The organism is Streptomyces taklimakanensis (genome assembly GCF_009709575.1).
Classification (GTDB): Bacteria; Actinomycetota; Actinomycetes; order Streptomycetales; family Streptomycetaceae; genus Streptomyces; species Streptomyces taklimakanensis.
This window is the reverse complement of sequence record NZ_WIXO01000001.1, coordinates 3089917-3204981: the sequence shown is the minus strand read 5'-3', so window position 1 is coordinate 3204981 and position 115065 is coordinate 3089917. Positions and strand designations below refer to the sequence as shown.

Annotated in this window: 103 protein-coding genes, 6 tRNA genes, 1 other RNA gene and 4 pseudogenes (1 of these 114 only partly in view); 55 read left to right on the top strand and 59 right to left on the bottom strand. The window is 70.6% G+C overall.

Annotated elements, in window-relative coordinates; all coding sequences use genetic code 11:
- On the bottom strand, positions 1 to 373 hold the start of the coding sequence (locus F0L17_RS14030; protein ID WP_155071328.1) for a polysaccharide deacetylase family protein. The gene continues 875 nt to the left of window position 1, outside the view; the window shows 373 of its 1248 coding nt (coding positions 1-373); its start codon is at positions 371 to 373; the stop codon falls past the left edge of the window.
- 580 nt (positions 374 to 953) lie between these two features.
- On the opposite strand from F0L17_RS14030, the gene acs reads away from it, so the two are divergent.
- The 4 genes from acs to F0L17_RS27580 all read left to right on the top strand — a co-directional run bounded on the left by acs (position 954) and on the right by F0L17_RS27580 (position 5037).
- A complete protein-coding gene (acs, locus tag F0L17_RS14025) occupies positions 954 to 2918 on the top strand; it encodes an acetate--CoA ligase (RefSeq protein ID WP_162466191.1) in 1965 nt (654 codons plus the stop codon).
- A 261-nt stretch (positions 2919 to 3179) separates the two neighbouring features.
- On the top strand, positions 3180 to 3641 hold the full coding sequence (locus F0L17_RS14020) for a phage holin family protein (protein WP_155071326.1): 462 nt from the start codon (positions 3180 to 3182) through the stop codon (positions 3639 to 3641).
- A 14-nt stretch (positions 3642 to 3655) separates the two neighbouring features.
- Positions 3656 to 4591, top strand: coding sequence for an alpha/beta fold hydrolase (locus tag F0L17_RS14015; protein WP_155073631.1), 936 nt, complete (start codon positions 3656 to 3658; stop codon positions 4589 to 4591).
- Between the two features lie 251 nt (positions 4592 to 4842).
- Entirely contained in the window at positions 4843 to 5037 is a 195-nt protein-coding gene (locus tag F0L17_RS27580; protein ID WP_238419374.1) for a hypothetical protein, read from the top strand.
- Between the two features lie 122 nt (positions 5038 to 5159).
- Here F0L17_RS27580 and F0L17_RS14010 read toward each other — a convergent pair whose 3' ends face one another.
- The 3 genes from F0L17_RS14010 to nth are packed head-to-tail and all read right to left on the bottom strand — an operon-like array spanning position 5160 to position 8012.
- Positions 5160 to 6359 (bottom strand): MarP family serine protease, encoded by a 1200-nt coding sequence (locus F0L17_RS14010; RefSeq protein ID WP_162466820.1) that lies wholly within the window; start codon positions 6357 to 6359, stop codon positions 5160 to 5162.
- Between the two features lie 13 nt (positions 6360 to 6372).
- Entirely contained in the window at positions 6373 to 7146 is a 774-nt protein-coding gene (locus F0L17_RS14005; RefSeq protein WP_155071325.1) for an NUDIX hydrolase, read from the bottom strand.
- Positions 7147 to 7160: 14 nt separating this feature from the next.
- Positions 7161 to 8012 (bottom strand): endonuclease III, encoded by an 852-nt coding sequence (gene nth / locus F0L17_RS14000; RefSeq protein WP_338018083.1) that lies wholly within the window; start codon positions 8010 to 8012, stop codon positions 7161 to 7163.
- A gap of 286 nt (positions 8013 to 8298) precedes the next feature.
- Here nth and F0L17_RS13995 point away from each other — a divergent pair, with 286 nt between their 5' ends.
- Positions 8299 to 8973, top strand: coding sequence for a cyclic nucleotide-binding domain-containing protein (locus tag F0L17_RS13995; RefSeq protein ID WP_162466190.1), 675 nt, complete (start codon positions 8299 to 8301; stop codon positions 8971 to 8973).
- 72 nt (positions 8974 to 9045) lie between these two features.
- Here F0L17_RS13995 and F0L17_RS13990 read toward each other — a convergent pair whose 3' ends face one another.
- From F0L17_RS13990 to F0L17_RS13975, 4 genes are all read right to left on the bottom strand, one after another.
- Positions 9046 to 9876, bottom strand: a complete 831-nt coding sequence (locus tag F0L17_RS13990; RefSeq protein ID WP_162466189.1) for an MBL fold metallo-hydrolase — start codon at positions 9874 to 9876, stop codon at positions 9046 to 9048.
- Entirely contained in the window at positions 9873 to 10865 is a 993-nt protein-coding gene (locus F0L17_RS13985) for an NUDIX hydrolase (protein WP_238419373.1), read from the bottom strand. The genes F0L17_RS13990 and F0L17_RS13985 overlap by 4 nt, the downstream gene beginning before the upstream one ends.
- A 90-nt stretch (positions 10866 to 10955) precedes the next feature.
- Positions 10956 to 11459 (bottom strand): Atu1372/SO_1960 family protein, encoded by a 504-nt coding sequence (locus F0L17_RS13980; RefSeq protein ID WP_162466188.1) that lies wholly within the window; start codon positions 11457 to 11459, stop codon positions 10956 to 10958.
- Positions 11456 to 11611 carry a Sp36 family protein gene (locus tag F0L17_RS13975; RefSeq protein ID WP_100202903.1) on the bottom strand — a complete coding sequence of 52 codons (156 nt, stop codon included), beginning with the start codon at positions 11609 to 11611 and terminating at the stop codon, positions 11456 to 11458. The genes F0L17_RS13980 and F0L17_RS13975 overlap by 4 nt, the downstream gene beginning before the upstream one ends.
- Before the next feature lie 153 nt (positions 11612 to 11764).
- Between F0L17_RS13975 and bagA the strand changes: the two genes are divergently transcribed.
- Positions 11765 to 12742, top strand: coding sequence for an ATPase BagA (gene bagA / locus F0L17_RS13970; RefSeq protein WP_162466187.1), 978 nt, complete (start codon positions 11765 to 11767; stop codon positions 12740 to 12742).
- Positions 12739 to 14124 (top strand): ATPase BagB, encoded by a 1386-nt coding sequence (gene bagB, locus F0L17_RS13965; protein WP_338018082.1) that lies wholly within the window; start codon positions 12739 to 12741, stop codon positions 14122 to 14124. The genes bagA and bagB overlap by 4 nt, the downstream gene beginning before the upstream one ends.
- 240 nt (positions 14125 to 14364) lie before the next feature.
- On the opposite strand, the gene F0L17_RS13960 is transcribed toward bagB, so the two are convergent.
- On the bottom strand, positions 14365 to 14736 hold the full coding sequence (locus tag F0L17_RS13960; RefSeq protein WP_155071323.1) for a WhiB family transcriptional regulator: 372 nt from the start codon (positions 14734 to 14736) through the stop codon (positions 14365 to 14367).
- A 397-nt stretch (positions 14737 to 15133) separates the two neighbouring features.
- Between F0L17_RS13960 and F0L17_RS13950 the strand changes: the two genes are divergently transcribed.
- A complete protein-coding gene (locus tag F0L17_RS13950; RefSeq protein ID WP_155071322.1) occupies positions 15134 to 17530 on the top strand; it encodes a transglycosylase domain-containing protein in 2397 nt (798 codons plus the stop codon).
- Between the two features lie 141 nt (positions 17531 to 17671).
- On the opposite strand, the gene F0L17_RS13945 is transcribed toward F0L17_RS13950, so the two are convergent.
- Positions 17672 to 18136, bottom strand: coding sequence for a GatB/YqeY domain-containing protein (locus F0L17_RS13945; protein ID WP_155071321.1), 465 nt, complete (start codon positions 18134 to 18136; stop codon positions 17672 to 17674).
- A 107-nt stretch (positions 18137 to 18243) separates the two neighbouring features.
- Here F0L17_RS13945 and F0L17_RS13940 point away from each other — a divergent pair, with 107 nt between their 5' ends.
- The 3 genes from F0L17_RS13940 to F0L17_RS27575 all read left to right on the top strand — a co-directional run bounded on the left by F0L17_RS13940 (position 18244) and on the right by F0L17_RS27575 (position 20032).
- The gene (locus tag F0L17_RS13940) at positions 18244 to 19185 is read left to right on the top strand and encodes a metallophosphoesterase (RefSeq protein ID WP_155071320.1); all 942 of its coding nucleotides are present in this window, start codon (positions 18244 to 18246) and stop codon (positions 19183 to 19185) included.
- 73 nt (positions 19186 to 19258) lie between these two features.
- Positions 19259 to 19332 (top strand) — tRNA-Pro (locus F0L17_RS13935).
- A 367-nt stretch (positions 19333 to 19699) separates the two neighbouring features.
- A complete protein-coding gene (locus tag F0L17_RS27575) occupies positions 19700 to 20032 on the top strand; it encodes a hypothetical protein (protein ID WP_238419372.1) in 333 nt (110 codons plus the stop codon).
- A 396-nt stretch (positions 20033 to 20428) separates the two neighbouring features.
- On the opposite strand, the gene F0L17_RS13925 is transcribed toward F0L17_RS27575, so the two are convergent.
- On the bottom strand, positions 20429 to 20659 hold the full coding sequence (locus tag F0L17_RS13925; RefSeq protein WP_162466186.1) for a hypothetical protein: 231 nt from the start codon (positions 20657 to 20659) through the stop codon (positions 20429 to 20431).
- 388 nt (positions 20660 to 21047) lie between these two features.
- Between F0L17_RS13925 and F0L17_RS13920 the strand changes: the two genes are divergently transcribed.
- On the top strand, positions 21048 to 21656 hold the full coding sequence (locus F0L17_RS13920) for a DUF4352 domain-containing protein (RefSeq protein WP_155071318.1): 609 nt from the start codon (positions 21048 to 21050) through the stop codon (positions 21654 to 21656).
- A 296-nt stretch (positions 21657 to 21952) separates the two neighbouring features.
- Positions 21953 to 22378: a hypothetical protein gene (locus F0L17_RS13915; protein WP_202917876.1), complete on the top strand. Its 426-nt coding sequence runs from the start codon at positions 21953 to 21955 to the stop codon at positions 22376 to 22378.
- Between the two features lie 191 nt (positions 22379 to 22569).
- On the opposite strand, the gene F0L17_RS13910 is transcribed toward F0L17_RS13915, so the two are convergent.
- The 3 genes and pseudogenes from F0L17_RS13910 to F0L17_RS13900 all read right to left on the bottom strand — a co-directional run bounded on the left by F0L17_RS13910 (position 22570) and on the right by F0L17_RS13900 (position 24838).
- Entirely contained in the window at positions 22570 to 24084 is a 1515-nt protein-coding gene (locus F0L17_RS13910) for a LacI family DNA-binding transcriptional regulator (RefSeq protein ID WP_155071317.1), read from the bottom strand.
- A gap of 46 nt (positions 24085 to 24130) precedes the next feature.
- Positions 24131 to 24457: a helix-turn-helix domain-containing protein gene (locus F0L17_RS13905; protein WP_420802473.1), complete on the bottom strand. Its 327-nt coding sequence runs from the start codon at positions 24455 to 24457 to the stop codon at positions 24131 to 24133.
- 100 nt (positions 24458 to 24557) lie between these two features.
- A pseudogene (locus F0L17_RS13900) lies at positions 24558 to 24838 on the bottom strand (helix-turn-helix domain-containing protein).
- 514 nt (positions 24839 to 25352) lie between these two features.
- Between F0L17_RS13900 and F0L17_RS13895 the strand changes: the two are divergent.
- From F0L17_RS13895 to F0L17_RS13875, 5 genes are all read left to right on the top strand, one after another.
- Complete coding sequence (locus F0L17_RS13895) at positions 25353 to 26285, top strand: hypothetical protein (RefSeq protein ID WP_155071316.1); 933 nt, start codon at positions 25353 to 25355, stop codon at positions 26283 to 26285.
- Positions 26282 to 27037, top strand: a complete 756-nt coding sequence (locus tag F0L17_RS13890) for an ATP-binding protein (RefSeq protein ID WP_162466185.1) — start codon at positions 26282 to 26284, stop codon at positions 27035 to 27037. The genes F0L17_RS13895 and F0L17_RS13890 overlap by 4 nt, the downstream gene beginning before the upstream one ends.
- Positions 27038 to 27907: 870 nt before the next feature.
- The gene (locus F0L17_RS27570; RefSeq protein ID WP_338018081.1) at positions 27908 to 28339 is read left to right on the top strand and encodes a MobC family plasmid mobilization relaxosome protein; all 432 of its coding nucleotides are present in this window, start codon (positions 27908 to 27910) and stop codon (positions 28337 to 28339) included.
- Between the two features lie 4 nt (positions 28340 to 28343).
- Positions 28344 to 30011: a relaxase/mobilization nuclease domain-containing protein gene (locus tag F0L17_RS13880; protein ID WP_162466184.1), complete on the top strand. Its 1668-nt coding sequence runs from the start codon at positions 28344 to 28346 to the stop codon at positions 30009 to 30011.
- 93 nt (positions 30012 to 30104) lie between these two features.
- The gene (locus F0L17_RS13875) at positions 30105 to 30962 is read left to right on the top strand and encodes a hypothetical protein (protein WP_155071314.1); all 858 of its coding nucleotides are present in this window, start codon (positions 30105 to 30107) and stop codon (positions 30960 to 30962) included.
- Here the strand turns inward: F0L17_RS13875 and F0L17_RS13870 are convergent.
- The 8 genes from F0L17_RS13870 to F0L17_RS13830 form a co-directional block, all read right to left on the bottom strand.
- On the bottom strand, positions 30950 to 31810 hold the full coding sequence (locus F0L17_RS13870; RefSeq protein ID WP_162466183.1) for an aldo/keto reductase: 861 nt from the start codon (positions 31808 to 31810) through the stop codon (positions 30950 to 30952). The genes F0L17_RS13875 and F0L17_RS13870 overlap by 13 nt on opposite strands.
- Positions 31750 to 32955 carry a JmjC domain-containing protein gene (locus F0L17_RS13865; RefSeq protein ID WP_155071313.1) on the bottom strand — a complete coding sequence of 402 codons (1206 nt, stop codon included), beginning with the start codon at positions 32953 to 32955 and terminating at the stop codon, positions 31750 to 31752. The genes F0L17_RS13870 and F0L17_RS13865 overlap by 61 nt, the downstream gene beginning before the upstream one ends.
- Before the next feature lie 82 nt (positions 32956 to 33037).
- Positions 33038 to 33199 carry a hypothetical protein gene (locus F0L17_RS27060; RefSeq protein ID WP_155071312.1) on the bottom strand — a complete coding sequence of 54 codons (162 nt, stop codon included), beginning with the start codon at positions 33197 to 33199 and terminating at the stop codon, positions 33038 to 33040.
- 543 nt (positions 33200 to 33742) lie between these two features.
- A complete protein-coding gene (locus F0L17_RS13850; protein WP_155071311.1) occupies positions 33743 to 34330 on the bottom strand; it encodes a class IV adenylate cyclase in 588 nt (195 codons plus the stop codon).
- The gene (locus tag F0L17_RS13845; RefSeq protein WP_162466181.1) at positions 34327 to 35004 is read right to left on the bottom strand and encodes a class I SAM-dependent methyltransferase; all 678 of its coding nucleotides are present in this window, start codon (positions 35002 to 35004) and stop codon (positions 34327 to 34329) included. The genes F0L17_RS13850 and F0L17_RS13845 overlap by 4 nt, the downstream gene beginning before the upstream one ends.
- Positions 34922 to 35563: a P-loop nucleotide/nucleoside kinase family protein gene (locus F0L17_RS13840; RefSeq protein WP_338018080.1), complete on the bottom strand. Its 642-nt coding sequence runs from the start codon at positions 35561 to 35563 to the stop codon at positions 34922 to 34924. Before F0L17_RS13840 ends, F0L17_RS13845 begins: the two co-directional genes overlap by 83 nt.
- Positions 35556 to 36458 (bottom strand): radical SAM protein, encoded by a 903-nt coding sequence (locus F0L17_RS13835; RefSeq protein WP_162466180.1) that lies wholly within the window; start codon positions 36456 to 36458, stop codon positions 35556 to 35558. Before F0L17_RS13835 ends, F0L17_RS13840 begins: the two co-directional genes overlap by 8 nt.
- A 107-nt stretch (positions 36459 to 36565) precedes the next feature.
- Positions 36566 to 37258: an HAD family hydrolase gene (locus F0L17_RS13830; RefSeq protein ID WP_155071310.1), complete on the bottom strand. Its 693-nt coding sequence runs from the start codon at positions 37256 to 37258 to the stop codon at positions 36566 to 36568.
- 96 nt (positions 37259 to 37354) lie between these two features.
- On the opposite strand from F0L17_RS13830, the gene F0L17_RS13825 reads away from it, so the two are divergent.
- Both F0L17_RS13825 and F0L17_RS13820 read left to right on the top strand, forming a co-directional pair.
- Positions 37355 to 38128: an XRE family transcriptional regulator gene (locus tag F0L17_RS13825; RefSeq protein ID WP_338018079.1), complete on the top strand. Its 774-nt coding sequence runs from the start codon at positions 37355 to 37357 to the stop codon at positions 38126 to 38128.
- A complete protein-coding gene (locus tag F0L17_RS13820; RefSeq protein ID WP_155071308.1) occupies positions 38115 to 38582 on the top strand; it encodes an NUDIX hydrolase in 468 nt (155 codons plus the stop codon). Before F0L17_RS13825 ends, F0L17_RS13820 begins: the two co-directional genes overlap by 14 nt.
- Here the strand turns inward: F0L17_RS13820 and F0L17_RS13815 are convergent.
- Positions 38564 to 39133: an HD domain-containing protein gene (locus tag F0L17_RS13815; RefSeq protein ID WP_155071307.1), complete on the bottom strand. Its 570-nt coding sequence runs from the start codon at positions 39131 to 39133 to the stop codon at positions 38564 to 38566. The genes F0L17_RS13820 and F0L17_RS13815 overlap by 19 nt on opposite strands.
- Positions 39134 to 39431: 298 nt before the next feature.
- Here F0L17_RS13815 and F0L17_RS13810 point away from each other — a divergent pair, with 298 nt between their 5' ends.
- The 6 genes from F0L17_RS13810 to F0L17_RS13785 are packed head-to-tail and all read left to right on the top strand — an operon-like array spanning position 39432 to position 47488.
- Positions 39432 to 40907, top strand: a complete 1476-nt coding sequence (locus F0L17_RS13810; protein WP_155071306.1) for an ATP-binding protein — start codon at positions 39432 to 39434, stop codon at positions 40905 to 40907.
- 49 nt (positions 40908 to 40956) lie between these two features.
- The gene (locus F0L17_RS13805; protein WP_162466179.1) at positions 40957 to 43746 is read left to right on the top strand and encodes a Z1 domain-containing protein; all 2790 of its coding nucleotides are present in this window, start codon (positions 40957 to 40959) and stop codon (positions 43744 to 43746) included.
- The gene (locus F0L17_RS13800) at positions 43743 to 44750 is read left to right on the top strand and encodes a PD-(D/E)XK motif protein (RefSeq protein WP_162466178.1); all 1008 of its coding nucleotides are present in this window, start codon (positions 43743 to 43745) and stop codon (positions 44748 to 44750) included. Before F0L17_RS13805 ends, F0L17_RS13800 begins: the two co-directional genes overlap by 4 nt.
- On the top strand, positions 44743 to 46761 hold the full coding sequence (locus F0L17_RS13795) for an AIPR family protein (protein ID WP_155071304.1): 2019 nt from the start codon (positions 44743 to 44745) through the stop codon (positions 46759 to 46761). Before F0L17_RS13800 ends, F0L17_RS13795 begins: the two co-directional genes overlap by 8 nt.
- Positions 46758 to 47036: a hypothetical protein gene (locus F0L17_RS27055; RefSeq protein ID WP_202917875.1), complete on the top strand. Its 279-nt coding sequence runs from the start codon at positions 46758 to 46760 to the stop codon at positions 47034 to 47036. Before F0L17_RS13795 ends, F0L17_RS27055 begins: the two co-directional genes overlap by 4 nt.
- Positions 47033 to 47488, top strand: a complete 456-nt coding sequence (locus F0L17_RS13785; protein WP_238419371.1) for a very short patch repair endonuclease — start codon at positions 47033 to 47035, stop codon at positions 47486 to 47488. Before F0L17_RS27055 ends, F0L17_RS13785 begins: the two co-directional genes overlap by 4 nt.
- Before the next feature lie 13 nt (positions 47489 to 47501).
- On the opposite strand, the gene F0L17_RS13780 is transcribed toward F0L17_RS13785, so the two are convergent.
- Positions 47502 to 49436: a DNA (cytosine-5-)-methyltransferase gene (locus tag F0L17_RS13780; RefSeq protein ID WP_162466177.1), complete on the bottom strand. Its 1935-nt coding sequence runs from the start codon at positions 49434 to 49436 to the stop codon at positions 47502 to 47504.
- 378 nt (positions 49437 to 49814) lie between these two features.
- On the opposite strand from F0L17_RS13780, the gene F0L17_RS27565 reads away from it, so the two are divergent.
- The 3 genes and pseudogenes from F0L17_RS27565 to F0L17_RS13765 all read left to right on the top strand — a co-directional run bounded on the left by F0L17_RS27565 (position 49815) and on the right by F0L17_RS13765 (position 52945).
- On the top strand, positions 49815 to 50771 hold the full coding sequence (locus F0L17_RS27565) for a transposase (RefSeq protein WP_238419370.1): 957 nt from the start codon (positions 49815 to 49817) through the stop codon (positions 50769 to 50771).
- Positions 50772 to 51329: 558 nt separating this feature from the next.
- Positions 51330 to 51871 (top strand): annotated as a pseudogene (locus F0L17_RS28520) (plasmid pRiA4b ORF-3 family protein).
- A 456-nt stretch (positions 51872 to 52327) separates the two neighbouring features.
- Positions 52328 to 52945, top strand: coding sequence for a LysE family translocator (locus tag F0L17_RS13765; RefSeq protein ID WP_155071301.1), 618 nt, complete (start codon positions 52328 to 52330; stop codon positions 52943 to 52945).
- A gap of 81 nt (positions 52946 to 53026) precedes the next feature.
- On the opposite strand, the gene F0L17_RS13760 is transcribed toward F0L17_RS13765, so the two are convergent.
- The 8 genes from F0L17_RS13760 to F0L17_RS13725 all read right to left on the bottom strand — a co-directional run bounded on the left by F0L17_RS13760 (position 53027) and on the right by F0L17_RS13725 (position 60827).
- The gene (locus F0L17_RS13760; protein WP_155071300.1) at positions 53027 to 53788 is read right to left on the bottom strand and encodes a hypothetical protein; all 762 of its coding nucleotides are present in this window, start codon (positions 53786 to 53788) and stop codon (positions 53027 to 53029) included.
- Positions 53785 to 54318: a SigE family RNA polymerase sigma factor gene (locus F0L17_RS13755; RefSeq protein WP_155071299.1), complete on the bottom strand. Its 534-nt coding sequence runs from the start codon at positions 54316 to 54318 to the stop codon at positions 53785 to 53787. Before F0L17_RS13755 ends, F0L17_RS13760 begins: the two co-directional genes overlap by 4 nt.
- Before the next feature lie 93 nt (positions 54319 to 54411).
- Positions 54412 to 55020, bottom strand: coding sequence for a hypothetical protein (locus F0L17_RS13750; protein WP_155071298.1), 609 nt, complete (start codon positions 55018 to 55020; stop codon positions 54412 to 54414).
- 130 nt (positions 55021 to 55150) lie between these two features.
- Positions 55151 to 56038, bottom strand: coding sequence for an SURF1 family cytochrome oxidase biogenesis protein (locus tag F0L17_RS13745; protein ID WP_162466176.1), 888 nt, complete (start codon positions 56036 to 56038; stop codon positions 55151 to 55153).
- 60 nt (positions 56039 to 56098) lie between these two features.
- Positions 56099 to 57460 (bottom strand): hypothetical protein, encoded by a 1362-nt coding sequence (locus tag F0L17_RS13740; RefSeq protein ID WP_155071297.1) that lies wholly within the window; start codon positions 57458 to 57460, stop codon positions 56099 to 56101.
- Positions 57457 to 58035, bottom strand: a complete 579-nt coding sequence (locus F0L17_RS13735; RefSeq protein ID WP_155071296.1) for a SigE family RNA polymerase sigma factor — start codon at positions 58033 to 58035, stop codon at positions 57457 to 57459. The genes F0L17_RS13740 and F0L17_RS13735 overlap by 4 nt, the downstream gene beginning before the upstream one ends.
- A 414-nt stretch (positions 58036 to 58449) precedes the next feature.
- Positions 58450 to 59559 carry an aspartate-semialdehyde dehydrogenase gene (locus F0L17_RS13730; RefSeq protein WP_155071295.1) on the bottom strand — a complete coding sequence of 370 codons (1110 nt, stop codon included), beginning with the start codon at positions 59557 to 59559 and terminating at the stop codon, positions 58450 to 58452.
- A complete protein-coding gene (locus tag F0L17_RS13725; RefSeq protein ID WP_162466175.1) occupies positions 59556 to 60827 on the bottom strand; it encodes an aspartate kinase in 1272 nt (423 codons plus the stop codon). Before F0L17_RS13725 ends, F0L17_RS13730 begins: the two co-directional genes overlap by 4 nt.
- A gap of 468 nt (positions 60828 to 61295) precedes the next feature.
- On the opposite strand from F0L17_RS13725, the gene F0L17_RS13720 reads away from it, so the two are divergent.
- From F0L17_RS13720 to F0L17_RS13710, 3 genes are all read left to right on the top strand, one after another.
- Positions 61296 to 61559, top strand: coding sequence for a WGxxGxxG family protein (locus tag F0L17_RS13720; RefSeq protein WP_155071294.1), 264 nt, complete (start codon positions 61296 to 61298; stop codon positions 61557 to 61559).
- A 472-nt stretch (positions 61560 to 62031) separates the two neighbouring features.
- Positions 62032 to 62502, top strand: coding sequence for a hypothetical protein (locus tag F0L17_RS13715; RefSeq protein WP_155071293.1), 471 nt, complete (start codon positions 62032 to 62034; stop codon positions 62500 to 62502).
- Complete coding sequence (locus F0L17_RS13710; protein WP_162466174.1) at positions 62499 to 63668, top strand: alcohol dehydrogenase catalytic domain-containing protein; 1170 nt, start codon at positions 62499 to 62501, stop codon at positions 63666 to 63668. The genes F0L17_RS13715 and F0L17_RS13710 overlap by 4 nt, the downstream gene beginning before the upstream one ends.
- Before the next feature lie 59 nt (positions 63669 to 63727).
- Here the strand turns inward: F0L17_RS13710 and F0L17_RS13705 are convergent, their stop codons facing one another.
- From F0L17_RS13705 to ffs, 7 genes are all read right to left on the bottom strand, one after another.
- Complete coding sequence (locus F0L17_RS13705; protein ID WP_162466173.1) at positions 63728 to 64987, bottom strand: sigma-70 family RNA polymerase sigma factor; 1260 nt, start codon at positions 64985 to 64987, stop codon at positions 63728 to 63730.
- Between the two features lie 43 nt (positions 64988 to 65030).
- Positions 65031 to 65402, bottom strand: a complete 372-nt coding sequence (locus tag F0L17_RS13700; RefSeq protein WP_155071292.1) for a YciI family protein — start codon at positions 65400 to 65402, stop codon at positions 65031 to 65033.
- 358 nt (positions 65403 to 65760) lie between these two features.
- A complete protein-coding gene (locus tag F0L17_RS13695) occupies positions 65761 to 66426 on the bottom strand; it encodes a DUF5063 domain-containing protein (protein WP_155071291.1) in 666 nt (221 codons plus the stop codon).
- Positions 66419 to 67018, bottom strand: coding sequence for a recombination mediator RecR (gene recR / locus F0L17_RS13690; RefSeq protein ID WP_162466172.1), 600 nt, complete (start codon positions 67016 to 67018; stop codon positions 66419 to 66421). The genes F0L17_RS13695 and recR overlap by 8 nt, the downstream gene beginning before the upstream one ends.
- Before the next feature lie 179 nt (positions 67019 to 67197).
- Complete coding sequence (locus F0L17_RS13685; protein WP_162466171.1) at positions 67198 to 67533, bottom strand: YbaB/EbfC family nucleoid-associated protein; 336 nt, start codon at positions 67531 to 67533, stop codon at positions 67198 to 67200.
- 182 nt (positions 67534 to 67715) lie between these two features.
- Positions 67716 to 69944, bottom strand: a complete 2229-nt coding sequence (locus F0L17_RS13680; protein WP_162466170.1) for a DNA polymerase III subunit gamma and tau — start codon at positions 69942 to 69944, stop codon at positions 67716 to 67718.
- 41 nt (positions 69945 to 69985) lie between these two features.
- Positions 69986 to 70084, bottom strand: an RNA gene (gene ffs / locus F0L17_RS13675) — signal recognition particle sRNA small type.
- Positions 70085 to 70213: 129 nt separating this feature from the next.
- Between ffs and F0L17_RS13670 the strand changes: the two genes are divergently transcribed.
- Positions 70214 to 70301 (top strand) — tRNA-Ser (locus F0L17_RS13670).
- 462 nt (positions 70302 to 70763) lie between these two features.
- Positions 70764 to 70943 (top strand): hypothetical protein, encoded by a 180-nt coding sequence (locus F0L17_RS13665; protein WP_155071288.1) that lies wholly within the window; start codon positions 70764 to 70766, stop codon positions 70941 to 70943.
- A 105-nt stretch (positions 70944 to 71048) separates the two neighbouring features.
- Here F0L17_RS13665 and F0L17_RS13660 read toward each other — a convergent pair.
- Positions 71049 to 71672, bottom strand: a pseudogene (locus F0L17_RS13660) (site-specific integrase); the annotation flags it as partial.
- On the opposite strand from F0L17_RS13660, the gene F0L17_RS13655 reads away from it, so the two are divergent.
- Entirely contained in the window at positions 71592 to 72302 is a 711-nt protein-coding gene (locus tag F0L17_RS13655; protein WP_162466817.1) for a DUF1152 domain-containing protein, read from the top strand. The pseudogene F0L17_RS13660 and the gene F0L17_RS13655 overlap by 81 nt on opposite strands.
- Before the next feature lie 285 nt (positions 72303 to 72587).
- On the opposite strand, the gene F0L17_RS13650 is transcribed toward F0L17_RS13655, so the two are convergent.
- Complete coding sequence (locus tag F0L17_RS13650) at positions 72588 to 73751, bottom strand: YopA family protein (RefSeq protein ID WP_155071287.1); 1164 nt, start codon at positions 73749 to 73751, stop codon at positions 72588 to 72590.
- A 1369-nt stretch (positions 73752 to 75120) separates the two neighbouring features.
- On the opposite strand from F0L17_RS13650, the gene F0L17_RS13645 reads away from it, so the two are divergent.
- The 3 genes from F0L17_RS13645 to F0L17_RS13635 all read left to right on the top strand — a co-directional run bounded on the left by F0L17_RS13645 (position 75121) and on the right by F0L17_RS13635 (position 76573).
- Positions 75121 to 75861: a hypothetical protein gene (locus F0L17_RS13645; protein WP_155071286.1), complete on the top strand. Its 741-nt coding sequence runs from the start codon at positions 75121 to 75123 to the stop codon at positions 75859 to 75861.
- Positions 75862 to 76059: 198 nt separating this feature from the next.
- Positions 76060 to 76275 carry a hypothetical protein gene (locus F0L17_RS13640; protein ID WP_238419368.1) on the top strand — a complete coding sequence of 72 codons (216 nt, stop codon included), beginning with the start codon at positions 76060 to 76062 and terminating at the stop codon, positions 76273 to 76275.
- Between the two features lie 189 nt (positions 76276 to 76464).
- Positions 76465 to 76573 (top strand) — tRNA-Ser (locus tag F0L17_RS13635).
- Between the two features lie 320 nt (positions 76574 to 76893).
- Here F0L17_RS13635 and F0L17_RS13630 read toward each other — a convergent pair.
- The 6 genes from F0L17_RS13630 to F0L17_RS13605 all read right to left on the bottom strand — a co-directional run bounded on the left by F0L17_RS13630 (position 76894) and on the right by F0L17_RS13605 (position 86156).
- Positions 76894 to 77265, bottom strand: a complete 372-nt coding sequence (locus F0L17_RS13630; protein ID WP_155071285.1) for an STAS domain-containing protein — start codon at positions 77263 to 77265, stop codon at positions 76894 to 76896.
- A 299-nt stretch (positions 77266 to 77564) separates the two neighbouring features.
- Positions 77565 to 78152: a DUF5994 family protein gene (locus F0L17_RS13625; protein ID WP_155071284.1), complete on the bottom strand. Its 588-nt coding sequence runs from the start codon at positions 78150 to 78152 to the stop codon at positions 77565 to 77567.
- A gap of 190 nt (positions 78153 to 78342) precedes the next feature.
- Complete coding sequence (gap, locus tag F0L17_RS13620; RefSeq protein WP_162466169.1) at positions 78343 to 79341, bottom strand: type I glyceraldehyde-3-phosphate dehydrogenase; 999 nt, start codon at positions 79339 to 79341, stop codon at positions 78343 to 78345.
- A 103-nt stretch (positions 79342 to 79444) separates the two neighbouring features.
- On the bottom strand, positions 79445 to 80401 hold the full coding sequence (locus F0L17_RS13615; RefSeq protein ID WP_162466168.1) for a helix-turn-helix domain-containing protein: 957 nt from the start codon (positions 80399 to 80401) through the stop codon (positions 79445 to 79447).
- 161 nt (positions 80402 to 80562) lie between these two features.
- Entirely contained in the window at positions 80563 to 84336 is a 3774-nt protein-coding gene (locus F0L17_RS27560) for an FG-GAP-like repeat-containing protein (RefSeq protein ID WP_338018078.1), read from the bottom strand.
- Between the two features lie 194 nt (positions 84337 to 84530).
- Complete coding sequence (locus F0L17_RS13605; protein WP_155071283.1) at positions 84531 to 86156, bottom strand: cation:proton antiporter; 1626 nt, start codon at positions 86154 to 86156, stop codon at positions 84531 to 84533.
- A 323-nt stretch (positions 86157 to 86479) separates the two neighbouring features.
- Between F0L17_RS13605 and F0L17_RS13600 the strand changes: the two genes are divergently transcribed.
- On the top strand, positions 86480 to 87652 hold the full coding sequence (locus tag F0L17_RS13600) for a glutathione-independent formaldehyde dehydrogenase (protein ID WP_155071282.1): 1173 nt from the start codon (positions 86480 to 86482) through the stop codon (positions 87650 to 87652).
- 45 nt (positions 87653 to 87697) lie between these two features.
- Here the strand turns inward: F0L17_RS13600 and F0L17_RS13595 are convergent, their stop codons facing one another.
- On the bottom strand, positions 87698 to 88528 hold the full coding sequence (locus F0L17_RS13595) for a patatin-like phospholipase family protein (protein WP_338018077.1): 831 nt from the start codon (positions 88526 to 88528) through the stop codon (positions 87698 to 87700).
- A 215-nt stretch (positions 88529 to 88743) separates the two neighbouring features.
- Here F0L17_RS13595 and F0L17_RS13590 point away from each other — a divergent pair, with 215 nt between their 5' ends.
- From F0L17_RS13590 to F0L17_RS13575, 4 genes are all read left to right on the top strand, one after another.
- Entirely contained in the window at positions 88744 to 90027 is a 1284-nt protein-coding gene (locus F0L17_RS13590; protein ID WP_155071280.1) for an FAD-binding protein, read from the top strand.
- A 329-nt stretch (positions 90028 to 90356) separates the two neighbouring features.
- Complete coding sequence (locus F0L17_RS13585) at positions 90357 to 91850, top strand: M28 family metallopeptidase (protein WP_155073603.1); 1494 nt, start codon at positions 90357 to 90359, stop codon at positions 91848 to 91850.
- 117 nt (positions 91851 to 91967) lie between these two features.
- Positions 91968 to 92264 (top strand): type II toxin-antitoxin system VapB family antitoxin, encoded by a 297-nt coding sequence (locus F0L17_RS13580; RefSeq protein ID WP_162466166.1) that lies wholly within the window; start codon positions 91968 to 91970, stop codon positions 92262 to 92264.
- Between the two features lie 173 nt (positions 92265 to 92437).
- Positions 92438 to 93172, top strand: coding sequence for a LytR C-terminal domain-containing protein (locus tag F0L17_RS13575; protein ID WP_155071279.1), 735 nt, complete (start codon positions 92438 to 92440; stop codon positions 93170 to 93172).
- Between the two features lie 64 nt (positions 93173 to 93236).
- On the opposite strand, the gene upp is transcribed toward F0L17_RS13575, so the two are convergent.
- Complete coding sequence (gene upp, locus F0L17_RS13570) at positions 93237 to 93872, bottom strand: uracil phosphoribosyltransferase (RefSeq protein WP_155071278.1); 636 nt, start codon at positions 93870 to 93872, stop codon at positions 93237 to 93239.
- Positions 93873 to 93968: 96 nt separating this feature from the next.
- Between upp and F0L17_RS13565 the strand changes: the two genes are divergently transcribed.
- The 7 genes from F0L17_RS13565 (at position 93969) to F0L17_RS13540 (ending at position 98303) form a co-directional block, all read left to right on the top strand.
- Complete coding sequence (locus F0L17_RS13565; RefSeq protein WP_202917872.1) at positions 93969 to 94388, top strand: hypothetical protein; 420 nt, start codon at positions 93969 to 93971, stop codon at positions 94386 to 94388.
- 129 nt (positions 94389 to 94517) lie between these two features.
- On the top strand, positions 94518 to 95048 hold the full coding sequence (locus F0L17_RS13560; RefSeq protein WP_162466165.1) for a tRNA adenosine deaminase-associated protein: 531 nt from the start codon (positions 94518 to 94520) through the stop codon (positions 95046 to 95048).
- A 136-nt stretch (positions 95049 to 95184) separates the two neighbouring features.
- A complete protein-coding gene (gene tadA / locus F0L17_RS13555) occupies positions 95185 to 95754 on the top strand; it encodes a tRNA adenosine(34) deaminase TadA (RefSeq protein ID WP_155071277.1) in 570 nt (189 codons plus the stop codon).
- Positions 95755 to 95764: 10 nt separating this feature from the next.
- Positions 95765 to 95851 (top strand) — tRNA-Ser (locus F0L17_RS13550).
- A gap of 255 nt (positions 95852 to 96106) precedes the next feature.
- Positions 96107 to 96232 (top strand): hypothetical protein, encoded by a 126-nt coding sequence (locus F0L17_RS28065; RefSeq protein WP_274389094.1) that lies wholly within the window; start codon positions 96107 to 96109, stop codon positions 96230 to 96232.
- Positions 96233 to 96430: 198 nt separating this feature from the next.
- Positions 96431 to 97249, top strand: a complete 819-nt coding sequence (locus F0L17_RS13545; protein ID WP_162466164.1) for a SigB/SigF/SigG family RNA polymerase sigma factor — start codon at positions 96431 to 96433, stop codon at positions 97247 to 97249.
- A gap of 202 nt (positions 97250 to 97451) precedes the next feature.
- Positions 97452 to 98303, top strand: a complete 852-nt coding sequence (locus tag F0L17_RS13540) for an RNA polymerase sigma factor SigF (RefSeq protein ID WP_155071275.1) — start codon at positions 97452 to 97454, stop codon at positions 98301 to 98303.
- 209 nt (positions 98304 to 98512) lie between these two features.
- Here F0L17_RS13540 and F0L17_RS13535 read toward each other — a convergent pair whose 3' ends face one another.
- Positions 98513 to 98719: a hypothetical protein gene (locus F0L17_RS13535; RefSeq protein WP_155071274.1), complete on the bottom strand. Its 207-nt coding sequence runs from the start codon at positions 98717 to 98719 to the stop codon at positions 98513 to 98515.
- Positions 98720 to 98934: 215 nt separating this feature from the next.
- Here F0L17_RS13535 and F0L17_RS13530 point away from each other — a divergent pair, with 215 nt between their 5' ends.
- Positions 98935 to 99489 carry a MarR family winged helix-turn-helix transcriptional regulator gene (locus tag F0L17_RS13530; RefSeq protein ID WP_155071273.1) on the top strand — a complete coding sequence of 185 codons (555 nt, stop codon included), beginning with the start codon at positions 98935 to 98937 and terminating at the stop codon, positions 99487 to 99489.
- 278 nt (positions 99490 to 99767) lie between these two features.
- Complete coding sequence (locus tag F0L17_RS13525) at positions 99768 to 101312, top strand: MDR family MFS transporter (protein ID WP_238420565.1); 1545 nt, start codon at positions 99768 to 99770, stop codon at positions 101310 to 101312.
- Positions 101313 to 101531: 219 nt separating this feature from the next.
- Here the strand turns inward: F0L17_RS13525 and F0L17_RS13520 are convergent, their stop codons facing one another.
- Positions 101532 to 102335 carry a TetR/AcrR family transcriptional regulator gene (locus F0L17_RS13520; RefSeq protein ID WP_155071271.1) on the bottom strand — a complete coding sequence of 268 codons (804 nt, stop codon included), beginning with the start codon at positions 102333 to 102335 and terminating at the stop codon, positions 101532 to 101534.
- 75 nt (positions 102336 to 102410) lie between these two features.
- Positions 102411 to 103988, bottom strand: a complete 1578-nt coding sequence (locus F0L17_RS13515; protein WP_155071270.1) for an MFS transporter — start codon at positions 103986 to 103988, stop codon at positions 102411 to 102413.
- A gap of 133 nt (positions 103989 to 104121) precedes the next feature.
- On the opposite strand from F0L17_RS13515, the gene F0L17_RS28060 reads away from it, so the two are divergent.
- Positions 104122 to 104256 carry a hypothetical protein gene (locus tag F0L17_RS28060; protein ID WP_274389093.1) on the top strand — a complete coding sequence of 45 codons (135 nt, stop codon included), beginning with the start codon at positions 104122 to 104124 and terminating at the stop codon, positions 104254 to 104256.
- Between the two features lie 112 nt (positions 104257 to 104368).
- Here F0L17_RS28060 and F0L17_RS13505 read toward each other — a convergent pair whose 3' ends face one another.
- The 5 genes from F0L17_RS13505 to F0L17_RS13485 form a co-directional block, all read right to left on the bottom strand.
- On the bottom strand, positions 104369 to 105106 hold the full coding sequence (locus tag F0L17_RS13505) for an SAM-dependent methyltransferase (protein ID WP_155071269.1): 738 nt from the start codon (positions 105104 to 105106) through the stop codon (positions 104369 to 104371).
- 531 nt (positions 105107 to 105637) lie between these two features.
- A complete protein-coding gene (locus tag F0L17_RS13500; protein WP_162466163.1) occupies positions 105638 to 106156 on the bottom strand; it encodes an RICIN domain-containing protein in 519 nt (172 codons plus the stop codon).
- A gap of 483 nt (positions 106157 to 106639) precedes the next feature.
- Positions 106640 to 106834, bottom strand: a complete 195-nt coding sequence (locus F0L17_RS13495) for a hypothetical protein (protein WP_155071267.1) — start codon at positions 106832 to 106834, stop codon at positions 106640 to 106642.
- A gap of 60 nt (positions 106835 to 106894) precedes the next feature.
- Positions 106895 to 106967: transfer RNA gene (locus tag F0L17_RS13490), tRNA-Arg, on the bottom strand.
- A 228-nt stretch (positions 106968 to 107195) separates the two neighbouring features.
- Positions 107196 to 107286 (bottom strand) — tRNA-Ser (locus F0L17_RS13485).
- Positions 107287 to 107541: 255 nt separating this feature from the next.
- Here F0L17_RS13485 and F0L17_RS13480 point away from each other — a divergent pair.
- Both F0L17_RS13480 and F0L17_RS13475 read left to right on the top strand, forming a co-directional pair.
- Positions 107542 to 108108, top strand: coding sequence for an SSI family serine proteinase inhibitor (locus F0L17_RS13480; RefSeq protein WP_155071266.1), 567 nt, complete (start codon positions 107542 to 107544; stop codon positions 108106 to 108108).
- A 236-nt stretch (positions 108109 to 108344) separates the two neighbouring features.
- On the top strand, positions 108345 to 112187 hold the full coding sequence (locus F0L17_RS13475; protein WP_162466162.1) for a PAS domain-containing protein: 3843 nt from the start codon (positions 108345 to 108347) through the stop codon (positions 112185 to 112187).
- A gap of 235 nt (positions 112188 to 112422) precedes the next feature.
- Here the strand turns inward: F0L17_RS13475 and F0L17_RS13470 are convergent, their stop codons facing one another.
- Together F0L17_RS13470 and F0L17_RS13465 are read right to left on the bottom strand one after the other, a co-directional pair.
- The gene (locus F0L17_RS13470) at positions 112423 to 114075 is read right to left on the bottom strand and encodes a long-chain-fatty-acid--CoA ligase (protein WP_162466161.1); all 1653 of its coding nucleotides are present in this window, start codon (positions 114073 to 114075) and stop codon (positions 112423 to 112425) included.
- A 437-nt stretch (positions 114076 to 114512) separates the two neighbouring features.
- Positions 114513 to 115040 (bottom strand): annotated as a pseudogene (locus F0L17_RS13465) (SigE family RNA polymerase sigma factor); the annotation flags it as partial.
- Positions 115041 to 115065: the final 25 nt, after the last annotated feature.

The following is a 115065-nucleotide window of genomic DNA, read 5'->3' as shown; positions in this document are numbered from 1 at the left end:
GGACGTAGACGCCGCTGAGGAAGAACGTCATGTGTGCGTCGTACTTCTCGCTCACCTCGCGGAAGTGGGAGAAGAGCTTCTTGCTGTCCTCGCCCGCTCCGTCCCAGGAGAAGACGACGAACTGCGGGGGCTTCCGGCCGGGTTCGAGTCGCTCGGGCTCGGGCTGGTTCGGCTGAGCGCCTATGTAGGCGGTGGAGCCGTCGCCTATCAACCGGACCACGCCGCCCGGCTTCCCCCGCTCGGCGTCCTTGTTCGCCTGCTCGCCCCTGCCGCCCTCCGGCGACTCCGGCGAGGACCCCGAACACCCGACGGCCAGCGTCGCCAGCACGGCCGCTCCCGCGACTCCTCTGGTCAACCTCCCTGCAGCACCCATGGTTTCCACCTCATCCGCTTCGTTCGCTTCCAGCCGGCATGTCCGGCCTGCGACCAACCTCACACGCTCTGTGAGAGGCGCAAGCGAAGCGAGCGGTTCCCGCCCCTTATTCACCCCCAGGCGTGAAGAGTGAGCCCGATTGCCCCGCCCCTCCCCCTTGATCCTTTAAGCGATATTGCGATTCCTTTACCAAAACTCACCGTAGTGGAGCCAATGCGGAGAGCAACCGATTCTCCGGAGCGCGGGCGCCCGCGTCCACCCGCGTTCCTGCTCGTCCGCCCGACGCCGCCCCGATGACGACAGCCGACCCGCCCCCTCGGCCCGTTTCCCCGGGAGTCTCCGTGAGACCCGACGCACCGGCCGCCCGAGTGGCCGGGCGCCGCCGGTCAGGAGTGGTCGAGGGCGCACGGGAAAGGCTCGGAAGTGCGCCTTCCGACCGCTCGTCGACCGCTCGACCACGTGCGCCGACCCCTGGTCGCAAAAGGTCTACACCACTTGGCAGACAAGTCTTGTCAGAGGCCATCGGGGCTGGTCTGCTATGACGCGGGACACAGCAGACACCCTGGGAAAGGGAGATGTCGTGAGCAACGAGAGCCTGGCCAACCTGCTCAAGGAGGAACGGAGGTTCGCACCTCCCGCCGAGCTGGCGGCGAACGCCAACGTCACGGCGGAGGCGTACGACAGGGCGAAAGCGGACCGGCTGGGCTTCTGGGCCGAGCAGGCCCGCCGACTGAGTTGGGAGACCGAACCGACCGAGACGCTGGACTGGTCCAACCCGCCCTTCGCCAAGTGGTTCAAGGACGGCCGGCTCAACGTCGCCTACAACTGCGTCGACCGCCACGTCGAGGCGGGCCTCGGCGACCGGGTCGCCATCCACTTCGAGGGCGAGCCCGGCGACGCCCGAGCGATCACCTACGCGGATCTCCAGCGCGAGGTCTCCAAGGCCGCCAACGCCCTCGTCGAGCTGGGCGTGCGGACCGGCGACCGGGTCGCCATCTACATGCCGATGATCCCCGAGACGGTCGTGGCGATGCTGGCCTGCGCCCGCATCGGCGCTCCGCACTCGCTCGTCTTCGGCGGCTTCTCCGCCGACGCGCTGGCCACCCGCATCCAGGACGCCGACGCCCGGGTCGTCATCACCTCCGACGGCGGCTACCGGCGCGGCAAGCCCAGCGCGCTCAAGCCCGCCGTGGACGAGGCCCTGACGCGCCCCGGCACCGAGAACGTCCGCAGCGTCCTGGTCGTGCGCCGCACCGGCGAGGAGACGGCCTGGACCGAGGGGCGCGACGTGTGGTGGCACGACCTGGTGGACCGCCAGTCCGAGCAGCACACCCCGCAGGCGTTCGAGGCCGAGCACCCGCTCTTCATCCTCTACACCTCCGGCACCACGGGTAAGCCCAAGGGCATCCTGCACACCTCCGGCGGCTACCTCACCCAGGTGGCCTACACCCACCACGCCGTCTTCGACCTCAAGCCGGAGACGGACGTCTACTGGTGCACGGCCGACGTCGGTTGGGTCACCGGCCACTCGTACATCGTCTACGGCCCGCTGGCCAACGGCGCCACCCAGGTGATGTACGAGGGCACCCCCGACACCCCCCACAAGGGCCGCTGGTGGGAGATCGTCGAGAAGTACAAGGTCACGCTCCTCTACACCGCCCCGACCGCCATCCGCACCTGCATGAAGTGGGGCGACGACATCCCGGCGAAGTTCGACCTGTCCTCGCTGCGCGTGCTGGGTTCGGTGGGTGAGCCGATCAACCCCGAGGCGTGGGTCTGGTACCGCCACACCATCGGTGGCGACCGCACCCCGGTCGTGGACACCTGGTGGCAGACGGAGACCGGCGCCATCATGATCAGCCCGCTGCCGGGCGTCACCGAGGCCAAGCCCGGCTCGGCCCAGGTGCCGCTGCCCGGCATCGCGGCCACCGTCGTGGACGACGACGCGGGCGAGGTGCCCAACGGCTCCGGCGGCTACCTGGTCCTGACCGAGCCGTGGCCGTCGATGCTGCGGACGGTCTGGGGCGACGACCAGCGCTACCTGGACACCTACTGGTCGCGCTTCGAGAACCGCTACTTCGCGGGCGACGGCGCCAAGAAGGACGAGGACGGCGACATCTGGCTGCTGGGCCGGGTGGACGACGTGATGTTGGTCTCCGGTCACAACATCTCCACCACCGAGGTGGAGTCCGCGCTCGTCTCGCACCCGAAGGTCGCCGAGGCGGCGGTCGTCGGCGCCGCCGACCCGCAGACCACCCAGGCCATCTGCGCCTTCGTGATCCTGCGCGGCACCGCGGCCGAGGAGGAGGGCCTGGTCGAGGAGCTGCGCGCCCACGTCGCCCAGCACCTCGGTCCGATCGCCAAGCCCAAGCGCATCCTGCCGGTCGACGAACTGCCCAAGACCCGCTCCGGCAAGATCATGCGGCGGCTGCTGCGCGATGTCGCCGAGAACCGGGCCCTGGGCGACGTCACCACCCTCACCGACTCCACGGTGATGGAACTGATCCAGACCAAGCTGCCGGGGGCCGCCTCCAGCGAGGACTGAACCGCGCCGCTCCGGCCCCCGTCCGGCGGGTGGACGGGGAGCGGACGGACACGGTGGACGCGGGGGCGTCCGGCCATCGCACCGACGACGGCCGGACGCCCCCGTCGTGCGTTCGCCCGACGCGGACCCCGGTCGGTTCCGAGGCGCCCCGACCGGCCCCGGGCGCGCGGCGGACGGCTCGCCGTGACCGCGTGCGACGTCGGGGCCCCCGGTCCGGCATGATGCAGACTCATCGGCAGCCGCGACGAGAGGAAGCAAGCGATGAGTCCAACCGACGACGGCCGCAGCATCGGCCAGTTGGTCGCCTCGGCCACCACCGAGCTGTCCGCACTGGTCCACGAGGAGATCGCGCTGGCCAAGGCCGAGCTGCGACAGGACGTCAAGCGCGGTGTGATCGGGAGCGGCGCCGCCATCGCGGCGGGTGTGCTGGTGCTCTTCTCGTTGCCGGTGCTCAGTTTCGCCGCGGCCTACGGCATCCACAACCTGGGGCTCGGCCTGGCCTGGTCGTTCACCATCGTGGGGGCCGTCCACCTGCTGGTCGCGTTCGTGCTCCTGCTGTTGGCCAAGGTCAAGCTCTCCAGGATCGAGCCGCCGCGCCGCTCGATCGCCTCGGCCAAGCAGTCGGCGGCCGTGCTCTCCGGCGTCAAGCCCCACCCGAGGAGCTCCTCGGTGAAGCGGACGGAACCCACCGCCGTGGAACCCATGTCAAGCTCTTCCGCATGACGGGCATGACAGGCATGACGGACGCGACCCCTCCCGGCCCTCCCTCCTCGGTCGTCCGGATGGCCGGCCCCTGGACCCACCGGGACGTCGCCGCCAACGGCGCGCGCTTCCACATCGTGGAGATGGGGGACGGCCCACTGGTGATGCTGCTGCACGGGTTCCCGCAGTTCTGGTGGACCTGGCGTCACCAGTTGCCGGCCCTCGCCGAGGCGGGCTTCCGCGCGGTCGCGATGGACCTGCGGGGCGTCGGCGGCAGCGACCGCACCCCCCGGGGCTACGACCCGGCGAACCTCGCGCTCGACGTCACCGGTGTGATCCGCTCCCTGGGGGAGCCGGACGCGGCACTCGTCGGACACGACCTGGGCGGCTACCTGGCGTGGACGGCGGCGGTGATGCGCCCCAAACTGGTCCGGCGCCTGGCCGTCGTCTCGATGCCCCACCCGCGCCGCTGGCGCGCGGCGATGTTGGGCGACCTGCGGCAGACCGCGGCCGGCTCGTACGTCTGGGGCCTCCAGAGCCCCTGGGTTCCGGAGCGGCGTCTACTCGCGGACGACGGGGAGCTGGTCGGTCGGTTGGTGCGCGAGTGGTCCGGGCCCCGCACACCGGACGACGAGGCGATCGGGGTCTACCGGCGGGCGATGTGCATCCCCTCCACCGCGCACTGCTCGATCGAGCCGTACCGCTGGATGGTCCGTTCGCTGGCTCGGCTGGACGGTTTCCAGTTCAACCGCCGTATGAAGCGTCCGGTTCGCGTCCCCACCCTCCACCTGCACGGTTCCCTCGATCCGGTGATGCGCACCCGCAGCGCGGCCGGCTCGGGCGAGTACGTGGAAGCGCCCTACCGGTGGCGCCTCTTCGACGGACTCGGCCACTTCCCGCACGAGGAGGACCCCGAGACGTTCTCCAAGGAGCTGGTCGACTGGCTCAAGGACCCCGAGCCGGACCGCTGACCGCGGGAGCACCGGCGACGGGCCGCCGGAAGGCGCCGAGCGGGCCCGGGGGTCGGAGGGGCGGGCGGCACACGAATCGGGACGGCGTGGGATTCGGGGGCCCGGGGAAGGGGGACGGAGGAAGAGGGGGCGACGGGGACGGCGCCCGGCTCCCGAAACAGGCCGACGATATGCGCACGTGACGCCCGCATAGGCCAATTGACGGACCATTCGGCGATTACCGACCTTGGGCGGGGGGCAAAGTCCGGAGTATGGGCTGGACGCACGACTACCGTGACGTGTCACGCGATATCCGGGAACAGAACGGCGCGCAGGGTTCACCCCCTCACGCCCCGCGGGAGCACCGAGGTTCCCACGACCTCCGCGATCCCCAACTCGGCATTCCCCACATCCTGCGCCGCCGGGCCCGCTGGGTCGGCGCACGGTTGAGGCATACGCGCGGCTGAGGCCGCGCGTACCCGCACCACGACGCCACAGCGCACCACCGTCTCCGCCGGGAAACGGCCCACATCACCGTTCGGTCCGGACTCGACCGGTGGCGCGATGCCGCGACGCCGCGCCACCGGTGTCACATCGCGCAGCCCTGACTGTCCACCGCCCCCTGGGCGGTACGCCCCCGCAGGACGTCCTGGCGCACCTCGTCGCCCGTGAGCGCGTAACCGGTGTTCTCGTCCTCCAGGGACTTGGCGAAGATGACGCCGTACACCCTGCCGTCCGGCGTGAGCAGCGGCCCACCGGAGTTGCCCTGCCTGACCAGGGCGTGCAGCGAGTAGACGTCCCGACGGACGGTGCCGCGGTGGTAGATGTCCGGGCCGGTGGCCTGGATGCGGCCGCGCACACGCGCGGAACGGACGTCGAACGCGCCGTTCTCCGGGAAACCCGCGACGATCGCGTCGTCACCGGTCTCCGCGTCGTCCTCCACGAACTCCAACGCGGGCGCGTCGAGTGACGGGACGTCGAGCACGGCGATGTCGCGTTCCCAGTCGTAGAGGACGACCGTGGCATCGTGGAGCCTGCCCTCGCCGCCGATCTGCACCGTCGGCTCGTCGACTCCGCCGACGACGTGTGCGTTGGTCATCACGCGGTCGTCGGCGAAGACGAAACCGGTGCCCTCCAACACCTTGCCACAGCCGGGTGCGGTGCCCACCACCTTGACGATGGACCGCTTGGCCCGGGCCACGGCCGGGCTGTTCACCAGTTCCGGGTCCGGCGGCTCGACGGAGGTGATCGGTTCGTTGGCGAACGGCGAGAAGACCTGCGGGAACCCGTTGCGCGCGAGCATCGAGGTGAAGTCCCTGAACCAGGTGTCGGCACCGTCCGGCAGCGTTCTGGAGATCCCCTGGAGCACCGTGGACCCGCGCACCTCCCGGGCGACGACGGGCACGGACGTGGCGGCCAGCAACGTGCCGATCAGCCAGGCCACCAGCAACATGGCCACGACGTTCACCAGCGCACCGCCGGTGGCGTCCAGGGCCCGCGCCGGGGACCAGGTGATGTGGCGCCGCAGCCGGTTGCCCAGATGGGTGGTGACCGCCTGGCCGACCGAGGCGCACACGATCACCGCGACCACCGCCGCGACCGCGCCGACCGTCCCGGGCGACGCCCCGTCGGCGAACTCCTTCCAGACGACCGGCAGCAGGTGGACCGCGACGAGTCCGCCCCCGAGGAAGCCGGCCACCGACAGCACGCCCACCACGAATCCCTGGCGGTAGCCGATGACCGCGAACCACACGGTGGCGAGCAGCAGCAGTACGTCCAGCACGTTCACGTCGCCCACCGTCTCATGCGCTCCAGTCCAGGGGCACGCGTCGATCCGTGTCCCACGGCCGCTCCCACCCGGCGTAGTGCAGGACGCGGTCGATGATCCCCGCGGTGAAACCCCACACCAGCGTGTCCCCGACGAGGAAGCACGGACCGCGGAACCCGCTGGGGTGCACCACGGTGGCGCGGTTCGCCGGGTCGACGAGGTCGGCCACGGGCACGGTGAAGACCCGGGCCGTCTCGGCCGGGTCCACCGGCGCCACCGGGCTCGGCTCCCGCCACCAGCCCAGGACGGGCGTGACGACGAAGTCGCTCACCGGGATGTAGACCCGCGGCAGCCGCCCGAAGACCTGCACCCCGGACGGGTCGAGCCCGGTCTCCTCCTCGGCCTCCCGCAGGGCCGCCCGCAGCGGACCGTCGCTCCCCGGATCGCCGTCCTCCGGGTCGAGGGCGCCCCCGGGGAAGGACGGCTGGCCGGCGTGCGAGCGCAGGCTGGACGCCCGTTCCATCAGCAGAAGCTCGGGGGCACCGCCGCGCCCACCGATCCCGTCGGCACCGTCTCCCCCCGCGTCTTCCGCTCCGCCCCGCGTCCCCGACTCCCCGAAGAGGACCAGCACGGCCGACTCCCGCCCCCCGTCCCGGGGCGGGAGGAAACGGCTGAGCTGGTGCGGCCGCATCGTCGACGCGGCGTCGGCCACCGGGCGGAGCCAGTGCGGCAGCCCCCGGTCGGTAACGGTGACGGGGTGGGACCCCGGTCGGACGGAGCCCGCGTGGGCCTCGGGTGCCTCCTTCATGCGCACCTCACACCTCAGCCCCGGTCCGCGCCCAGCGGCGGCGCGGGCCGTCCGGGGTAGTCCGCCGGGGGCTTGAGCCGCTGGCCGGGCGCGCCCCCCATCTCGTACTTCAGCAGCTTCCTCGCCTTCTCGGGGTCCGTCTCGCCCTCCCCGTACGAGGGGCACAGGTGTGTGATCGGGCAGGCGCCGCAGGCGGGCTTGCGGGAGTGGCAGATGCGGCGGCCGTGGAAGATCACCCGGTGCGAGAACATCGTCCACTCGTTCTTGGGGATAATCTCGGCGATCTCGGCCTCGACCTTCTCCGGGTCGGTGTGCTCGGTGAGCTTCCAGCGGCGCACCAGCCGCCCGAAGTGGGTGTCCACGGTCAGGCCGGGCCTGCCGAAGGCGTTGCCGAGGACGACGTGGGCCGTTTTACGGCCGACACCGGGCAGGGAGACCATGTCCTCGAGGTTGTCCGGAACCTCGCCGCCGAAACGGTCGCGCAGGGCGGCGGAGAGCCCGAGCAGCGACCTGGCCTTGTTGCGGAAGAAGCCGGTGGGCCGGATCAGTTCCTCCAGCCGCTCCGGATCGGCGGCGGCCATGTCCTCGGGGGTGGGGTAGGCGGCGAAGAGGGCGGGAGTGGTCTGGTTGACCCGCAGGTCGGTCGTCTGGGCCGACAGGACGGTGGCGACCAGGAGCTGGAAGGAGTTCTCGAAGTCCAGTTCCGGGTGCGCGTAGTAGTACACCTCCGCCAGTTCGCGGTTGATGCGCCGCGCCCGGCGGACCATGCCCAGCCGTGTCTCCGTCTTCCTCTTCCGCTTCCTCCCTCCCGCACCGGCGGGCCCGGTCCCGACCGTCGCCGCCCCCTCGGGCTCCGCCTCCGTCACCCGCTCGGCGGACTTCTGTTCGCCTTCAGCGGAATCACGGGATGAGCTGCGGGAAACCGTCACCCGTACGTCCCCTTCCGTCCGGCCTCACCGGCGTGTTGGCCACCCGGCCAGCGTACGGGGACGGGCCGACATCCGCCCCGCCCACCACCGATTCGGGGCCCAATCGGCCCCCTGACGCACGCTTCGAGGCCGGGTGCGTCAAACTTGTGATTGATCGCACTGTTTTACCGTCCGGCATCATGGGGGCGACAGACCCGTGGGCAGGTGGACAAGGAGAGAACTCGTGGACGACGTTCTGCGGCGCGCCCCGCTCTTCGCGGCGCTTGACGACGAGCAGGCTGCCGAACTGCGCGCCTCCATGACGGAGGCGACGCTCGCCCGGGGTGAGGCCCTGTTCCACGAGGGCGACCCCGGCGACCGGCTCTACGTCGTCATCGAGGGCAAGGTCAAGCTCCACCGCACCTCCCCCGACGGCCGCGAGAACATGCTGGCCGTCCTCGGCCCCGGCGAGCTGATCGGCGAGCTCTCCCTCTTCGACCCGGGCCCCCGCACCGCCACGGCCACCGCGTTGACCGAGGTCAAGCTGCTCGGCCTGGGCCACGGCGATCTCCAGCCCTGGCTCAACGCCCGCCCCGAGGTCGCCACCGCGCTGCTGCGCGCTGTCGCCCGACGGCTGCGCCGCACCAACGACTCCATGTCCGACCTGGTCTTCTCCGACGTCCCCGGCCGCGTCGCCAAGGCGCTGCTCGACCTGTCGCGCCGCTTCGGCGTGCAGTCGGAGGAGGGCATCCACGTGGTGCACGACCTCACCCAGGAGGAGCTGGCCCAGCTCGTCGGCGCCTCCCGCGAGACGGTCAACAAGGCCCTGGCCGACTTCGCCAGCCGTGGCTGGCTGCGGCTGGAGGCCCGAGCGGTGATCCTCCTGGACGTGGAGCGGCTGGCGAAGCGCTCGCGCTGAGCCCGTCCCCTCCCGGGGCACGGTCCGGTACCGGGCCGCCCCCGGGCCGGCGGCCCCGGTGCCGGTCCCGTCTCACATCAGACCGCGCTCTTCCAGGTACTCCAGTTGCGCCCGCACCGACAGCTCGGCCGCCGGCCACAGTGAACGGTCCACGTCCGCGTAGACGTGTGCCACGACCCGGGACGCCGTCCGGTGTCCGTTCTCGACGGCCGTCTCCACCTGCGCCAGCCGCTTGGCACGGTGCGCCAGGTAGTACTCGATCGCGCCCTGGGCGTCGTCCAGCACCGGGCCGTGTCCCGGCAGCACCGTGTGCACGCCGTCGTCCACCGCCAGGGAGCGCAGCCTCCGCAACGAGTCCAGGTACTCGCCCAGCCGGCCGTCGGGATGCGCCACCACCGTCGTGCCGCGTCCCAGGACGGTGTCGCCGGTGAGCACCGCGGCGTCGGCGGGCAGGTGGAAGCTGAGCGAGTCCGCCGTGTGTCCCGGGGTCGGTACCACCCGCAGCTCCAGCCCGCCGGTGGTGATCACGTCCCCGGCCGACAGCCCCTCGTCCCCCAGCCGCAGCGCCGGGTCCAGCGCGCGGACGGAGGTGCCCGTCAGCTCCGCGAAGCGGGCGGCGCCCTCGGCGTGGTCGGGATGGCCGTGGGTCAGCAGTGTCAGCGCCGGCCGTCGCCCCGCCCGCTCGACGACGTCGATCACGTGGCGCAGGTGCCCCTCGTCCAGCGGACCGGGGTCGATCACGACCGCCAGGGGCGAGTCGGGCTCGGCGACGATCCAGGTGTTGGTGCCGTCCAGCGTCATCGGCGAGGCGTTCGGGGCCAGCACGCACACCGCCCGCGCGGTGCCGGTGCCGTCGATCACGCCGCCGCGCGGCTGTCCGGGAAGTGCCGCCGCGTCGGTCACGACGCGCCTCCCCCCGGGTGCCCGCCCGCGGGCACGTGTTTGGTGAACTCCTCGTGCCCCGGCCAGCTCAGCACCACCCGCTGCCCGCCGGCCCCGTCGTCCTCCAGCCGCGCGCGGGCCAGTACGGGCGTCAGGTCCCGTCCGTCGGCGGCGGCCAGCGCCGTGGCCGCGTCGGGGTACGGCAGGAGTTGCCGCAGGGTGGCGATCGTCGGGGGCATCATCGTCAGCTCGCCGCGGTCGTAGGCGGCGGCCGCGTCGGCCGGCCGTGTCCACACCGTGCGGTCCGCCTCGGTGGAGGCGTTGCGGGTGCGCTGTCCCTTCGGCAGGGCGGCCACGAAGAACCAGGTGTCGTAGCGGCGCGCCTCGAACTCGGGGGTGATCCAGCGCGCCCAGGCGCCCAGCAGGTCGCTGCGGAGCACCAGTCCGCGGCGGGTGAGGAAGTCCGCGAAGGACACCTCACGGGCGACCAGGGCCGCCCGGTCCGCCTCCCAGTCCTCGCCGGTGGTGTCGGCGACGACCGTCTCCGGGTCCGGCCCGGCCAGCAGGACGCCCGCCTCCTCGAAGGTCTCGCGCACGGCGGCGCACACCACCGCCTGCGCGCCCGCCTCGTCCACTCCGAGCCGTCGCGCCCACTCCTCGCGCGGTGGTCCGGCCCACGCGACGGCGTGTCGATCGCTCTCGTCCCGCGGATCGACCGCGCCGCCCGGATAGGCGTACGCGCCGGCGGCGAAGGCCATGGAGGCGCGGCGACGCAGCATGTGGACGGCCGGCCCCCGCTCGGTGTCGCGCAGCAACAGCACGGTGGCCGCCCGGCGCGGCACCACGGGTGTGAGCCGCCCCTCGGCCAGGGCACGGATGCGCTCGGGCCACTCGGGCGGGTACCACTGCCCGTCGCGCCGCTCGGCCGGTGACGATTCCGGCGGGGGCTGCGAGGACCCCGGCGGCTGTGGGGGGACGGGTCGGGACGGGGGCGTCGGCGTTGACGGCATGGCCGGATCGTACGGCCGCGAGCTGCGATGTTCGAGTGTGCCCCTCGAACACCGCGCCCGCCCGGCCCGACGCCGTGCCGTTCCGGTGCCTCAGTCCACCACCTCGACCTGGATCTCGACCTCGACCGGCGCGTCGATCGGCAGCACCGCGGCGCCCACCGCGCTGCGGGCGTGCACGCCCTTGTCGCCCAGCACCTCGCCCAGCAGCTCACTGGCGCCGTTGATCACACCGGGCTGGCCGGTGAAGTCCGGCGCGGAGGCGACGAAACCGACCACCTTGACGACCCGGGCGATCCGGTCCAGGTCGCCGATGACCGACTCCACGGCGGCCAGGGCGTTCAGCGCGCAGATGCCGGCCAGTTCCCTGGCCTCCTCCGCCGTCACCTCGGCGCCGACCTTGCCCGTCACCGGCAGCTCGCCGTCCACCAGCGGAAGCTGCCCGGCCGTGTAGACGTAGGGGCCGGAGCGCACCGCCGGGACGTAGGAGGCCAACGGGGCGGCCACCTCGGGCAGGCTCAGCCCCAGCTCCTCCAGCCTTGCCCGGACGGAACCGCCGGAGCGGTCGGAGGCGCCCGCGGCCGCCTCGCCGCTCACTGCTTCTCCCGCTTCAGGTACGCCACGAGCTGCTCGGGGTTCGGGCCCGGAACGACCTGGACCAGTTCCCAGCCGTCCTCGCCCCAGGTGTCCAGGATCTGCTTGGTCGCGTGCACGAGCAGCGGTACGGTCGCGTATTCCCACTTCGTCATGGGCCCGACCTTAGCCCCTCCTTCCTGCCGCCCCCCACCATCCCCCGCCGCCCGGCGTCCGGCCCGTCGTCCACGCCCCGGCGACACCGTCGGCGCACCTCCATGGCCCATCCGCACGCGTACTCCGCCGGCCCGCTGGTTAGGCTCCGAAGGGTGAGCAGGCTGCATGTGGTGACCGGCAAGGGCGGGACCGGGAAGACGACGGTCGCCGCCGCACTCGCGCTGGCCCTCGCCCGGGAAGGACGACGCACCCTCCTGGTGGAGGTCGAGGGCCGGCAGGGCATCGCCCAACTCTTCGAGACGGAGGCCCTGCCCTACGAGGAGCGCAGAATCGCGGTCGGTCCGGGCGGCGGCGAGGTGTACGCCCTGGCCATCGACGCGGAGAAGGCCCTGCTGGACTACCTGCAGATGTTCTACAAACTCGGCGGCGCGGGACGGGCCCTGAAGAGGATCGGCGCCATCGATTTCGCCACCACCATCGCCCCCGGCGTGCGCGACGTGCTGCTCACCGGCAAGGTCTGCGAGGCGGTGCGGCGCCGTGCCCGTGACGGCGGTTTCGTCTACGACTCGGTGGTCATGGACGCGCCGCCCACCGGCCGGATAACCCGCTTCCTCGGTGTCAACGACCAGGTGGCCGGGCTGGCCCGGGTCGGCCCGATCCACAACCAGGCCCAGGCCGTGATGCGGGTGCTCAAGTCGTCCGAGACGGCCGTCCACCTGGTGACCCTGCTGGAGGAGATGCCCGTCCAGGAGACCGTCGACGGGGTCTGCGAGCTGCGCGCCGCCGGACTGCCGGTGGGGCGGGTGTTCGTCAACATGACGCGCCCGGCGGTGCTGGACCACGCGTCGGTGCGGGCCGCCGAGGAGTCCCGCAGCGAGATCGCCAAGGCGCTCTCCCGCGCGGGCCTGGGCGGCGCGCGGCGCGGCGGGAAGGCCGAGCAGCTGGTCGGTCCGCTGCTGCGGCAGGCCCGTGAGCACGCCGAGCGATTGGCGCTGGAGGACGACCTGCGCGCCGAGATAGCGGGGCTCGGACTGCCCGTGCACGAACTGGAACTGCTGGCCGAGGGCGCCGACCTGCCCGGTGCCTATCTGCTCGCGGGTGAACTGCACGACCAGGGGGTGTCGAGGTGACGGCACGTACGACGGCGTCCGCGGCGACGCCCGAACCGGAGTTGGACGTCGACGCGCTGCTCGACGACCCCGGCACCCGGATCGTGGTCTGTTGCGGCGCGGGCGGCGTCGGCAAGACGACGACGGCCGCGGCCTTGGGCATACGGGCGGCCGAGCGCGGCCGGAGGGTCGTGGTCCTCACCATCGACCCGGCCCGCCGGCTGGCGCAGTCGATGGGCCTGACCGAGTTGGACAACACTCCCCGCCGGGTGGCGGGCGTGGACGACTCGGCGGGTGGTGAACTGCACGCGATGATGCTCGACATGAAGCGGACCTTCGACGAGATCGTCGAGGCCCACGCCGACCCCGAACGGGCCCGCGCCATCCTGGAGAACCCCTTCTACCAGTCGCTGTCGGCCGGTTTCGCGGGGACGCAGGAGTACATGGCGATGGAGAAGCTGGGCCAGCTCCGCGCCGAGGACGAGTGGGACCTCATCGTCGTCGACACCCCGCCCAGCCGTTCCGCCCTGGACTTCCTGGACGCTCCGGGGCGCCTGGGGTCTTTCCTGGACGGACGGTTCATCCGGGTGCTGACGGCTCCGGCGAAGGTCGGCGGCCGGGCGGGGCTGAAGTTCATGAACCTGGGCGTGTCCGGGCTGTCGGTCTTCACCGGCCTGCTCGACAAGCTGCTGGGCAGGGGACTGCTGCGCGACATGCAGACGTTCGTGACCGCGATGGACACGATGTTCGGCGGCTTCCGCGCCCGGGCCGACGCCACGTACCGGCTGCTCCAGGCCCCGGGAACGGCGTTCCTGGTGGTCGCGGCACCGGAACGGGACGCGCTGCGGGAGGCGGCGTACTTCGTCGAGCGGCTGGCCGCGGACCGGATGCCGCTGGCCGGACTGGTCCTGAACCGGGTGCACGGCAGCGAGGCGGCGCACCTGGGTGCCGAGCGGGCGCTGGCCGCCGCGGAGAATCTCGAGGACGACGGCATTGTGGATCATCACACCGGGAAGGGTGATGAAGGGCGGACTTCTCCCGACGCCGGCTCCCCCGCCGACGGCTCTCCCGAAGCACCGCCCGAAGCCTCCGAGGATCCCGAGGGCCCCGAGAACGCCGGGAACGCCGAGAACGCCGGGAACGCCGGGAACAGAGCATCCCGAGACGGCTCCCCCGCCGCTCCCGCCACGGCCGAACGGCTGGCCGCCGGGATGCTGCGGCTGCACGTGGAGCGGATGCACGTGATCTCGCGCGAGCGGCGCACGCGTGAGCGCTTCGCCGCGCTGCACCCCGAGGTGCCGGTGGTGGAGGTCGCCGCGCTGCCCGGCGACGTCCACGATCTGGAGGGGCTGCGGGCGATCGGCGAGCGGCTCGCGGCACGGCCCGGCGCCGAGTCGGCCTGAACCGCACCGCGCGGGCCCGCCGGCACCGAAGTGCCGGCTCGATCGGACACGCCCGCGCCGAGGCCGCACGTCCGCAGGCACGGCGGACCACGGCGGACCACGGCGGACCACGGCGTTCGACGCCGCCGCCGCTTCACGGGCCGGTCGCCGGGCCCGCCCGGGTGCCGTGGCGAACCGTTCCGGCTCTCCGCCCCGCGCCGGCGGGGAGGGGTGACACGGACGGACGTGGCGGGGCCCGGATCAGCCCGCCGCGGCGTAGTTGTCGCTGTACCGCTGTGCGTCGTACTCGCGCGTGTCCACCTCCACGGGCACTTCCACGGGCACCAGGCCCGCGCTGCGCTCGTACTCGGTGCGCGCGGTCTCCAAAAGCCGGCGCCAGGAGGTGACCGTCGGGCGACGGCGCAGCAGCGCCCTCCGTTCCCGCTCGGTCATCCCGCCCCAGACACCGAACTCCACGCGGTTGTCCAGGGCGTCGGCCAGGCACTCCGTGCGCACCGGACAACCGGTGCAGACCGCCTTGGCGCGGTTCTGTGCCGCCCCTTGTACGAACAGTTCGTCCGGATCGGTAGTGCGGCAGGCCGCCTGCGCACTCCAGTCTGTAACCCAGCTCATGCCGGCGCCGTCCTCTCCCGAATCGAGGCTCCCCCACGGCGGCAGGCGGCATATTCACCGCTGCCAGTGCAGGACGTTACGGAAGGTGAGGCGGGACACAACACCCCCGACGGGCCCAATCTTGAATGGCCCGAACGGACTATGGGTACGCGGCAGATCACCCAACGGAGTGACCCAAGAACAAAAGGAGCCCTTCGGACACATCGCGCTATTTCGGTACCGCTTCAGCATGGTTGGGACAGAACATTTCTGACGTTCAGTTGCAATCCGGTCACATCTCAACACCCGATGGAGTGACTTAGGAGTTGACAAGGAACCCTTAACCCGCGTCAGACGTGTTACAGCGTAGGCGAACACACGCTCACCTGTCCGGCGATTGAGAACGTAGGGTGCCCCCATGGCAAACAAGCGCTCGGGTGGCGGGCTGACCGGGTCACAGCAGGCCGCCAAGTTCCTCGGCGTCAGCGTCCTCGCGGGAGCGGTGCTGGCGGGCATCGCCCTGCCCGTGGCCGGCGGCATCGGTCTGGCCGCCAAGGGCACCGTGGAGAGCTTCGACGAGATACCCATCGACTTCAAGCGCCCCCCGCTGAGCCAGAAGAACCAGATCCTCGACTCCGAGGGCAACCTGATCGCCACCGACTACTACCGCGACCGCACGGTGGTGTCGTTGGAGAAGATCGCCCCGGTCATGCGAAAGGCGCTCGTCGCCATCGAGGACTCGCGCTTCTACGAGCACGGCGCGATCGACCTCAAGAGCGTGCTGCGCGCGCTCAACAAGAACGCGCAGGAGGGCGAGGTGGCCCAGGGCGGCTCCACCCTCACCCAGCAGTACGTCAAGAACGTCTTCGTGGAACAGGCCGGGGACGACCAGGAGAAGGTCGCCGAGGCCGTCCAGCAGACCATCGGTCGCAAGATCCAGGAGCTCAAGTACGCGATCAAGGTCGAGGAGGAGCTGACCAAGGACCAGATCCTGGAGAACTACCTCAACATCACCTTCTTCGGACAGCAGGCCTACGGCATCGAGGCCGCCGCCCGACGCTACTTCTCCAAGAACGCCGCCGACCTCGAACTCCACGAGGCCGCCCTCCTCGCCGGCCTCGTCCAGTCCCCCAGCTACTACGACCCGGTCAACTACCCGGACCGAGCCGTCGAGCGCCGCAACATCGTGCTCAACCGCATGGCCGAGACGGGGGCCGCCTCGGAGGAGGACGTCGCGGCGGCCAAGGAGAAGGAGCTGGGCCTCAAGGTCAGCAAGCCCCGGAGCGGCTGCATCACCGCCGTCGACAAGGCCGGCTTCTTCTGCGACTACGTCCGCAGGATCATCCTGTCCGACCCCGTCTTCGGCAAGACCGAGGACGAACGCAAGGAACGCTGGAAGCGGGGCGGCCTGACCATCCGCACCACCCTCTCCCCCAAGGCGCAGAAGGCCGCCGCCGAGGCCGCCACCAGCCTGGTCCACGAGGACGACCCGGTCGCCGCCTCCGTCGTCCAGGTGGAGCCCGGCACCGGGAAGATCCTCTCCATGGCCCAGAGCCGTCCGTACGGCCTGGACCAGAACCAGAACCAGACCCTGCTCAACCTCGCGGTCGACAACGCCATGGGCGGCAGCAGCCACGGCTTCCAGGTCGGTTCCACCTTCAAACCGATCACCGCCGCCGCCGCGCTGGAGAAGGGCATCAGCCCCTCCTTCACTTACAAGAGCGACTGGAAGGCGATCTTCGACAAGGAGGACTACAAGACCTGCGAGGGCAAGCCTTCCGGTTACGACGACTGGCCGGTCCAGAACGAGTTGAAGTCCGAGAAGGGCACCTGGGACATGACCAGCGCGCTCGGGATGTCCATCAACACCTACTTCGCCGAGCTGGAGCGCAAGGCCGGTCTGTGCGAGACCCTGACCATGGCCGAGAAGATGGGCATCGAACGCGGTGACAACAAGCCCCTGGGAGCGAATGCCTCGGTGACCCTGGGCGGCGAGGAGATCAGTCCCCTCAGCATGGCCGCCGCCTACACCACCTTCGCCAACCGCGGCGTCTACTGCTCCCCGGTCGCGATCGAGAAGGTCACCGACGCCAACGGCGACAAACTCCCGGTGCCCAGGACCACATGCAAGCGGGCCATGTCCCCGCACACCGCGGACTCCATCAACGAGATGCTCAAGGGCGTGGTCGAGGACGGCACCGGCGAGCGGGCCGGTCTGTCGGACCGCGACAACGCGGGCAAGACCGGTACCACCAACGACCGCAAGGACGCCTGGTTCGTCGGCTACACACCGAACCTCTCCACCGCCGTCTGGGTCGGTGACGACGTTGGTGAGCGAGACGGCATGTACGACATCACCATCGGTGGCACCTTCTACGCGAAGGTCTGTGGTGGTTGCCTCCCCGGCCCCATCTGGAAGACCGCGATGACCGGCGCCCTGCAGGGCGAGCCCGTCGAGTCCTTCAACGACGTCCACGTGCCGCGCGGCGACACCGACGGCGAGAAGGAGCGCGACGGGGACCGGGAAGGCAGCGAGGACGACGGCAAGCCCGGCGACCGGCGCCCGGGCGACTCCCTCCCCGACATCACCCTCCCGCCCGGTGTCATCGGCGGGAACGACGGCGGTGACGACGGAGCCACCACCATGGGCGGCGACAGCGGCGGCACCACCCTCGGTGGCACTCTCGGCGGGACGATCGTGGGCACCACGGGCGGCACGACCGGAACCACCGACGGTGGCCGACCCGGCGGCAACGGCAACGGCAACAGTGGCTGGACGGCACAGGGCCAGGACGGCGGCTGGGGCCCCAGGTAACCACCGTCGAGCCCGGAGGACCCCCGGGCATCGACATCACCGCACAGCGAGCACCGAAGGGGTGCCCGACCGACGGACCGGCCGGGCACCCCTTCTCCGTTTCTCCCTGTCCTCGTCTCCCCGGAACCTCCCGGGGAAGCGTCAGCCCGCCAGGCGCTTCTTGACGGCGGCGGCCACCCGGCCCCCCTCCGCCCGTCCGGCGACCTTCGGGTTCACGAGCTTCATCACGGCGCCCATGGCCCTCGGCCCCTCGGCCCCGGCGGCCCTCGCCTCCGCCACGGCCTCGGCCACCAGCGCGTCCAACTCCTCGTCGGTGAGCTGCTTGGGCAGGTACTCGGCGAGCACCTCACCCTCGGCCCGCTCCCGCTCGGCCTGCTCGGTCCGTCCGCCCTTGGCGAAGGCGTCCGCCGCCTCGCGCCGCTTCTTGGCCTCACGGGCGATGATCTTCTCGACCTCCCCGTCGGACAGCTCGCGGGCGCTCTCGCCCGCCACCTCCTCCTTCTGGATCGCGGTGAGCGTGAGACGGAGGGTGGAGGAGCGCAGCTCGTCGCGCGCCCTGATGGCCGCGGTGAGGTCGTCCTGGAGCCGGGTCTTGAGCGTGGTCATGCCGGAAGTGTGCCAGGACGTGCCCCCCGGCGCCCACCTCATTCCACCGCCGACGCCCGCCCGTTCGCCCTTCCGCGCCCACTTCGCGCATCTGCGACCATGTCCCCATGCGTGCGCGATACCCGCTCTCCCTCACGGTCCCCCTCGGCGTCACGGCGGTCGGCGCGGCCTGCCTCGTCTACGCGGGAGCGATCGAGCCCCGCTCGTTCCGCCTCCGCCGCGTCACCGTCCCCGTACTGCCGCGCGGAACGCGGTCGCTGCGCGTGCTCCAGGTGTCCGACATCCACATGGTCAGCGGCCAGAACAGGAAGCGGCACTGGCTCCAGTCCCTGGCCGGGCTGCGCCCGGACTTCGTGGTCAACACCGGGGACAACCTCTCCGACCCGGAGGCCGTCCCCGAGCTGCTGGACGCCCTCGGCCCGCTGATGGAGTTCCCCGGCGCGTACGTCTTCGGCTCCAACGACTACTACGGTCCGAAGCTGCGCAACCCCGCCCGCTACCTGGTGGAGAAGGCCACCGGACGCCACGGTCTCAACGGCAATCCACCGGCCGTCGGCGCCGTCCACAACCCGTGGGAGGGCATGCGCGACGCCTTCGACGCGGCCGGCTGGGTGGGGCTGTCCAACGCCCGGGGGCGCATCAAGCTGAGCAGCGGCGAGGAGATCGCCCTCACCGGGCTGGACGACCCGCACATCAAGCGCGACCGCTACGACGAGGTGGCCGGCGGCCCCGAGACCGACGCCGACCTCCCCCTCGCCGTGGTCCACGCCCCCTACCTGCGCGCTCTGGACGCCTTCACCGCCGACCGCTATCCGCTGATCCTGGCCGGGCACACCCACGGTGGCCAACTCCGCGTCCCCTTCCGCGGCGCCCTGGTCACCAACTGCGACCTGGACACCGACCGCGCCCGGGGCCTGTCCCACCACGAAGTGGACGGCCACCGCTCCTACCTCCACGTCTCGGCGGGCTGCGGCGCCAACCGATACACCCCGTTCCGCTTCGCCTGCCCTCCGGAGGCCACGCTCCTCACCCTGATCGAGCGTCCCTGACCCGCCACACCCCGCCCCGGGAAACCGGATTTCTCCTGAGCGCGAGCGTGGGCTAGAGTATTCCTCGTTGCCACGGGGTGTGGCGCAGCTTGGCAGCGCGCTTCGTTCGGGACGAAGAGGTCGTGGGTTCAAATCCCGCCACCCCGACAGAGAAACACCAGCTCAGGGGCCTGATCCGCACAGCGGATCGGGTCCCTGAGCTGTTTCCGGAGTCCTCTTGGGAGCCATTTGGGAGCCGAGCGCGGGAGACGGCTCCCAGTCAGTCCCTGAGGTGTGCGCGGGATTCCAGGAGCGAAGTGCGATGGAGCTGCCCCGGGAGCCGTCCGCGCCATAGGCTCGGAGCGCCCAGCCTGACACCGCCGGGCGGACGAGGGGCGAAGTGGATTATCTCTTCACGGTTGCGGATCGTTCGACAACCCCGGTCTCACCCACTGGGCTGGCTGCGGAAGGACCACTCAAACGGCAGCACCTTCAGAAGTGGGTGATCGACAACTCGTAGATCGTCGGCGAGTCGGTGCAGATGATCACCGCAGAGTTCGACCGGTGGGCCGACACGGAAGGGGTTCCGGCGCGGGACCGGCTGGACATCCTGGGGCTGGACGCCACGGGCCGCCTCGTAGTGGTCGAGCTGAAACGGGGGATGGCCGACCGAGACGTTCACCTCCAGTCGATTACGTACGCCGCTCTGGTGTCCCGCTTCGGTCTCGACACCCTGGCCCAGGCACACCGCGACTTTCTGGCGCGCAGAGAGAAGGCTCTCGACCTCGACGCGTGCAGGCAGCGCCTCCTCGACCATGTCGACGGGAAGTGGAGTCCGGAGCTGCTCCCCAGCGGCCCCGGCAAGTGATCATCGCCGCCGACTTCCCCAAGCAGGCAACCCACACCGTGGTGTGGCTGTCGGAGATGAACCTCGACATCGATCTCGTCTAGATGATCCTGTGGAGGGTCAAAGGACACCTCATCACCGACTTAACCAACGTCTATCCGACACCGGAGGTGGAGGAGTTCACCCTCACTCCGGCCCGGGTCGAGGCCAAGGCCGCCGCTTAAGAAGCACGCTTGCCGCTGGGTGAAATCCAGCGCTTTCTGGACAGCTGACGTCCTGTCGGAGGCATGCCGCTGTCCCACGAGGCTGTGCGCTCATCCGGCATGGTTGCCTTGCGGCGAATCCTGCTGCGGCACGCGCGCCCGATCCTGTGGTGCCCCAGCAGGACGCGACGCGGCTGCCCTTGTCAGCAGCAGTTCAGCTGACCGCGTGACGGTACTCCACGGGCCTCTCACTGATCTTCACGACAACCCCGGCGTCAGCGAGGTCTCGGAGCACCTGGCGCGCCCGCTTTTCCCCGGCCGCCACGTCAGCGGGGCGATATCCCGCTCCGAACAGGGCTGTCAGAGCGCGCTCGGCGTCCCAGGTGCCACCGAGGGCCTGGATGGCCTCGGTGAGGGACTCGGCGTGTGTCGGCGTGCTGCTCACATGTCCTCCCGCACTGCCTGGCAACTCGTCCTACGGTAAAGGCCAGATGGGTGAGCGCACTGCCCTGGTTTCACATTCATTTCACCGATGGGCCGGAAGAGCAGGGCTTCCGGCCAGTCCCAGAAGACGGGGCTGGGTCTGCCGACCAGTGCGGTCCTGCGCAAACGGCACCTTCTCCGCCGACGCCATTGCTATCGTCGGCGCCGTTGGTGCACCCGAGTGGTTCGGGGTCAGCCTGCGGGCATCCACGTTGCCTCTGCGGTCATGCAGGTCAGCAGGTTCCTGACGATCCCCTTCCATCCACGAGAGGACTTCTGTGAGCGGTCAGATCCCACCAATCCCTGAACAGTCTCCCAGCGGTCCCAAGACCGCCAGGAACCCGTGGAAGATGGCGACGTTCTGCCTGGCCGGCGCGCTCCTTGTGACCTCCGCAGCGCTCGTTTACACCATCACGGACGACCAGAACAGTTCTCCCAACGCCTCTGCTGATCCGTCACCCTCGATCTGGCAAGATAGTCGCCCCCGCGCTGACCCCGAACCGGTCGAGCCCACTTCCCCCACCCCGAGCCGACCGGCCGGGTTCAAGATCGGCGAGGAAGCCCGCAACGGTGGTGCTGTCGTCACGATCAACAAAGTCTGGGAGACCGAGTCGATCACCATGGCTGGCGTTGCGAAGAAGGCGGGCGCTGGCGCCAAATACGTGATCCTGGAGACCGTGGTGTTCAACGACACCAAGGCCAGCATGGACCTCACGTGCGGCCTGCCCATCGTGAACAACCTGCTCGATGAAGAAGACCGCCGCTACGACTCCATCGACGACCTATACGAAGTGGCGGGCAATCCCGAGTGCAACGACCAACTTCAACCTGGCTTCAAGGAAGAGATGCTGTTTGTCTACCGAGTCCCGAAGGACGCTAAGGTCATGGCCTGGGAGTTCTCCGAGTACGACCTCACCTCCGACCAGGAGCCGTCGACCATCGAGCTGCGCAGCGTCTGAGGCTCCAGGACCGGGAAGAGGCGGCAACACCCGCATTCCGAGTCAGCGCCGCACAGCGTTCATAAGGCAACAGAGGGGAACGCTCAGTCGTGGCTACCCTCACCATGGAATGGAGCAGGGGTGCCCTGCGCGGATGCTGACCACAACCAATGCTTGCCCTCACCGGCCCCTCCAGCCTGCAGCAGCCCTACCGCGTGCGACTGCGGTCGTTACCTACCGCCGTAGGAGCGATTGTGAGCGCTGTGCCGTCATTGTACGTTTCCCCGTACGGATCGGTTTGACTCGAAGGGGGCGGGATGCCTGGGTACGGCCGCGCAGACAGCGAGTGGGACGTGCTAGTAGAGGCCGGTCGGGAGTTCCTTGTCGAACGCGCGAAGCTTGGCAAGCTCACCTCGTACACAGAGCTCAACGTGACGTTGGCCAGGCGAACTGGCTGTCGTGCCTTCGACTTCGAGCGTGCTGACGAGCGGGCCGCCATGGGGCATCTGCTGGGACTGATCGTGGGCCGTGACCGGGAGATCGCTCCCTCCAACCCCCCTGTCATGCTCTCGGCTCTGGTGAATTACCTGGGTGCCAACGACGCTGGCCCCGGTTTCTATCAGTTGGCCAAGGAGCTCCAGCTTTTGCCCATGAGCGCGTCCGCGGACGAGAAGTTCGACTTCTGGATCAAGCAAGTGAAACGGCTCTACAAGCGGCATGGGGCCAGTCCGACCGTGGGATGAGCACTGCGGGCCGACTGGCACCGTCAGAAGCCACGGGGCTACGACGCTGTGGTCCTCCTTTGTCCACATCTGAGCGCAGCGGCCCCGATCGCTCCTCATGCCTCACGCAACTGGCCTCACCGTCGGAGGCTCCTCGTCGGTGCCATGCCCTGCACCACCCCGACGCGAGGTCCGGCGTGAGACCGTAACTCCTAGCCAAGTACCGCACGCGCCCGTAGGAGCACGTCAAGGACTCTCACCGGAGAGTGAGGGCTCATTGTCAGACGAGCGTCGAGGGCTGCCTCCCACTGCTCGGTCAGACCGGCCATGAGGCGCTTGCGCATGCCGGGGGTGACGTGGGCGTAGCGGGCGGAGACGGAGCCGTCGATGTGGCCCATGCGTTCGTCCATGAGGACCTTCTCGGTGCCGAGGTCCTCCATCACGGTCCTGTGGGTGTGGCGCAGGCCGTGAGGGGTGAGGCCCTTGGTGATCGGCAGCCAGCAGGAGTCGGCCCGTCCGCCGGCGCCGCGCCCCCGTGCCGGGATGCCGGGCCAGGGCTCGCCGAGCAGGGGGACGGGCCGGGCCTCCTGGGGTGCCTTCTTCGGGTACCAACCCGAGGCGGCCGGGGTGAACAGCCAGGTGGCGAAGCCGTTGCGGCGCCAGTGGGCCGCGTTCTCCGTCGGCACACCGCCACGTATGAAGCCGAGTTCGGTGATGGCCGTCTCCACGCTGGCGCGGGTGTCCTCGCGGACGCGCTCGGGGTGGTTGAGGACGTTGGACACCGTGCCGGTGGAGACGCCGGCGCGGCGGGCGACGTCCGCCAGCTTGGCGCCCTGGTGTCCGCCGGTGCGCGCCGTGCCCTGGCCGCGGAAGACGTACCGCTTGCCGTGGCAGGGGCACGGGGTCGGTTTGGTGCGGGCGATGTGGTCGGCGATCAGGGTGGACAGGAAGTCGGGGGCGTCGATGGTGCGGTAGCTGTCGTCCTTGGGCGGGCAGCGGATCAGCGTCCCGGAGTCCAGCTCGTACAGCTGGTGCTCGACGCGGACGGCGCCGGGGCGGGTGAACTCGGTCTCCAAGCCGACGGTCTCGCCCCACCGCATTCCGGTGTACGCCATGAGGACCACGGCGACGAACTCGTCGTCGCGGCCGGAGAGCAGCGCGGCTCTCTCGGCGATCAGCAGGGCGCCGAGAGGATCGGTGATGGTCTTCTCGGGGCCGCGGTCGCGGGAGCGGCCGGCGCGCTTGCCGCGCCCGCGTCGTCTGGCCGCCGGGTTGGAGGTGATCAGGCCCTCGTCGATCGCGTCCTCGAGGATCAGGTGGAGCGTGGAGCGCCAGGTCTTGACGCTGGAGGCCGCGTAGAGGGCCTTCTCCTTCTTCTCCCACAGATCGACGTCCGAGCGGAGGATGCCGGCGAGCGCCTTGTCCTCGAACGCGGGGAGCAGGTGCTCCTCGATGTGGCGCTTGTAGTTCTGCATGGTCGAGGCTGCCAGGTCCTGGGCGGCGTACCAGCGGTTCGCGTACTCGCCGAAGGTCTCCTGGCCGAGCGCCGGGTCGCGCCAGTCGCCGCGCCGGTACCTGTTCTCGGCCTCGCTCGCGGCACGCTGGGCCTCGCCCTTGGTGGCGAACCTGACCGCCTTGCCCCGCTCGTCGACGACCGTGAGGTGCTTGCCGGGCGCGGTCTTGTACCGGCCGCGCCAGTAGTTTCCGCGCTTCTCCGCGAAACCCAACTTTCGGTGGCTCCTTCGCTTCTGTCTGCTGCGTGTCGGGATGCGTTTACGCGGTGGCGTCGTACTGGGCCCGGCGCGGTGGCCGGGCCCGCAGGTGGTTCACCGAAGTGGTGGGGTGGCGGCGCGGCTGTGGGGATCCGTCCAGGGTGGCAGCCGGGGAGGACGGAGCGGACACGTTCCCGGCCGGCTGGGCGGGCCGTGCCGGTGTCTCCTCGTGGAGGCGGACGATCTCGGCGAGGTGGCCGGCGGTGAAGCGGTAGGCGCGGCCGACGCGGGTGTGCGGGATGAGGCTCCGCCGGGCCCGGTCCTTGACCCACCAGGCAGAGCAGCCGAGTGCTTCGGCGATCTCCTCGGGTCGGTAGAGGCGCGGCAGAGGGGCGTCGCCCGGGTTGTGCGGGAGGTGTGCGGTCGCGGGCGTGGGCGAAGGTCGGTGCAAGGGCGGCGGGTCCTGACTCGGTGGTGGGCGTGCTCGGTCAGCGGTACCGGACGGGTCTCGTCGCGGGGCGGTCGGGCCCTGCAGCAGCACGAGGGGTGAGACGAGGAGGGCTTCGGCGATCGCGGCGAGGTCGTCGACGTCGCAGCGGCGCTGGGCGCGTTCGATGCGGGACAGCATCGTGTTGGACATCGGGCGGCCGAGGGCGGTCACCCGGCCGGCCAGCTGACGCTGTGCGAGGCCACGCTCGGTGCGGAGGATTTCGATGGTCCGGGCTGCCCGTATTCCTACGGGGCCGATTTCCAGTGATCGCGCTGCCATATCTCCATTACTAGCCTGCATTCGCCGGTTTGGTTAACCGGCGATCGTGGTCTATGTTGCGCCTCACTCGGCACACACGCGGAGGGTTCTCCGCAGCCGGGAGACCCGGGGCCGCGATACTGAGCGGCACTCGGAAGAGGCTCTGACGTGGGGTGTTGTGTTGTAGCTTCGTCGCCCGCAGGACGTCAACGGCTTGTCGATGTGATCCTTCCGGCTCGGCGTCCGGGGGCAACTATTTAGTCAGCCACCGATCGTGCCCTACTGTTTTCGCACCGCCCTTCACGGCCCTGCTTTACGGTGGATTTTCTGCCGTCAGAGATTCGGTTGTATCGGGCTGGACTTGCATGTCCTGGGTGTGGCTATGTTGACGACACCCCCGGAAAACGCGACCGGCCATCAGCGCACCCCGTGCCAGTGGCCGACCACTCCCCCCTGCCCTTCACGCCCGAACCTCCGCAACCGACGGTGAGCCGTGGACGCCCGCCCACCGCCCGCCGAGTGAGGACCGCTCCTCTTGGCACGCATCCGCACCATCAAGCCCGAAGCATTCGTCTCCGAGTCCCTGGCCGCCGTCCCCCTGACCGCCGAGCGGACCTTCTTCGGCCTGCTCACCCAGGCCGACGACCAGGGCCGCCACCGCGACCACGCCGCGATCATCGCCGGACAGCTGTGGGTCCTACGCCCGGAGCACACGCCCGCCGAGGTCGAGAAGGACCTCGCCCAGCTCGCGGACGCCGGCCTGATCTGCCGCTACAAGAGCCCGGACGACAAGCGCTACCTGCACATCGTCACCTGGCACCAGCACCAGAAGATCAACCGGCCCAGCAAGAGCCGCCTCCCCGGCTGCCCGCACCACGACGCTCCGTCCGGCACCGCGGGGAGCACCACCGCGCCTGCCGCACGGACCGGTGTCACGGAGCCCGCACCAACGCCTCACGGAACCCTCCATGAAGACTCCCGTGAGACGCGCGAGCCCTCACCGAATCCCGAACCTGCTGACGAAACCGCAGGTGAGGACGGTTTCACGAAACCCTCCGTGAAGAAGCACGGAGACCTCCCGGCAGCGGCAGTGACACCTCACCGTCCGGATCTAGGACCTAGGATCATGGATCTAGGAACTACTCCGTCGGGGGGCGCGAGCGCCCCCGCACCCGACACCGTCTCGGCCCGGCAGCTCATCGGCGAGTACGTCACCGCCTGCGCCCACCGCCCCCCGAAGGACGTCCTGGGACACCTCGGCCGGGAGGTCGGCAAGCTGCTGGCCGAGGGCATCGATCCCGCCCACATCCGGTCCGGGCTGGAACGCCACCGCGCCAAGGGCCTGCACCCCAGCACCCTGCCCAGCCTCGTCCACGAGGCGATGAACGCCGCCCGGACCGCACCCGCCGCCCACCGCCCGTGGATGAACCCGGCCGACGTCGAGGCAGCCTACGGGGGCGAGCTGTGACCACCACCCACACCCGCGCGCCACAGCGCGTCGGCCCGCTGGCCGACCGGCTCAACGCGATCCTCACCGCCCGCGGCATCGACCCCGCCGCTCCCCTGGAAGAACCGGCCGACGAGCCGGTCACCGCGTTGGAGCTGGCCGACGCCCGCATACCCGCCCGCTACCGCCGCGCCCTGGCCGACCACCCGCGGATCACCGCCTGGGCCGACACCATCACCCGCACCGGCCGCCCCGGGCCGGGCGGCGCCCCGGGCATCGCCGAGGGCCCGTCCCTGCTGATCGCCGGACCCACCGGCACCGGCAAGACCCACCAGGCGTACGGCGCCATCCGCACTCTCCTGACCGCCGGGGTCCGCCTGCGCTGGGAGGCCATCACCGCCGCCGACCTCTACGCCCGCCTGCGCCCCCGCTCCGGCCACGACGGCGAACGCGACCTGCATGCCCTGGCCCGCTGCCCACTGCTGCTCCTGGACGACCTCGGCGCCGCCAAGGCCAGCGACTGGACCGAGGAACTCACCTACCGGCTGATCAACCACCGGTACGAGCACCTGCGCCCCACCCTGATCACCACCAACCTCCCCACCACCGAGCTGCGCACCGCGCTCGGCGACCGCGTCGCCTCCCGCCTCGCCGAGATGACCGACCGCGTCATCCTCACCGGCTCCGATCGACGCCGGACACCCGCGCACGCCCCGGTGCCGACCGCTGTGGCCGCCCCTCCGCCGACTCCGGTCCCAGGACGCACCCGCTGAACAACCCCACACCCGAACGGAACGGCGGCGGACCGGCCCGCTGCTGAAGAAGACGACCAGACCCTCGCGGTCCCCGCCGAACAGAGCCGGGGACCGGACCACCCGGGACCACGGTCCCCGCGGTCCCCGGTCCCCTCAGAGACCAGTAGCCGGGGACCGGAACGCGGACCGCGCTGGGAACCGGGGACTGGGGACCAAGCCATGTCGGGGACCGCAGCCCCCTCGGGGACTGTGGGACTGGGGACCGCCCCGAAGATCGGGGACCGCGCACACCCACCGGGACCACGGACCAGCATCACCGCAGGTCCGCCGCCCATGGCCCCTCTGCGCAACTCCGTTCCCCGGGACCACCGCCTGCCTGCCGACCACGGGACGGTCCCCGCAAACCGACAGCAGACCGCGTTCGGGACCGTCCCCGCCCGCAGACACAGGCGGCGGGGACCGAGCCGGGACCGGGACCATCCCGGGGACCGAAAACCGCGAACCGCCCCGGGGACCGAGGACCACAGGACAAAGCCAGCGAAGACGGGACCCAGACGCGGTCCCACCAAGCCGCTGCACGGCTCTCAGTGAATACGCCGGACAAGGACCGTCCGCGAGCAGGACGGCAACGGCATCACGAGCCCGCCACGCCCTGAACCTCTGATCGCCTTCGTCCGGCGCCCGCCACCCACAGCCACCACGGAGACACCGCGCATGCACCACCCACACGCCAACCGCGCCCAAAGATCGCAGCAGGAGGCACCCACGGCCGTCATCGGGGCAGCAAGTTGTCGGGTTAGGAGTCCTTACCCGGTCTCCGCCCCAGGGGTGGCGGAGGCATCCGGCGCTGCGGGGGCGCCGGGGTCGGCCGGCCCGGGGGAGCCGACCGTGGGAGGAGCCGCCGAGCCGTCGCCGAGCGCGCCGCAGCCGCCCACGCCGCGTCGTCGTCTGCGCGAGCGCCGACTGCGTAAGCGCCGCGTGCATCCTCGCTACAGCGACGGCGAGTTCGCCGACCTTGCAAAGGCGGCCGGGGCCAGTGGTATGCAGGTGGGCGGCTACGTCGCCGAGGCGTCGCTGGCCGCCGCCCGCGCCGACGACCCCGCGGCGGCGGTCGCCGACTACCGCGCCGCGGTCAGAGTGCTGATGGCCGCCAACGGGCAGCTGGGCAAGGTCGGCAGCAACCTCAACCAGCTCGCCCGGCACCTCAACCAGGACGGCGCCCTGCCCGAGCGGGAGGCGGTCCGCCGCCTCCTGGACCGCGTCGAGGCGTCGATCGCCGAGCTGGACACCGCCATCGCCCAGGTGACGGCGGGGCGGTGAGCCGGTGATACCGAAGATCATCCTCGGCAGAGGCAGCACCCGCCGTCTGGTCGCCTACCTGTTCGGCACGGGCCGGGCCAACGAGCACACCGATCCGCACCTGGTGGCCTCCTGGAACGGCTTCGCCCCCGACCCCGGTCGCATCCCGCACCGCGACCCGAAGACAGTGGAAAGGCAGCTCGCGGCCCAGCTCGACCAGCCGGTGACCCTGCTGGGCGACCGGGCGCCGAAGAACACCATCTGGCACTGCCCGGTCCGTGCCGCACCGGAGGACCCGGTCCTCACCGACGCCCAGTGGGCGGACATCGCCCGCCGGATGGTGGCCGCCGCCGGTCTCGCCTCCGACGGGGACGGCCAGGCGTGCCGCTGGGTGGCGGTACGGCATGCCGAGGACCACATCCACATCGCCGCCACCCTCGTCCGCCAGGACGGCCGCCGCCCCGACCGGGGCCACGACTATCGCGCCGTCCAGAAGGAGGCACGGAGGATCGAGGCCGACTACGGGCTTCGGCGCTTGAAGCTCGGCGACGGCACCGCGGCCAAGCGACCCACCAGCAAGGAGCACTTCAAGGCCAAACGGCAGGGCCGGGACGCCACCGCGCGGGAGATCCTGCGCCTGCGGGTCCGCCGCGCGGTGGCCGCCGCCGACGACGAGGCCGGGTTCTTCGCGCTGCTGGCCGCCTCCGGTGTGGAGGTGCGCCCGAAGGCCGGGCCGTCCGGCGACCTGCTGGGCTACAGCGTCGCCCTGCCCGGCGACACCAACGGCCAAGGCGAGCCCGTGTGGTACTCCGGCTCCACCCTGGCCGACGACCTCTCCCTGCCCAAGATCCGCCAACGCCTCGGCGCCCCCACCCGCCGGCCGGCACCCGCCCGCCCGGCCGATCCCTGGCACCAGGCCACCGCGGCCACCGAGCGCATCCCTGTACACCTCACCGGCAGCGACGACAGGGTGGCGCAGGGGCAGCTGGTCGCCCTCGGCGGAGCCTTGGACCTCCTGCCGGTTGCCGCACCGGCCGGCCTGCGGAACGAGCTGGGGCAGGCCGCCGTCGCCTTCGAACGCGCCACCCGCTCCCGCATCACCGCGGACCTCGACAGCGCGCGTGTCCTGCGCCGCAGCGTTCAGGCGATCGTGCGCGACCCCGCCCCGGCGGACGGCGCCGGGCTGGCCATGCTGCTGGACGCCGCGCTCCTCGCCGTGGCCTACGCCAGGCACTGGCACCGCGCCCACCGGCACGCTCAGCAGGAAGCAGCTGCCGAGCAGACCCTTCTCCACCTCCAGACCGCCTACACACGAATCGCCGGGCCGGTCCTGGACCACTTCGCCCACCGCACCCCCAGCCTCCAGACCAAGCAACGCCTCACCCTCCATCTCCAACGGGCGGCCCCCGAGCACGCCGAGCGCATCCTGAAAGACCCCGCCTGGGACGCCCTCGCCGCCGTGCTCGCCGACGCCGAGACCACAGGCCACAACGCCGTCACCCTCCTCGACCAGGCCCTGGGCCAGCGCACCCTGAACGACGCCCGCCACCCTGCCCGCACCCTGACCTGGCGCATCCACCGCCTCGGCCAACGCCACGCCCCCAGCCCACAAGCCCAGGCAGCCAGAGCACGCACCACCGCGCAGCACCCCGCCGCTCCAGACCCGCAGCCGTCCCGGACGCGGCACCGCTGACCACACCGAGCGGACCGCTGTGCCGCGTCTTCCCTTCCAGAGACATGGGAGGCCGGTTCCTTGCTAGCGTCGGACGGCCGCCAAGGAGGTTCCATGCCATCTTCCGCGCCTGCCGCCGCACCGGCCGACCTGAGAATCGAGCCGGTCGACGCTGTGCTCGACGATGTCGAGCGGTCCCTCCAGACCCGGCTGGACCGGGACACGCTGGTGCGCAAGCGGCGCTCGCTGGGTGCGCGGACGGACCGGGGCACATGGGTGCGCATCGAGCGGCGCCGGATGGAGAAGATCGGGAGCCAGGGCTGGAACGGCACCGAGTGCGCGGCCGTCCTGGAAGGAGTCGCGCAGCCCCGGTGGCACCGGGCGGTGGTGTGGCGTCAGCCGGACGGTGCCGCGATGTGGCGGGCGGATGAGACCGATCTGCTGCCCGGAGCGCCGATCGGCACCAGCGTCCTGGCCACCGATCCCGGACTGCCGGATGCGTGGTGGCAGGCGTTGAACGCCTCGCTGGACGCGCTGGCCGCCCACCGCACGAGCCGCGTCGCCACCCCGGACACCGTCACGATCACCCAGGGCGGTGTCACCGAGGCGGCCCGCCGCTTCCTGCCCGATGGCATGGATACGACGGTGAGCCAGTGGCGGCCCGCGCACGCGGACCTGAACTGGGCGAACATGACCGGCCCCAAGTTCTGCCTGTTCGACTGGGAGGACTGGGGCATGGCACCCCGAGGGCTGGATGCCGCATCGCTGTGGGGCAACTCCCTCGCCGTCCCGGCCCTGGCCGAACGCGTCCGCCAGGAGCGGCGTCGCGACCTGGAGAGCCGGGACGGCAAGCTGATGACCCTGTTCGTCTGCGCGAAGGTCCTGGCCCCGGACGCCCACCCCGAGGACCCCCGCCTGGAGCCGGCACGCCGGACAACGGCACGGATCGCGGAGGAACTTCAGACCGGCTGACGGCCCGCCCGCTCGCGGAGAAGCCGCCGGTACGTGCGCAGGCTGCCGACATCCGCCTCGTACCGCAGGGCGGCGACCAGCTCCGCCAGGTGGGACGGGTCGTCCGTGCCGACGGCGACCTTCCCCACCTGCGGCAGCCGGCAGGCGATGCGGAACGCGGCCTGTACGGCGGAAAGGTCGTCGTCAGGGTTCTGGATGAAGACCCGTGGGTCGAACGTCTCCCACAGCGGATTTCCGGCCCCGCCGCCGAAGGGGCTCATGCCCCAGAGCCGTTCGGCGTCGAGGTCCCATCGGGCTGCCAGGGCCTCCGACGCCTCCAGGACGTCGATCGGAACCAGGAGCCCCGCCCGAATCATGAGCACGTCGGGCCTGGGCATGGTGTCGTCCACGAGGCCGGGCAGTGGGAGGGGGTCCCATGAGGAGACGCCCCAGGCCCCGCACAGCCCGTTCGCCGCGGCTCTCTCCAGGGCAGCGCACGCCGTACCCAGCGCTTCCTGACCAACGGAGGAGCGTTCGGGCAGGGAGCGTTCCGGATTGTGCAGGAACACCAGGTCGGGGACGCGTCCGAGATCACGGTTGGTCTGTTCCACCGCTGCCCGGAGCCTGCCGGGGTCGAGTGAGTGCTCGACCCCGTCGGCGGCCGGGAAGAATCCGACCTTGGTGGAGACCGTGAAGCGGGGCAGGAGGTCGCCCCCCACCTCCGCCAGGGCGGTGTGGGCCGAGAAGCCGTGGTAGTTGAAACTGGTGTCGATCGCCTCGACACCGAGTTCCAGCGCGCTGGTGAGGATCAGGCGCTCATGACGAGATCGGTGTAGCCCGAGGACAACTCGGGGGTCAGGCTCGCGCACAGTTCCTCCTCCACCAGGATCTTCGCCAGGGCTCCCACCTCGGCGCCCACGACCTGGGCGGCCTCGTCCAGCTGCACCGGGTGGCCGCTCAGGAGCAGGCGGAGTCCGGGCAGGGCCTTGGAGGCGAAGGTGAGTTTCTTGCCTGCGGCCACCACGGTGACTGTCTCCTGCTCCTCCTGGATCAGCGGCGGGAACTCGCTGACACACACCACGGCCTCAAGCGGCCCGAAGATCTCCAGGAAGGGAACGTGCCGACCGGAGGGAGCCTCGCGCTCGCGGAGCCGGAGGAACTCCGCCGGGCCGCGTGCGTCGAGGAGCCGGGAGGCCGCGTCGGTCAGCCGCCGTTCCTGGACCTGCTGCTCCTCCGGGCTGCCCCAGCGGTCGAGGTCATGGCGGAACACCTCCTCCTGGCGGGACCAGTCGGCGAGCCAGGTCAGCCAGCTCACGGCGGTGCGCTTGGCGAACCCGAAGGTCACGTGGGTGCTGTGGCCGCCGCCCCGGCCCGCCCGGGTGGCGGCGTGCCAGTAGCCGCGGGGGATGTGCATGACGTCGCCGGCCTTCATGGTGCCGGTCCACACGATCTCCTCGCTGGGGGTGTTGTTCCGCTCGGCGTCCCGGAACATGGGCACGGGCCGTGATGTGCCGCGTACCTCCCACTGCTTCTCTCCGGCGAGCTGGACGATGAGGACGTCGTGGTCGTCCCAGTGCAGGTCGAAGCCGGAGGCGTCGTTGGTGGTCAGGTACACGTTCGCCTGGACGTGCTCCCGGGACCACCACTGCAGGGCTCGGCACGTCACTTCCATCGTGGGGTCGAAGACGTTCGACTGGTCCAGGACCAGCGTCGCGCCCTCGCGCAGCAGGCTGCCCACGCGGCGCATGCCGGCCATCGGTATCGCCTGGCCCCGGGGTGTGACCTGCCGGTCCAGGTACGCGTCGGGGTGCAGCTCCTCGCCGCCCTTGAAGAAGCGGAACTGGGGGTTGGCCAGGCTCCGGCGCATGACCATGTCGAGCAGGCGCGCGGGCGTGAGCAGTCGGGTGACGAGCTGGGGGTCGCCGATGCTTCCCCGGGCGAAGTCCTTTCCGAGCGGGGCCGGGCCGTCCCACCCCAGTGCCTCTTCGACGGCGCGGACCAGACGGTGCTCCATGGGCTGTTCCCTTCCTTGCGTCAGATGGGAGGTGGAAGGTGGAGGGGCCGCGTGCGCGGCCCCTCCACCGGAGAGCCGGCGGTTACGCCGCGTGGTTCAGGCCGTCGCCACCGGGCCAGGGGCCGTCACCGGAGCTGCCCTGCCCCGGGTCGGAGGCGCTGCTGTCGTGCCGGTCGTGGACGCTCGCGAGGACTTCCACGGCGACCAGAAGACCCTCCTCCACGGAGGGGGTGGTGTCTCCCACTTGGTGCTCCTTCCTCTACCGGTTCTCCCGCCGGGTTCGGCGGGAAGCTGTGGTGTGCGGAGGTGCTGGTGTTGCCGGGGCCGTCTCCGTGGCCGTAGGGGAGTCGTCCACGGGGACGGGGTAGGAGGGGGCGGTTCGCCGGCCCGGGCGGTGTTCAGCCGCGACGCGGGAAGCCGCCTCGTGCTCGGTGCCTTCCTCCACGCCGCCTGCCGGGCGGTTCGGCTCCGGCGGGAGCGCCGGGTTGTGCGGAGCGCGTCGGTGCGTCGTTGAGGAGGACGGCTTGCCATACCTGCTCCTGTAGCTTCCGGATGCAGGGGCCGCAGGCGTACATCGGTGCCTGGACACCGGCCACGTTCACGGGACCGACCCACAGGACGCGGGTCCACCGCCGGCCGCAGTAGAGCCAGCAGGAGCCGTCGACCCACCGGTTTCCGTCGTCGGTGGCCGCCGGGGCGGGAAGCCCGCCCCGGGCGAAGTCGGGGATGCCCGGTGCCGCCCTGTGTGGCCCGGCCGGTTCCGGAAGCACGGTGCTCCCCCCGGGGGTCAGGTGCCCTGGGTGGGCACGGGGCGGGACTCGTCCTTCTCGGAGTCGGCGAAGAGGAGGGTGGGCTCGGAGAGGATGTCGCGGCCCGCCTCGCTCTTGTAGATCTCGTCGACGCTGCCGAACCGGGCCTCGGAGTAGTCGAGTTCGAGGAGGGCGGCGGCCTGGCGGACCGATGCCTCGTCCGGGCCCTCGATCTCGACGAAGGTGGGGAGATCCGGCCAGGTGTCGAAGTCGAAGACGACCTCGCCCAGGCGCCACTCCTCCCGGTAGTTCTCCTGGTAGCGGACCTCGCGCAGCCCGATGCGGCGAAGGATCTCGGCCATGGCGTGCAGGTCGGCCACCTCGGTCTCGACCTCGGTGGTGCCGTCGATGGTGGTGGCGTCGGTGACCTGCTTGAGCGTGAGCGTGGACCGGGTGCCCTCGTTCCGCAGGCGGATCCAGGCGCCGACGTCGAGGGCGTCGTTCTCGAAGATCTTGCGGGTGAGGAGGGTGCGCGGGAGCACCTGGACGGCACCGAGCCGGGTCAGCCTGGTCTGCAGGTCGGTGACGTCGACGGCGAGGAACTTCGCTTCGTACTCGTGCTTCATGAGTCCTTCTTCCCGTAACGGTGGGAGGGGCCGGGCGTACGGGCCGCGAGGATCAGACCCATGCGATGGGTGTGGTCCTGGAGCCGGCCGACGTGGGCCCGTTCGGTGAACTCGTTCGTGCGCAGCGTGAGCAGCACGTTCCAGTCGCCGATGAAGTGGCGCCGGAGCCTTTCCGAGGACGTGTAGTGCTCGACCAGGTGGTGGCGGTGCTCGACGGGCATCATGAACTCCGCGCCGATGAGGCCGCCCGGACCGACCAGGCGCTGCATGTGGTGGACGAACTCGGCGAGCGGGCGGTGGTGGTTGGCACTGTAATGCCAGGAACAGCTCGTCCAGACCGCGTCGCAGGGCGTACCCGGCGGTTCGTTCTGGAGGAAGTCGCCCTCGACGACCTGCACGCGGTCGTGGAGCTCTTCAAGTTTGAGCCGGTCGATCAGGCCCATCGCGTGGGTGTGCTCCTCACCCGGAAGGCGGACCTCGCCGCCGTGCAGGGCCAGCGGGTCGCGTTCGATGGCGATGACGCGGTAACCGGCGGCTGCCAGCGGCAGGACGAACTTGCCGTCGCTCGCGCCGACGACCGCGACGGTGGCATCAGCGGCGGTGTGCTCCCTCAGCGCGGCGAGGAACTGGGGGAAGAAGGTGAGGGTGTGCTCCCACAGGCTCTGTGTCCGCACGGTGGTGGGCTCCTTGCGTGTCGATGGTGAGGATCGCCCGGAGGACCTCGTCGGGGTCGAGGCCGGTGGTGTCCACGCGGTGCATCGGGAACCGGGCGTAGGCGGCGGTGAGCCGGTCGACGGTGGCCTCGGCGAGGGCGTCCCAGTGGGTCACCGGCTTGTCCCGCCCGGCCAGGCGCCACCGGCGCTCGTCCTCGTCGCAGGCCAGGTGGTAGGTGACGGGCTGCGGCAGGTCGGGCGGCAGCGTGATCCCGAGGCGGGTGCCGAAAGCGTGGTGGGTGGCCAGGCAGCGGGCGAAGTAGCTCTCCACGACGACCGGGATGCCGAGGGCGAGATGGCGCCGTATCTCGTCGGCCGCGGCGAACAGCGCGGAGAGGTGGAAGCACATCCGTGCCTCGACGTTCCCCCGCGCGTCCACGTCGCGCCGCAGGCGCTGGTAGGCGGGCGGTACGGTCGGGACCAGCACCGCGCCGCGAGCCGCCGCCAGCATCGGCGCGATGGTCGACTTGCCGGTGCCGCGGAGTCCTTCGAGGCTCTCGAACAGCGGGCGGTCAGACACGGCCGCACACCACGTCCGGCACCGCGAGGGCCAGTTCGTCGGTGGCGGTGGGCCGGTGGACGATGCGGTTGGCGCGCTTGTCGTACCAGAAGGCGTGCGCGTCCCTGCCGACGGCCTTGCAGGACATGGTGAGCGCACCGCGCGGGTCGGCCTCGATCCGCTCGATCTCGGCCGGGCCGCCGGCGGGTGCGCAGACCTCCGGGGCACCGTGCTCGGACAGGTCCTCGTCGACGACCACCTCGATGGCCGGCTGGGCCTCCCGGAGCCGCTCGCGCAGGCGGGCGTACGCGGCGGGTTCGGTGACCAGGAGCTCCGGGTGGGCGGCGGCGTTGCCGACCGGACGCAGACAGTGCAGCTTCAACTGCCGTACCTCGAAGTGTTCCAGGACGCGGGCCAGCGGCAGTACCTCGTCGATGTTGCGGGAGGTGACCGTCATGGTCGCGCCCGTGGGGACGCCGAGTTCCCGGGCGAGGCCGAGCGCGTTCAGCGCGCTCTGGTAGCTCCCGGACCTGCGGATGTGGTCGTTGGTCGAGCCGACACCCTCCAACGAGACCCGCAGCAGGTCCAGGTGCGGGGCGATCTCGGCCAGCCGGCGCTCGATCCGGTAGCCGTTGGTGCAGATCTCGACCCGCAGGCCCAGCTCCCGCCGGGCGTGCCGGACCACCCGGGCGAGGTCCTTGTAGACGAACGGCTCACCGCCGAGGAAGGTGACGGCCTCGGTGCCGTACCGGTCCCGCATGAGAGTGAGGAGGTTGGCGGCCTGCTCGGCGGTGAAGGCGTCGGCGTGCTGGAGCCGGGTGCCGTGGAAGCAGTGCAGGCACTCGAAGTTGCAGCGGTACAGCAGCTGCAGGTACAGCATCCGGATCCTGCGGATACCGGTGACTTCCGCGATCACGTGGGCCTCCTCCGGCCAGTCGCCTGGTGGGAGACCCGATGGTGGCGGAGCGTACGGGGACCGCGTCACCGCGTATCCGGACGCTCCGAGGACGTCTCGGGACGTTTTCAGCGCGCCGCGAAGGACTCCAGGATCCTCAGGAGGTCCGCGGTGTCCGACAGGTCGGGCAGTACGACGGACGCGCCGGCGGCGGCCAGCTCCTCGGCGCTGTGGATGCCCGAGGCGACCGCGACGATCCCGGAACCCGTGGTGAGCGCGGACTCCACGTCCCGTGGCGTGTCACCCACCAGCACCACGGGCACGTCAGGGCGCACATCGCGAAGAAGGCGGGCGCGCTCCCGGGCGACGGCCACGAGGTCGGGGCGCTGGAGCGCGTCGGCACCGTAGGCTCCGACCGACAGGTCGAGCAGAGGGTCGAGGTCGAAAGCCGACAGCTTCACCCGGGCGTTGGCCGCGATGTTCCCGGTCAGGATCGATGACACCCAACCGTCCTGTACCGAGACGGCCTTGAGCGCGTCCCGTACGCCCGGCAGAGCCGTCCCACGCCTGCGCAGCTCCTCAAGCCGCTCCTGGCCGGCGAGGGTGAGGGCGGCCTCGACGGCGGTCCAGTCCGGCTCGGGCAGGCCCTCGCGCAGGAACATCTCCCGCATGATCATGCGGTCTGTGCGGCCCTCGGTCCGTGCCGGTCCGGTCGGCGGGCGGCCTGCCAGTGCCGAGAACGCGGCCGCGTAGATCTCCTTGCTCACCCCTGCGTTGTCGATGAGCGTGTGGTCGATGTCCCACAGGACGATGAGCTGCATTCCGCCAGGGTAAGCACCCGGGCGCGGCACCAGCTTCGCAGGAACGTCCCATAACGTCCTTGCCCGATCACGCCCGCCTCGGCTTCCATGGGTTCTGTGAACGAGCGACTTCACTCCGTACTCGCCCAGCGCGGCGTCCCACCCGAGTCGCTTGCCGAAGCCTGCGGGGTGGACCCCAAGACCGTCAGCCGCTGGCTGGGTGGGCGCGTACCCCATCCGCGGCACCGCTTCCGTGTCGCGCAGCACCTGCGGGTGGAGGAGACGTTCCTCTGGCCCGCCCCGCAACCCCGGACCGGCCGCCCCGCCGCAGGATCAGGCGCCGAACTCGTCGGCACCTACGCCAACCGCGCCAGCGTCCCCCGCGAGATGTGGCTCTCACTGCTGCAGGAGGCCCGGAGGGAGATCGGCGTACTCGTCTTCTCCGGCACCTTCTTCGCCCAGTCCAACCCGCACGTCGCCAAGATGCTCGCCGAGCGCGCGGCCGACGGGGTACGGGTCCGCCTGTGCTTCGGCGACCCGGCGGGCCGGGCGGTCGCCGTCCGGGGCCGGGAGGAAGGCATCGGCGACACCCTCGCCGCCAAGATCCGCGCCTCCCTGACCTACTACCGCTCCCTGCTCTCCGAGGAGGGATGCGAGGTGCGGCTGCACGACACCACGCTCTACACGTCGATGTTCCGCTACGACGACAACCTGCTGGTCAACCCGCACATCTGGGGCCAGCCGGCCAGCGCCAACCCTCTTCTCCACCTCAGGAGAGTCGACGCCTCCGGGTGGTTCGACAACTACGCTCAGAGTTTCGACGCCGTCTGGGCCGGTGCCCGGCCCTGGACGCCCGACCAGGAGGGGATGGCCGCCCATGGGCAGGACTGAGTACTACCACGACGCCGACGCCCCCAAGGCGAACACCCTCATCCCCGCCAGCAACCTGCTCGTCGTCAATGAGGACGGCGCCATCCTGCTCCAGCGCCGCCGCGACACCGGCCAGTGGGCCCTGCCCGGCGGCGCCCAGGACATCGGCGAGACGGCCGCACAGTGCGCGGTGCGCGAGTGCCTGGAGGAGACCGGCATCGTCGCCGAGATCACCGGCTTCCTCGGCGTCTACACCAATCCCCACCACATCGTCGCCTACACCGACGGCGAGATCCGCCAGCAGTACGAGACCACCTACATCGGCCGCCCCGTCGGCGGCGAGCCCACGGTCAACGACGAGGCCGACGGCGTCCGCTTCGTTCCCCCGGCCGACCTCGACCGGTACGACATCCACCCCAGCATGCGCCAGCAGATCGGCGACTACCTCGCCGGCACCTACCCCCGCCTGGACTGAGCTGCCAGCGCCTCCTCCACCCGTTCCACCGCGGCGAAGATCTCCGGCGCCGCCCGGCGGATGAACCGCCCCACCACGCTGTCGTCCCCGTAGCGGCCCCGGATCTCGGCCACCCGCTCCTCGGCGGTGGTTCGCTCCCCGTCGGGCGTCGTCGTCATGTCGCAGTAGACCAGCGCGTCCACCAACAACTGGTCCTCCAGCAACGGGAACTCCGCCTCCAGTACCTCCCGCAGCCCGCGCTCCTCGGCCTCCAGCAGCGCGAACGAGTGGTTCGCCACCAACCGCACCAGCCGCTCGTCCGCGCCATGCTCATCGCGCAGAAACCGGGCTCCGTCCAGCGGATGGAAGCCCGTTTTCGTCAGCCGTGGCGCGTATCCGACATCGTGCAGCGTGGCAGCAGCAACGAGCAGGGATGCCCCCTTGCCGAGTACCTGGCTTACTTCGACCGCGCGTTCGGCCACTCCTCGCGTATGTGCCCACCGTCGTGGAAGCGCAGTGCTGAGTTCGGCTTGCGCTACCTGCGTCGACCACGCCACAGTCAGATCGCCCATGTCGCACTTCCTGCCCTGAAGGGTTCCTGGCCACGCCACGCTGCACACCCCCGTGACTCAGCGGCGTATGTGTCATGTCTCGTGAAGCTGATTGGCAGCTCTTCACAGAGATCACCTACGCCCGACAAGCCCCTTTCGGTAGCATGCTCCGAACCGGGGGGTCCGGCTGGTGTGGGGCGATTAGTAGCGCACTCAACACGTGAAGCCCGAGAAGTCCTACCACATGCGGCTCCCCCGGAGCACACAGAAGAATCGACTGCACAGGACTGACCGGGTGCACCGGGTACGGAGCGTGAAGATGGACTTCGACGTCGCCGCTCCCGACCCTGCCGGCATGGTGGCGTCGCTCAGCTCGCTCGGCTACTCGCTTCCTGCCGCCATCGCAGATCTCGTGGACAACAGCGTCTCGGCAGAGGCCAAGAACATCGACATCGACTTCACGTGGGACGGACAGAGCTCCTGGATCGCGGTGACGGACGACGGTAAGGGGATGACGGAACCCGAACTGGTGACTGCCATGACGGTGGCTGCTCGCGGTCCGTCCGCCGAGCGGAGCGCCACGGATCTCGGTCGTTTCGGGGTGGGGCTGAAGTCCGCCTCCTTCTCCCAGTGCCGCAAGCTCACCGTCGCCACAGTCAGGGACGGGATCTGGCACATCCGAACGTGGGACCTCGGTGTCGTCGAGCACTACAAGGAGTGGCGGCTTCTCCGTGACCCCGGCGGCACGACCACGGCCCTACTGCGTCGTGTTACGGGAAGCATGCAGCACGGGACCGTCGTCCTGTGGGAGCAGCTCTCCGGCTACCACAACACCGCCGTTGCCAGTGACGACGAAAAGACACAGGCCCAGTTCTATGCCGAGGCGGAACGTACCGAAGCCCACCTCTCAATGGTTTTCGCCCGTTTCCTGCAGCCCCCGGCCCGGCGCCGGATCCGGGTTCGCGGCTCCGACCTCTCCCCGTGGGACCCGTTCCTGTCCACGCACCCGTCGGTGCAGCGGATTCCCTGGGAGCCTCTGCCACTGGGATCGGAGTCGGTGCGTGTGGAGCCCTTCGTCCTCCCGACGGCACAGCGTCTCTCGGAGGCCGAGTACGAGTCGGCTGCCGGGCCCAGGGGATGGCTGGGGCAGCAGGGGTTCTACGTCTACCGCCGTGACCGCCTGATCCTGGCTGGCGACTGGCTGGGGATCCGCGGCCTGCGGCGCGAGGAGAAGTACAACCTCGCGCGGATCGCCGTGGACATCCCGGCAGAGGCCGACGCTGACTGGGGCGTGGACGTGCGCAAGGCGAGCGTGGTTCCCCCCGTCTCCTTGCGTCGTCACCTGGAGAGGATCGCCAAGCACACCCGCGAGATGGCCGCCCGTTCCGCACGACAGCGTGGTCAGGTGGTGTCACGGGCACACGGTGACCCGCTGAAGTTCGCCTGGAACGTGAAGCGTCAAGACGGCCGGATCCTCCTGCGCATCAACAGAAAACACCCCTTGGTGAAGGCAGCACTGCATGGCCAGGGCGGCAGTCCGGACGTCGTCCGCTCAATGATCCGCCTCCTTGAGGAAACGGTCCCGGTAACGGCGCTTCGCATGCTCCACGAGACCGACACGGTCGACGACCCCGAGCCCTTCGGCGGTCCGGGGCCGGCCACTCTGGAGACCGTCAGCATCGCCCGCCAGGTGTACGAGGCACTCCTGGGGCAGGGTCGCTCCCCTGAGGACGCCCGGGAAGTGCTCAGTTCCATGCCTCCCTTCGACGAGCAACAGGGTTTCTGGAACTCCTGACCAACCTGGTAACCGCCTACTCCCAACCGACCGGCCACTGGAGGTCGCTGTGAGCACCGCCCCCGAAGACAGTCTCGAAAAGGCCGAGCAGACCGCGGTACTGCTCCTGCCGGGCGACCGCCAGGCAACGCCGGCCGAGGTGGACTTCGCCGTGAACACCGCGGTCAGCATCCTCGCTGCTCAGGGGATCACAGTGGAGCGGGACCAGGTGCGGAAGGTACTCGAGGCCCGGGCTTCCGTGTTCCAGGCCGATTCTTCCGCGATGAAGAACGACGAGGGCCACGTCCCCTGGCTCGCCGACGCGAAGGCCGACCGGAAGTGGGACTTCTGGGACCGCTACCGGCGCTACCTCCTGAGCGTCTCCAAGCTTCCGACGCAGGTCGTGCGCCGACTCGACCAGAGCACCGACGACGTCCTCGGCGAGCTGGAAGACCCTCAGCGGGAGGGCACCTGGCGCCGGACCGGGCTCGTGATCGGACAGGTCCAGTCCGGCAAGACAGGGCAGTTCATCGGGCTCGCCGCGAAGGCGGCCGACGCCGGCTACCGGCTCATCGTGGTGTTCGCCGGGATCCACAACGATCTGCGCAGTCAGACCCAGCTCCGTATCGACGAAGGGCTCCTCGGGTTCGACACCCAGTACCAGTTCCGCTCGGATGACGACGCGCACCGTCATATCGGTGTCGGCGCGATGTCGCACGGCAAGCGCCTGAAGGCCGCGTCGCTCACCACCAGCCACGAGAAGGGGGACTTCGCCCGGAAGACAGCGGTCTCCGCGAATGTCCCGGTGGGTAGCGTCCCGGTCGTCCTCGTGGTCAAGAAGAACCGCCGGATCATCGACAACCTGCGCGACTGGGTGATCGACAACCACGGCGTGGAGGAGCCGGAGACCGGCCGGATGGTCGTTCCCGACCTCCCCTTGTTCGTGATCGACGACGAAGCCGACAACGCCGGGGTGAACACCTCCAAGGACCCCGACACCAACCCGTCGGCGATCAACAAGGCCATCAGGCGGTTGGTCAATAGTTTCACGAAGGCGTCCTACGTCGGCTACACCGCGACTCCCTTCGCGAACATCTACATCAGCCCCGACACCGACCATGACGAGCTGGGCCCCGACCTCTTCCCGGAGAGCTTCATCCGCACCCTGCGTGCGCCGTCCAACTACCTCGGTCCGGAGCGTCTCTTCGGTCTGCAGACCGACGGCGACGAGGAGGACGTCGAACCGCTGCCGCTCATAAGGCATATCAAGGACACGGACCTCTGGGTGCCGGACAAGCACAAGTCCCACCACCAAGTACCCGACTTCCTGCCCAAGTCGCTGCAGCGGGCCATCCGGTCCTTCGTCCTTACCTGCGCGGCACGTCGAGCGCGCGGGCAGGTCGCCGTGCACAACTCCATGCTGGTGCACGTGACTCGCTTCACCGCCGTACAACAGCAGGTTCGCGACCAGATCGATGCCCACGTACGTCTGCTCTTCGACGTTCTCCAGGACAGGTTCAGCAGTGCCCGTGAAGAACTCGAGGAAGAGCTGCAGCTGCTGTGGGAGGAGGACTTCGTCCCCTGCACTGAGAGCATGACCGGGAACAGGCTCGACTGGGAGGACGTGGAATCCCATCTCCACGCCGCTCTCGCGAAGATCACCGTCATGGCCGTCAACGGTGCAGCGAAGGATGCCCTCCAGTACTACGAGCGCCGGGAGACCGGCCTGTCGGTCATCGCCGTCGGCGGCGAGAAGCTCTCCCGCGGTCTGACCCTCGAAGGGCTGTCGGTCAGCTACTACCTGCGTGCCTCCAAGACGTACGACACCCTGCTGCAGATGGGCCGCTGGTTCGGCTACCGCCCCCGTTACGAGGACCTGTGCCGGCTGTACACGACACGTACGCTGCAGCGCCAGTACGCAGAGATCACCGCAGCCACCGACGAACTCCGGCGCGACATCGAGGAGATGTCCGCGGTGGGACTCACCCCACGCGAGTACGGCCTCAAGGTCAGGACCTCATCGCTCGGCCTGGGCATCACGGCCTCCAACAAGATGAGGCAAGGCACGCGTGTCCGCCTCAGCTACTCCGGTGAGCTTCCCGAGACGACCATCTTCGACCTGTCCGAGAAGGTGGTTCGCCACAACCACGAGCTTCTCGGGTCGTTCATCGCACGCCTCGATGCTCTCTCCTCCGGGAAGGTGGACAAGCGGAGCGGGAGCATCACCTGGAGTGGCATCGCGGCCTCGGATGTCACCGAGGGTTTCCTCGACTCCTACCTCACCGACCGACACGCCCAGCGGGTTCGTCCGGCCTTCATCGCGGAGTACGTACGCCAGTGTGCCAGGCAGGGCGAGCTGGGAAACTGGACGGTCCGCCTCGCCAGCCGACTGTCCGAGGGAGAAGCGGTCGAGATCGCGGGCCATTCCATCGGTCTCATCACACGCAGCCACTCCAAGTCCTCGGAGGTCGTTCCCGGCCGTTACACGATCAAGCGTGTACTCAGCCCCGCCGATGAGCTCTGCGACCTGACCAAGGAGCAGCGCGACCGTGCGCTGAAGGCCACGAAGGAGGCCGCGAGAGGGAAATTCAACAGGAGGGGCGAACCACTCGACCCCGACACTCCCCGTGGTCGGCCTCTGCGCCACCAGCGTCACCCTGACCAGCCATTGCTACTGCTGTATCCCCTCGGCCCTGGCGAGGTGGCCAAGTCGCCGGAGAACTCCAGGCCTGTCGCTCCTCTGGTCGGGTTCGCCATCAGCTTCCCGTTCTCCCAGCACCAGCTGAAGACCGAGTACGTGGTCAACGACATCTGGTTCAAGCAGGACATGGAGTTCGACGACTTCGAGGACGAAGAGTGATCGACGAGAGTGTGTGGCAGGAGCTGGAGACTCGCCAGCAAACCCCGGGCAGGTCCACCAAGCGGCTCCATCCCGACTCCCCGCACGACATCCAGGTGTCGGTGACGCACCCCGCTCTGCGACGGATGCTGCTACTCGGCACCGACGCCAGGACCGCCGACACCGTACGGCAGGAGATTCACGAGCTGCCAGCCACCCGTGGCCTGCAGCTGAACCTGTCGTCGGTGTCCGGCAACCACTACGAGCTCCAGGTCGTGCTCACCGACGACGAGCTCACGGAGGTGTTCACTCCCCTCGTCACGGACATCGCAGACGTGGTGCGAGACGCACCGACCACCGAGACGGCGGCGGAGGCCGCGATTCGCCGCTACGTCCGATGGCAGCAGCTGCTGCGCTCCGTGTCGCGCGAGGGTCTTTCCCGGCAGGCCCGGTGCGGCCTGTTCGGTGAACTCCACTTCCTCCTCGAGTACGTGCTTCCGGCTGTGGACCAGCACACGGCCGTCAGTTCCTGGACCGGCCCCCGGCAGACGAACCAGGACTTCCAGTTGCCCGGCGCCGCGGTCGAGGTGAAGACGACCACAGCCCGCTCACCCCGGACGGTCCAGATCGCGAGCGAGCGGCAGCTGGACACGGCCGACTCGACGCCCCTCGCGCTGGCTCACGTCGTCCTCGACGACCGGCAGCGAGGGCTCGGCAGGAGCCTGAACACCTTGGTGGACGAGATACGGGCCCGTCTGACCTCGCCGTCCGCCTCCCAGCGCTTCGAGAGCCTGCTGGTCCAAGCCGGTTACCTGCCGAACCAGCGGGACCTCTACGACCACGATCGCTACACCCTGCGTCGCAGCGAGTTCTGGACGGTCGGGGAGGGTTTCCCCAGAATCGTCGAGGCCGAACTGCCGCCCGGGGTAAGCAACTGCACCTACACCATCGACGTGTCGGCCCTGGTCGCCCACAGCGTGACCGCCGAAGCACTGGTCGATCTGATCCGAGGAACCAATGGCTGAGCACGACCTCCACGAGTACTCACGCGCCCTGGTCACCGACATCCAGGCGCTGGCGGATGCCGAGGGCGGCTCGATCCCGAACACGTTCACTCAGCACGTACTCGAGATCCTCGAGGAAGCCGGTGTCGTCACCGACGCCGCACTCGCGTACCACTCCTCCCGGGGACTGGAGATCTACGGCTACGGTCTGCCCGAGGACGGTTCCAGCCTCGACCTCTACACCACGGACTTCAACCTGACCCCGTTGAGCAGCAAACTGACCAAGTCCGAGTCCGACAGGCTGTTCCGCAGGCTGTTCGCGTTCCTGGGCAAGCACGAGGCCATCCGCTCCAACCAGGAGGACAACACCGATGTTCACGACATGTGCATGGGTGTGGAGAAGGCGCTGTCCAGCGTTCCGAAGATCCGCCTCTTCCTTCTCAGTAACCGGGTCAGCACGACGAGCGCCCCGGAGCCCAGGGAGTTCGAGGGGATCCCTGTCACGCACGAACTCTGGGACCTTGCGCGGCTCCACAGGCACGAGACCTCCGGGAGCATCGGCGAGCCCATCAAGGTGACCTTCGACCAGCCCCTTCCCTGCCTGGCAGCACACAGCGACGAGCCGAACTACTCGGTCGTCCTAGCCGTCATCCCCGGCCGACAGCTTGCCGAGCTGTACAAGGAGCACCGGACTCGGCTGCTCGAACTCAACGTCCGATCCTTCCTTCAGACCCGCGGCGCCGTGAACAAGGGCATCCGCGACACCCTGCTGAACGCTCCGGGCCGCTTCCTCGCCTACAACAACGGCGTGACCGCCACCGCCTCGGACGTGGACTTCGAGACCGACGAGTTCGGCAGTCCCGTCGCCATCAGGAGCATGACCGGCCTCCAGATCGTCAACGGCGGTCAGACCACCGCCTCGCTGCACCACGTCCTGACCCGTGACAAGCGGGACTTGGACGGGGTTCATGTGCAGATGAAACTCACGATCGTCGATCCCGCGCACCTGTCCGAGATCGTTCCGAGGATCTCCCAGTACTCCAACACCCAGAACAAGGTGACGTTGGTCGACTTCAGCTCGAACCACGAGTTTCACGTCGCCTTCGAGCGCGTCTCCCGCAGCCTGTGGGCCCCTGCGACCGACGGCAGCGGTCAGGAGACGCGATGGTTCTACGAACGGGCACGGGGCCAGTACACCGACAAGTCCGCCGAGTACGAGACCCGTGCCGCCCAGCGCAAGTTCAAGCTGATCACGCCGAGCCGGCAGAGGTTCAGTAAGTCCGACCTGGCCACCTTCATACACTCCTGGGAGCAGCTCCCGTACTGGGTGAGTCGCGGCGCCCAGAAGAACTTCGCGCACTTCATGGAGCGGATCGAGAAGTCCGATCCGGTCGTGGACGTGCAGTACTGCAAGCGCGCCATAGCCACCGCCCTCCTGTTCCAGGCTGCCGACCGGATCGCCCGTGCGCACTCGGCCGGCAGCCACAAACGGCTGATCACGACCTACACGGTCGCCCGGCTCTCTCTCGCCGCCGAGAAGCGGATCGACCTCGACCGGATCTGGAACGAGCAGGGCACCACGGACGCACTGAGGGGCGCCCTCGACGAACTCTGTCCCTTGGTCATGGAAACGGTGATCTCCAGCGACCGACACGTGTCGGAGTGGGCGAAGAAGCCCGACTGCTGGGACGAGGTGTCCCGCATCCCGTGGACTCTCCCCGCCGCACTGGCCGCCGAGCTCACAGCCGAGCCCTTCGAGATCGCCTCTCTCGAGAGCACAGAGTCCGACGAGGCCGAAGCCGCCGTTGAGGACATCCCCAGCGAGGAGTGGCGGGCTCTCGCGGACTGGGCCCGCGAAGGCCGGGTCCTGCGCTCTGTCGACAGACAGCTCGCCGACCGTGTCGCGCAGCGTCTGTCCCAGGGGCGACGGGTCGTCGGGGCCCAGGCAAGGCAGGCGATGGAGGTCTACGAAGAGGCCCTGCGGCAGGGATTCCACCCCGTACCCGTCAGCCTCGACCAAGAGACTGCATGAGCGCGGCAGTCCCGGAAGAGCTGGGGCTGCCGTTACAGGGTTCCCTCGCCCAGCAGGTCGTTGATCGCGTCTTCTGCACGCCTCAGTGCGATGCGTCCGTCTCCGTCGCTGAACGCGACAAGTGCGGCGCCTGGTGCAATACCGGCTTTGGCCAGCAGGCCGATTGGCAGCTCGACACGGCCCTGGTCATCGACACGGAGTTCGGCTGGTTCTCGGAGCATGAGGAGAGTGTGGCACTCTCCGTCTCGGAGGGTGCGGAAAGGCTGAAAAGATGATCATGACCGAAGGCGGCAGAACGCCGGGGCAGCAGTGGGTCGCCACTGCTGAAGGGGAGCACCTTCGTGGTCGACGGGTGAGGGACACCAAACCCGAGGTCGCTCTCAGGAGGGCAGTGCACCGGCTGGGTCTCAGGTTCCGTCTCCAGCGGAAGGTGGCGCCACGATGCACGGCTGACTTCGTGCTCCCCGGGCGTCACATTGCCGTTTTCGTAGATGGCTGCTTCTGGCACGGTTGCCCCGAGCACACTCCGAATGAGTTCAGAGGGCCCAATGCCGCACTCTGGCAGAGGAAGATCGAAGCCAACAGAGAACGCGACCGCCGTAACACGGCGCAGGCCACGGCAGCCGGGTGGACTGTGGTTCGGATCTGGAAGTGCGAGATCCGCCGCGACGTGGAGGGTGCCGCACAGCGGGTGGCCGAGACTGCTGGCTCGAACGGCTCGGAGTGACGCCGCCGACCGGTCAGTCCTGAGGGATGGCCAGGGTCAGCTGGTCATAGGGCAGCTCTGGCCGACGAGCACAGTGAGCGACGAGCGGACAATCCGAGCACCTGGGCTGCTCGTCCCTGCACAGATCCCTACCGATGAGTCGAATCGCACCCATGCGCAGTGGAGCGTCCTTGCCTGCGCCCACGAGCTTCACCAGATTCACGCGGCCCTCGCTGAGGCGGTTCGCGTGGTACGTTTCGACACCGTTCACGCGAGCTGCAACCCGCAGCGTGCTCTGGCCGACCAGCATGAGGTCCTCCCCGATCAGCAGTCGGTAGAGGGATGCCTCGGCTGGCTTCATGGCCACCTTGGCGGGTACGTCGAAGCGCTTTTTCCACTGCCAGTCGTAAGGCTTGTCCACCAGCGGTGCCAAGCGGTCGAGGCGGGACCGGACAGTCGTCGTGGGCGCTACGTCGATCAGCTTCTTGAACAGTGCCGCGGTGAGTGTCTTCGACCTCTTGACGGTGGTCATCAACTCCGCCATCACGACTGGCTTGATCTTCGCGCCGGAGAGTATGGCTACCACGGCAGCGTGGAGCGGTACCGGCTCTTCACCAGGCAGCTGATACCAGTCACCGCCTTCGCGCCTGCGCTTCGCCCAGTCGGTGAGGTCGTTCCTGACCTCGCGCCAGTGGGGCTTGAGACCGACGGACTCCGCCACGTCATCAACCGGCTGGAGTACCTCGGCAGCAGCCTCTCCCAGAAGCGGGGGTACAGCGTTTCCGATCTGCCGGAAGGCGTCGCTCCGGGTGCCGGCAAACCGGAAGTGATCCGGGAACGTCTGCACGCGTGCGGCCTCCCGCACGGTGAGGGTTCGTAGTTGCTCCGGGTGGATGTACCAGTAGCCGTCCTTGGCGATGTGAGCGGTGATCGTACGGCTCAGCTCGTCCCACGCCAGCTTCTTGTACTTGTCCGTGTACTTTTCGGCGCTGTACCGCTGGTACCCCTTCTCGTCCTCGGTCAGCTTCTCCTGAAGCTGGGAGTACTTCGTGTCGGATTCCATGACCTCGAAGATCCGGTGGTCGTCCTTCCGGACCCTCCGGGTCATGTGATCCCAGACCACACCACGCGGCGCCTTTTCGCGCATCTTCATGGCGAAAGGCGACAGTTTGCGAGGCTTCCGGTACTTCAGTACCCGCTCTCCCACCCGCTCCGTGGGGACGACCTCCAGCTCGGGCAGGTCACCGATGGCGTCGCGCAAGGTGGTGCGCCGGGAGTCGGGCTTCCGCCAGGTGAAGTCGTCGACGTCCTTCCTCGCCAGGAGGATGAGACGCTTCCGGTGTTGCGGGACACCGTAGTTCCACGCGTCAACAAGCCGCACCTGTGTCGCGTAGCCTAGCTCCTCCAGCTCGTCCTCAATCGTCCGGATGACGAAGAAGTCGTCGTGAAGCCCCATGTCGGGGACGTTCTCCATGAGAACCGCCCGCGGACTGATCCGCTTCACCATGTCCAGGTAGGCGCTCCAGAGCTCCTTGCGGCGATCTTCGGGATCGCGGCCATGGTTCTTGACCAGATCACGGATCTTGTTGCGTCCGGCCCTGCTGAAGGGCTGGCAGGGAGGCCCTCCAGCCACAAGGTCGATCGCGGCTGGCTTGAGGATTGTTTCAAGCCGGTCGCGTTCAGCAGGGTCACCAAGATCCATCTTCAGACTGAGCCCCGGGAAGTTCGCCCTGTGGGTTTCCAGCGCTCGCTCGTCGAAGTCGACAGCTGCTGCTGTAGTCCATCCCGCGCGCTCAAGGCCGGCGCTCAGTCCACCGGCGCCGGAGAAGAGATCGACAGCCAGCCTCTTACCCTTGCCGAAGCCCTTCAGCCAGTCCTGGAAGCTGTCCGGGGTGCAGCTGTGGTCGTTGGGGTCCAGCTTGAGGTAGTCGCTGCGTTCGAGAGGTACGCCGTAGTGCCCCTGCTTCACAGCACAACCCTTCGTACGCATGACATGAACCGGGACCAGGAGATCACAGAAGCGCTGGTGGAAGCAAGGATTCCAACGAAGTGAACCTGTGGAAACCTGCTGCTCACTCACCGCGCGTCCCAGTTACCGCGGATCCTCGGAACCCCCCGCACCTCAGGTCCGAGTTGGTGCTCTGTGGACTCTGAGACGACCAATCGTAAACGACTGAGAGATGATGATCCTCATCGGTTCAACGAGGGACTTCAGCAGAGACACAGTTGCCAGGTTTTCCCAGCTCAGCCAGCTGACGTACCAGCTGGTCCCTCGGACGGGCAAGCTGGGAGAAGCTTGGCCTGCTCCGATGGACATCCGAGAGCAGGACTTGAGCCCTTCGGAAGCATGCTCACCGCAGGGAGCGCGGGGAAGAAGGAGTCGCGCCGTCGTCGCTCGTTCACTCCGGACCTCAAAGCCGAGGTTGCCGAGCTGTGCCGACACAGGGACCTCTCGGTCGGCCAAGTTGCCAAGAGCCTCGACCTGGCCGAGACCACGGTGCGCGGTCGGACCAAGGAGACCGAAGTCGGCTCGAGCAAGCGGGAGAGCCTGACCACCACACCGCTGGCACCCGTCAAGCCAGAACAAACTCAGCCAACCACCCACCAGACAGACTGGCAACGAAACCGGGACCGAAGACAGGCAGCCGTGGTAGTCCTGAAGCCACGCTACTGCGATGAACGGACGACGAGGGGCATGGACATCTCCGATCTTGGTGCACTGGTCATCACACGCCGCAGTGGAAACGAGCCGATAACGGTCGGGGACGCGTCCGTAGGCACACTCGGCGAGTTCTGGAGTTGGGCGTGCTCAGATCTGGCCAACAACACCATGCGCGGCGTCCTGGCCGAGTACCTCGTGGCCACGGCCTTGGGCGCCGCCACAGGCACCCGCACCGAATGGGACACCGTCGACATCCGCACGCCTGAGGGCTGGCGCGTCGAGGTGAAGTCAGCGGCCTACCTCCAGTCGTGGACACAGTCCCGGCTGTCGGACATCTCGTTCTCCATCGCACCGGCATCCGGCTGGGACGCCCGGACCGGTACCGCCTCGGCCGATGTGCTGCGCCGTTCAGACGTGTACGTCTTCTGCCTCCTGCACCACCAGGACAAGCAGACCCTCAACCCGCTGAACCTCGACCAGTGGACTTTCCACGTCCTGCCCACCCGCGTACTCGACGAGCGGTGCCCCGGCCAGAGAACCATCCGGCTCTCCAGCCTGGGGTTTCTCAGCCCGCTGAAAACCTCGTTCGGCGGCCTGCACGAGGCAGTGGCCGCGTGCGCCGACAGCATCCATGGCTCCTGAGCGACCATGTGCTGCCTGGGCCGCCCCGGTCACGAACAGTTTCGCGTCCACCTCGGCGAGCTGCCGGAGGCGGCCCTTCCACAGGCGGTGTACTGCCAGGCATTTCAAGGGTGTCCATCACCCGAAGATCATCCTTCCGACATGATGCCGAGGTCTCCACGCTGGGAGCCGCCTGGGAGCCGACCTACTCCCCAGACCCCTCCCAGACCACCCGAGAGCAACCGTGCCTCCCTCTCTGACCTGCTGAAACGTCATCGCTGCCGGTAAGATCAACAACCGGACCTCGTTCGGGACGAAGAGGTCGTGGGTTCAAATCCCGCCACCCCGACAGAGGAACACCAGGTCAGAGGCCTGATCCGCTCAGCGGGTCGGGCCTCTGACCCGTTTTCGGGGGCCGCTCGGGGGCCGGCCTCGATTTCCGGCTCCCGGTGCCGCCGCGTCACAGGCCCTTGCCACCTTCCCCCGAGCACGGCTGTGTGATGCCCTGCCGGTGGCACGACGGCGATCTCCCTCGGATCACGAGCGCACTCGTCCACTTCGTGAAGGGACGTTCTCTCCATGCCCTCCGACACCGTCCTCCAGATCAAGGTCACCCTGGCCGACATCCGCCCGCCGATCTGGCGCCGTCTGCGGGTGCCCGCCGACAGCCCTCTGGACCGTCTGCACCGGGTGATCCAGGCCGCGATGGGCTGGGAGGACCACCACCTGCACGTCTTCGAGACGCCCATGGGAACCTTCGGGCATCCCGACACCGAACTCGGCCACCAGGACGAGCGTGCGGTCTCCCTCCGATCGGTGGCCCCGGCCGTCGGTGCCAGGATCGGCTACACCTACGACTTCGGCGACAACTGGCTTCACCGCGTCCAGGTGAGAAGGTCCTCACCAACGTCCCGGGAACCGCCTGTCCCCGCTGCGTCACCGGCCGCCGCGCCTGCCCTCCCGAGGATTGCGGCGGGCCCTGGGGCTACGGGGAGTTCCTGGCCGCCATCGCGGATCCCGAACACGAACAGCACCACCTGCTCACCGAATGGCTCGGCGACCCCTTCGACCCCGACCACCTCGACATCGACGGAATCAACAAGCTCCTCGCGGCCGGCTGACCACCCGCCGGGCGGGTCGGGGCAGTTCGGCCGGCCCGTCCTGACACAGGCGGATCCCCGCGCCCGCCCGGAACGCCCGGGGGCGTCGATCTCCACCGAACCCGCACGTGCCGGAACCGGCGCTGCCACCGGTCCCCTCGTGAAGGGCCCGCCCGTGCGTCATCCGGGCCGAGCGCACCGGCGAGGTCGCGCACCATGCGAAGGCCCGTCTCCCACCCTCCGCGGGCCGCGCGCCCCATGGCTTCCTGACAGCCGGCGCGCTGATCCCCACCGACGAGGGCCGAACAGCACGGATCCCGCCATTCCGCTGACCGAGAAGGGGGTCGGGCCCGAGTGACGGCCCGTGACGTCCCGGCCATCACCTATCGTTACGGCCCTGACACCCGGTGCGGGGGGCACCGGTGCGGCGTCCCCGCCCCCTCGCGCCGATCACCGGTCCAGCGAGGAAGCGGGAACATGGGTCAGATCATCGCCGTAGCGGTCATCACCGTGCTGGCCGTCGTCAGTCCCGGCGCGGACTTCGCGATGACCATCCGCAACAGCTATCTCTACGGCCGGAGCGCGGGAACGCTCGCGGCGGTGGGAATCTCGCTGGGCGTGCTCGTCCACGTCACCTACACGATGGTCGGCGTGGGGTTGCTCGTGACGCGCACTCCGCTGCTCTTCACGGTGATGAAGCTGGTCGGGGCGGCCTACCTGGTGTTCATCGGATACCGGACGTTCGTCACGAGGGACCGGGTGCGGATCGACCTGTCGGCCGACGCCGGGATGTCGAGGCTCGGTGCGCTGCGCACCGGATTCCTGACGAACGCGCTCAACCCCAAGACGATGCTCTTCGTACTCAGCACCTACACGCAGGTGGTCAGTGCCGACACCCCGGTCGTCCAGCAGCTCGGGTACGGCCTGTTCATGTCGGTGGCGCACCTGGCGTGGTTCACCCTGGTCGCGCTCTTCTTCTCCCACCAGAACCTGCGCGTCCGGTTGCTGCGCCGCCAGGCCGTGCTCAACAAGGTGATCGGCACCGTGCTCGTCGGCCTGGGCGTGGCCCTGGCACTGACTCCATCGGCCCCGTGACGAGGAGCGGTTCGAGCGGCGCGACGCCCGTCCCGCCCCCTGCCCCGGGCCACCCCCGTGCGCGGCCCGGGGCGGGGGGCCTCACCGCATCGGGGCCGTCATCCCGTCGAGGCGGGCGAGGACCGTGCCGTCGGGGCCGTGGGCGGTGACCGTGGCCGGTACGTCGTCACGGTCGAGGTGGCCCGCGTCGAGGTGGTACACGCCCCAGCCCGGGTCGCCGGGCAGCCGCACCAGGTTCGCCTCCCAGGTGCGGCCGGCCGCCGTCACGGTGATCCGTGCCGGTTCGGTGTCGGTGCGCCAGGTTCCCCTGTAGAGCACGCCGCTCTCCGGCGAGTAGTGGTAGCCGCCGCTGAGGCTGTTGGGACGGATGCCGTCGCCGGGGAGTCCCTTGGCCCACTCGATCTCCTCGTCGAAGGCCTGCCGGCCGCCCCAGGTGACGATGTGGTTCTGCCGTCCCTCCGGCAGCAGCCCCAGCAGCGCGCCCTGTCCGATCTCCACCGGCTCGTACGGGCGCACCACCCGCACGCCCGAGGAGGTGGGCTCCCCGGACGGCGTGGGCGAGGCGGTGGCGGTGGCCGGTGGTGTGCCGACGGGGCGTTCGGAGGGCGGGGGGGACGGTGGGAGGGAGAGCGGGACCAGGGCGCCGACGAGGCAGCCCAGGACGGTGGCGGCCGTCACTCCCGCCACGGCCCGGCGGCGGTGCCGCCTCCTGCGTCGCCCCGCGCGCACCACGGCGTCCACCGGTGGTGGGCCGGGGCACAGGGCGTCGGCCTCGCGGCGCATGGTCTTTGCCAGGTGGGCGGCCTCGTGGTTCATCGGCACCGTCTCCTCGTGTCCGTTCACCGCCGGCCTCCGGCGGCGGCCGGCGTCCTGCCGTTCCCCAGGCCCAGGACGGTGCCGTCGCGGCGGAGTCTCGCCAGGGCACGGGCGGTGTGGCTCCTGACCGTGCCCACCCGGGTGCCGAGCACCTTGGCGACCTCGGTCTCGCTGCGGTCCTCCAGGAAACGCAGCACCAGCACCGCGCGTTGGCGGGCGGGGAGGCGTCCGAGGGCCTTCAGCAACAGGTTGCGGTCGACGATCCGGTCGGTCCCGTCGGCCGTCTGGGATTCGGGGAAGCGGGTGGTCAACCACTCGCGGACGCGCAGTCCGCGGAGTCGGTCCACATTGGTGTTGATCATGATGCGCCAGACGTAGGCGTCCGGGTCGTCGGCGCGCTGCACGCGCTCCCACCTGGTGTAGGCCTTGGCCAAGGACGCCTGTACCAGGTCCTCGGCGTCGTGGTGGTTGCCGGTGAGGAGGTACGCGGTCCGGAGCATGCGCGGCCATCGGTCGGCCACGTACTCGCGGAAGTCCGCCTCCGCGCTCGTCTTCAAACGGTGCCTCGGTTCGCCGTGGGGTCGGCCGCCGCACCGGGGTGTCCGGTGCGGCGGCGCGCGTCCGTGGTCCTGGATGCGTCGGTCGGCGGACTACCAGGTGTGGAAGTCCATCACCAGATCGTCGATGACGGTGCCGTCGGGCGCGTGGGCGATGACGGTGACGGGCCCGTCCATGGCGTTCGAGTGGCCCGTGTCCAGGTGGTAGGTGCCCCAGCCCGGGTCGCCGGGCAGCCGCAGCATCCCGGCGTCGTAGGTTCCGTCGACGGTGTGGACGGTGATCCGGGCGGGATCGACGTCCGTGCGCCAGGCCCCGGTGATCAGCGTGCCGCGCTCCGGCGAGTGGCTGATGCCGCCGCTGAGGCTGTTGGGTCGGATGTCGTCCCCGACGTACTGCTTGGACGCCTCGACGGACGCCGCGAAGCTCTCCGGGCTCCAGGCGACGACGTAGTTCTGCCGTCCCTCCGGCAGCAGCCCCATCAGCGCGCCCTGTCCGATCTCCACCGGCTCGTACGGGCGCACCACCCGCACGCCCGACGAGGCGGACTCCTCGGACGCCGCGCCGCCGTTTCCGCCCTGCCCGACGGTGACGACCGTGGACTTTGAGCCCTGGTCCTGCCCCTGCGCGGCCGCGGCGGTGCCCACGGACCCCATCAGCGCTACGGCGGCGATTCCGGCCGCGACGAGCCGCTGCTTCAGCATGTTTCCTCCACGTCGTGGCGCACGCGGACGTACGCCTCGGTGGGCCGGTCCGGTGGTGTCCGGTGGCCCTTCGCTGTCACGACTCAGACGGGAGGCAGGGGCGGAATCTATGTCCGGTCGCCGGGGGAAATCACCGGGCGGTCCCGCCGGCGGTGTTCCGGGGGGACTCCGGGGCCGGGGCGTCCAAGGTGCCGGAGGCCGCGGTGGGTTCGGGGACGTCCTCGGGGGCGGGGCCGGGCGTCGTGAGCGGTCCGGGCTCCGGGTCGATGCCCAGCGCGCGGTCCCGCGCGGCTTCCGCCTCGCGGCGGAACAGCCGGTACCACATGAACAGCACGAAGCCCGCGAAGACGAACCACTGCGCGGTGTAGCCCAGGTTCTGGAACGCCTTCAGGTCCAGCCCGGTGCCCTCCGGCGCGACCGCCGGCACCGCCTTCATGGGTTCCTGCGGCCGCTGGACGGTGATCCACGCGTCGTACACGTCGTACGGCACCAGGTTGACGAGTGTGGCCGCGCTGATGATGCCCACCTGGCCCGCCGGCAGCGCGCCGGTGTGCGCCCCCGGGGAGCTCTCGCTCTCGGGCGCCTGGACCGGGCCGACCACGGTGACCTCGCCCTCGGGTAGCGGGGGGACCCGCCCCGGGTCGGCCTCGCCGGGCAGCCAGCCGCGCACGACGGGCAGGGCCCGGCCGTCGTCGGTGCGCAGCAGGGCCAGTGCGTGGAAACCGTCCCGGCCGTCGAGGCGACGGCCGGGGACCAGGAACCGGTGCTCGGTGTCGTAGCGTCCGGTGACACGGGCGTACCGCCCGACGGTGTCCCCGGTGAGGGGCAGCAGGTCGGCCAGCGGCTCGGTCCGCGACGCGGCCTCGTCGGCGGAGCGTTCCTGCCGCACCTGGTGGGACTCGACGCGGTCCTCGAAGCGCGCGAGCTGCCAACTGCCCATGACGAGGCACACGGGGATCGACAGCAACACGAAGGCGTTGATCGCCCACCAGTGTGGTGTCAGCAGGAACCGGTACACGCCCCCAACGGTACGGGGGCGCCGCGGGAGCGCCTCATTCGCCCCCGCGCCCGCGTGCCGTCACCCGGCCATGAGCGGACCGGTGCGGTAGACCGTACCCGCGCAGGCACCCGCGATCTCGACCTTGCCGATGCGGGGCTCCCCGGCCGCCGGCACGTAGCGCAGGATCACCGAGGTGGCCGAGGAGCCGCCTCCGTTGCCGCCGTCGTACCCGAGCTGGGGGCTGGGCCCGCCGGAGGGTTCCTCGACGGTGTCACCGCCCTCGACGTTTTCGCCGGCGCCGGGTCCGGGGGTGCCGCCACCGCCGGTCGTGGTGGCGCCGGTGGTCCGGTCGGGCTCCCCGGAGTCGCCGGTTTCGCCGCCCGTACCGCCGGTGCCGCCGGTGCCGCCGGTGCCGCCCGTACCTCCCGTGCCGCCGCCGTTGCCCGTGCCGCCCGTCTCGGTGCCACCGGTACCGGTGCCGCCGCTTCCGTCGCCGGGGGCCGGATCCGGCTCCGGGGAGGTCGGGCAGCCGGTCTCGTCCGGCACCCAGGCGAAGCGCACCAGGTACGACTGGCCGGGCTCCAGGATGATCGAACGGGGTTCGTTCCCGGGGTCGGGCAGCCCGCCCGCCCGGTCGCCGGGCGTGTGGTTGACGACGCTGACGCCGGAGGGGTCGGCGGGACCCGTGACGTCGGCGCTGACCGTGTCGGGCCCCTGCACCGTGCAGGAGGAGTCCGAGACGTTGGTGATCCGGAACGAGCCGTACGTCCGGCCGCCGGGTTCGGGAGTCCCCAGCGTGGCGCCCCCGTCGCCGAGTTGGGAGCGCAGACAGCTCGGCGAGGTGGGGCCGAGGGTGTCGTTGACGTCGGGGGAGGCGGTGCCGCCCCCTCCCGCGGGACCGGCCGACTCCGCGGGGCCGTCGGTGCCGCCCGGCTCCCGGTCGTCCTCCTGCCTCGCGCTGCTGCCGCCCTGGACGCCGGCCTCGCTGCCGTTGCCACGGTCGTGGCTGCCGGCGGCGTGGGTGGTGGTGCCGTCCAGGACCCTGGAGACGACACCGCTCTGCATCAGCGCGGGGGTGGCGACGCCGACGACGAGCGCCGCGGCGACCGCGCCGACCGTCATCTGTCGGCGGCGGGCACGGCGGGCCGGCACGGCGAGGTGGAGACGTTCGAGGGAGTCGGGGGACGGCTCGACCTCGCGGACGGCATCGTGCAGGAGCGTCCGCAACGCGTACTCGTCCAGCTCCAGCAGATCGGGCCCGTCGATTCGGTCCCGCTCGGCCCGGTCGGGTTCCGGGGCCGTCGCCCGTTCCGCGTCCTCGCCGAACGGGTCGCGCCGCTCCTCGTGCCGACTGCCTCCCGACCGGCTCGCCTCGCCCGGCCCGTTCCCGGGGCGTTCCCCGTCGAACGGCCCGTCGCCGGGCAGCCTGTCGCCGCTCATGCGGGCGCCTCCATGGCGACCCGCAGGGCGGCGATGCCCCGCGAGCCGTAGGCCTTGACCGAGCCCAGCGAGATACCGAGCACTTCGGCGACCTGGGCTTCCGTCATGTCCGCGAAGTACCGCAGGACGAGGACCTCCCTCTGGCGACGTTGCAGCTTGCGCAGCGCCTTCTTCAGTTCGTCCTGCTCGATGCGCGCGTACGCGCCCTCCTCCGCGCTCGCCATGTCGGGCATCGGCTTGGAGAGCAGCTTGAGGCCGAGTATGCGGCGGCGCAGGGTGGAGCGGGAGAGGTTGACGACGGTCTGCCGCAGGTAGGCCAGCGTCTTCTCCGGCTCCCGCACTCTGTTGCGCGCCGAGTGCACCCGGATGAACGCCTCCTGGACGACGTCCTCGCAGGAGGCGGTGTCGTCCAACAGCAGGGCGGCGAGGCCGAGCAGGGAACGGTAGTGGGCGCGGTACGTCTCGGTGAGGTGGTCGACTGTGGTGCCCGCTGCCATCGCGCCGTCAGCGTCCCTCGACTGCGAGGGGAGCTGCGTCGTCGGCCGGGACGCCGGCCAAGGAGCGATCACGGGCATACCCCTGCCCGGCGCGTCGCCGCGACCGGGTGCCCGCACGGGCGCCATTGCGATTCCGAGTGCCTCTGCCACGCAAGTTGGACACGCTGCCCCCCGTCAGGGTTGTACGCGCGGGCCAACGTTTCCGTGGACGATCCGAAGGACCACATGCGCACCACCTCTTCCTCTCTGCCGCCGTGTCGGCGTCCTCGAGCTCCGGCAGTGGGACAGGGGACGCCTGCGCCCGGCCTGTGGTTCCGGGCACGCGGAACCAGAATCCTCACGTAGAAAGTTGACGCGGATCAAGCCGTTACCGGGCGTGGTCCCATCACGAATTCTTCACGAACGGCTTCCGGCGCGTTCAGGCCCCCACCGGATATCACCACAGGTCGTACCAATGGTGGACCAGTGGCGTCCGACGCCCCGGTCCGCCCGTTACGGTCGACGGGAGGCGTTCTCCGACAGTTCGGACGCGATCAGCTCTCCGACCTGCACGGTGTTGAGGGCGGCGCCCTTGCGGAGGTTGTCTCCGCACACGAAGAACTCCAGGCCCCGCGGGTCGTCCAGCGAGCGCCTGACGCGCCCCACCCAGGCCGGGTCGGTGCCCACCGCGTCGGCGGGGGTGGGGAACTCCCCGGTCGTCGGGTCGTCACACACCACCACGCCCGGCGCGCCCGCCAGGATCTCGTGCGCCTTCTCCACCGTCACCTCGTTCTCGAAGCGCGCGTGGACGGCCAGCGAGTGGGTGGTGACGACGGGAACGTGGACGCAGGTGGCCGAGACGCGCAGCCGCGGCAGCCCGAGGACCTTCCGCGACTCGCCCCGGATCTCCAGTTCCTCGGTGGTCCAGCCGTCCGCCGCGGGGGATCCGGCCAGGGGGACGACGTTGAGGGCGATCGGCGCCGGGTAGGGGCCGGTGTCGCCGACCGTCCGGCGCAGGTCGCCGGGTTGGGTGCCCACCTCCGTGCCGGCGACGGCGGTGAGCTGTTCGCGCAGGGTGTCCACGCCGCGCCTGCCGGAACCGGAGACGGCCTGGTAGGAGGCGACGACCAGCTCGTCCAGGCACCACTCGGCGTGCAGGGCGCCCAGGGCGACGAGCATCGACAGGGTGGTGCAGCCGGGGCCGGCGACGATGCCGCGCGGCCGGGCGCGGACGGCGTGGGCGTTGACCTCGGGAATCACCAGAGGGACGTCCGGGGCCATGCGGAACACGGCGGAACCGTCCACGACCACCGCGCCCCGGGAGACCGCCAGGGGCACCCAGTGGGCGGCGACCTCGTCGGGCACGTCGAACATCGCGACGTCGACCCCGTCGAAGACCTCCTCCGAAAGAGCGAGGACCTCGATCTGCTCACCGCGCACGGTGAGCTTGCGGCCCGCCGAGCGCTCCGAGGCGACCAGGCGGATCTCCCCCCAGACGTCCGCGCGCTCCGACAGCAGGCCCAGCAGCACGGTGCCCACGACACCGGTCGCGCCGACGACGGCCAGGGTGGGCCGTCCGGCGCGACCGGTGCCGCCGCGGGGGAGTCCCCCGGCGGGGTTCATCGCCCGGTGCCCCCGTAGACGACGGCCTCGTCGCTCTCGCTGTCCAGGCCGAAGGCGGTGTGCACGGCCCGGACGGCCTCGTTGACGTCGTCCTTGCGCGTCACGACCGAGATGCGGATCTCGGAGGTGGAGATCAGCTCGATGTTGACGCCGGCGCCCGACAGCGCCTCGAAGAAGGTGGCGGTGACGCCCGGGTTGGTCTTCATGCCCGCGCCGACCAGGGAGATCTTGGCGATCTGGTCGTCGTAGCGCAGGGAGTCGAAGCCGATGCCGGCCTTCGCCTTCTCCAGGGCCTCGATGGCCCTGCGTCCGTCGGTCTTGGGGAGGGTGAAGGAGATGTCGGTCAGGCCGGTGGACGCGGCGGAGACGTTCTGCACCACCATGTCGATGTTCAACTCGGTGTCCGCGATGGCCCGGAAGATCTTCGCGGCCTCACCCGGCTTGTCCGGTACTCCGACGACCGTGATCTTCGCCTCGGAGGTGTCGTGCGCGACACCGGAGATGAGTGCCTGCTCCATCGGCTGGTCCCCTTGCGGCTGGTTGCTGACCCATGTGCCCCGCAGTCCGGAGAAGGACGAACGGACGTGGATCGGAATGTTGTAACGGCGGGCGTACTCGACACAGCGGTGCAACAGCACCTTGGAGCCGGAGCTGGCCAGCTCCAGCATGTCCTCGAACGAGATCCAGTCGATCTTGCGGGCCTTCTTCACGACCCGCGGGTCGGCGGTGAACACACCGTCGACATCGGTGTAGATCTCGCAGACCTCGGCGTTCAGCGCGGCGGCCAGCGCCACCGCGGTGGTGTCCGAGCCACCCCGCCCCAGGGTGGTGATGTCCTTCTTGTCCTGGGAGACGCCCTGGAAACCGGCGACGATGGCGATGTTGCCCTCGTCCAGCGCGGTCTGGATGCGGCCCGGCGTGACATCGATGATGCGGGCCTTGTTGTGGACGGAGTCGGTGATGACACCGGCCTGGCTGCCGGTGAACGACTGCGCCTCGTGTCCCAGGGATTTGATCGCCATCGCCAGCAGCGCCATGGAGATCCGCTCCCCGGCGGTCAGCAGCATGTCGAACTCGCGCCCCGAGGTGACCGGGGACACCTCTCCCGCGAGGTCGATCAGCTCGTCCGTCGTGTCACCCATCGCCGACACCACGACGACCACTTGGTGGCCGTTCTTCTTGGCTTCGACGACTCGCTTGGCGACGCGCTTGATGCCCTCGGCATCGGCAACGGAGGAGCCGCCGTACTTCTGCACGACAAGGCCCACGTGCGCTCCTCGTAATCTGTCTTCCGGGGCCCCCGTACAGGAGCCCGACGGTCGGCTCAGTTTACCGAGCAGGCCTTGTTCTCGGCCCCGCCTCCGCCACATCGTGAGATGTCCCGCCCACGCGGCAGCACGGCGCGGCGCCCCTTCGCACCGGCTCAGCGGGCACCCCTGCCCGCTCGGCGCGCTTTCACACGGAAACGTTACGCAGGTCACACACCGCGTGCGGTCGGCCGCGGCCGTCGCCGGTCGACGTCCACCCCCCGTTTTCGACCATATCCCTTTCTTTCATCACCCGAACGGATGCATGCGCGCCCTCTCCGGTGGACGTCCGCGCGAACCCGCGCCTCCTTGGAAGAGAGGTTCAAGAGTCGCTCCGGTGTCGACGGAGTCGGAGTACGGGCCGTTGCACGGCCTCGGAAACCCCGACCGCCGTTCACCGAAATCCACAGAAAGGCACAGGGACAACTTATGCGCAAGATCGGTGCAGCGGTGACGGCCGCTCTCGTCCTGGCTCTGGGCCCCGCCTCGTCGGCGGTCGCCCAATCACCCGCCGAGTCGGCGAATGGCCCCGTGCCGGTTGCCTCGGTGACTCTGGCACAGAACGGAGAGGAAGACGAGGGCGGCGGCGACGCCGGCCTATGGGGCCTGTTGGGCCTCCTCGGTCTCCTCGGCCTCATCCCTCGGAAGAAGAAGGACAATCCCGACCACCGGACACGGAACACCGGCATGTGACCCAGGCGGTTTCGTTTGGATCAGTCGGTCGCTGGTCCGGGTGTGCGGTCGAGTGACGCGCAGTGGGCGCGGATCGAACCGTCACTCCCGGACCGGACGCCGAGACGAGGCGGCCGGTGGGAGGCCCCCGGCGGGTGGTCGACGCGATCGCCCACACGTTCCGGGCCGGAGCCCGGGGGCCCACCTCGCGGACGACGGCCGGCACCGGCCGCTCGCGTCCGTTCCCACCGCCGGCGCAGGCCGGCGCGTCGCCGGCCTGCGCCGGCCTGCGCCGAGGTCACGGCCCGTCCGGGGGCTTCCCCGTCACCGGCCTCCGGAGCGTGCGAACGAGCCCGTTCCCGATGTCCCCGCTGCCGCGCGTGCCCCGCATGGCACTCCCCGACCGGGGTACCCCGAACGGCCCGGCGGTCCACGCGCGGCCCGTCGCACGGCACACGGCACACGGCACACGAGGCACGGGAGGCGGAAAGCCATGAAACACCTGGCGCGTACGGCGCTGGTCCTGGCGGGCGCCGGGGCGGGCGCGGCGGTTCTGCACAAGGTCGCGTCCGCGCGGAAGGACACGCGGCGCGACGACCGCTGGCTGGTGGTGACCATCGACCGCGCGCCGACCGACGTACTGGCCGACGGCAGGCCGCCGGAGCCGTTGGACGACTTCGGGGACGACTTGGAGGTCACCGTGCGGCCCGCCCCCGGCGACCGCGGCACCGAGTTGGCGGCGCGCCTGCGCGACCGGGCGTCCGGCTCCTCCTCGCTGCCGTCCCGGCTCGCCGGCCGCGATCCGCGCCAGGAGGTGCGCCGGGCGCTGCGGGAGGCGAAGTCCCTGTTGGAGGCGGGCGAGGTGATGCTGCCCGACGCCCCGCCGACCGCGCGCGAGGACGGGGTGGGCGGCAAGGTCGTCGGGCTGGCGACGCGCCGTGCCGGTGGGGAGGGAGTGCTGTGAGGGCACTGTGCTGGGAAGGCGTCAACAAGCTCACGGTCGAGCAGGTCCCCGATCCGGAGATCCGCAACGACCAGGATGTGATCGTACGGCTGCTGCTGAGCACCACCTGCGGCTCCGACCTGCATCTGATCGGCGGCTACATCCCCGCCATGAAGGCCGGTGACGTGATCGGGCACGAGTTCGTGGGCGAGGTCGTCGAGGTCGGCTCCGCGGTGCGTCGCCACAAGGTCGGGGACCGGGTGGTGGTGTGCTCCTTCATCGGCTGCGGCCGCTGCTGGTACTGCCGCAACGACCTGTGGTCGCTGTGCGACAACACCAACACCAACCCCGGGATCGGCCAGGCCCTGTTCGGTTACGACACCGCCGGGATCTTCGGCTACTCGCACGCCATGGGCGGCATCCGCGGCAGCCACGCCGAGTACGTGCGCGTGCCCTTCGCCGACTACGGCGCCTTCACCGTCCCCGAGGGCGTGGACGACGTCAGCGCGCTGTTCGCGTCCGACTCCGTCCCCACCGGGTGGATGGGCGCCGACCTGGGCGGGGTGAAGCCCGGCGACGTGGTCGCGGTGTGGGGCTGCGGCGCGGTCGGGCAGATGGCTGCGCGGGCGGCGATCCTCAAGGGGGCCGAGCGGGTCATCGCCATCGACCGGTTCCCCGAGCGGCTGGCGATGACCGAGGAGCACATCGGCGCCGAGACCCTCGACTACACCGCCACCGACGTCGCCGCCGAACTGCGCGAGCGCACCGGCGGCCGGGGACCGGACGTGTGCATCGAGGCCGTGGGGATGGAGGCGCACAGCGCCGGTCCGGCCCACCTGTACGACCAGGTCAAGCACCAGCTCCGGCTCCAGACGGACCGCCCCACCGCCGTGCGGCAGGCGATCCACGCCTGCCGCAAGGGCGGCACGGTCTTCGTGCTGGGCGTCTTCGCCGGGATGGTGGACAAGTTCCCGCTGGGCATGGTCGTCAACAAGGGGCTGACGCTGCGCGGCGCGCAGATGCACGGCCAGCGGTACATCCCGATGCTGCTGGAGCGGATCGCGGCGGGCGAGATCGGCACCGCCCACCTGGCCACGCACACCATGTCCCTGGACCGGGCGCCCAAGGGCTACGACATGTTCAAGCACAAGAAGGACGGCTGCGTACGGGCGGTCTTCCACCCGTGACCCGGGGCCCGTGGGACGCCCGTGGCCCGCCGGGCGTCCCGCGGGACCCGGAACCCGGTTCACAAGCGCCGGGCGCGTCCCAGCAGCAGGTCCCGCTCGCGTTCGTTGCGGGCCAGGGACACGGCGCGTTCGAACTCCGCGCGCGCCTCCTCCTGCCGCCCCAGACGTTCCAACAGGTCGCCGCGGACGCTCGGCAGCAGGTGGTAGTCGCGCAGGGCGGGTTCGCCGGTGAGGGCGTCCACCAGCCTCAGACCGGCCTCGGGCCCCTTCGCCATCGAGACGGCCACCGCCCGGTTCAGCTCCACCACCGGCGAAGGCGTCAGCGCCGCCAGCCGCCCGTACAGCGCGGCGATCGTCGCCCAGTCCGTCTCCTCGTACCGGACCGCCCGCGCGTGGCAGGCGGCGATCGCGGCCTGGAGGCAGTACGGGCCGTACGGGCCGGACCCCGCGCGCCGCAGGGCCTCCAGGCCCCGCAGGATCAGCATGCGGTTCCACTTGGCACGGTTCTGGTCGGCGAGCAGCACCGGCTCGCCACCGGGGCCCGTGCGCGCCGGGATGCGGGACGCCTGGAGCTCCAGCAGCGCCGCCAGCCCGTGCACCTCGGGCTCGTCCGGCAGCAGTCCCTCCAGCACGCGGGCCAGGCGCAGCGCGTCCTCACACAGCGCCGGGCGGCACAGGTCGTCGCCGGCCGTCGCCGAGTAGCCCTCGTTGAAGATCAGGTAGACGACCTCCAGCACGGACGGCAGCCGGCCGGCCCGCTCTTCGCCGTACGGCGCCTCGAAGGGCACTCCGGCCGCCGCCAGCTTCCGCTTGGCGCGGACGATCCGCTGGGCGACGGTCGCCTCGGAGGTCAGGAACGCGCGGGCGATCTCCTGCGTCGTCAACCCGCCCAGCAAGCGCAGCGTGAGGGCGGTCCGGGCCTCGGCGGAGAGGACGGGGTGGCAGGCGGTGAAGACCAGCCGCAGCAGGTCGTCGTCGATGTCGTCCGGGTCGGCGGGCTCGGGCGGAGGCGGGGTGTCCTCCAGCGCCCGCCCGACCTCGGCCAGCCTGCGCGCGTACGTCTCCCTGCGGCGCACCAGATCGATCGCACGGCGCTTGGCGATGGCCGTGAGCCAGGCGCCCGGCCGCTCCGGCACGCCTGACTTCGGCCACTGCTCCAACGCCGCCACCAGGGCGTCCTGCGCGATCTCCTCGGCCAGCCCGACGTCCCGCACGACGCGGGCCACGGCGGCGATGATCCGCGCGGACTCGATCCTGAACACCGTCTCGACCGTCTCGGCCGTCGTACCGGTCGTATCGACCGCGTCCGTTTCCGTCACGGCCACCCATCAGAGCAGCCGCGCCGCGTCGGGGGCAAGGAAGTCAGGACGGGTCGGACGGGCCCCCCTCGACCTGGCGGACCTCGGCGGTGACGTCCCAGTGCTCCGGGTGGGCCTCCAGGAACCGCCTGGTCCACTCCAGGGCCTCGGCCTTGTCCTTGACCTGGAGGAGCGCGTAGCCGCCGACGACCTCCTTGGTCTCGGTGAAGGGGCCGTCGGTGTGGCTGATCTTCCCGCCCGACCAGGTGAGCCTGGTGCCCTGGGAGGTCGGGGTGAGTCCGGCCGTGTCCAGCATGACCCCGGCCTTGGTGATCTCCTCGAACAGCGCGCCCATGCGCTTCTCGAAGTCGGGGTCGGGGGCCTGGGAGGAGATGTTCTGCTCGTCGATGCGGATCAGCGACATGAAGCGGGGCATGGTGGCTCCTCGGTTCGGTTTCGATCGTGGGGGCGGGCTCTCTTCCCGCCTCTCACCCATGCGTCGAACGGGAGACGGCCGGATCGACAGCTCGCCGGATTTTTTCTCGGGAATTTTTTCCGACCCGGTCGTGGCCCGGAGCCGACCGCCCCGGACGGCCGCCCCGGACCGCCCGATGCACGAGGCCGGGCGGAGCGCCCGGCCCCCCCCCGATCCGGTCGGGGAGCGGACCGCCGCCCCGCGGTGGCGTCCGGGCGCGCGTGGCCGCGGTGACGCCGACCGGGAAACGCGCCGGCTCCGCCCCCGGCAAGCGGTGCTCGGGGGGCGGAGCCGGCGCGGTCGAAGGAGCGGTGCGCCGTCAGTCGCGGGCGGGCTTGATGCCCAACGGTGCGGCGATCTCCGCCGCCATCACCGCGCCGGCCTCCTCCTCCAGCCGGAGGTCCTCGGCGTCGGTGTCCGTGTCCAGGCCGTCCAGCTCGTCGAGCGGGGTGTCGAGACGCACGTGGGCCACCAGCGACTGGAGGGCGCGCAGGGCGGCCGAGGCGGTGGGGCCCCAGTTGGACAGGTAGGAGAACTGCCACCACCACAGCGCCTCGCTGACCCGCCCGGCGCGGTAGTGGGCCATGCCGTGGCGCAGGTCCGTGATCACGTCGGCGAGGTCGTCGGAGATGCGGCAGGCGACCGGGGCGCTGCGCGCGTACGGGTCGAAGACCTCCGAGTAGACGTCCACCGGATCCAGCAGCCGGGCCAGCCGCATGCGCAGCTCGTCGACGTCGGGCTCCGGCCCGGTGTCGGGTTCGTACCGTTCGTCCGGGACGATGTCCTCGTGCGCGCCCAGCCGGCCGCCCGCCAGGATCAGCTGGGAGACCTCCAGCAGCAGGTACGGGACGGCACTGTCCGGCTCGTCGCCCTTGGCCACCTCGGTGACCGCCACGATGAAGCTCTCGATCTGGTCCGCGATCTGCACCGCGAAGTCGTCCGGGCTCTGGTTCGGGTTCCTGTTCTCCGGCATGGATTCAGACATCGAGCAGTCTTCTCCCCTCGAAGGCACGTCCCAGCGTGACCTCGTCGGCGTACTCCAGATCTCCTCCGACGGGAAGGCCGCTCGCCAGCCGCGTCACGCGCAGGCCCATGGAGGACACCATGCGCGCGAGGTAGGTGGCCGTCGCCTCCCCTTCGAGGTTGGGATCCGTGGCCAGGATCAGCTCGGTCACGGTGCCGTCGGCGAGCCTGGCCAGTAGTTCCCGTATCCGCAGATCGTCCGGTCCGACTCCCTCGATCGGGCTGATCGCGCCGCCGAGCACGTGGTAGCGCCCCCGGAACTCACGCGTCCGCTCGATCGCGACGACGTCCTTCGGCTCCTCCACGACGCAGATGACCGACGGGTCGCGGCGCGGGTCCTGGCAGACCCGGCAGCGCTCGGCCTCCGCGACGTTGCCGCAGACCTCACAGAACCGGACTTTCTCCTTCACCTCGGTCAGCGCGTGGGCGAGCCGACGCACGTCCGTCGGCTCGGCCTGGAGGATGTGGAAGGCGATCCGCTGCGCGCTCTTCGGACCGACGCCGGGCAGCCTGCCCAACTCGTCGATGAGGTCCTGAACAACGCCTTCGTACACGGCCGTCTACTCCACTCTTCCCGCTGTTCGCCCTTGTGGCTCGTGCGGTCCCCGCCCTGACCGTACGCTCGTATCCGGTTTTCCGCTCGACATGCTCCGGTCCACGGGCCTCCCGCGAACCCTCGGAGATCTCCCGGGGACCCCCGTCCGAAGGCCCCCGTCCGAAACCCCCTGTCGTCTCAGAACGGCAGGCCCGGCATGCCGCCCAGCCCCTGGGCGAGGGGGCCGAGCTTCTGCTGCTGGAGCTGCTGTGCGGCGGCGTTCGCGTCGCGGACCGCCGCCAGGACCAGGTCGGCGAGGGTCTCGGTGTCCTCCGGGTCCACCGCCTTGGGGTCGATGACGAGGCCCCTGAGCTCACCGGCCCCGTTCACCGTCGCCTTCACCAGGCCGCCGCCCGCGGAACCCTCGACCTCCGAGTCGGCCAGCTCCTGCTGGGCCGCGGCGAGGTCCTGCTGCATCTTCTGGGCCTGCTGAAGCAACTGCTGCATGTTGGGCTGGCCACCACCGGGAATCACGGCTTCGCTCCTGGCTCGTCGACGACGTGTGCGTACGTGTACCTACCTCGTACTCCGTACCCCTGAGCGTACGCGTTTCCCCGGCTTCCCGGCCCCCCGTCGTCCAGGTCGCTCCGGTCGTTCCGGCTTCCGCGGTCGGCCATGGGAGCCGGGCGCCCCCGGTCGCTCCCGGCCGCTCCCGGTCACTCGTGGTACAGCTCCTCCAGCACCGTCGCGCCCAGCTCGCGCACGATCAGTTCGTGTCCGGACAGCGCCGTCTCGTCCAAGTCCGGGTCGTCCTCGGCCGGCATGTCGTCCTCCGGCGCCACGGGGACGGGGGACGGCGCTCCGGCCCCGCTCCGCGCCTCGGAGGCCGGGGGTGTCGGAGGCGCCGAGGACGCCTGCCGGGGCGGCGTGGACGGCTGGGCCGGCCGGGCGGACGCCTGCGTGTGCGGCGCGGCGCCGGACGACTGCGGAGGAGTCGGGGACGGCGCCGCGGCGGGAGCCGCCGCGGCCGCGGCCGGCCGGAAGCCGCCCGAGGCGGGCGGGCCGGCCTGCGGCGCCGCGCCGGATCCCGCGCCGCCGGACGGATCGACGACGGCCTCGATCCGCCACTGGACGTTGAAGGCGTCCGCCAGCGCGGCGTGCAGCACTTCCTCGCTGCCGCTGTTGAGGAAGCGGTCGCGAGCGCCCTGGTTGGAGAAGCCGAGGTGGAGCGTGCCACCGTCGAACGCCATGACGTGGGCGTTCTGACTGAGCAGGACCCAGGTGAACCGGCGGCGGCCCTTGACCGCCTCCAGCACGTCGGGCCACATCTGACGCACCTGCGCGGCCCCCTGGCCACCGCCCGCCGGGGCCGCCGGGGCCGCGCCCTGTCCTCCCCGGCCCCGCTCCGGGGCGGGGCCGGGCGGGCCCTGGGGCGCGGGCTCGTGGGGCGCGGACGCTCCGGACGGGCCCGTGCCACCGGCCGAGGCCGCCGTGGGCCACGCGCCGGGCCGCCGCCCGTCCTCCCGCTGCCCCGACGCACCGGGCGCCGCGGCCGCCGGCCAGGCACCGGGGCGCCGGTCGCCCTCCTGGGCGGGCGGCGATCCCTGGGGAGCGGGCCGCGCGGGGGCGGGAGCGGGTCGGGAGGGTTCCGGAGCGGCCCCCGGTGGGGGTGCGGCCGGTCCCGGGGCCGGTGCCGCCGGGGGCACCGGACCGGTGGGAGCCCCGGACGCGGCGGGAGCGGCGGGAGGGGCCGTGGGTGCCCCACCGCCGAGGCCGCCCGACAGGCTCACGCCCCGCTCCAGCCTGTCCAGCCGGGCCTGGAGCGAACGCTCGTCCCCGTAGGCGGCGGGCAGCAGCACCCGGGCGCAGATCAGCTCCAACTGGAGGCGTGGCGAGGTGGCACCGCGCATGGCCGTCAGGCCCTCGTTGACGATGTCCGCCGCCCGGCTCAGCTCGGCCGGCCCGAAGACGGACGCCTGGGCCGCCATCTTCTCCGCCACGTCGGCCGGGACGTCGATCAGCCCCTTCTCCGCCGCGTCCGGCACGGCCGCCAGAACCACCAGGTCGCGCAGCCTCTCCAGCAGGTCGGCGACGAACCGCCGCGGGTCGTGCCCGCCCTCGACCACCCGGTCGACCACCTCGAAGGCCGCGGCGCCGTCCCCGGCCGCGAAGGCGTCCACCACGTCGTCCAGCAACGCGCCGTCCGTGTAGCCCAGCAGCGACGTGGCCATGGCGTACGTCACACCGTCCGCGCCGGCGCCGGCCAGGAGCTGGTCCATCACCGACATCGAGTCACGCACGGACCCGGCACCGGCACGCACGACCAGGGGCAGCACCCCGTCCTCCACGGGGATCGCCTCGCGCTCGCACACCTCGGCCAGGTAGTCGCGCAGGGTGCCCGGCGGCACCAACCGGAACGGATAGTGGTGGGTGCGCGACCGGATCGTGCCGATGACCTTCTCCGGCTCGGTGGTCGCGAAGACGAACTTCAGGTGCTCCGGCGGCTCCTCGACCACCTTCAGCAGGGCGTTGAAGCCCGCCGAGGTGACCATGTGCGCCTCGTCGATGATGTAGATCTTGTAGCGGCTGGAGGCGGGGCCGAAGAACGCCTTCTCGCGCAGCTCACGGGCGTCGTCCACACCACCGTGGGACGCGGCGTCGATCTCGATGACGTCGATGGACCCGGGCCCGTTGCGCGCCAGGTCCCGACAGGACCCGCACTCCCCGCACGGATCGGGCGTCGGCCCCTGCTCGCAGTTCAGACAGCGGGCCAGGATGCGGGCGCTGGTCGTCTTGCCACAGCCGCGCGGCCCGCTGAAGAGGTACGCGTGGTTGACCCGGTTGTTGCGGAGGGCCTGCCGGAGGGGGTCGGTGACATGCTCCTGCCCGATGACCTCGGCGAAGGTCTCCGGGCGGTAGCGGCGGTACAGCGCGAGGGACGACACGCCTCCGACGATATCGGCCCGCACCGACAACCGGGCCCGGGAACGTCAGCGCCCCCCACGCACCCACCAGAGCTCACCTACCCTTGCTGCCTTCCGGCCCTGGGGGAGTTCAGCGAGATGGCGCCACGTGAGGGGCTGCGCCCAGCCTACCGGATACCGGGCGGTGCTCGGGACCACGGGGAGGCCGTCGCGGACCGTGAGGCAGGCCACGGAAGCCGGCCGGGCATCGGGTTCGCGACCACTCCCCCGCGTCATGTAATGTTTCCGGCGGAGGATTCGCCTAGAGGCCTAGGGCGCACGCTTGGAAAGCGTGTTGGGGGCAACCCCTCACGAGTTCGAATCTCGTATCCTCCGCCAGCTCAGAGGGCCGGACCGCGTCAGCGGTCCGGCCCTCTGGCGTTCGCCCGTCTCAGTCGGTCCTGCAGCGGGTACCGAACTCGCGCCAGGACGTTTCTGGGGCCCTGATCATGATCACGACGCCTGCTGCACATCGAGCAGTCCTCTCCGTGCTCGACAGGATCTACACGGCCCCTTGCCACCAACAACGATCGGAGTACAGCCGGCCAGTGCGGACAGGCCGTCGCCGACGTGAGCAAGCACACCAGGCAGGGAGTTGCGCGCCTAACCGTTCAAGGGTGTAGGGCCCTCACAGATCATTGGATCCGCTACCAAAACCGCAGGTCATATGAGGGTTGCGGCGCTAACCCTCACGTCCCCCATTCTCGCCGTGCTGCCGGAGACCTCCGCAGCCCACGGAAGGGGTGAACTTCACGCACACCCCAGTACGTGCGACCGCACGACTACTGAGAGGGACGTTTGATGACTCTGAACAATCTTGTGCTCGCCATGGTGGTCGTCGTTCTGACGCTGCTTGTGGCCTTTGCGCTCGGCGCGCTGGTGTGTTCTCGCCCCACGCTGAACGGGCCGGTCCAGGCCGCGATGGGCGGCATTACGACGATGGTGGCGCTGCTGGCTGTGCTCGTCGCCGTCGCCCGCTGACAGTTGTAACGGCACGCTTCTCGACCTCGTAGGCGTTTCACCTGCCCACCAAGGCAGACGGAAGGCCCCGACCGGTCACGGTCGGGGCCTTCGTTGTGCTCCGTCTCAATCTCCCTCCGGGACCTCCCAGAGGGCGTCGCCGACCTGCTGCGCCACCTTCCGCAGCATCGGCCCCGTGATGTGCATGTAGCGGGCTCGCATCCGAACCGCTCCGCCGGGCTCCCACCCCATGATCGCGTCCACGACGACATCGGGGACGCCGAGGACCAGGAGGACGGTCGCCGCGGTGTGGCGACCGTCATGCAGCCGGCCGTCCCGCACGCCCGCGTCCCGAAGGAGCTTCTTCCAGACGTGGTAGTCGGTGTTCGGGCTCAGCGGCCCACCGGTCGGAGACGCGAAGACGTAGCCCTTGCCCTCCCAGGCCGAGCCCGCCGCAAGCCGTTCCGCCTCCTGCGTGTCGCGATGCCGGCGCAGGATCTTGATGAGCGGATCGGGCAGGCCGACCGTGCGGCGACCGGCACGGGACTTCGTGGTCTTGTGCTCGCGCCGCACCTGCTCGCGCTGAGGGCAGTAGCCGGCCATCCTGCCGCAGGTGTCGCCACACCCGTGCCGGTACTTCGGCCGGAGACGGCTCCGGCGGATGCGCAGATAGCCCGCGTCCAGGTCCACGTCCTCCCACTGGAGGCCCAACGCCTCACCCTGCCGGAGGCCGAGCGCCAGGGCGACGAGCCCACCCTCAAAAGCCCGCTCGGCGACGCCCTCACCCTGGCCGCCTGCTGCCAGATCAACGCACCCGTCCGCCTGCTGATCGCAGGCCCCGGACTCGACGGCGAGATCTCCGCCGACGATCTGCGCGACCGACTCGGCGCCCTGGTGTGCACCTTCACCGCCGAGCACACCGCAGCACTCGGCAGCGTCCTGGACTGGCACCCCTCCGAGGCGACCGCCATGCTCGCCGCCACCGCCCGCGGCGTACGCGGACTGTGCGAGGTACGAGACGCCGGACTCCCCGTTCCCCTCACCGACGAGGGACCGACCGTCCACGAAGCCGACCTCGACGAGGCCGAGCAGCACAGCCGCGACATCTGCGGCTTCTCGGAGATCGACTACGAGCGCAACAAGGCCGCATGGCTCAACGGCCACACACCAGCCCAGCTCAATCCCGACGCCGCCCTGAGTCAACTCGACCAGTTCGAGGCCGACGCTCGCGCCCGCGGCATCACCCACACGACGTTCCGCCGCATCACCGAAGCCCTCGGCATCAACGGCACCCAGCGTCAGTACCTCAGAGACCTCCTGCTCACCAGCCGCCCTGAGCAATACGACGCCCCACTCTGGCGCATCACCACCGAAGCCTGAGTAACAACTTTCTCTACGGGTTCAAGGCGGCTCGCTGCCGCTCGCCGCGCGCGGCCCGGGTTGCTGCCAGGGCTGGTCGGTGGCTGGGGCGGTCGGCTCCACGGCTTTAGGCAGCCACCTTGGGGCGAGCCTCGAAGATCGGGGCCCACATCGGGCACTTGCGGGCAGGCCAGGAGCCAGCCCGATTTCGCGGGCCAGCGTACGGGCCCCGATCTCTCGCCCCAAGGCAGCTCCCGCCCAAAGCCGCTCCGCCGACCTCAGGAAGCCGCAAACTCACCGTGTTTCTTACAGCCCCCAAGGAACCGTATCCACAACTCCAGCGTATTTATTCTCCGCTATCGGACTGCGAAATGGTCCTTCATACCCGACGTAAGCCAGAGTCGCGAGTAGCAAGTAGTACTGCGAAAGTTGCCAAGCGTCAATCCACGCCTCCACATCGTAACGTCGGGCACCGATACGCCGCTTCGGATGGATTACACCGTTGCGCATCCGAGTTATGATCTCCGGACCGCTCTTGCAGGGATTCGCAGTATCCGACACGGCCGCTTCAGCTAGAGATGGCATGTGACTTGGCACATTGATGTCGACATTCCAATGACTCAGCATGCGCCCAATAACTTTGTGCGCAGGATTTGCCGACGGCCGATAATCCCTGCGTGAAACGAGCTGCAATTCCTCAACGAGCACAGCCCAAGAAAGCAATTCCAAGCCAGCCTGAAAGGTCGAGGTCGCCAACTCGATGGGATCTCCTGCACATCCATCAATGTAGTAATTGACGGCGTACTGGAATACGTCTTTGCGATACGAGTCAGGCCACGCCGAGTCCGTGCAAGCGATGAGCCCGCCAAGTATCTCAGCGTTAACAGGGTCGACGAGCGTGTGCCCTCCTGACCATGGAGTGACCCTGTAGGCCCTCCAGTCAGCCCAGACAGGTGTTCCGTCCCTCTGATAGCCGACGCTCAGCACGGGCGCCGTCCAACGCCCACACGCAAAGCTAAGCACGTATCGCAGGTACTCAATTACCTCTTCGGCCCGGGAAGTGGAGAAAACACTGCCATCCCGCTTCCGGATTTCGCCAACGTGAGTGACTGCATATCCGCCCTCACGCCGCAGGTCTTTATACACCCGACTCGGCGGCGCAACTGAGTCTAGTACAAGGTCCCACTCTCTCATAGGGAGCAGCAGACGGCCCATCCAGTGAGCCCCGCCCGAGGACAGGGGCAGGCCATGAATGTCAGGAAAATTAGGGAGCGAGAATGTCACACGTTCAATATCCCGCTCCCCTCCGATAACCATATCGGAAATGCGGCCGTCCGCCTTCCACACCCACTCCTCTTCCAGCATCTCTTCGAAAGGCGACTGCGGCACTATGCCATCTTGCGCTGGACGCACGACGACATCGCTTACATTCCCAAGATTGTGCTTGATTTCGTAGCGCCCGTACTGCATGGAGGAGGCCGTATAGAAAACTTGGGGACGTGGATTCCAGCGCCACGTAAGATTCCCGGTTGCTTCGAATTTTCGCCCCTCGTGCTCGACGTTCAAGCGCCCCGCATGCAGAACCACATCTTGGCGCGGCTGATCTTGGACGTATTGGTGCCGGATGGGCTGCCCCGGGGTTAGCCAAGCGAATCGCTCATCGGCCCCGTCCAACTGTTCATCACCAGTCAAGTGCCACCCCCAGCTAGCCCAGCAGTGCTCTATCCGCAAACACCTCAATCATAGGATATCGATCGGTTTTCAGACCCGCATATGCGCAAAAGAGGAGGTGCTGAGTGGTCGCCACCCCTGATAGCCAGAGCGCCCCCGGGTTGTCCTCGGGCCGTGGGGGGGGGGTGCTCAACGATGACCAACATAGACAACTGCTGACAGTTCAGCAGCAGGTCATGATGTTGATCAGTAAGGCGACCACAGGTCACGGCCGCCGGTGATCAATGACCGCGCGGTGCCCATCACTCTTCTCTAGCAGCCGATCCAGTCCTCGCGTTCGTTCGCCCGGCCGTATCTCAGCGCCCAAGGCCCGCTGGCATCGCGGCAGGCGGTCTTGTGCTGGCCCGTCTCGGCATCTACGGTCGATCTGCTCAAGTAGTGCTACGCACTTGGGGGAAGCATGCATCTCGACTTCAGTGCTTTAGTACGCGAGCTGGGAACGCCTTCCAAGCTCATTGTTAGCTCGACACCGGAACTAGCAGAAGAGGTCGAAAAGGAAGCCCGAGAGCGCGTCGGACCGAAACGCGGGGCTTCCGGACTCTACCGAAAGCCAGTCTACGCAATTCCGTCCGACTTATTCACCGGGATCGAATCAAGCCCGGCAGAAGTACTGCGCGAATTAGGCTTGGCTACTACATTCGTTACCGCTTCACCTTTCGCCGACATAGCACGCCACTGGGCACATGTACGCTACTGTGCCACTCTCAGGAGCAATCAAAAGCAGATCTTGGCCCTATCCCGGGCGGGCTCCGATATAGTGCACCATCATAAGGTTGCACAGTCAGAGCAACTCGGCGTTGGCTTGGCCCTTGTAGTGGCAAAGAGGATCCTTGAGCGGAAATACCCTGGTTGGCTGTTTTCGAGCGTTGACGTGGACGTCGCACTCGCAGCTGGATTCATCGAAGGGGTGGGCCTAGTTCGACAGAAGAACAGGGCAACAATGCGCCCCGATTATTTCTTGGTCGGCCGTCGTGTCGGAAGCCGAAATTCAGGGTGCAAGGTCTATGTCCTGGAGTGCAAAGGAACCCACGGTAACGCCTACCATTCTCGTAAGCAGTTGGCCACAGCTTCTCTTCAAGTAGGTTCCATTGAGGTAGGGTCTCGAACCTTGCCGAGCTTGATCGTTGCATCTCGCCTGTCCACGGCTGGCGTCTCCATTGACGTACTCGATCCCCCTGGAAATGACGACCTATGGGAGGGCGAACCTGAAGAACTCGATGCCTTACTGTCCGACGATCCCGGTCCTCAGCAGTGGACGTCAGGCAAGCCTACCTTCGAACAGTTTTATGCACGGCAGCAAGAACATCTCGGATCTGTGGAATTCGAGCCCAATGATGCTGAATTGACGGCCGCACGTGCTGAGTATGAGGCAAGCCTGGGGGAACTTCCCATCATTTTCCAGGTGCCCGAGGATGGGAAAAAGTGGCTATTTCGCATTCTTGCGAGAAATGCAGCTCACTCCGTCCTGCGATTCGCGGGCGACAATACTTCTGCGTCGCAATTTACCTCACCAAGAATCGCAGATTATCAGCACCTACCTTTAGACGACCTAGCCCCGGACTGGCAGACTTTCACCGTAAGCTCCGAGTCCAATATTGATTCACACCGGTTTGTTGGCGTCAAATATTCCATGCCACTTCCTAACGGCGCCTCTCTTGAAATCTTTAGAGGGGTCGAAAAGGGAATGTACGAAAATCTTCGCGAGGGAAGAATCAGCGCCTACATGCGAAGGGCTCACCGGCTTCGCGATGCATGGGCATCGGTCGCCACAGGAGCAGCTACGAGCGGCCCGCACCAGGCCGTCTCGGTCGGAAGTGACGGAACCGGACTGCGGATCCGCGTGGTGTAACGGATCAGGCGTCCTGAGTCGCCGGGCCGCTGCTGACATCCACAGCAGACATCAACGAGGCCGGACACCAGCGAATCCAGCCGAACTAAGGCATCAGATCAGATGCCGTACCAACCGAACGTTAAGGCCGCAGCATCGAACTCCTAAAGCGGTGCTCTGAGGAAAGAGTCGCAGCTCAGTGGCTGTCATCATCACGTGATGGCAGGCGCGCAGCTACCGACAGGGTGGACTCTGGAACAGATCCGCGACGTCTCCGGCGATCGCGAGGCCGTGGTGCTCAGCACCGACCGCGCGGTGACGTGGTTGGGCCAGCCGGGGAAGGAGGAACGGCTCTGCCCCCAGATCATCTTGCGGTTCCATGAACTGTGCCTGGTGAAGCCGGTCGACGAGAGGACTGATACATGGGCAGCCTGAACGAGGATGGCAGTATCGACTGTTGGAGTGCCTACGACAGCCTCTACGAGGCTCTTCGCGGTCTGTAGCTCATGGGCCTCCGCCCCAGGTCAGCGCAGCGTCGACCGTCTCAGTTTCCGTCTCATTCGCCAATGTCCGCACCCGTTCAGCTCGGTGCGGCGGTGGCGTCCGGGAAGCGCCGCCGGACGGGCGTAGATGCAGGTGAACGGCCCTGGACGACTGCCAGCGGACCACCCACAGGCTTGGAAAGCGTGTTGGGGGCACCCCCTTGCGAGTTCGAATCTCGTAATCCTCCGCACCCGCCCAGCAGGGCAGACGCGAGGCCCCGATCGGTCGGGGCGAGGCCTCGTCGTCATTCCGTCCCGGTCGGCCCCCAGCCGGCTTCGAGCGGCTTCCAGAGGCGTCTCCGGGGTGCTCCGCGGCTCTCCCGAGGTGCCGCCGGACCCGTGGGTGCGCGGAGCAAGCCCGGAGCCGGGCGCCCGCTCGGCCACCGGCGGCGTGCTCCGGGGCGGCCATCCGCAGACCACCGGCCGGCCCGCTGGGCGTGGCTCCCATGAGCGAGTCGGTCCGGGCGGACGGCCGCGCGCGGTCCGAGGGAGAGGACCGGGGCCCGCGGCGTCACGGCGCACCGCCCGCGGGAGCGGGGGTCCGGCGCGACGGTGCTTGAGCGATGTGGACCGGGTGGATCAGGAAGCCGGAATCGGTGATCTCGGTGATCCGGGCCATGGTCGGCGGCGGGTAGTGCAGTTGCAGGGTCGTTCCGGCATCGGCGGCGAGCCGGGACGCCGCGAGGAACGCGTTGAGTCCGCTGCCGTCGCAGAAGGAGACCGCCGTGAGGTCGACGTCGACGACGCGGATGCCGTCACGTAAGCATTCGGCCAGCGCGGCGCGCACCAGCGGGGCCGTGACCAGGTCGATCTCTCCCGCGAAGGTGATCAGTGCACGGGTGCCGCGGTCGTGCCGGTAGACGTTCAACTGGGGAAGGGCCATGGGCTCCTCGGTTCGGACGGCCCGTCGTGGAACGCCGTGAGGCAGGACCGGATCGGCCCTCGTGGCATACGCCGGTACGGGGTGTGCGCGGTGACGGGGTGAACGGCCGGTCCGGCGGCCGGAGTCCGCCGGACACGGTGGCCGGCCCGGCCGTACGGGGATGCGCCGGGCCCGGGGCAGCCGGCGTGGGAGACGGCGATGCGTTCACCGCGCCACGAGTCGAGCAGGTGGACGGGGAACGCGCCCCGAGCGGTCGTCGCCGGGACCACGGCCGCGGACGCGGAGGGTCCCTGCGGGCCTCATGTCGCCTTCGGCCGTTCCGGCATCGTGGCGGTGACTGCCGGGGTCCGTGGACGTGCGGCCGGAACCGTTGGCCTCGTGCCCCCTTCCGAGTCCCAGACCGCTTCCACGGCCCGGTCGGTCTCGGCCACCGTCCGCAGGTGCGCCGCCTGCTCCATCAACCGGCTCGCGGTCGACGTACCCAGTGGGTCGCTCGCGGCGGCCATCAGCCAGGCGGCCGAGACGGGGGTCGTCTGCGGCGGAACCACCAGCAGGTTCCAGTAGTCCGCGTGGTACGAGAGGAGTAGCAGCCCGTGCGGGTCCTGCTCGGCCAGGAACCAGCCCACCTTCACCACGTGTCCGGCGACGGGCACCTTGCGCGGGACGACCGGCCAGTGGGTGGGGTTCACCGTGGCCCGGGTGATCCGCCCCCACAGCGGATCGAGCACGTCCGTCAGTGCCGGGAGCTCCGCCCCCAGATCGCGGGAGCGCGGCCACCAGGCTCCGTCCAGCGGCCCCGACGCGGAGCCGACGGGAACCAGTGACAGGCGTGGGGGAGGAGAGGAACGGTCTTCGAGTGTCGGCGGGTGGTGGACGGTCGCAGTCATGACGCGGGCCCTGCCCCGGGCCGGTCGCAACCGACCCGGTGTATTCGATCGCCGAAAACGACACGGGCGTGGAGGCCGGTGCGCGAAGTATCCTCGGTACTTTCAAGCATACTCCTCGGACGGGCCGAACGGACCGTGCGCCCGACGGCCCGTTCGGCAGCGAGCCGGAACGCCCCCGCCCCGGCGTCCGTCAGCGGGTGGCGAGGAGTTCGAGCGTGTCGATCACCCGGTTCGAGAAGCCCCACTCGTTGTCGTACCAGGCGACCACTTTGACGTGGCGGCCGTCGACGCGGGTGAGGGCCGAGTCGAAGATCGACGAAGCCGGATTGCCCGTGATGTCGGACGACACGAGCGGGTCCTCCGAGTACTCGAGGATGCCGGCGAGCGGCCCCTCCGCCGCGGCGCGGTACGCCGCCAGCACGTCGTCGCGCGTCACGTCGCGGGCGACGGTCGTGTTCAGTTCGACGATCGAGCCCACCGGGACCGGTACGCGGATCGAGTCGCCCGACAGCTTGCCGTCGAGGTTCGGCAGCACCAGGCCGATCGCCTTGGCGGCGCCCGTCGTGGTCGGCACGATGTTGACGGCGGCGGCGCGGGCGCGGCGGGCGTCGCGGTGCGGACCGTCCTGCAGGTTCTGCTCCTGCGTGTAGGCGTGCACCGTCGTCATGAAGCCGTGTTCGATACCGGCGACCTCGTCGAGCACCGCGGCCAGCGGCGCGAGCGCGTTGGTCGTGCACGAGGCGTTCGAGACGATCGTGTGCGCGGCCGGGTCGTACGCGCCGGTGTTGACCCCGAACGCGAGCGTGACGTCGGCCCCGTCCGACGGCGCGCCGACGAGCACCTTCCCCGCGCCCGCGTCGAGGTGGGCGCGGGCGGCCTCGGCCGAGGTGAAGCGGCCGGTCGCCTCGAACACGATGTCGACGCCGAGTTCGGCCCAGGGCAGCCGCACCGGTTCGCGCTCGGCGAGCACCGTGACGCGGCGGCCGTCGACGACGAGGGCGTCCCCGTCGACGGTCACCGGGCGTCCGAGCCGACCGGCCGTGGTGTCGTAGGCGAGCAGCCGGGCGAGGGTGGCGGGCTCGGTGAGGTCGTTGACGGCGACGACTTCGAGGCTGCTGTCGCGCTCCAGCAGTGCGCGCAGCACGTTGCGTCCGATGCGGCCGAATCCGTTGATGGCGATGCGGGTCACAGGTGGTCTCCCTTCGGTTCGCCACCAGCGTCACGCGCGGCGTCCGCCCGTGACAGCGGCGTGATCGCCAGGGTCCGCAAGGATCGCGCCGCGGACCGGCGGACTACTCGCCCCGGGCGAAGGTGCGTCGGTACTCGCTCGGCGTGGTGCCGAGGACGCGCCGGAAGTGCAGCCGCAGGTTGGCACCGGTGCCCAGACCGACGTCGGCGGCGATCTGCTCGACGCTCCGCCGCGAGCGCTCCAGCAGCTCACGGGCCACGTCGATGCGGGCGCGCATGACCCACTGCATCGGCGTGTACCCCGTGTCCTCGGCGAAGCGCCGCGAGAACGTGCGGGGCGAGACCCCCGCGTGCCGGGCGAGCAGTTCGAGGGTGAGGTCCTCGCCGAGCCGGCGCAGCGCCCACTCGCGGGTGGCGGCGAACCGCTCGCCGAGCGGCTCGGGCACGCTGCGCGGCACGTACTGTGCCTGACCGCCGCTGCGGTAGGGGGCCGCGACCAGGCGTCGTGCCGCGTGGTTCGACGCGGCCACCCCGAGGTCGCCGCGGAGAACGTGCAGGCACAGGTCGATGCCCGAGGCGGCCCCGGCCGACGTCAGCACGCTGCCCTCGTCGACGAACAGGACGTTCTCGTCGACCCGGACGAGCGGGTGTCTCGCCGCGAGCGCCCGCGTGTAGTGCCAGTGCGTCGTGGCGCGCCTGCCGTCGAGCAGGCCCGTGGCGGCGAGCGCGAAGGCGCCCGTCGAGATGGCGGCGAGCCGCGCGCCCCGAGCGTGGGCGGCGATCAGCGCGTCGACGACGGCCTGCGGCGGGTCGTCGCGATCCGGGAACCGGTAGCCGGGGACGAAGACGATGTCGGCCCACGCGAGCGCGTCGAGGCCGTGGGTGACGTGGTACGACAGGCCGTCGCCACCGGCCACGAGACCGGGTGCCGCCCCGCACACCCGCACCTCGTACGGCATGCTCGCGCGGGTCGTGAACACCTGCGCGGGAATGCCGACGTCGAGCGGCTTGGCGCCCTCGAGCACCAGGACGGCGACGCGACGCAGGCGGGGGGATCGCACGGGGACAGGGTACGAGGAGCGCGGCACCGGCCCGTTCGTCCCGTTGGGCTCCCCACGGGCGCGTGGTGGCGCGCCCGAACGGCGAGGGGCCGGGGAGACGTCCTTCCGTCTCCCCGGCCCCTCGCCGTGTCCCGCCCTTCCGGCCTCGCGGCTCCGGCGGCTCAGAACAGGCCCTTGTAGCCTCCCCAGCCGGCGGAGATCTCGTACCGGCCGGTGAAGGTGCCGTTCCCCTTGCCGTTGTTGCGGTACAACACCCCGGCACGGTCACGCACCACGATGTCGGCGTGCCCGTCCCCGGTGATGTCGCCCACCCCCACCAACGTGTCGTAGGACAACCCCCAGTTCGCCACCAACAGCACCCGGTCCTCCAACAGACCGGTACCGGTGCCGTCGTAGCGGAACAACGCGCCGTCCCCACGGTGGGCGAGCACCTCACCGTGACCGTCACCGTCCAGATCACCGACCCCGACGATCTTGGTGTACGACGTCCACGCCGACCGGATCTTCCGACCCGCCGCCAGCGTGCCGTCGCTCCGACCGGCGAACAGCTGAATGTCGCCGGTGGCGGACCGCCGCCCCAACAGATCGGCGCGCCCGTCCCCGGTGATGTCACCCGGCGAGGTCAACACGTCATAGGCGTTCCACCCGGTGCCCAGGCTCGTGTACGGCGTCTCCGGCCCCACCGGATCACCGCACTCGGGCCGGTACCCCCGCAACTCGCCGCCGTCCGTCCGCACCAGCACGTCGTTGCAGCGATCCCCGTCCAGATCCCCGAACGAGACCACCAACACCGAGTTCGACCACCCCAACGCCGAGGTCTTGCCCGAGAAACCGCCCGCACCGTCCCCCTGCTGGAACGTCAACCAACCACCGGTACTGACCGTGATCATGTCCGCCACACCGTCCGGACGCCCGCCCGTCCCGGCGTGGTCCCGCGGGGCCGCCGCGACGGTGCGGGCGGCGGAGACGGCCGTGCCGTCCGGCCGGTCGCTCCTGTGGGCGGTGACGGCCACCGTCAGCTTCTCGCCCAGGAGGGAGGAGGGGACCCGGTAGGTGGCGGAGGTCGCCCCGGAGATCGCCCGGCCGTCGGCCCGCCACTGGTAGGTGTACGAGTCCGGAGTCGGTGTCCAGGTGCCGGGGACGGCGGTGAGCAGGGCGCCGACCCGCGCGGTGCCGGTGATCTTGGGCTTCGCGGTGTTCTCCACCGGGGGCGGGGCGACGGTGAAGGTGCCCTTGCCGTACTGCCACCCGTAGTGGGTGTGGACGCTGAGGCTCCAGTCGCCCACCGCGGCCCCGGTCAGGTCCAGGACGGCCGTGAGCGTCCTGCGGTCGGCCGAGACCGAGGTGGTGGTGGCCGTCACCGTCCGGCCGGACCGGTGGATCGCCACCTCGTCGTCCTCGTGCAGGGCGGTGCCCTCCACCGTCATCGTGACCTCGGTGCCGCTGGTGCCGCTGGTCGGGGACACCTTGCCGACGGTCCTCTTCTCCACGCCGCAGGGGGACGACGAGCAGACGAGCTCCACGCTGTAGTCCGTCCGCGACGCCTTCTCGGGCAGCCCGACGACCAGGAGGCTCGGACTGACCTCCCTGGTGTACGGCTCGCTCACGGCGCACCGGTAGCCACTGGGCACGAACAGGGTGCAGTTGTTGTCCAGACCGGCGTCGTACAGGCTGGGCACAGCCGTCTCGGTGCCTCCCGAGGTGTCGCTGATCTCCAGGTCGAAGCGGTCGGCGTAGGCGGTGGGCAGCGACGCGCAGAAGGCGGTGTGCCGCTCGTCCAGGGTGCCGGTGACCGGGCCGTACCCGTAGCTGACGTTCGGCACCTTCGCGCACTCGTCGGCCGGTCCCGCCGCGGTGGCGACGCGCAGGGCGTCGAAGCGGTAGGAGTCGGCGGCCCGCAGGCTCGTCGGCACGCCGAGCAGGACCTGGTAGGTGGTGGAACCGGTGACCGCGCAGGCCTCGTTCCGGTACCGGCAGACGGTCTCGCCGTCCGCGCCGTGGGCCAGGAGGTTCGCGGTGCCGAGCGGGTCGCGGACGTCGAGGTGGAGGACGTCCCCGGCGTCGCCGGTGGTCACCTGGCGGCAGACCAGCATGCCCGGTGCTCGGAGGGTGCCGCCCGTGGACGGGCCGCCCACCGGGGTGGCCGGGCCGGTGGTGCAGCCCTCGGCCGTCGCGGTGACGTCGCGGCGGGTCAGGGTGTACTCGGCGGCGGTGTCGCGGCCGGTGATCAGCACCGTGTGCGCGGCGCCCGGGGTGAGGGCGCAGGTGGTCCAGGTGGACCGGGAGGGCCACACCTCGCAGAGCAGCTTCCCGTCCGGGTCCAGCACCGAGAACTCGGCGGTGGCCGTTCCCGAGACCGCCTGGAGCTGGAAGTTCTCCATCGCGCTGTGGTCGTCGGCCGGGACGGTCAGACAGTGCGAGAAGACGCCGTCGCCGGTGGCGACCCGGGCCGAGGGGCTCGTGTCGGTGAAGTCGCCCGCGGGGACGGCCGGGCAGTCGGCCGCGGTGTCGGTGCGGTGCAGGGCGAGGGTGTACGGGCCGGTCGGCGCGTTGTCGTCGTCGGCGAAGACCAGGACGCGGAACGGTGCGGTGCCGGTGAGTTCGCAGGTGCCGTTGGAGAGCGCGCTCCCCTCGCACCGCAGGGCGCCGTCCGCGTCGACGACGATCGGGCTGGTGCTCGGTGAGGCTCCGCCCAGCGGCCTCAGGATCGCCGTCCGGGCGCCCTCGGGCAGGGGCAGCGTCAGGCAGTCGACCTCGCCGGCCACCGTGAAGGAGCCCTGGTGGCGGCCGAGTGCGACGGTCTCGCAGCCGGCGGTGGAGGAGCGGTCGAGAACGAGGGTCGCGGCGTCGGCGAGCAGGGTGTAGTCACCGGCGGCGGGCAGGGAACAGGGGGAGTTCCACGTCTCGCAGACGGTCTTGCCGGCGCGGTCGTACACGGCGAGCGGGGAGGTGGAGCCGCCCGGGAAGACCTCGTGCGCCTCGTACGGGCCGGCGGCCGGGGCGGTGAAGATCCTGCAGCCGGTGGCCTCCTCCGGTGTGGTGGGCGCGGAGCCGTAGGCGTTCACGGGCACCCGGGCGCAGCCCTCGGGGTCGGACAGTCGACGCGTCCTGAGGGTGTACTCGGCGGGGAAGCCGCCCTCCGCCGCGGTCACCCGGACGATGACCCGGTAGGGGCCTTCACCGGGCAGTACGCACCCCTTGTTGTCGTCCTCGTTGAAGCGCGGACAGATCCGGGTGCCGGTCTTGTCGGTGATCCAGGACAGGGCGCCGCCGGACCGGGTGGTGCGGACCTCCTGGAGGATCCGTTCGCCGGGCTTCCCGGTGAACGGGTGGCACAGGAGGGCGACCGGGGAGACCGAGGAGCCGGTGACGGGGTCGAGATCCCAGGAGGTGCCGGTCTCCGGTTCGCACCCGTCGGTGTCGGCGAGGGAGATGACGGTGACGGCGATCTCGTCCGACTGCCACCCGTCGTTGACGACCTTCAGGGTGTAGGAGCCCGCGCGGGGCAGGTCGCACCAGCCGGAGCCGTAGGTGTAGTCGTGGCAGTCGATCTGGTTCTCGCCGTCGAAGACCTGGAGGTGGGTCTCGTTGTGCCGGTCGTCCGACAGGACGCGGTGCGCGCCGGCCCGTTCGGCGGTGAAGGTGTGGCAGGAGGCTTCCCCGGCGGGAACCGTCGCCCTGCCCACCGCGTCCCCCGGGTCTCCGAAGGGGGCGAGCGGCAGGGGGACGCAGTCCTCGGCGGCGGGCGCCGTGCCGGGCTCCTCCTCGGGCCGGGGGTCGGGCTCGGCGCTGGGCTCGGGCTCGGCGCTGGGCTCGGGCTCGGCGGTGGACTCGGCGGTGGACTCGACCCGGGCCTCTGTACCGGCCTTCGTGCCGGGCGCGGGCTCGTCGGTCGCCTGCGCGACGCCTGCCGGGAGCAGTGTGGTCAGGAGCACCGCCAGAGCGAGCAGCGGTGTGGTGCACGCCGCGCGTCTCGCGCGCGTACGTGGTCGTGGGCGCATCGAACTCCCCCGGACCGCGAGGCGGGGCGGACGCCCCCCTCGGATCGGATTGTGATGGACATGATGTAAATCCAGGTGATGATGCCACACAGGTCCGACAAGGGGTCTGTCGACCGACCGCCGCCCGGTCACCCGCGCAGCAGTTCGTCCAGCGCCTCGTTCGTCGCCGACGCGGCGACGTCGAAGGGCTCGATGACGAGGTCGACCCGGGCGGCGCGCAACTGTTCGGCGGCCCGCCTGCTGTGGGCGGTGAAGACCGTCCCGCCCCGGTAGCGGTGGTGCCGCAGACCGTGCAGCAGGACCTTGTTGGTCTCCAGCAGGGGGATGGTGCTGATCACGCAACGCGCCCGAGCCAGTGGCAGCGTCTCCAGGAAGTGCACGTCCTCGGCGCTGCCGAAGACGGCCGTCACCCCGTCCCGGTCGTTGCGCCTGACGCGGTGCGGGTCGAAGTCCACCGCCAGGACCCGGTGTCCGGAGGCGGTGAGCCGGTCGGCCAACAGGCTGCCGAAGCGTCCCAGCCCGTAGAGGATCACGTCGACGTCCCGGTGGGCCCCGGCCGGTTCCCGGTGCCCGTGCGTCCTGTCGAACCTGCTCAGCAGGCGCCCCAGACGCCGGTAGATCCGGTGGGAGTAGAGGATCAGGTAGGTGGAGCCGCCGATGGTGACCAGTCCCACGATGGTGATCAGGCTGACGGTGGCCCTGTCGATGTGTCCGAGGCCGTGCCCGAGGTTGGCCAGGATCAGGGAGAACTCCGAGATCTGGGCGACGGTGAGCCCGGCCAGGAACCCCACCCGCGCCGGGTAGCGCATCACCATCATGATCACGATGACGATCAGCGGGTTGCCGACGAGCACGAACAGGGAGAAGACCACCGCCGCCGTGATCTGCTCGGTGGCGTCCGCGAACTCCAGTCGAGCGCCGAGCTGGAGGAAGAAGAACAACAGCAGGAAGTCGCGCAGACTGACCAGCCGGGCGCCCAGGGCGTCACGGTAGGTGGTGGGGGCCAGCGAGACGCCGGCCAGGAACGCCCCCACCTCCGAGCCGAAGCCCAGCAACTCGCTCAACGCGGCGACCGAGACGGCGTAGGCCACCCCGAAGAGGACCAGCAGTTCCTGTGAGCGGGCGACGTGGTGCAACAGGCGGGGCAGGACGTACCGCATCAGCAGGGCGACCCCCGTCAGCAGCCCCAGGCCCTTGGCGAACACCAGCGCGATGTCCAGCGGGACGTCGTCCCCCGAGCGCTGCCCGAACGCGGTCAACGCGATCATCACCAGCACCACGACGATGTCCTGGACGATCAGGAAGCCCACCGCGATGCGGCCGTGGAGCTGCTCCAGCTCCCGCTTGTCGGAGAGCAGCTTCACGATGATGATCGTGGAGGAGAAGGTGAGCGCCACCGCCACGTACAGGGCCGTCACCGTGTCCATGCCCAGCAGCCGTGCGATCAGGTAGCCGACCACCGAGGTGAACACCACCTGGCCGAGTCCGGTGGCCAGCGCGACCGGCCCGGTGGTGCGGACCAGGTGGAGATCGAGCCGGAGGCCCACCAGGAACAGCAGGACGGCGATGCCCAGCCGGGCGAGCAGCCCGACGGTGCCCTCCGCCTCCACCCAGTCCAGGCCCGTGGGGCCGACCAGGATGCCGACGCCGATGAAGGCGACGATCAGTGGTTGCCGCAGCAGGGTGGCGAGCAGGCCCATGGCGGCGGACAACGCGAGGACGGCGGCGACGAGGGGGAAGTCGTGCGGTTCCATGGCCTGGCTCGTTCCGCGGGTCGGTCACCGGGGCGAGGGCGTCGGCTTCCGCCACCCTCCCGGGCGGCCCGTGGCCACCGGCAGACGCCGCGGCGGAAGCGACGACACGGGTACCGCCCCTGTTTGACGGCCTTTGCTCAAGATTAGTGCCTTTTGTCCTTTCGGAACCCGTGCCGACGCCTCCCGCCCGACGAGGTTTCGCCCCCACCCCCACGGACACCCGCCCACTCTCACCGAGGGCGAAGGCCATGCCTCGGACGACGCCTTCGCGGCACACCCACACCACGTCGACATCGACGAGACGAACGGAAGAGAGGCATCCCATGAAAGCCGTCGTCTACAAGGAACCGTTCAACGTGGCCGTGGAGGAGGTGGACGACCCCCGCGTCCAGGACCCCACGGACGTGGTCATCGAAGTCACGACGTCGGCCATCTGCGGTTCCGACCTGCACATGTACGAGGGGCGCACCGGCGCCGAGCCGGGCATCGTGTTCGGCCACGAGAACATGGGGACCGTCCGGGAGGTCGGCCCCGGTGTCGCCTCGGTGCGCGAGGGGGACCGGGTCGTCCTGCCGTTCAACGTCGCGTGCGGCTTCTGCAAGAACTGCCTGGCCGGGAAGACGGGCTTCTGCCTGACGGTCAACGAGGGCTTCGCGGGCGGTGCCTACGGCTACGTCTCGATGGGCCCCTACACGGGTGGACAGGCCCAGTACCTGCGCGTGCCGTTCGCCGACTTCAACTGTCTCCAACTCCCCAAGGGGGACGAGCACGAGGACGACTTCGCCCTGCTCGCCGACATCTTCCCCACCGGCTACCACGCGACCGAACTGGCACAGGTCTCCCCCGGGGAGACGGTGTGCGTGTTCGGTGCCGGCCCGGTCGGGTTGATGGCCGCCTACTCCTCGGTGCTGCGCGGAGCCTCTCGCGTCTTCGTCGTCGACCGGCAGCCGGACCGGCTCCGTCTCGCCGGACGGATCGGCGCGACCCCGATCGACTACACCGAGGGCGACGCCGCCGAGCAGATCAAGGAGCACACCGCCGGCGAGGGCACGGACAAGGGCATCGACGCCGTCGGCTACCAGGCCACCGTCCGCGAGGGCGAGGAGCAGCCCGCGATGGTGCTCAACACCCTGGTCGAGGCCGTGCGCCCCACCGGGATGCTGGGTGTCGTCGGACTGTACGTGCCGTCGGACCCCGGCGGGCCGAGCGAGAGCGCGAGGAAGGGCGAGCTGCTCTTCAAGATCGGCAGGTTCTTCGAGAAGGGCCTGCGGATGGGGACCGGGCAGGCGAACGTCAAGGCGTACAACCGGCACCTGCGTGACCTGATCATCGCGGGTCGGGCCACTCCGAGCTTCGTGGTCTCCCACCGGCTTCCGCTGGACGACGCCCCCGACGCCTACCGGCGCTTCGACCGCCGGGAGGAGGGCTGGACGAAGGTCCTGCTCAAGCCGGGGATGAGCGACGGTCACCGGACGGGGGACAAGGCCGCCGCGTAGGCCCCGCCCGGACGCTCCCGCCCGGACGCCCCCGACCCGACGCGGTCAGCCGCGCCACACTTCGGCCACGGCCTCGGCGTACCCGGCGGCCTGGGCGCGGCCCGCCCGCGCGGCGGGTCCCCTGCGCGCCGGGTCGAGGGCGTCGCGGCCGAAGGCGCGGCGCGCGGCGGCGTCCGGGGTGAGCAGGGCGACCTTCGAGCCGTCCGCCCTCAGTTCGGCGGCGTGCCGGGCCGCGGCCACGCCGGGGCCCTTGGCGACGGGGGCCAGGATCACGATCCTTCGGCAGCCGCGCGCCAGGTCGGCGTTGGTCGTGGAGCGCACACCGCCGTCGATCCACCGTCGTCCGCCGATCTCCAACGGCGGCCACACCCCCGGTAGTGTGCCGCTCGCGGTGACGGCCCGGAGCAGGTCGACCCCGCTGCCGGAGTGGAAGGCCGTCACCTCGCCGGTGTGCGCGTCGGCGGCGGCCACGCGCAGCGGGCGGTCGGGCCAGTCGCGCACCGGCAGCATCGCGCCCATGGTCCGCAGCGCCTCCTCCTCGGGGACGGTGCGGGCGGCCAGTGCCATCCGGCCCAGGTGGCGCGCCGTCGCCTTCGGGGTGCGGAAGGCGAGCATCGCCCACAGGAACCGCGCGACCACGGTGAACGGGACCTCGACGGTCGGTCCGTCCCCGTACGGGGCCGACTGCCGTTCGTGGATCTCCTCCACCGGCGTCCCGGACGCGATCCACGCGCCCATGACGGCGCCCGCCGAGGTGCCCACCAGCAGGTCGGCGTCGGTGAGGTCCACCCCGGCGTCGGCCAGTCCGGCCAGGACGCCGATCTCCCAGGCCCCTCCGGTGTGCCCGCCGCCGCCCAGTACGAGCGCCCGTTCCACCACGTTTCTCCCGCCCTTCCGAACCGATCCGCGCCAACAGACCGTGGAGTGCTCCCCGTTTTCCGTACGACTGTAGGGCAAAAACGGGGAGCACTCCACGCTTTTCTGTGACTTCCTTCCCGCCCTGGCGTACGCTCGCACGGCCGGAACACCCGGCGCGCCCCGGGCGCCGGGTGCCGGATGCCCGAGACCGGAGACCACAGGCAGGAGAGACCATGGCCGCGCAGCAGACCAACTGGGCGGGGAACGTGCGGTTCGCCGCCCGCGCCCTGCACCGGCCGACGACGACGGAGCGCCTCCGGGAGATCGTCACCGGCGGCGACCGCGTCCGGGTGCTGGGCTCGGGCCACTCCTTCAACCGGATCGCCGACACCACCGGCGACCTGGTCAGCCTCGACGACCTGCCCCGCACCATCGAGGTCGACTCCACGGCCGGGACGGTCCGGGTCGGCGCCGCCACCCGGTTCGCCGAGCTGTGCCCGGTGCTGCGGCGGCACGAACTGGCCCTGCCGAACCTGCCGTCCACCCCGCACTTCACCATCGCCGGCGCGTACGCCACCGGGACCCACGGCTCGGGCGACACCGGCGGCACCCTGGCCGCCGCCGTGCGCTCGGTGGAACTGCTCACGGCGGACGGCCGGGAAGTCGTCCTGACCCGGGGCGACGACGACTTCGAGGGCTCGGTCGTCTCCCTCGGCGCCCTCGGCGTCGTCACCGCCCTCACCGTGGGGACGTGCCCGGCGTTCGAGGTCGAACAGCACGTCCACGAGGGGCTGCCCTGGAAGGTGCTGACGGAGTGCCCGGAGGAGGTCCTCGGCGCCGCCTACAGCGTCAGCGTCTTCACCGACTGGATCGGTCCGGCGCGGGTGTGGGTCAAACACCGGGTCGGCGACCCGCTGTCCGACCTGACCCCGACCGGCGCCCGGCCCGCCGCCCGTCCCCATCACCCGATCGAGGGGATGCCCACCGCCAACGCCACCGAGCAGTTGGGCGTCCCCGGCCCGTGGGACGAGCGACTCCCCCACTTCCGCGCCGGTTTCATGCCCAGCGTCGGGGACGAACTGCAGTCGGAGTACTTCGTGCCCCGCGCCGCCGCCGGCGAGGCGGTGGGCGCCCTGCGCGAGCTCGGCCCGCTGCTGGCCCCCGTCCTCCGGGTCTCCGAGATACGCACCGTGGCGGCCGACCCGCACTGGCTCAGTCCCGCCCACGGCCGTGACAGCGTCGCCTTCCACTTCACCTGGACGTCCGACGCCCGCGCCGTCGCGCCCGTGCTGCTCCGCGTCGAGGAGGCGCTCGCCCCCTTCGACGCGCGCCCCCACTGGGGGAAGCTCTCCTCCGTCGCCCCCCGGACGCTGGGCGCCTCCTACGAGCGCTGGGACGACTTCCGCGACCTGATGCGCCGCCACGACCCGACGGGCACGTTCCGCAACGCGCTGGTCGAGCACTGGTTCGCCCCGAAGGAGGACGCGGAGGGGACGCCCGCCCCGCGCGACGTCTGACCGGCCCGCCACCCACCCCGTCCCCCGCGCCGGTCTTCCGCGGCCGGCGCGGCGTCGACGCTTCCCGAAACGGCCGGGTTTGGCCTCGCACCCGGGCGGCTCGGCTCCCCCGAACCGGGTCGGTCGAGCCCGGGTTGTTCCCACCGGGCCGACCAGTCGCTACCTTCCCTTCCACCGCGTCCGCAACCCGGACACGCGGCCCCTCACGTCGAACAGCCCTGTCCCAGCTGTCGCACCGGAAGGAACCTCCCGTGCAAGCACCCATCCACAGAGGCAGGAAGCACAGACTCCTCGCGGCCGCCGCGGCCGCCTCGCTCGCCGCACCGCTGATGCTCGCCGCCGGCGCCACGTCCGCCACGGCGGCCCCCGACCCCGCGGAGAAGGGGGAGCGGCTGGCGAGGAAGCTGGTCCGGCAGGCGAGCGCCGAGGGCGCCCTGCGACACCTGCGGGCGTTCCAGGCGATCGCCACCCTCAACGACGGGAACCGCGCCGCCGGCACCCCCGGCCACGAGTGGTCCGCGAAGTACGCGGGCACGCTGCTCAAGGCCGCCGGCTACGAGGTCACCTACCAGAACTTCGACTTCATCTACCGCGAGACCCTCGCGGAGAGGCTCTCGGTCCTCTCCCCCGCCGAGCGCGACGTTCCGATCACGCTGATGACGTACACCACGAGCACCCCCGAGGGCGGCATCGAAGCACCTGTCGCGGCCGTGCCCGTGGACGCGGACGACACCACCGGCTGCACCGCCGAGGACTTCGCGTCCGGCGACTACACCGGGCGGATCGCCCTGATCCGGCGCGGCGGCTGTTCCTTCGCCGAGAAACAGGCCGCGGCCGCCGACGCCGGCGCGGTCGGCGCGGTCATCTACAACAACACCGACGGGGAGCTCAACGGCACCCTCGGCGACGCCTCGGCGGGGCGCATCCCCACCGGCGGCATCACGCGGGAGGCCGGCGAGGCGCTGGCCGCCGACGTCGCCGCGGGGACGGTCACCGTCAACCTGGAGATCCGCGAGTTCCACGAGACGCGCAGCACGCCCAACGTCATCGCCGAGACCCGCGGCGGCGACCCGGACAACGTGGTGATGTTCGGAGCCCACCTGGACTCCGTCCCCGAGGGTCCCGGCATCAACGACAACGCCTCCGGCTCGGCGGGCATCCTGGAGGCCGCGCTCCGGCTCGCCAAGGCCGACCGGAAGGGCGAGCACGCCAACAAGGTGCGCTTCGCGCTGTGGACGGCCGAGGAGGTCGGTCTCCAGGGCGCCGAGCACTACGTGACCAACCTCCCCGCGGCCGAGCGCGAGAAGATCGCCCTCTACCTCAACTTCGACATGATCGCCTCACCCAACTACGGCCTGTTCGTCTACGACGGCGACGACTCCGACGGCGTCGGCGCCGGTCCGGGTCCGGAGGGCTCGGCACAGTTGGAGCACGCGATCAACACCTTCATGCGCTCGCAGGGACACGAGCCGCGCGGCACCGACTTCACCGGACGCTCCGACTACGGCCCGTTCATCGCGGCGGGCATCCCCTCCGGCGGCACCTTCACCGGCGCCGAGGGCGTCAAGACACCGGAGCAGGCCGCCCTGTGGGGCGGCGAGGCCGGGGTCGCGTACGACGCGTGCTACCACCAGGAGTGCGACGACCTGGGCAACATCGACCGGAAGGCGCTGGGCATCAACGTCGACGTGATCGCCAACGCCGTCGGCACCTACGCCTGGGACACCGGCTCGCTCTCCGAGGAGGTGCCCTTCGAGTCCACCGAGGGCACCGCGGGCAGCGGCGGCGGTCTGCACGACCACGAGCACGACCTCACCGCCTGACCCCGGTCCGTCTCCGCCGGTCGGTCCGACCGGCGGAGACGGACCGACCGGCGCGGGCGCTCCCGACCCGCGTGCGGAAGGCTGCGCCCCGCGGCACCGGACCGGTAGGCTTTCCGTGTGATCTTCAAGCGAATCGGAAACGGGCGCCCGTACCCGGACCATGGCCGGGACAGCACCCGCCAGTGGGCGGATGTCGCCCCGCGGCCGGTGCGCCTTGACCAGCTCGTCACCACCAAGGGGCAGCTCGACCTGGAGACCCTGCTCGCCGAGGACTCCACCTTCTACGGCGACCTCTTCGCCCACGTCGTGAAGTGGAACGGGGATCTCTACCTGGAGGACGGTCTGCACCGTGCCGTACGGGCGGCCCTCCAGCAGCGTCAGGTGCTGCACGCGCGCGTCCTCGAACTCGACTGAGGCGCCGGAAGGGCGGACGGTCGTCCCGACCGGCGCGGCGCCCCGCGCGCCCGACGTCCCCGGCGCCTCCGTACCCCGTCACGGGGGTCCGCGTTGGCCCTTTCGGGGCGGAGTGCGGTGCGTGCGTTGATCGTTTAGTAGGCATTACGGCCTCTCCGCACTACGCTGCGCCCATGAGCATGCTCACTCCTCCCGGCATGGGCGGCAAGTACCGCATCACGGGTAACAGCTACCCGCGCATGCGACGACCGCGCAGGCGCCGCAGGATCGTCGCCGCCACGGTCGCGGCGACCGCCGCCCTCGGAGTGCTCTCCTGGGGGACGGTGCAGCTCTACGACACCTTCGTCGGTGACGACGCCTCGGCGCGGATCGCCGCCGACGGCCGGAACTGCGAGCCCGGGACGGGCGGGAAGGACGGCGGCGGAGCCTCCGCGCGCCCCGCCGAGGACTCCCGGAGGACAGCCTCCCGCACGCCCGGCGCCCTGCCGAAGCCCTCGGCCGTCACGGTGAACGTCTACAACGCCACCACCCGAGCCGGTCTGGCGAAGAAGACCGCGGAGACACTGGAGAAGCGCGGCTTCCGGATCGGCGAGGTGGCCAACGCCCCGGCGTCGCTGGACAAGAAGGTCAAGGAGGCCGGGCTGCTGATGGGCCCGCCGAGCACGTACCGCACCGGGGCCTTCGACGTTCTGCGGACCCACTTCCCCGAGGCCGACATCAGGCCCGTCGAACGGAACGCCCCCTCACGGCCCTCCGCCTCGCCGGGGGCCGACAAGCCCGCCGAGGGCACCGTGGTCGACCTGGTGATCGGCAACGGCTTCGACGGACTGGCGGCGGAGAAGGCCGCGCGCAAGGCCATGGCCGCCCTCGCCACCCCGTCCCCCTCGCCGTCCCCCTCGATCTGTTGAGGGGCGCGCCGGGGCCGGGCGACGAGGGGTTCGGGCCACCCCGGCCCCCGGCTCCCGGGAACGGCTAGCCGGCCGTCCCGTACATGCGGTCGCCCGCGTCGCCGAGGCCCGGCACGATGTAGCCGTCCTCGTTGAGCCGCTCGTCGACGGACGCGGTGACCACCGTCACCGGAGTGCCCTCCAGCTCGCGCTCCATCAGCTCCACGCCCTCGGGCGCGGCCAGCAGGCACAGCGCCGTGACATCGTCGGCCCCACGCCTGATCAGCTCGCGGATCGCCGCCACCAGCGTGCCGCCGGTCGCCAGCATCGGGTCCAGCACGTACACCTGGCGCCCGGAGAGGTCGTCCGGCATCCGGGTCGCGTACGTGGACGCCTGGAGCGTCCGCTCGTCGCGGATCATGCCGAGGAAACCGACCTCGGCGGTGGGCAGCAGCCGCACCATTCCGTCCAGCATTCCCAGGCCGGCCCGGAGGATCGGCACCACCAGCGGGCGGGGGTGGGAGAGCCGGACACCCGTCGTCCGCGTCACCGGGGTGGTGATGTCCACCGACTCGGTCCGCACGTCCCGGGTCGCCTCGTAGGCGAGCAGGGTCACCAGCTCGTCGGCGAGCCGCCGGAAGGTGGGAGAGTCGGTGCGCTCGTCGCGCAGCGTGGTGAGTTTGTGCGCCACCAGCGGGTGGTCGACGACGTGAATCCGCATGCCCCGACAGTAACCCGAGGCACTGTTCGCGGTCGCACTGGCGTACAGGCGCCTTTTCGGGGGACAGTGAACTGGTACGACCGGAGGTGTGGCCGTATGCCCGAACCGAGGGAACAGCAGGACGACGCGCCCGAGACCGGCCGGGCGCGCATACGCGAGGCCCGGCCGGCGCGGAGGGGCGAGCAGGGCCGCCGGGACCGGCGGCCTCCCCTGCCGGACGGGCGGGCACAACGGCCCGACGGGACCGAGCGGGAGGGCCGGGACGAGCGGACCGGCCCGGGTCCCGAGGACGGCCGGGGCCGGCCGGACCGTCGGGAGCGACGGGAGCGACAGGAACAGCCCGTGGGCCCGCCGGCGCCCGGTGAGACCGAGAGCGACGTGGAGCGGCGCCGTCGCCGGGCGGTCTTCCTGCGCGAGCTGAACGAGGCGAAGGCCCTGCGCGAGAGGGTCCAACCGCGCCGCGCCCGCGCCGCACGCATGCGGCAGGCGATGCGCATGCGGACATTTCGCTGGTAGACCGCGCAACACCCGCGCGACGCACAGCCCGAAGACCTCTCGTGAGGCGCCGGTTTCTGCCACGATTCCGATTGGGCGGGGCGCGGTCCCGTCAGCACTCGGGCACCTGAAACCAGTGGGAGAGTCACGGTGTACTTCGCCGCACTGCTCGCGCGCACCGAAGACGGGTGGGAAGCGAGCGACACGGAACTCGACGAGGTCGAGACGCTGGCCGATCTCGCCGACCTGGCCCGGGAGGCCACTGAGGACGACGAGCCGGTCCTGGTCTGCATCGAACAGGAGGGCGCGTGGTTCGGCGTCGTCCGGGTCGAGGGCGAGGACGACCCTCGCATCTTCGTGTCGGACGCGGCCGCGGCCGCGCGCAGCTCGTACGGGGAGATCCTGCTCACCGACGAACTCCTCGGCCGTGAGCCGGACGAGCGGGACGACCTCGACCTGCTCGTCGACCTCGACGGCACCGAGGACGGCGAGCCTCCGCGGAACGAGGAGGACGACGAGGGCGGTGTCGGCTCGGTCCCGGCGGGGCCGGTGGGCGACACCGACCTGCTGGCCGACTTCGGCGTGGAGGGGAGGGTGCTCCTCTCGCTGACCCCGCAGGACGCGCTGGGCGAGATCGCCGACGCGCTCGGCTGCACGGACATGCTGGAGGCCGTCCGGTAGGGGCCGTGGGCCCGTGGGGGCCGTCCGGGGAGCACGGGCCGTTCGGCGCCCGGTCGAACGGCCGGACCGTGACGCGACCGCCACGAGGGCGGGGAGCCCTCGCGGCGGTCGGTGGCGCGGGCGGGACACTGGTGCCATGAACGTCCCGCCACCGTCCGATCCGACGGCCGCCCCGGCCGACCCCCTGCGCGACCCGTGGCGGCCCGCCGTGCGCCGTGCCCTGGAGGAGGCCGCGCGGGCCCCCGAGACCGGCGACGTCCCCGTCGGCGCGGTCGTCCTGGGCCCGCGCGGCGAGGTGCTCGGCCGCGGCCGGAACGAGCGCGAGGCCACCGGCGACCCCACGGCGCACGCCGAGGTCCTGGCGCTCCGCGAGGCCGCCCGCGCGCTCGGCGCGTGGCGACTCTCCGGCTGCACCCTGGTGGTGACGTTGGAGCCGTGCACGATGTGCGCCGGCGCGATCGTGCTGTCCCGGGTGGACCGGGTGGTCTACGGAGCGGCCGACGAGAAGGCCGGCGCGGTCGGCTCGCTGTGGGACGTCGTGCGGGACCGCAGGCTCAACCACCGTCCGGAGGTGGTCTCCGGGGTGCTCGAACGGGAGTGCGCCGCGCTGCTGACCGAGTTCTTCCGCGGTTCGGGCCGGGGCTCCGGCGGCCGTCGGGACACCCGTGCGGACACCGATTTCGGACCACGCCCACCCGTGGGCTAAGCTCTCCCTCGGTAGCGTGTCCGAGCGGCCGAAGGAGCTCGCCTCGAAAGCGAGTGTGGGGGCAACTCCACCGTGGGTTCAAATCCCACCGCTACCGCTGTGGTCGAAGGGCCTCCTCGCTTCCGAGGGGGCCCTTCGTCGTGTCGCGGTGGACATGTCGTGTCCGGGCCCCGGGAGGGGGTCGTCCCCCTCCGCCGCGGCCCGCGCCGCCGGACCACTGGGACTGCGGGGCGGCGCCGGTTTAGACTCTCGCGACCGCCTGAGCGGGTCTTGTGTTCGGGGACACTCGGGGATGTTCGGGAGAGGCAGGACGACTGTGGACGCGAAGAAGGTAGGGCTCTACGCACTCCTCGTGTTCCTCCTGTACACGATCATCACCTCCCCGGACCGCTCCGCCGAACTGGTCGGCGTGGGCTTCGAGGGCATATCGAACGCCGCGAAGGGCGTCGGCACCTTCATGACCGAACTGGTCAACTGAGCCCCCTCACCCTCGAAAGGCCGTGCCGCGCTCCGTCGGCCCGTGCGACCGGTCGCCGCCCGACTGCCCCGGACGGGGGTCGGCCGTGCGCGCAACCACAAAAACACGGAGTTGCACGGTGCTTGCACACAGTGCATATGACTTGTGATGCTATGACCGCTTTTGCCGGATGAGTCAACTGAAGGGGTTGGACGAACGGTGGCGGCCACGCAGACCCTTCCCCGGACTTCGACCGGGTCGGCCCCCAGCCGTCGGAGCGCCGAGACCCGCGCCCTGACGCAGGTCCTCTTCGAGAGGCTCTCCGGCCTGGAGTCCGGCAGCCCCGAGCACGAGCGGGTCCGCGGTGCCCTCATCGAGGCCAACATCCCCCTGGTCCGCTACGTCGCCGCCCGCTTCCGCAGCCGCAACGAGCCGATGGAGGACATCGTCCAGGTCGGCACCATCGGCCTGATCAACGCCATCGACCGCTTCGACCCCACCCGCGGCGTCCAGTTCCCGACGTTCGCCATGCCCACGATCATCGGCGAGATCCGGCGCTACTTCCGCGACAACGTCCGCACCGTGCACGTGCCCAGACGGTTGCACGAGCTGTGGGTGCAGGTCAGCGGTGCGACGGAGGACCTGACGGTGCTGCACGGCCGCTCCCCCAGCACCGCCGAGATCGCCGAGCGGCTGCGGATCAGCGAGGAGGACGTCCTCGCCTGCCTGGAGGCCGGCCGCGCCTACCGGGCCACCTCCCTGGAGGCTGCCCAGGAGCGCGAGGACGGTCTGCCCGGACTCATCGACCGGCTCGGCTACGAGGATCCGGCGCTGGACGGCGTGGAGCACCGCGACCTCGTGCGGCACCTGCTCGTCCAGCTCCCCGAGCGCGAGCAGCGCATCCTGTTGCTGCGGTACTACCGGAACCTGACGCAGTCGCAGATCAGCGCCGAGTTGGGCGTCTCGCAGATGCACGTGTCCCGACTGCTGTCGCGGAGCTTCGCCCGTCTGCGTGCCGCAAATCCCCTCGACGCGTAATCCTCGGGGGTGACACACGTTCGGACGCATCCCCGTCCCCAGCAGTGCAGTTTTGTCGACAAGGGGCTACGTCGTGTTGCCCTCTTGTGACATTCTGCAAGAACTGCGTTTGCCGCGACGGCGCCGCCGGTATCCACCGAGAGGTGCCTCCCTCGCGTCCGAGGGTGCCGCCGCGACCCGTCCGCGACCTCAAGGGGGTGGCATGTCCGTAGAACTGGGCAGCTCGAAGGTGCTCGTCGAGACCGAGCAGAAGATCGACGAAGCACCGTACGTTCCCGCCGACTGCGACACCATCGACACCCGCACCCTCTCCCGCTCCCTCTTCCAGCGGCTGGCCGCGCTCGACGCGGACAGCCCCGAACGCGCCTACGTACGCGACACCCTCATCGAACTCAACCTCCCGCTCGTGCGGTACGCGGCGGCCCGCTTCCGCAGCCGCAACGAGCCGATGGAGGACATCGTCCAGGTCGGCACCATCGGCCTGATCAAGGCCATCGACCGCTTCGACTGCGAACGCGGCGTGGAGTTCCCGACGTTCGCGATGCCGACGGTCGTCGGCGAGATCAAGCGCTTCTTCCGCGACACCTCCTGGTCCGTGCGCGTCCCCCGCCGCCTCCAGGAGCTGCGCCTGGCGCTCACCAAGGCCGGCGACGAACTCTCACAGAAGCTCGACCGCTCCCCGACGGTGGCCGAGCTGGCCGGCGCGCTCGGGGTGTCCGAGGAGGACGTGGTGGACGGGCTCGCCGTGGGCAACGCCTACACGGCCAGCTCCCTGGACTCCCCGGCTCCCGAGGAGGAGGGCGGCGAGGGGTCCCTCGCGGACCGCCTGGGGTACGAGGACAGCGCGCTGGAGGGCGTGGAGTACCGCGAGTCGCTCAAGCCGCTGCTGGCCAAACTGCCGCCGCGCGAACGGCAGATCATCATGCTGCGCTTCTTCGCGAACATGACGCAGTCGCAGATCGGCGAGCGCGTCGGCATCTCGCAGATGCACGTCTCACGGCTGCTGACGCGTACGCTCGCGCAGCTCCGGGAGGGTCTGATCGCCGAGGAGTGACGGGGCACGGCGGAAGGAGGAGAACCGCCGTCGCGCACATGCGCGAGCCGTACGCGCACGGCCGCGCTCATACGGGTGGACAGCCGCAGGACGGACAGGACGTCGTCCGGCGGCTGTCCCCGTTCCCGGGCCGTTCCGTCCCCTTCCGAGAAGCCCGGCCGGGGACGGTGACGGATGGGGCGACGGACGCCGACGGGTCGGCGGTCCGCTCAGGAGAGGGCGAACCAGACGACCGCGGCGATGGCCGCGACGGCGACGACGATCCCGACGATCAGACCGACCCGCGGCCCGGAGGAGGGAGTGGCCGCGGGCGGGCGCGGCCCCTCCTCGTCGACGAACGCGCGGAACATCTGGGTGCTTCCGGCCGGGTCGTGGTTGCCCGCCGGGCCCTGGGGTGCATGGGGGTTGTGAGCCATGCCTCAGGACCCTAGCGAACTCGGCGGTAGCCGGTCACCTCGCCCGGGTCGTCCAACCGCCCCGTGCGGGAGCCACCCGTACTTGGTGAGCGGTACACCCAACCTTGACGAACTGTTTGCCCCGTCACGTCCGATTTCATTTGCTTGGGACCACCAACAAAACATATGGTTGCCCTAAGCAACAATCTCTGCGGCCGTACGGGGAGGAGGCACCGATGACGACGTCCGCGTCCCCGCCCACCACACCCACCGGCGCTTCGGCGCCGTCCGCGGCCGCCTCCCACGGGGAGCTGGCCCGGGAGATCGGTCTCGTCGGCACCGTCCGTCGTGAACTGGCCCGCAACCTGCCGCACGACTGCCCGCCCCCGTCGGCGTCCGTGCTGGCCCTCCTGCGGCGCCACGGTGAGATGCGGATGACCCGGCTCGCCGACCTGATGGGCATCGACGTGTCCGTCGCCAGTCGCCATGTCGCGCACGCCGTCGAGCACGGCTGGATCGACCGGCGCCCCGACCCCCTCGACGGCCGGGTCCGCCTGCTGCGGCTGACCGGAAGCGGCGAGGGAGTGCTGACCGAGATGCACGCGTGCGTCAGCCGGACGCTCGCCCACCACCTCGCGGACTGGTCCGCCGAGGACGTCGGCCGCCTGGCCGAACTGCTGTCCCGGCTGCGGACGGGCTTCGAGGACTGCGACTGCCGCCGCACCACCAGAGGCGCCCGGGGCGTTCCCCCGCACCCCGCGGCCCCCCGCCCCGCCACCACCGACGGCTGAGCGGGCGGAACACCGCCGGCACCGGCACGCGCCCGTCGCGCGGCCCGCCGCGCGGAGCACCACGGAGCACACGGCCCGCCCGTGATCGACCGGTACGGCCCGATCCGCCGCGCCGATCCGTCGGGCGCGGCCGGCACAGCACGGCCGGGCCCGGTCACCGGCACGACTCGACGACCCGGAAAGAGACAGAAGGCAAGGAGCGCATGGCCACGTCCATACAACCGAAGGCACGGCGGGACGACGCCCCCCGTGCCGAGCAGGGTGCCGAATCGGCGATCATGTCGCACCGGCAGATCATGGAGGCGCTGTCCGGGCTGCTGCTCGGCATGTTCGTCTCGATCCTGTCCTCGACCGTCGTCTCCAACGCCCTGCCCCAGATCATCTCGGACCTGGGCGGCGGCCAGAGCGCCTACACCTGGGTGGTGACGGCGGCGCTGCTGACCATGACCGCCTCCACCCCGCTGTGGGGCAAGCTCGCCGATCTGTTCAGCAAGAAGCTGCTGGTGCAGTTGGCGCTGGTGACCTTCGTTCTGGCCTCCGCCGGAGCCGGACTGGCGCAGGACACCGGCACGCTGATCGCCTTCCGAGCCGTACAGGGCCTGGGCGCGGGCGGTCTGGCCGCCCTCTCCCAGATCATCATCGCCGCGATGATCCCCCCGCGCGAGCGCGGCCGGTACAGCGGCTACCTGGGCGCCACCTTCGCCGTCGCCACGGTGGGTGGTCCGCTGCTCGGCGGTGTGATCACCGACACCTCCTGGCTCGGCTGGCGCTGGTGCTTCTACGTGGGCGTACCGTTCGCCGTCCTCGCCCTGGTCGTGCTCCAGAAGACGCTGCACCTGCCGGTGGTGAAGCGCGAGGGCGTGAAGGTCGACTGGCCGGGCGCCTTCCTGATCACCGCCTCCGTCTCCCTGTTGCTGATATGGGTCACGCTGGCCGGGGACAGCTACGACTGGCTCTCCTGGCAGACGTACACGATGGTCGGCACTTCGATCGTCCTCGCCCTGATCTTCGTCCTCGTCGAGTCGCGCGCCGCCGAGCCGATCATCCCGCTCGGCCTCTTCCGCAACCGCACCATCACGCTCACCTCGTTCGCCTCGCTCTTCGTCGGCATCGCGATGTTCGGCGCGACCGTCTTCCTCAGCCAGTACTTCCAGCTCGCCCGCGGCGAGTCGCCGACCATGTCCGGCGTGTTGACGATCCCGATGATCGGCGGACTCTTCGTCTCCTCCACCGTCTCCGGTCTGGTCATCACCCGCACCGGCCGCTGGAAGGTGTGGCTGGTCTCGGGCGGCGTCCTGCTCTCCGCCGGTCTCGGGCTGCTGGGGACCATGCGCCACGACACCCCGTACTGGCACGTCGCCGTCTTCATGGCGCTGTTGGGCACGGGCATCGGCATGATGATGCAGAACCTCGTCCTGGCCTCCCAGAACCAGGTGGCCCTCTCCGAGTTGGGCGCGGCCAGCTCCGTGCTCACCTTCTTCCGCTCGCTCGGCGGTGCGGTCGGCGTCTCGGTCCTCGGCGCGGTGCTCGCCCAGCGCATCACCGACTACGTCTCGGACGGCATGACGAGGCTGGGCGTCCCCTCCGAGGGCGCGACCGGCGGCAACGGCAGTGCCATCCCCGATCTGGAGGCGCTCCCCGGCCCGATCCGCACGGTCGTGGAGAGCGCGTACGGTCACGGTGTCGCCGACATCTACCTCTACGCCGCTCCGGTCGCGGTGGTGGCGCTGCTGTTGGTGCTGTTCGTCCGGGAGGTGCCGCTGCGCACGGCGCTGGACGCCTCGTCGGAGAACGCGGACGTCCCACGGACGACCTCGTCCTGACTCCTCCCCGCCCTGCGGCTCCCCGCCCTGCGGCTCCCCGGCCTGCGACCGCGTCGCACGACGGCCCCGGTGGACTCCTCCGCCGGGGCCGTCTCCGTCGTTCGCACACCACTACCTCGGACCACCCCGAGAGGGCGAATGTTTCACGGGAAACATCGCGGTACGACAGAACGCCGCTCCGGAGGAACGGTTTCCGCCCAGCGGAGCACCACCGTCGGCTCAGGAAGCACCGTCCGACGGATCGTCCGGCGCGGCGTCCGCCTCGCCCGTCCCCCGCTCCCTCATCGTCTCGATACCGGCGATGAGGCACTCCAGCGCGATGTCGAAGTCCCGCTGCCGCATCTCGTCCACCGTGTCGCCGCCCCGCTGTTCCATCAGCTCCAACGAGGTGGCGTACTCGGCGCGCCCCCGCACCTTGCCGAACACCCGGTGGAAGAACTCGTCGGACCCCAGCCCGGCCTCACGGCAACGACTGTTCCAGTTGGCCTCGATGGTGCCGAAGCCGTACACGAACTGGAACAGCGCCGAGAGCGCCCCCGTGATCCGCGGCGCCGGCAGTCCGGCACGCTCGACGACGCGCCGGGCCGCGTCCGCGAACTCCATGGCCCGAGGGCCGATGTTGAGGTACCGGCCGAGCACCGAGGACACCCAGGGGTGGCCCACCATCAGCCCCCGGTACTCGTCGGCCAGGCGCCGCACCTGGTCGCGCCAGTCGGCGTCCGGGGAGTCGACGGGGAGGTCGATCTCCCCGAACACGGAATCCAGGGCCAGCTCCAGCAGATCGTCCTTGGTGTCCACATACCAGTAGACGGACATCGCGGTGACGCCCAGTTCGGCCGCGAGGCGTCGCATGGAGAACTTCTCCAGCCCCTCGGCGTCCAGCAGCCGCACGGCGGCCGCGGTGATCCTCTCCCGGTCCAGCCCGGAGGGTTGCTCGGCGTTCGACCTCCGCTTGGGCGCGAGCCGGTCGTCCAGCCACACGCTGGTCCGAGGGGGACGACCGGTGCGGCTGCCGGATGCCATGGCGGGCTCTCCTTCGGTGGTTCGGGGGGACGGGCGAACGGCTCCCGTCGAGGATCACGCCCGTCACCCCCGATGCTATGCGGCGCCCGTATGCCCGTCCTTCCGCCCGGTGGGCTCCCCGCTCCCCGGGGTCTGCCCGCCCACGACCTCGCCCGCGCTTCCCGCCCGCTCCGCCCGTCGGAGCAGCGCGGCCGTGAGCACACCACCGACGAACACGGCCACCGCGCCGACGAGCTGACCGGCGGCGATCCCGTCCGCGAACGCCTCCCGGGCGGCGGCCCGCTCGGCTCCGGTGCGGACGCCGGCCAGCGCCTCCGGCAGCGATCCGGCCCCTGCCACGACGGCCGGCAGCAGCGCGGTGAACCGCGCGTTGAGGACCGCGCCCAGGACGGCGACGCCCAGTCCGTTGCCGAACTCCGCGAGCGTGCCGTTGACGCCGGCGCCCACCCCCGCTCTCTCCGGCGGAATCGCGGACATGATGGCGTTGGCCATGGCGGGCATCGCCAGGGCGATCCCGGCCCCCATCACCACCAGGCCCGGCAGCATCCCCCCGTAGGAATCCGCGCCGAGCAGGGCGACGGTCACCAGGCCGGCCGACAACAGCGCCATGCCGCACACGATGGTGACCGGTGTGCCGTACCGGACCAGCAGTCGCGCGCCCACCCCGGAGAGGTTGAGCGCCACGACGGTCAGCGCCGTCGGCGCGGTGCGCAACCCCGCCTCCAGCGGCTCGTATCCGAGCACGAACTGCAGGTGCTGCGTCAACAGGAACAACGAGCCGGCCATCCCGAAGGCGACCAGGACGCCGCCCAGGACGGCACCGACGAACCGCCGGTCGCGGAAGAAGCCCATGTCCAGCATCGGGTGGGGAACGCGGCGCTCCCACAACACGAAGACGATCACCACCGACACCCCGAGAGCCCCACCGACCGACACCCGTACCGACGTCCAGCCGTGTTCCGGGCCGGAGATGATCGCATGGACGACGGCCGTCATGCCCGTGATGGACAGCAGGGCGCCCACCACGTCGAGCCGTTCACCGCCCCGACCACCGGACTCCGGCACCAGTCGGACGACGGCGGCCAGTGCGAGCGCCACGACCGGCAGGTTCACCAAGAAGATCGCACCCCACCAGAAGTGCTCCAGCAGCACCCCGCCGACCAGCGGTCCGCCGGCGAATCCCAGGGAACTGACCGCACCCCAGATCCCGATGGCCTTCGGCCGCTCGGCCTCGTCGAAGACCTGTACGACGACGGCGAGGGTGGTCGTCATCAACAGCGCTCCCCCGACCCCCATGCCCGCACGGGCGGCGATCAGTTCACCGGAGGAGCCGGAGAGTCCGGCGGCGAGCGACCCCAGACCGAAAAGGACGATCCCGAGCAGGAGCATCCTCCGACGCCCGTAGCGGTCGGCGGCGTTCCCCGCCGTCAACAGCAGTCCCGACTGCACCAGGGCGTAGGCGTTGACCATCCACTGCACATCGGCCGTGGAGGCGTCCAACCCCCGAGTGAGGGAGGGGATCGCGACATTGAGGATCGTGTTGTCCAGCAGGACGGTCAGTTGCGTCAGGCAGATCACTCCGAGGATCGCCCACCGTCGGGGGTGGCCTCCGCCGCCCGGGTACGTGTCGGCGTGCTCGGTGGCGGCTGCCATGAAGCCTCCTTGTACGGTGTATAAGGTCACTTCCTATACACCGTACAAGAGACCCGCCTCCTGTCACCTCTCCGATCCCGCCGTCCCACCGAAACCGTCCGTTCCCCCGGCCACCAGGTCGTCCCTCAGCCCCGTGGCCGGGCGGCGGGTCCGCGCGGCCGTCGTCGACCGGCTCACCTTCCGCCGTGCGCTGATCCGGACCGGCACCGACTCCTACCGCTCCCGGGCCACCGGGGCCGAACAACGCGGCAGCCGGAAGACGCGGTGACACACGTTGCGTCTTCCAGCTGCCGACAGGATCGACAACCCGACCGGCCGGCCCACACCGAAGGCAGCAGTGACCACGACGGCCGTCTCTTCCGGAGGAAGGCTCGTCGAGGTCAGTCCCGCGTCGGGCGCAGGACGAAGCAGGCGAAGCCCAATACGGCCCGGTAGACGCGCAGCCATTGGTCGCGGTGGGTGGTGGCCACCTTGAGCGCCTGGGCGCTGTCCGGATCGGTGGGATGGTCCAGGGCCCAGGAGGCCAGCGACCCCGTCCAGGCCCACTCGTAGGAGTCGAGTTCCCGACGGGTGCTGATATGCCCCTGGACGGGCGTCCACCCGTCCGCGACGACCCGGTCCAGCGTGGTCGGCAGGTCGGTGAGCTCCCCGAGCAGCTCGACAGCCTCGGGGGAGGGGGCGCGGTCCCAAAATCCGTCACCGACCAGAACACGCCCCCCGGGCGCCAGGTGCTTGCGCGCCGCCGCGAGAGCGGGGAGCAGGCCACCGAAAGCGTGCGTGGCTCCCACACAGAGCACCAGGTCGAAGGCGTGGGAGGCGGCAAAACGCGCAGCGTCCCGCTGATGGAGGACCAGGCGGTCCTCCACGCCGAGCCGCCGCGCGGCCCGACGCGCGTGCGCCAGCGAGCTCCCGGAGATGTCGACGCCCTCGGCCCGCAGTTGCGGACGCATGGTCAGGGCTCGCAGGAGCCACTCCCCGCCACCGCAGCCGAGGTCGAGTACGCGCTCGTCACCGCGTGACAGACCACTTTCCAGCAGTCGACGCACCGAGTCGTCGTCGAGCGGGGCTGCGATCGGATGATCCGCATGAGCACGCCTGGAGATCTGTTCACGGTCCATCGGCGGAGCCTGACACGCCCGGAGATTCGCACGCACCCGATTTCCGGATCGCGGAGCCCGCGACCCCGTACGGACCGGGCGAGGAGTCGACCGATAGGGGTGGCTCCTTTTCCCATTGCCGATCACGAACCTGCGAAGTTGTCCGCCACCTTCACGAACGGAGCACCCTGACCCCCGAACTCATTGCCCGATTGGCCCCCGCAGAAGCTGTCGAAAACACGCGGGAGCACGCCTCCTGAGGCCGTGCGGCGGTGGAAGTTCCCACCGCGAGGACGGGAGAAATTCACGAATCACTGGACGACGAAGAATTTCGGTGGCTCCACCGTCTTCGTGCAAGCCGGCACCGTCGACGGAGGACCGGCGGGCAACACCGGGGCCGGCGTCACGGCGTCGTCCGGGCCGTGGTTCCGCGGAAAGGGATGTTCCGTGTCCGGCCTAGCCGGTGGTGGCCGTCGATGCCGCGCGATGCCCACGCGGGACCGTGGCGGGGATGGCGTGGGCATCGCGCGGCTCGTGGTCACGGTCGGCGGCTCACAGCAGGCGCCACTCCTGGTACGGCCGGTCGGCCTCGCACGTCTGCTGGACGACGCCGGCGCCGTCGTAGATGTTGCCTCCCGTGACCTCCAGGCACTTGCCGCTGTGCCGGGCGACCAGCGTGAAGTAGCCGTTGGGGCGCTGGACGAGCTTCCACTCCTGGTTGGGAGTGTCGTAGCAGTGCCACTGCTGGACGAACGCGCCGTCGGCCTGGCTCGCTTCCGCGACGTCCAGACACTTGCCGCTGTGGTCGGCGCTCACCTTGTAGTAGCCGTTGTCCAAAGAGGTGAGGGTCCAGTTCTGGTTGGCGGTGGTGTAGCAGTGCCACTGCTGGACGAACGCGCCGTCGGCCTGGCTCGCTTCGGCGACGTCCAGACACTTGCCGCTGTGGTGCGCCTCCAGCTTGGCGTTGAGCGGGGCGGCGCTCGCGGGTGCGGCCGATCCGACGGCCAGCATCGTCGCGCTCAGCGCGAGGGCGGACAGGCCGGTGGTGAATGCTCGCCTGGATGTCTTCACGGTGACCTCCTTGAAAGCCGCCCTTTTGGGCGGCTGAGCCATCACCGTTGTACAACGAAAAATATCGGCATTCATAGGGAGTGAAAATTAGTGATATTATGCTTCCGCATTTCGCCGCATGATTCGCGATGTGGTGCACCGGTGAAAACACAGCCGCACAGATGTGCCACTGATCAGAAACGCGTCGGGGCCACGTCCTTGGGAGTGTGGCGGACGTGTGGGCCGCCACAGGTCTTCCGCCCTTCGGCGATCGGCGAGCTCGCCTCACCCCGAGCGAACCTCCCGGCTGATTTGAGCCGTAGCTCCCCGCGGAACCGCTGCCGCCCGGCGGTCAACCCGCCATCCGGCAGGAAAGCCCGGTTGCGACCCGGGGAAACCGCACGTCTGCTCGATCCTTCGCTCCAGCCACCGACCAGCCCTGACACCACCCCCGGTCCTCGCTGCTGGTGCGCGAGGCGGGCTCCTCGGGCTTCGGCTCCGGCATCAGGCGACCAGGTACGCGGGCGTGATCGATGCGACGGCGATCGTCTGGCGCAGGGCGCGGTGCCGCCAGTACTCGTAGCGGTGGACGATCCTCGTCCCCGTACGGACTCCCGGCGCTTCGACCTCAGGACGTCCGGCGAACGTGATCACCGCGTCCTGTGCGCCGACTCCCGCCCGGCGGTTGCCGTCAACCACTGCCGTCACCGCACACGAAAGAGCCCCTGTCGATCTCTCGACAGGGGCTCTCATCTGCTGCGCGCTCGGCAGGATTCGAACCTGCAACCTTCTGATCCGTAGTCAGATGCTCTATCCGTTAAGCTACGAGCGCTTGGCTTCCCGGCTTTTTCCGGCCGGTCGGCGTTGCGGGAACAACATTACATGACCGGCGCCCAGAGGTGAAATCCGCTTGCTCCACCCCCGGTGACCTGCGGCGATCCCCTGATCGGCACCGCGCCGGACCCGCCGGCGACTCCTCGGCCGACCCCGGCCACCGCCGCCCGGAACGACTGAAGCCCCGACCACTCGGGCCGGGGCTTCCACGATCTCGGAGATCGAGCGGAGGCTGAGGGATTTGAACCCTCGATGGGCTTTAAGGCCCAAACCGCATTAGCAGTGCGGCGCCATAGACCAGACTAGGCGAAGCCTCCCCACACAACGCTTCAGCGCGACGCGTGTGTGCTGATGATGGCACAGCCGGGGGGCTGTCTCCAATCGCCACCTACGTTACCCGGCCGGCGGGCCCCCGGGCAAAGGGCTTTACCGCTGGTGGCGGCATGGCGTGGGGCGGGCGGGTGGAGGTGCGCGACGGCGCGCGACGCGGCGCGTTGGAGAGGGGAGAGGGGAAACGGACCGCGGGCACGCGGAACCGACCCACCACGAACACCTTCCGAAAGAGCCGCACCATGTCCCGTACGTCCCGCACGTCCCGCACGTCCCGCCACACCGTCGCCCTCCTCGCCGGAGCCGTCGCGCTCACCGCGCTCACCGCACCGGCCACCGCCCGCCCCTGGCCGTACCCGATCGTGCCGCCCGCCCAACAGGACCGGCTCACCATCACCATCTCCGGCGACGGCAGCGGCAACGGCAACGGCAACGGCAACGGCGCCACCGTGGGCGACACCTCGCCGGCCCACCGCACGTACACCCTCGACTGTCGGCCCGCCGGGGGAAGCCATCCCGATCCCCTCGCCTCCTGCGCCGCCATCGACCGGGCCGACCAGGGCCGACTCGATCCCTGGCGGCCCGTCCCCGAAGGGTCGGTGTGCGCCCAGATCCACGGCGGCCCGGCCACCGCTCGTGTCACCGGGGTGTGGCGCGGCACACGGGTGGACGCCCGGTTCGAGCGGACGGACGGGTGCGAGATCGCCCGCTGGGACGCCCTCGTCCCCGCCCTCCCCCGCCCCGGGGAAACGTCCGGGCGCGCCGACGGGGCGGCCACCGAGACCGGGGAGGCCGGGACCCCGGCGTGAGGGAGGCTCGGCACGGGGACGGTACAGGGGGGCGCGACACCCGGACGTGACGCACCTCATACCCCGTGACGGCGGAAGGTTCACGTTCTCCCCACCCTCCCCACGCATCCGCCGTCGCATCCGCTACCACTGCCCGTAGACTCGCTTCCGGTGACACGCACACGAGAACGGCACACCGATCGCGTTCCCGGTGCTGTCGCGGGGCACCAGCTGGTCGGCAGGGAGGATGCGTCGTCGTGAGCAGCAGGCCATCCCGAGGCGCTGCTCGCCTCGCAGCGATACTCGACGCCCTGCCGGACGCGTTGCTTCTGGTGAACTGCAACGGCACGGTCGTCAACGCCAACAGCATCGCGTTGGAGGTCTTCGAGGCACCGGGCACGGCACTGGTCGGGCGTGGACTGCTCGACCTCCTCCCGGACTTCGACTCCAAGCTCATCCCCGGCTCGATGCGCCGGCCCGACGACGTCCCGCAGCCCCGCACCAAGCCGAAGCGGATGGTGGCGCGGCGCACCGACGGCACCCCGTTCGTCGTCGAGGTGACCAGCGCCAACCTGGAGGACGGCCGCACACCCTACGAGTCGTCCTTCGAGGCCGCCTTCGCCGACCACGGGAACAACTACACCGGCGACGAGTTGCTCATGCTCGTCGTCCGCGATCTCACCGGCACCGTGGACACCGAGGCCGAACTGGTCCGGCAGCAGCGTCAGACCGAGATGATCCTGCGCGCCGCCGCCGAGGGCGTGGTGGGCGTGGACACCGAGGGTCGGGTCGTCCTGGTCAACCCGTCCGCCGCGCAGATCCTCGGCTACCGGGCCGGCGAACTGGGCGGGCAGGCGCTGCACCCGCTGGTCCACCACTCCCGCCCCGACGGCAGCCCGCTGCCGTACGAGGAGACGCCGCTCGCCGACACCCTGCGCTCCGGGCGCAAGCACCGGGTGCGCGGTCAGGTGCTGTGGACCAAGAGCGGGCGCGCGGTGCCGGTCGACATGACGACCGCTCCGGTGCGCGACGGCGACCAGCTCGTCGGCGCGGTGCTCGCCTTCACCGACCGCACCGCGTACGACGCGCTCGCCGCCCGCCACCGCCAGTTGTCGTCCCTCCTGGAGAACGGACTGCGCGGGCCGCTGGAGCAGTTGCGCGGCGAACTGGCCGGGTTGGCCTCGGATCCGGCCGGACAACTGTGGCCGGAGGCGAACCAGATCCTGCACCACCTGGCCGCGGGTTACACGCGGATGACCACGCTCGTCGACAACGTCCTGGACTACCAGCGCCTGGACGCGGGCAACCAGAGGCTCGCGCGCGAGTCGGTCTCGCTGGACGCGGTGATCTCGACCGGTGTCGAGGGCGCGGTGGAGCTGATCGGGCCGGGCCGCGCGCAGTTCGCGGTGCACGCCCCACCGATCGCGGTGGAGGTCGATCCGGCGCGGCTGGCACAGGCGCTGGCGCACCTGGTGGCGGACGTCGCCGGGGTGGACGCCACCGGCAGCGCGCAGGGCCCGGCCTCCGGCGACTCGACGATCGTGGTCGCGGCGGCCCAGCGCGGGGAGGTCGTGCGCATCGAGGTGCGCGGACCGTACGGCGGCGGCAGCCCGGTGCACGAGCCGTTGGTGCGCGGGATCGTGGAGCGGCACGGCGGCGTGCTGCAGACCCACCGGATGCCGGGGGCGGGAGGCGGCAGCGCCTACGTCCTGGAGGTTCCGGTGGGATCGCCGGACCCGAAGGTCGCGGCCCGATCCTCCTCCCGGGACGCCGACACCCCGGCACAGGGCACCCCGGCCGCCGGGACCGACGGGGGCACCCCCGCGGACGGCACCCCCACGGACGGTGGGGAGGCGCCCGCAGCGGCCGACGCGGACCCGGCGGAGGCCGGTGCGCACCCCGGCGGTGCGATCGCCCTGCCCGCCGGTTCCTCCGCGGGCACCCCGGCCGGGCCGCCCGCCACGGCATCGGAGGACGGCACGGGGGAGACCTCCGTGCCGTCCGGCACCGGACGCCGCCGCGCCCGTCGTGCGCTGGCCCCGGTCGAGGAGCGCGCGGACAGCGGTGAGCACGCTGTGCCGCACCTGCCCCGGCAGGGCACCGGACGACGTGCCCGGCGGGCCGCCTCCCCGGAGACCCCCGGTGCCGGAACCCCGACACCCCCGACACCCCCGACGAACCCGACCGCCGGGGCCGCTCCGGAGCAGGAGCGGGTGGCGTTCGCGCTGCCACCCGGCCCGACCCCGCCCCGGACGCCCGCGCCCGCGCCGGCACCGGCACCGGCACCGGCACCGGCACCGGAGCAGCCGTCCCACGCCGCGCTCCCGGAGCAGGGCGGCGCGGCGCCTCCCGGGCGGAACGGCGTCCCGTTCCCGGCGCCTCGGCCACCGGTTCCCGCCGGAGTCCCGCAGGACGACCGGCCGACCGGCCGGCGCCGCCGCGTGCCCCCGGCCGAGGAGGCACCGGTGCAGGACGACCAGGCGCCCCGGGCCACCCGGGAGCCCTCCCGCCGGCGGTCCGCCACCACGCCGGAACTGGAGGCTCCCGCTCCGACCCCCATCGCTCCGAACGGCACCCTGACCACCGCCGGGAACGTCCCGGAGAACCCGGCAGCGACCCCGGCGGGGAATCCAGCGGAGAACACCGCGGCGAACACTACGGAGAACACCACCGGAGCCGAGGCGAGCGCCCGGTCCGCCGAGCACGGCCGGGTCGACGCCACCGAGCACCCTTCGCAGGCCGACCTGACCGTGGTGGCCGCCAGCCCCATCCTGGGCGGGTCGGTGCCCCCGGCGGCTCCGCCCCGTCCGCGTGCCCTGCCGATGCCCGGTGGCGAGGACTCCGCCGAGCAGACCTCCGGCGTCAGCGTGCGCACCCTGGGGCAGGGCGTTCCCTTCGCCCGTCAGTCGGGCGAACAGCACCCGGGCCGGCACGCGCCCCAACAGGCCGCGCCCCAACAGGCCGCCGCCCAGTCGCCCCCCGCGTCTCCGGTGTCCCCCACACCGCCCCCAGCGCCGCCCCCCGCGCCGTCACACGGACCCGCGCCGAGCCCCGGCCACGGCCGTCGCCGCAAACTCGCCGCCCCGCCCGAGGGGGGCGACCGCGCCACCGCCGCGGCGGCCGGCGAGGCGCCTCCGCACGTCCAGCCGCAACCGTCCCGGCCCCAGCAGCACCAACAGCCGTCCCGGCACCAGTCGTTCCCACCCGCGCCGACGCCGCCGGGCGGCTCGACCGCGACGTCCGGCGGGCGGGAGTTCGCCATCGGCGCGCCCGCGGCGGGAGCCGAGGGGCCGGAACCGCTGGACGGCCCCGGTGGCGCCGTCGAGGTCACCGGCTCCGGTCACGGCCGGTCCGTCCCGGTGCCCGACGACGAGTTGCCGCCCGAGCCGCTGGACAACCCCCGGCGGCTGTTGGTGTGGCCCGAACCGGACGTCGCCACCCAACAGGCCCTGACCGACCGCGGTTACCGTCCCGTCATCGTCCACTCCCGCGAGGAGGTGGACGCCCAGATCGCGGCGTACCCGGCGGCCCTCTTCGTGGATCCGCTGACCGGCCCCATCACTCGCACCGCCCTCCAGTCGCTGCGTCAGGCGGCCGTCGCCGCCGAGGTCCCGGTCCTGGTGACGGCCGGGTTGGGGATCGCGACGCGGGAGGCCGCGTACGGTGCCGACCCGGCCGTCCTCCTCAAGGCCCTGGCCCCGCGCGACAGCGAGCAGCACCCGCCGCGGGTGCTGCTGGTGGAGGAACAGACCGCCGTCGCCGAGGCCATGGCGGCGACGTTGGAGCGCCGAGGGATGCAGGCCGCGCACGCGCCCTCGGACGCGGAGGCGGTGCAGGTCGCTTCGGAGGTGAGGCCGAACCTGGTGGTGATGGACCTGATGCAGGTCCGTCGCCGGCGCGCCGGAATCATCGACTGGCTGCGAGTGAACGGCATGCTCAACCGCACGCCGTTCGTCGTCTACACCTCGGCCGACATCGATCCGGCCGAGTTGCCGCGACTGGCCGCCGGCGAGCTGGTTCTCTTCCTCGCGGAGCGGTCCACCAGCACGGAGGTGCAGTCGCGGATCGTGGACCTGCTGGCGAAGATCGGGGCCACCTGACCGGAGGCCGGGGCACCCCGGTCGGTGCCGTCCGACGGCCGGGACATACGGTGGGACGCGAAGGTCCCCGCCGCGGTTCTGGTCATGGACAGCGTTGAACCACGGCGGGGACCTCGCCCGTGCCCGCTGCCACCGGGGCCGGGCCCGAACTCCGGTGCCGGAGCCCCCTGTCGGCTCCCGGGCGCGTGCCCCGGAGTCGGAGTCGGGATCGGAGCCGGGGTCAGGTCCCCGGGGATCAGAGCCGGGTGACGTCCAGCTCGCCCTGGGCGTACCGCGCCCGGATCACCTTCTTGTCGAACTTGCCGACGCTCGTCTTCGGCACGGCCGGGATCAGCGCCCAGCGCTCGGGAAGCTGCCAGCGGGCGACCTTCTCCGCCAGGAAGTCCCGCAGTTCCTCGTACCCGACCTCGCCGGCGTCCTCCTTGAGCACGACCGTCGCCAGCGGCCGTTCGCCCCACTTCTCGTCCGGGACGGCCACGACCGCGGCCTCGGCGACCGCCGGGTGCCCCATGAGGTGGTTCTCCAGTTCCACCGACGAGATCCACTCGCCGCCGGACTTGATGACGTCCTTGGCGCGGTCGGTCAGCGTCAGGTAGCCGTCGGGGGTGATCACGCCGACGTCGCCGGTGCGCAGCCAGCCGTCCGGGCTGAACTTGTCCTCGGGGCGCAGGGGATCGGCGTCCGCGCCCCCGTAGTACGCCCCCGCGATCCAGGGGCCGCGGACCTCCAGCTCCCCCGCCGACTCACCGTCCCAGGGCATCTCCGTCCCGTCCGGGCCGATCAGCCGGGCCTCGACGGAGGCGGGGAAGCGGCCCTGGCTGACGCGGTACGGCCATGCCTCCTCCTCGGTGAGTCCGCCCGGCGGGTGGGCGACGGTGCCCAACGGGGAGGTCTCGGTCATGCCCCAGGCGTGGGTGACGGTCACGCCGTACTTCTCGCCGAACGTCTCCATCAGGGAGGGCGGGCAGGCCGAGCCGCCGATGGTGACGTTCTTCAGGCAGGAGATGTCGCGCGGCTTGGCCGCCAGTTCGGCCAGCAGCCCCTGCCAGATGGTGGGGACGGCGGCGGAGTGCGTGGGACGCTCGGCCTCGATCATCTCGGCGAGCGGGGCGGGCTGGAGGAAGCGGTCCGGCATCAGCAGGTTGACGCCGGTCATGAAGACGGCGTGCGGCAGGCCCCAGGCGTTGACGTGGAACATCGGCACCACGGGGAGGGTGGTGTCGGCGTCGGTCAGCCCCATCGACTCGCCCATGTTGACCTGCATCGAGTGCAGGTAGATGGAGCGGTGGGAGTAGACGACGCCCTTGGGGTCGCCGGTGGTGCCGGAGGTGTAGCACATGGCGGCGGCCTCGCGCTCGTCCAGCTCCGGCCAGTCGTAGGAGGTCGGCCGGCCCTCGATCAGGGCCTCGTACTCGTGGACGGTCGGGCGGCAGCCCTCCAGCAGGGAGGTGTCGCCGGGGCCGACGACCACGACGTGCTCGACGGGCTCCAGCTTCGGCAGCAGCGGGGCGAGCAGCGGCAGCAGCGAGCCGTTGACCAGGACGACACGGTCGGCCGCGTGGCCCACGATCCACACCAGTTGCTCGGCGGGGAGCCGAAGGTTGAGGGTGTGCAGGACCGAGCCCATGGCCGGGATGGCGAAGTAGGCCTCGACGTGTTCGGCGTTGTTCCACATCAGGGTCGCCACCCGGTCGCCCGGGGCCACCCCGAGTTCGTCGCGCAGGGCGTGGGCGAGCTGCGCCGAGCGGTCGCCGATCTCCGCGAACGTGCGCCGGTGCGGTTCGCCCTCGCCCGTCCAGGTCGTGACCCGCGACCTTCCGTGCACCGTGCTTCCGTGTCGCAGAATGCGCGAGACGGTCAGCGGTACGTCCTGCATCGTGCTCAGCACCGGGGCCTCCCGAGGTATGCGGCGCTACGCGTGGGCAACGCGTGGTCGTTCCTCGGCAGCCTGCCACCGACCGGTCGGTATGTCACTAGCTCGGACACCGGTATGTGGCCGTCTTTCCCCATCCGTCGCGAGCTCGCTCGGGAGCGTCCGCGAGGAGCGGCGGCACGGCGGGGCGGGCTCGGGCGCGGGTGTGGGTATGGGGCGTGGGCGCGGTGGGCGCGGTGGGTGGGACGCGGGCCGAACCGTCAGGCGGCCACCGCGTCCAGTCCGACGCCCCCCGGCGCGCGCCGCGGGCCGACCGCGCCCACGGCCCGCCCGGTACGACCGGTGCGGCCGGTGCGGCCGGTGCGACCGGGCGGCCCCACGGCCACGTCCCGCCGGTCGGCCTCGGTCGCCCCCTCCGTCCGGTCCCTCCCGGCCCTCTCGCCCAGCACGTCCGCGGCGAGCCGCGGATCCTCCCGGAGCTTGGCCAGCGCACGTGACACCGCGCTCTTGACGGTGCCGACCGAGACGCCGAGGACCGCGGCCGTCTGGACCTCGCTCAGATCCTCGTAGTACCGCAGGACGACCATCGCGCGCTGCCGCTCCGGGAGCGCGAGGACCGCCCGCCACACCGCGTCGCGCACCGCCTGCAGTTCGGCGGGGTCGGGGCCGGGCAGGGGTTCGGGTTCGGGCAGTTCGTCGCAGGAGTACTCGTCCACCCGACGCTTGCGCCACTGCGAGGTGCGCGTGTTGACCAGGGCGCGGCGCACGTAGCCGTCGAGCGCCCGCCGGTCCTCGATCCGGTCCCAGGCCAGGTAGGTCTTGGTCAGGGCGGTCTGGAGCAGGTCCTCGGCGTCGCTCGGATTGGCGGTCAGCGAGCGCGCCGCACGCAGCAGCACGGGCCCGCGCGCCTGCACGTACGAGGTGAACGTCGGCGGCGTCACGGTCGCGCCGGCTCCCTCGGTGGTCCCATCCGTGGTCATGGCTCAACGCTAGGAGCCGCGGGCT

Bases quoted from the DNA above. Each gene is read 5' to 3' on its own strand.
- F0L17_RS14020 (WP_155071326.1), top strand. From the start codon at position 3,180: ATGAGTCCAACCGACGACGGCCGCAGCATCGGCCAGTTGGTCGCCTCG.
- F0L17_RS14015 (WP_155073631.1), top strand. From the start codon at position 3,656: ATGACGGACGCGACCCCTCCCGGCCCTCCCTCCTCGGTCGTCCGGATG.
- F0L17_RS27580 (WP_238419374.1), top strand. From the start codon at position 4,843: ATGGGCTGGACGCACGACTACCGTGACGTGTCACGCGATATCCGGGAA.
- F0L17_RS14005 (WP_155071325.1), bottom strand. From the start codon at position 7,146: ATGAAGGAGGCACCCGAGGCCCACGCGGGCTCCGTCCGACCGGGGTCC.
- F0L17_RS13985 (WP_238419373.1), bottom strand. From the start codon at position 10,865: ATGCCGTCAACGCCGACGCCCCCGTCCCGACCCGTCCCCCCACAGCCG.
- F0L17_RS13975 (WP_100202903.1), bottom strand. From the start codon at position 11,611: ATGACGAAGTGGGAATACGCGACCGTACCGCTGCTCGTGCACGCGACC.
- F0L17_RS13960 (WP_155071323.1), bottom strand. From the start codon at position 14,736: ATGAGCTGGGTTACAGACTGGAGTGCGCAGGCGGCCTGCCGCACTACC.
- F0L17_RS13950 (WP_155071322.1), top strand. From the start codon at position 15,134: ATGGCAAACAAGCGCTCGGGTGGCGGGCTGACCGGGTCACAGCAGGCC.
- F0L17_RS13945 (WP_155071321.1), bottom strand. From the start codon at position 18,136: ATGACCACGCTCAAGACCCGGCTCCAGGACGACCTCACCGCGGCCATC.
- F0L17_RS13940 (WP_155071320.1), top strand. From the start codon at position 18,244: ATGCGTGCGCGATACCCGCTCTCCCTCACGGTCCCCCTCGGCGTCACG.
- F0L17_RS13920 (WP_155071318.1), top strand. From the start codon at position 21,048: ATGGCGACGTTCTGCCTGGCCGGCGCGCTCCTTGTGACCTCCGCAGCG.
- F0L17_RS13915 (WP_202917876.1), top strand. From the start codon at position 21,953: ATGCCTGGGTACGGCCGCGCAGACAGCGAGTGGGACGTGCTAGTAGAG.
- F0L17_RS13875 (WP_155071314.1), top strand. From the start codon at position 30,105: ATGCCATCTTCCGCGCCTGCCGCCGCACCGGCCGACCTGAGAATCGAG.
- F0L17_RS13865 (WP_155071313.1), bottom strand. From the start codon at position 32,955: ATGGAGCACCGTCTGGTCCGCGCCGTCGAAGAGGCACTGGGGTGGGAC.
- F0L17_RS13850 (WP_155071311.1), bottom strand. From the start codon at position 34,330: ATGAAGCACGAGTACGAAGCGAAGTTCCTCGCCGTCGACGTCACCGAC.
- F0L17_RS13830 (WP_155071310.1), bottom strand. From the start codon at position 37,258: ATGCAGCTCATCGTCCTGTGGGACATCGACCACACGCTCATCGACAAC.
- F0L17_RS13820 (WP_155071308.1), top strand. From the start codon at position 38,115: ATGGGCAGGACTGAGTACTACCACGACGCCGACGCCCCCAAGGCGAAC.
- F0L17_RS13815 (WP_155071307.1), bottom strand. From the start codon at position 39,133: ATGGGCGATCTGACTGTGGCGTGGTCGACGCAGGTAGCGCAAGCCGAA.
- F0L17_RS13810 (WP_155071306.1), top strand. From the start codon at position 39,432: ATGGACTTCGACGTCGCCGCTCCCGACCCTGCCGGCATGGTGGCGTCG.
- F0L17_RS13795 (WP_155071304.1), top strand. From the start codon at position 44,743: ATGGCTGAGCACGACCTCCACGAGTACTCACGCGCCCTGGTCACCGAC.
- F0L17_RS27055 (WP_202917875.1), top strand. From the start codon at position 46,758: ATGAGCGCGGCAGTCCCGGAAGAGCTGGGGCTGCCGTTACAGGGTTCC.
- F0L17_RS13785 (WP_238419371.1), top strand. From the start codon at position 47,033: ATGATCATGACCGAAGGCGGCAGAACGCCGGGGCAGCAGTGGGTCGCC.
- F0L17_RS27565 (WP_238419370.1), top strand. From the start codon at position 49,815: ATGCTCACCGCAGGGAGCGCGGGGAAGAAGGAGTCGCGCCGTCGTCGC.
- F0L17_RS13765 (WP_155071301.1), top strand. From the start codon at position 52,328: ATGGGTCAGATCATCGCCGTAGCGGTCATCACCGTGCTGGCCGTCGTC.
- F0L17_RS13750 (WP_155071298.1), bottom strand. From the start codon at position 55,020: ATGCTGAAGCAGCGGCTCGTCGCGGCCGGAATCGCCGCCGTAGCGCTG.
- F0L17_RS13740 (WP_155071297.1), bottom strand. From the start codon at position 57,460: ATGAGCGGCGACAGGCTGCCCGGCGACGGGCCGTTCGACGGGGAACGC.
- F0L17_RS13735 (WP_155071296.1), bottom strand. From the start codon at position 58,035: ATGCCCGTGATCGCTCCTTGGCCGGCGTCCCGGCCGACGACGCAGCTC.
- F0L17_RS13730 (WP_155071295.1), bottom strand. From the start codon at position 59,559: ATGAACCCCGCCGGGGGACTCCCCCGCGGCGGCACCGGTCGCGCCGGA.
- F0L17_RS13720 (WP_155071294.1), top strand. From the start codon at position 61,296: ATGCGCAAGATCGGTGCAGCGGTGACGGCCGCTCTCGTCCTGGCTCTG.
- F0L17_RS13715 (WP_155071293.1), top strand. From the start codon at position 62,032: ATGAAACACCTGGCGCGTACGGCGCTGGTCCTGGCGGGCGCCGGGGCG.
- F0L17_RS13700 (WP_155071292.1), bottom strand. From the start codon at position 65,402: ATGCCCCGCTTCATGTCGCTGATCCGCATCGACGAGCAGAACATCTCC.
- F0L17_RS13695 (WP_155071291.1), bottom strand. From the start codon at position 66,426: ATGTCTGAATCCATGCCGGAGAACAGGAACCCGAACCAGAGCCCGGAC.
- F0L17_RS13665 (WP_155071288.1), top strand. From the start codon at position 70,764: ATGACTCTGAACAATCTTGTGCTCGCCATGGTGGTCGTCGTTCTGACG.
- F0L17_RS13650 (WP_155071287.1), bottom strand. From the start codon at position 73,751: ATGCAGTACGGGCGCTACGAAATCAAGCACAATCTTGGGAATGTAAGC.
- F0L17_RS13640 (WP_238419368.1), top strand. From the start codon at position 76,060: ATGGCAGGCGCGCAGCTACCGACAGGGTGGACTCTGGAACAGATCCGC.
- F0L17_RS13630 (WP_155071285.1), bottom strand. From the start codon at position 77,265: ATGGCCCTTCCCCAGTTGAACGTCTACCGGCACGACCGCGGCACCCGT.
- F0L17_RS13625 (WP_155071284.1), bottom strand. From the start codon at position 78,152: ATGACTGCGACCGTCCACCACCCGCCGACACTCGAAGACCGTTCCTCT.
- F0L17_RS13605 (WP_155071283.1), bottom strand. From the start codon at position 86,156: ATGGAACCGCACGACTTCCCCCTCGTCGCCGCCGTCCTCGCGTTGTCC.
- F0L17_RS13600 (WP_155071282.1), top strand. From the start codon at position 86,480: ATGAAAGCCGTCGTCTACAAGGAACCGTTCAACGTGGCCGTGGAGGAG.
- F0L17_RS13590 (WP_155071280.1), top strand. From the start codon at position 88,744: ATGGCCGCGCAGCAGACCAACTGGGCGGGGAACGTGCGGTTCGCCGCC.
- F0L17_RS13585 (WP_155073603.1), top strand. From the start codon at position 90,357: ATGCTCGCCGCCGGCGCCACGTCCGCCACGGCGGCCCCCGACCCCGCG.
- F0L17_RS13575 (WP_155071279.1), top strand. From the start codon at position 92,438: ATGAGCATGCTCACTCCTCCCGGCATGGGCGGCAAGTACCGCATCACG.
- upp (WP_155071278.1), bottom strand. From the start codon at position 93,872: ATGCGGATTCACGTCGTCGACCACCCGCTGGTGGCGCACAAACTCACC.
- F0L17_RS13565 (WP_202917872.1), top strand. From the start codon at position 93,969: ATGCCCGAACCGAGGGAACAGCAGGACGACGCGCCCGAGACCGGCCGG.
- tadA (WP_155071277.1), top strand. From the start codon at position 95,185: ATGAACGTCCCGCCACCGTCCGATCCGACGGCCGCCCCGGCCGACCCC.
- F0L17_RS13540 (WP_155071275.1), top strand. From the start codon at position 97,452: ATGTCCGTAGAACTGGGCAGCTCGAAGGTGCTCGTCGAGACCGAGCAG.
- F0L17_RS13535 (WP_155071274.1), bottom strand. From the start codon at position 98,719: ATGGCTCACAACCCCCATGCACCCCAGGGCCCGGCGGGCAACCACGAC.
- F0L17_RS13530 (WP_155071273.1), top strand. From the start codon at position 98,935: ATGACGACGTCCGCGTCCCCGCCCACCACACCCACCGGCGCTTCGGCG.
- F0L17_RS13525 (WP_238420565.1), top strand. From the start codon at position 99,768: ATGTCGCACCGGCAGATCATGGAGGCGCTGTCCGGGCTGCTGCTCGGC.
- F0L17_RS13520 (WP_155071271.1), bottom strand. From the start codon at position 102,335: ATGGCATCCGGCAGCCGCACCGGTCGTCCCCCTCGGACCAGCGTGTGG.
- F0L17_RS13515 (WP_155071270.1), bottom strand. From the start codon at position 103,988: ATGGCAGCCGCCACCGAGCACGCCGACACGTACCCGGGCGGCGGAGGC.
- F0L17_RS13505 (WP_155071269.1), bottom strand. From the start codon at position 105,106: ATGGACCGTGAACAGATCTCCAGGCGTGCTCATGCGGATCATCCGATC.
- F0L17_RS13480 (WP_155071266.1), top strand. From the start codon at position 107,542: ATGTCCCGTACGTCCCGCACGTCCCGCACGTCCCGCCACACCGTCGCC.